The sequence below is a fragment of the Streptomyces sp. NPDC088817 genome (assembly GCF_044750345.1).
Lineage (GTDB): Bacteria > Actinomycetota > Actinomycetes > Streptomycetales > Streptomycetaceae > Streptomyces.
Genome location: NZ_JBIVJN010000001.1, coordinates 282099 through 395801, shown reverse-complemented (window position 1 = coordinate 395801; position 113703 = coordinate 282099). Strand labels below are relative to the sequence as shown.

105 protein-coding genes and 1 riboswitch (2 of these 106 running past the window's edge) are annotated in these 113703 nt (G+C 72.7%); of the genes, 68 read left to right on the top strand and 37 right to left on the bottom strand.

All coding sequences use genetic code 11. The annotated features are described in order from the left end of the window. The 4 genes from ACIP4X_RS01835 to ACIP4X_RS01820 all read left to right on the top strand — a co-directional run. Positions 1 to 1111, top strand: the 3' portion of a protein-coding gene (locus ACIP4X_RS01835) for an NYN domain-containing protein (protein WP_391453455.1). The gene continues 239 nt to the left of window position 1, outside the view; 1111 of the gene's 1350 nt are visible here — the last part of the coding sequence; the start codon falls outside the window, past its left edge; it ends in the stop codon at positions 1109 to 1111. Positions 1112 to 1348: 237 nt separating this feature from the next. Continuing rightward, positions 1349 to 2383, top strand: coding sequence for an NlpC/P60 family protein (locus ACIP4X_RS01830; RefSeq protein WP_358731101.1), 1035 nt, complete (start codon positions 1349 to 1351; stop codon positions 2381 to 2383). A 245-nt stretch (positions 2384 to 2628) separates the two neighbouring features. Further along, positions 2629 to 3651, top strand: a complete 1023-nt coding sequence (locus tag ACIP4X_RS01825) for an NlpC/P60 family protein (protein ID WP_401346173.1) — start codon at positions 2629 to 2631, stop codon at positions 3649 to 3651. Positions 3652 to 3683: 32 nt separating this feature from the next. Beyond that, positions 3684 to 4874, top strand: coding sequence for a hypothetical protein (locus ACIP4X_RS01820; RefSeq protein WP_401346172.1), 1191 nt, complete (start codon positions 3684 to 3686; stop codon positions 4872 to 4874). On the opposite strand, the gene ACIP4X_RS01815 is transcribed toward ACIP4X_RS01820, so the two are convergent. Continuing rightward, positions 4862 to 6112, bottom strand: coding sequence for a glycosyltransferase 87 family protein (locus tag ACIP4X_RS01815; RefSeq protein WP_401346169.1), 1251 nt, complete (start codon positions 6110 to 6112; stop codon positions 4862 to 4864). The two genes, ACIP4X_RS01820 and ACIP4X_RS01815, sit on opposite strands and share 13 nt — an antisense overlap. Positions 6113 to 6255: 143 nt before the next feature. Here ACIP4X_RS01815 and ACIP4X_RS01810 point away from each other — a divergent pair, with 143 nt between their 5' ends. Next, on the top strand, positions 6256 to 7398 hold the full coding sequence (locus ACIP4X_RS01810) for a glycosyltransferase family 4 protein (protein WP_401346167.1): 1143 nt from the start codon (positions 6256 to 6258) through the stop codon (positions 7396 to 7398). A 10-nt stretch (positions 7399 to 7408) separates the two neighbouring features. Here the strand turns inward: ACIP4X_RS01810 and ACIP4X_RS01805 are convergent, their stop codons facing one another. Beyond that, on the bottom strand, positions 7409 to 9205 hold the full coding sequence (locus ACIP4X_RS01805) for an AMP-binding protein (protein ID WP_358731108.1): 1797 nt from the start codon (positions 9203 to 9205) through the stop codon (positions 7409 to 7411). 240 nt (positions 9206 to 9445) lie between these two features. On the opposite strand from ACIP4X_RS01805, the gene ACIP4X_RS01800 reads away from it, so the two are divergent. The 6 genes from ACIP4X_RS01800 to ACIP4X_RS01775 all read left to right on the top strand — a co-directional run bounded on the left by ACIP4X_RS01800 (position 9446) and on the right by ACIP4X_RS01775 (position 14680). Then, a complete protein-coding gene (locus ACIP4X_RS01800) occupies positions 9446 to 10243 on the top strand; it encodes a metallophosphoesterase (protein WP_358731109.1) in 798 nt (265 codons plus the stop codon). A gap of 145 nt (positions 10244 to 10388) precedes the next feature. Next, entirely contained in the window at positions 10389 to 10832 is a 444-nt protein-coding gene (locus ACIP4X_RS01795; protein WP_358731111.1) for an SRPBCC family protein, read from the top strand. Positions 10833 to 10958: 126 nt separating this feature from the next. Further along, entirely contained in the window at positions 10959 to 12128 is a 1170-nt protein-coding gene (locus tag ACIP4X_RS01790) for an ArsA family ATPase (protein ID WP_401346163.1), read from the top strand. 57 nt (positions 12129 to 12185) lie between these two features. Continuing rightward, positions 12186 to 12764 (top strand): DUF5304 domain-containing protein, encoded by a 579-nt coding sequence (locus tag ACIP4X_RS01785; RefSeq protein ID WP_358731115.1) that lies wholly within the window; start codon positions 12186 to 12188, stop codon positions 12762 to 12764. Between the two features lie 114 nt (positions 12765 to 12878). Then, complete coding sequence (locus ACIP4X_RS01780; protein ID WP_358731117.1) at positions 12879 to 13832, top strand: ROK family glucokinase; 954 nt, start codon at positions 12879 to 12881, stop codon at positions 13830 to 13832. 101 nt (positions 13833 to 13933) lie between these two features. Continuing rightward, positions 13934 to 14680 (top strand): endonuclease/exonuclease/phosphatase family protein, encoded by a 747-nt coding sequence (locus tag ACIP4X_RS01775; protein ID WP_358731119.1) that lies wholly within the window; start codon positions 13934 to 13936, stop codon positions 14678 to 14680. A gap of 77 nt (positions 14681 to 14757) precedes the next feature. On the opposite strand, the gene ACIP4X_RS01770 is transcribed toward ACIP4X_RS01775, so the two are convergent. Both ACIP4X_RS01770 and ACIP4X_RS01765 read right to left on the bottom strand, forming a co-directional pair. After that, a complete protein-coding gene (locus ACIP4X_RS01770) occupies positions 14758 to 15627 on the bottom strand; it encodes a hypothetical protein (protein WP_401346159.1) in 870 nt (289 codons plus the stop codon). Further along, positions 15620 to 16399 (bottom strand): alpha/beta fold hydrolase, encoded by a 780-nt coding sequence (locus ACIP4X_RS01765; protein WP_391453471.1) that lies wholly within the window; start codon positions 16397 to 16399, stop codon positions 15620 to 15622. The genes ACIP4X_RS01770 and ACIP4X_RS01765 overlap by 8 nt, the downstream gene beginning before the upstream one ends. Positions 16400 to 16531: 132 nt before the next feature. Between ACIP4X_RS01765 and ACIP4X_RS01760 the strand changes: the two genes are divergently transcribed. The 4 genes from ACIP4X_RS01760 (at position 16532) to ACIP4X_RS01745 (ending at position 20671) form a co-directional block, all read left to right on the top strand. After that, entirely contained in the window at positions 16532 to 17449 is a 918-nt protein-coding gene (locus tag ACIP4X_RS01760; RefSeq protein WP_401346156.1) for a 1-acyl-sn-glycerol-3-phosphate acyltransferase, read from the top strand. A 26-nt stretch (positions 17450 to 17475) separates the two neighbouring features. Further along, positions 17476 to 18804, top strand: a complete 1329-nt coding sequence (gene macS, locus ACIP4X_RS01755) for a MacS family sensor histidine kinase (protein WP_401346153.1) — start codon at positions 17476 to 17478, stop codon at positions 18802 to 18804. Then, positions 18801 to 19478, top strand: coding sequence for a response regulator (locus ACIP4X_RS01750; RefSeq protein ID WP_401346150.1), 678 nt, complete (start codon positions 18801 to 18803; stop codon positions 19476 to 19478). Before macS ends, ACIP4X_RS01750 begins: the two co-directional genes overlap by 4 nt. 164 nt (positions 19479 to 19642) lie before the next feature. Further along, a complete protein-coding gene (locus tag ACIP4X_RS01745; protein ID WP_358731129.1) occupies positions 19643 to 20671 on the top strand; it encodes a 6-phosphofructokinase in 1029 nt (342 codons plus the stop codon). A gap of 85 nt (positions 20672 to 20756) precedes the next feature. Here ACIP4X_RS01745 and ACIP4X_RS01740 read toward each other — a convergent pair whose 3' ends face one another. Together ACIP4X_RS01740 and ACIP4X_RS01735 are read right to left on the bottom strand one after the other, a co-directional pair. Continuing rightward, on the bottom strand, positions 20757 to 22670 hold the full coding sequence (locus tag ACIP4X_RS01740; protein WP_401346146.1) for an anthranilate synthase family protein: 1914 nt from the start codon (positions 22668 to 22670) through the stop codon (positions 20757 to 20759). Between the two features lie 109 nt (positions 22671 to 22779). Continuing rightward, positions 22780 to 22842, bottom strand: a complete 63-nt coding sequence (locus ACIP4X_RS01735; protein ID WP_358864531.1) for a trp operon leader peptide — start codon at positions 22840 to 22842, stop codon at positions 22780 to 22782. 277 nt (positions 22843 to 23119) lie between these two features. On the opposite strand from ACIP4X_RS01735, the gene ACIP4X_RS01730 reads away from it, so the two are divergent. The 3 genes from ACIP4X_RS01730 to ACIP4X_RS01720 all read left to right on the top strand — a co-directional run bounded on the left by ACIP4X_RS01730 (position 23120) and on the right by ACIP4X_RS01720 (position 26153). Further along, entirely contained in the window at positions 23120 to 24280 is a 1161-nt protein-coding gene (locus tag ACIP4X_RS01730; RefSeq protein ID WP_358731134.1) for a glycoside hydrolase domain-containing protein, read from the top strand. Between the two features lie 95 nt (positions 24281 to 24375). Further along, positions 24376 to 25728, top strand: coding sequence for a class II 3-deoxy-7-phosphoheptulonate synthase (locus ACIP4X_RS01725; protein ID WP_358731136.1), 1353 nt, complete (start codon positions 24376 to 24378; stop codon positions 25726 to 25728). Positions 25729 to 25853: 125 nt separating this feature from the next. Beyond that, complete coding sequence (locus ACIP4X_RS01720) at positions 25854 to 26153, top strand: (2Fe-2S)-binding protein (RefSeq protein WP_358731138.1); 300 nt, start codon at positions 25854 to 25856, stop codon at positions 26151 to 26153. A 24-nt stretch (positions 26154 to 26177) separates the two neighbouring features. On the opposite strand, the gene bfr is transcribed toward ACIP4X_RS01720, so the two are convergent. Continuing rightward, positions 26178 to 26696, bottom strand: a complete 519-nt coding sequence (bfr, locus tag ACIP4X_RS01715; protein WP_358731139.1) for a bacterioferritin — start codon at positions 26694 to 26696, stop codon at positions 26178 to 26180. A 154-nt stretch (positions 26697 to 26850) separates the two neighbouring features. On the opposite strand from bfr, the gene ACIP4X_RS01710 reads away from it, so the two are divergent. Next, entirely contained in the window at positions 26851 to 27507 is a 657-nt protein-coding gene (locus tag ACIP4X_RS01710) for a sulfite oxidase-like oxidoreductase (RefSeq protein ID WP_358731141.1), read from the top strand. A 36-nt stretch (positions 27508 to 27543) separates the two neighbouring features. Here the strand turns inward: ACIP4X_RS01710 and ACIP4X_RS01705 are convergent, their stop codons facing one another. The 5 genes from ACIP4X_RS01705 to thiO all read right to left on the bottom strand — a co-directional run bounded on the left by ACIP4X_RS01705 (position 27544) and on the right by thiO (position 32709). Next, a complete protein-coding gene (locus ACIP4X_RS01705) occupies positions 27544 to 28434 on the bottom strand; it encodes a deoxyribonuclease IV (protein ID WP_358731143.1) in 891 nt (296 codons plus the stop codon). Between the two features lie 48 nt (positions 28435 to 28482). Then, positions 28483 to 30435, bottom strand: coding sequence for a Stk1 family PASTA domain-containing Ser/Thr kinase (pknB, locus tag ACIP4X_RS01700; RefSeq protein ID WP_401346140.1), 1953 nt, complete (start codon positions 30433 to 30435; stop codon positions 28483 to 28485). Positions 30436 to 30547: 112 nt separating this feature from the next. Further along, positions 30548 to 31342: a thiazole synthase gene (locus ACIP4X_RS01695; protein ID WP_358731146.1), complete on the bottom strand. Its 795-nt coding sequence runs from the start codon at positions 31340 to 31342 to the stop codon at positions 30548 to 30550. 3 nt (positions 31343 to 31345) lie between these two features. Beyond that, positions 31346 to 31546 carry a sulfur carrier protein ThiS gene (gene thiS, locus ACIP4X_RS01690; protein ID WP_358731148.1) on the bottom strand — a complete coding sequence of 67 codons (201 nt, stop codon included), beginning with the start codon at positions 31544 to 31546 and terminating at the stop codon, positions 31346 to 31348. After that, entirely contained in the window at positions 31543 to 32709 is a 1167-nt protein-coding gene (gene thiO / locus ACIP4X_RS01685; RefSeq protein ID WP_358731149.1) for a glycine oxidase ThiO, read from the bottom strand. The genes thiS and thiO overlap by 4 nt, the downstream gene beginning before the upstream one ends. Continuing rightward, positions 32707 to 32818: riboswitch (TPP riboswitch) on the bottom strand. It overlaps the preceding gene by 3 nt. A gap of 108 nt (positions 32819 to 32926) precedes the next feature. Between thiO and ACIP4X_RS01680 the strand changes: the two genes are divergently transcribed. From ACIP4X_RS01680 to ACIP4X_RS01660, 5 genes are all read left to right on the top strand, one after another. Then, on the top strand, positions 32927 to 34156 hold the full coding sequence (locus tag ACIP4X_RS01680) for an FAD-dependent oxidoreductase (RefSeq protein WP_358731151.1): 1230 nt from the start codon (positions 32927 to 32929) through the stop codon (positions 34154 to 34156). A 66-nt stretch (positions 34157 to 34222) separates the two neighbouring features. Beyond that, positions 34223 to 34588, top strand: coding sequence for a helix-turn-helix domain-containing protein (locus ACIP4X_RS01675; protein ID WP_141361701.1), 366 nt, complete (start codon positions 34223 to 34225; stop codon positions 34586 to 34588). Positions 34589 to 34732: 144 nt separating this feature from the next. Then, positions 34733 to 35422 (top strand): thiamine phosphate synthase, encoded by a 690-nt coding sequence (gene thiE, locus ACIP4X_RS01670; protein WP_401346135.1) that lies wholly within the window; start codon positions 34733 to 34735, stop codon positions 35420 to 35422. A 174-nt stretch (positions 35423 to 35596) separates the two neighbouring features. After that, positions 35597 to 36520 carry a methylenetetrahydrofolate reductase [NAD(P)H] gene (gene metF, locus ACIP4X_RS01665; protein ID WP_358731155.1) on the top strand — a complete coding sequence of 308 codons (924 nt, stop codon included), beginning with the start codon at positions 35597 to 35599 and terminating at the stop codon, positions 36518 to 36520. A 56-nt stretch (positions 36521 to 36576) separates the two neighbouring features. Beyond that, positions 36577 to 37590, top strand: a complete 1014-nt coding sequence (locus tag ACIP4X_RS01660) for a hypothetical protein (protein ID WP_358731157.1) — start codon at positions 36577 to 36579, stop codon at positions 37588 to 37590. 12 nt (positions 37591 to 37602) lie between these two features. Here ACIP4X_RS01660 and ACIP4X_RS01655 read toward each other — a convergent pair whose 3' ends face one another. The 3 genes from ACIP4X_RS01655 to ACIP4X_RS01645 form a co-directional block, all read right to left on the bottom strand. Further along, positions 37603 to 39099, bottom strand: a complete 1497-nt coding sequence (locus ACIP4X_RS01655; protein WP_401346132.1) for a phytoene desaturase family protein — start codon at positions 39097 to 39099, stop codon at positions 37603 to 37605. An 87-nt stretch (positions 39100 to 39186) separates the two neighbouring features. Further along, on the bottom strand, positions 39187 to 39804 hold the full coding sequence (locus ACIP4X_RS01650; RefSeq protein WP_358731161.1) for a DUF4126 domain-containing protein: 618 nt from the start codon (positions 39802 to 39804) through the stop codon (positions 39187 to 39189). 295 nt (positions 39805 to 40099) lie between these two features. Then, positions 40100 to 40729 carry a TetR/AcrR family transcriptional regulator gene (locus tag ACIP4X_RS01645; RefSeq protein WP_401346129.1) on the bottom strand — a complete coding sequence of 210 codons (630 nt, stop codon included), beginning with the start codon at positions 40727 to 40729 and terminating at the stop codon, positions 40100 to 40102. A gap of 198 nt (positions 40730 to 40927) precedes the next feature. Between ACIP4X_RS01645 and ACIP4X_RS01640 the strand changes: the two genes are divergently transcribed. The 3 genes from ACIP4X_RS01640 to ACIP4X_RS01630 all read left to right on the top strand — a co-directional run bounded on the left by ACIP4X_RS01640 (position 40928) and on the right by ACIP4X_RS01630 (position 43109). Then, positions 40928 to 41521: an SAV_6107 family HEPN domain-containing protein gene (locus tag ACIP4X_RS01640; RefSeq protein WP_358731165.1), complete on the top strand. Its 594-nt coding sequence runs from the start codon at positions 40928 to 40930 to the stop codon at positions 41519 to 41521. 88 nt (positions 41522 to 41609) lie between these two features. Next, entirely contained in the window at positions 41610 to 42437 is an 828-nt protein-coding gene (locus tag ACIP4X_RS01635) for a methyltransferase (protein WP_358731167.1), read from the top strand. A 276-nt stretch (positions 42438 to 42713) separates the two neighbouring features. After that, positions 42714 to 43109, top strand: coding sequence for a DUF3040 domain-containing protein (locus ACIP4X_RS01630; protein ID WP_358731169.1), 396 nt, complete (start codon positions 42714 to 42716; stop codon positions 43107 to 43109). A gap of 84 nt (positions 43110 to 43193) precedes the next feature. On the opposite strand, the gene ACIP4X_RS01625 is transcribed toward ACIP4X_RS01630, so the two are convergent. The 4 genes from ACIP4X_RS01625 to ACIP4X_RS01610 form a co-directional block, all read right to left on the bottom strand. Beyond that, a complete protein-coding gene (locus ACIP4X_RS01625) occupies positions 43194 to 45614 on the bottom strand; it encodes a transglutaminaseTgpA domain-containing protein (protein ID WP_391453497.1) in 2421 nt (806 codons plus the stop codon). A gap of 88 nt (positions 45615 to 45702) precedes the next feature. Next, positions 45703 to 47076, bottom strand: a complete 1374-nt coding sequence (locus tag ACIP4X_RS01620; protein WP_358731173.1) for a DUF58 domain-containing protein — start codon at positions 47074 to 47076, stop codon at positions 45703 to 45705. Next, positions 47076 to 48149 carry an AAA family ATPase gene (locus ACIP4X_RS01615; protein ID WP_391453499.1) on the bottom strand — a complete coding sequence of 358 codons (1074 nt, stop codon included), beginning with the start codon at positions 48147 to 48149 and terminating at the stop codon, positions 47076 to 47078. Before ACIP4X_RS01615 ends, ACIP4X_RS01620 begins: the two co-directional genes overlap by 1 nt. Positions 48150 to 48419: 270 nt before the next feature. Then, positions 48420 to 48968, bottom strand: a complete 549-nt coding sequence (locus ACIP4X_RS01610) for a carbonic anhydrase (protein ID WP_100572346.1) — start codon at positions 48966 to 48968, stop codon at positions 48420 to 48422. 421 nt (positions 48969 to 49389) lie between these two features. Here ACIP4X_RS01610 and rsmH point away from each other — a divergent pair, with 421 nt between their 5' ends. The 16 genes from rsmH (at position 49390) to ACIP4X_RS01530 (ending at position 67524) form a co-directional block, all read left to right on the top strand. Then, positions 49390 to 50346, top strand: coding sequence for a 16S rRNA (cytosine(1402)-N(4))-methyltransferase RsmH (rsmH, locus tag ACIP4X_RS01605; RefSeq protein WP_358731177.1), 957 nt, complete (start codon positions 49390 to 49392; stop codon positions 50344 to 50346). Positions 50347 to 50359: 13 nt separating this feature from the next. Beyond that, positions 50360 to 50923, top strand: a complete 564-nt coding sequence (locus ACIP4X_RS01600) for a septum formation initiator family protein (protein WP_358731179.1) — start codon at positions 50360 to 50362, stop codon at positions 50921 to 50923. A 295-nt stretch (positions 50924 to 51218) separates the two neighbouring features. Continuing rightward, positions 51219 to 53168: a penicillin-binding protein 2 gene (locus ACIP4X_RS01595; protein ID WP_358731333.1), complete on the top strand. Its 1950-nt coding sequence runs from the start codon at positions 51219 to 51221 to the stop codon at positions 53166 to 53168. Between the two features lie 196 nt (positions 53169 to 53364). Then, positions 53365 to 54885 (top strand): UDP-N-acetylmuramoyl-L-alanyl-D-glutamate--2,6-diaminopimelate ligase, encoded by a 1521-nt coding sequence (locus ACIP4X_RS01590; RefSeq protein WP_358731334.1) that lies wholly within the window; start codon positions 53365 to 53367, stop codon positions 54883 to 54885. 4 nt (positions 54886 to 54889) lie between these two features. Then, entirely contained in the window at positions 54890 to 56305 is a 1416-nt protein-coding gene (gene murF / locus ACIP4X_RS01585; RefSeq protein ID WP_358731181.1) for a UDP-N-acetylmuramoyl-tripeptide--D-alanyl-D-alanine ligase, read from the top strand. Further along, complete coding sequence (gene mraY, locus ACIP4X_RS01580) at positions 56305 to 57375, top strand: phospho-N-acetylmuramoyl-pentapeptide-transferase (protein WP_358731335.1); 1071 nt, start codon at positions 56305 to 56307, stop codon at positions 57373 to 57375. Before murF ends, mraY begins: the two co-directional genes overlap by 1 nt. After that, a complete protein-coding gene (gene murD, locus ACIP4X_RS01575) occupies positions 57357 to 58784 on the top strand; it encodes a UDP-N-acetylmuramoyl-L-alanine--D-glutamate ligase (protein ID WP_358731183.1) in 1428 nt (475 codons plus the stop codon). Before mraY ends, murD begins: the two co-directional genes overlap by 19 nt. A 96-nt stretch (positions 58785 to 58880) precedes the next feature. Beyond that, positions 58881 to 60266 carry a putative lipid II flippase FtsW gene (gene ftsW, locus ACIP4X_RS01570; protein WP_358731185.1) on the top strand — a complete coding sequence of 462 codons (1386 nt, stop codon included), beginning with the start codon at positions 58881 to 58883 and terminating at the stop codon, positions 60264 to 60266. Positions 60267 to 60272: 6 nt separating this feature from the next. After that, positions 60273 to 61361, top strand: a complete 1089-nt coding sequence (gene murG / locus ACIP4X_RS01565; protein ID WP_358731186.1) for an undecaprenyldiphospho-muramoylpentapeptide beta-N-acetylglucosaminyltransferase — start codon at positions 60273 to 60275, stop codon at positions 61359 to 61361. A 28-nt stretch (positions 61362 to 61389) separates the two neighbouring features. Further along, positions 61390 to 62187 (top strand): FtsQ-type POTRA domain-containing protein, encoded by a 798-nt coding sequence (locus tag ACIP4X_RS01560; protein ID WP_358731188.1) that lies wholly within the window; start codon positions 61390 to 61392, stop codon positions 62185 to 62187. 278 nt (positions 62188 to 62465) lie between these two features. Then, positions 62466 to 63677 (top strand): cell division protein FtsZ, encoded by a 1212-nt coding sequence (gene ftsZ / locus ACIP4X_RS01555; RefSeq protein WP_358731190.1) that lies wholly within the window; start codon positions 62466 to 62468, stop codon positions 63675 to 63677. Next, positions 63674 to 64402, top strand: coding sequence for a peptidoglycan editing factor PgeF (gene pgeF, locus ACIP4X_RS01550; protein ID WP_358731192.1), 729 nt, complete (start codon positions 63674 to 63676; stop codon positions 64400 to 64402). Before ftsZ ends, pgeF begins: the two co-directional genes overlap by 4 nt. A gap of 6 nt (positions 64403 to 64408) precedes the next feature. Further along, the gene (locus ACIP4X_RS01545; protein WP_391453505.1) at positions 64409 to 65128 is read left to right on the top strand and encodes a YggS family pyridoxal phosphate-dependent enzyme; all 720 of its coding nucleotides are present in this window, start codon (positions 64409 to 64411) and stop codon (positions 65126 to 65128) included. Positions 65129 to 65255: 127 nt separating this feature from the next. Further along, complete coding sequence (locus ACIP4X_RS01540) at positions 65256 to 65897, top strand: cell division protein SepF (protein ID WP_358731196.1); 642 nt, start codon at positions 65256 to 65258, stop codon at positions 65895 to 65897. Between the two features lie 51 nt (positions 65898 to 65948). Beyond that, on the top strand, positions 65949 to 66239 hold the full coding sequence (locus ACIP4X_RS01535; protein ID WP_100569619.1) for a YggT family protein: 291 nt from the start codon (positions 65949 to 65951) through the stop codon (positions 66237 to 66239). A 52-nt stretch (positions 66240 to 66291) separates the two neighbouring features. Further along, the gene (locus ACIP4X_RS01530; protein WP_358731198.1) at positions 66292 to 67524 is read left to right on the top strand and encodes a DivIVA domain-containing protein; all 1233 of its coding nucleotides are present in this window, start codon (positions 66292 to 66294) and stop codon (positions 67522 to 67524) included. A 187-nt stretch (positions 67525 to 67711) separates the two neighbouring features. Here ACIP4X_RS01530 and ileS read toward each other — a convergent pair whose 3' ends face one another. Next, the gene (ileS, locus tag ACIP4X_RS01525; RefSeq protein ID WP_401346116.1) at positions 67712 to 70885 is read right to left on the bottom strand and encodes an isoleucine--tRNA ligase; all 3174 of its coding nucleotides are present in this window, start codon (positions 70883 to 70885) and stop codon (positions 67712 to 67714) included. A gap of 574 nt (positions 70886 to 71459) precedes the next feature. Here ileS and ACIP4X_RS01520 point away from each other — a divergent pair. The 6 genes from ACIP4X_RS01520 to ACIP4X_RS01495 all read left to right on the top strand — a co-directional run bounded on the left by ACIP4X_RS01520 (position 71460) and on the right by ACIP4X_RS01495 (position 77985). Then, on the top strand, positions 71460 to 73292 hold the full coding sequence (locus ACIP4X_RS01520; RefSeq protein WP_401346114.1) for a TraR/DksA C4-type zinc finger protein: 1833 nt from the start codon (positions 71460 to 71462) through the stop codon (positions 73290 to 73292). 61 nt (positions 73293 to 73353) lie between these two features. Beyond that, positions 73354 to 74067 (top strand): signal peptidase II, encoded by a 714-nt coding sequence (lspA, locus tag ACIP4X_RS01515; protein ID WP_391453514.1) that lies wholly within the window; start codon positions 73354 to 73356, stop codon positions 74065 to 74067. 42 nt (positions 74068 to 74109) lie between these two features. Further along, the gene (locus tag ACIP4X_RS01510; RefSeq protein WP_401346111.1) at positions 74110 to 75054 is read left to right on the top strand and encodes an RluA family pseudouridine synthase; all 945 of its coding nucleotides are present in this window, start codon (positions 74110 to 74112) and stop codon (positions 75052 to 75054) included. Continuing rightward, on the top strand, positions 75051 to 75542 hold the full coding sequence (locus ACIP4X_RS01505) for a GNAT family N-acetyltransferase (RefSeq protein ID WP_391453517.1): 492 nt from the start codon (positions 75051 to 75053) through the stop codon (positions 75540 to 75542). Before ACIP4X_RS01510 ends, ACIP4X_RS01505 begins: the two co-directional genes overlap by 4 nt. 63 nt (positions 75543 to 75605) lie before the next feature. After that, positions 75606 to 77192 (top strand): Na+/H+ antiporter, encoded by a 1587-nt coding sequence (locus ACIP4X_RS01500; RefSeq protein ID WP_401346108.1) that lies wholly within the window; start codon positions 75606 to 75608, stop codon positions 77190 to 77192. 52 nt (positions 77193 to 77244) lie between these two features. Beyond that, on the top strand, positions 77245 to 77985 hold the full coding sequence (locus ACIP4X_RS01495) for an SDR family NAD(P)-dependent oxidoreductase (RefSeq protein WP_401346105.1): 741 nt from the start codon (positions 77245 to 77247) through the stop codon (positions 77983 to 77985). A gap of 58 nt (positions 77986 to 78043) precedes the next feature. On the opposite strand, the gene ACIP4X_RS01490 is transcribed toward ACIP4X_RS01495, so the two are convergent. Next, positions 78044 to 79144, bottom strand: coding sequence for a mechanosensitive ion channel domain-containing protein (locus ACIP4X_RS01490; RefSeq protein WP_391453523.1), 1101 nt, complete (start codon positions 79142 to 79144; stop codon positions 78044 to 78046). Between the two features lie 174 nt (positions 79145 to 79318). Between ACIP4X_RS01490 and ACIP4X_RS01485 the strand changes: the two genes are divergently transcribed. Beyond that, the gene (locus ACIP4X_RS01485; RefSeq protein WP_401346102.1) at positions 79319 to 79909 is read left to right on the top strand and encodes a dienelactone hydrolase family protein; all 591 of its coding nucleotides are present in this window, start codon (positions 79319 to 79321) and stop codon (positions 79907 to 79909) included. A gap of 16 nt (positions 79910 to 79925) precedes the next feature. Here ACIP4X_RS01485 and ACIP4X_RS01480 read toward each other — a convergent pair whose 3' ends face one another. The 3 genes from ACIP4X_RS01480 to ACIP4X_RS01470 form a co-directional block, all read right to left on the bottom strand. After that, positions 79926 to 80744, bottom strand: a complete 819-nt coding sequence (locus tag ACIP4X_RS01480; protein ID WP_401346099.1) for a thioredoxin domain-containing protein — start codon at positions 80742 to 80744, stop codon at positions 79926 to 79928. 84 nt (positions 80745 to 80828) lie between these two features. Then, positions 80829 to 81527 carry a hypothetical protein gene (locus tag ACIP4X_RS01475; RefSeq protein ID WP_358731337.1) on the bottom strand — a complete coding sequence of 233 codons (699 nt, stop codon included), beginning with the start codon at positions 81525 to 81527 and terminating at the stop codon, positions 80829 to 80831. 67 nt (positions 81528 to 81594) lie between these two features. Continuing rightward, positions 81595 to 82911 (bottom strand): DUF2252 family protein, encoded by a 1317-nt coding sequence (locus tag ACIP4X_RS01470; protein ID WP_358731338.1) that lies wholly within the window; start codon positions 82909 to 82911, stop codon positions 81595 to 81597. A 230-nt stretch (positions 82912 to 83141) separates the two neighbouring features. Between ACIP4X_RS01470 and dnaE the strand changes: the two genes are divergently transcribed. Beyond that, entirely contained in the window at positions 83142 to 86681 is a 3540-nt protein-coding gene (gene dnaE / locus ACIP4X_RS01465) for a DNA polymerase III subunit alpha (protein WP_358731217.1), read from the top strand. Between the two features lie 81 nt (positions 86682 to 86762). Here dnaE and ACIP4X_RS01460 read toward each other — a convergent pair whose 3' ends face one another. Further along, complete coding sequence (locus tag ACIP4X_RS01460) at positions 86763 to 86942, bottom strand: hypothetical protein (RefSeq protein WP_100569644.1); 180 nt, start codon at positions 86940 to 86942, stop codon at positions 86763 to 86765. 248 nt (positions 86943 to 87190) lie between these two features. Between ACIP4X_RS01460 and ACIP4X_RS01455 the strand changes: the two genes are divergently transcribed. The 4 genes from ACIP4X_RS01455 (at position 87191) to ACIP4X_RS01440 (ending at position 91352) form a co-directional block, all read left to right on the top strand. Next, positions 87191 to 88408, top strand: a complete 1218-nt coding sequence (locus tag ACIP4X_RS01455; protein ID WP_358731219.1) for an NYN domain-containing protein — start codon at positions 87191 to 87193, stop codon at positions 88406 to 88408. 116 nt (positions 88409 to 88524) lie between these two features. Then, positions 88525 to 89499, top strand: a complete 975-nt coding sequence (locus ACIP4X_RS01450; protein ID WP_391453832.1) for an ATP-binding cassette domain-containing protein — start codon at positions 88525 to 88527, stop codon at positions 89497 to 89499. 163 nt (positions 89500 to 89662) lie between these two features. Continuing rightward, positions 89663 to 90484, top strand: coding sequence for an ABC transporter permease (locus ACIP4X_RS01445; RefSeq protein WP_358731221.1), 822 nt, complete (start codon positions 89663 to 89665; stop codon positions 90482 to 90484). A 34-nt stretch (positions 90485 to 90518) separates the two neighbouring features. After that, complete coding sequence (locus ACIP4X_RS01440) at positions 90519 to 91352, top strand: hypothetical protein (RefSeq protein WP_401346093.1); 834 nt, start codon at positions 90519 to 90521, stop codon at positions 91350 to 91352. A gap of 100 nt (positions 91353 to 91452) precedes the next feature. Here ACIP4X_RS01440 and ybaK read toward each other — a convergent pair whose 3' ends face one another. From ybaK to ACIP4X_RS01390, 10 genes are all read right to left on the bottom strand, one after another. Then, on the bottom strand, positions 91453 to 91962 hold the full coding sequence (gene ybaK, locus ACIP4X_RS01435; protein WP_391453534.1) for a Cys-tRNA(Pro) deacylase: 510 nt from the start codon (positions 91960 to 91962) through the stop codon (positions 91453 to 91455). A gap of 22 nt (positions 91963 to 91984) precedes the next feature. Next, on the bottom strand, positions 91985 to 92725 hold the full coding sequence (locus tag ACIP4X_RS01430; protein ID WP_358731227.1) for an LON peptidase substrate-binding domain-containing protein: 741 nt from the start codon (positions 92723 to 92725) through the stop codon (positions 91985 to 91987). An 11-nt stretch (positions 92726 to 92736) separates the two neighbouring features. Beyond that, positions 92737 to 93783, bottom strand: coding sequence for a hypothetical protein (locus ACIP4X_RS01425; protein WP_401346090.1), 1047 nt, complete (start codon positions 93781 to 93783; stop codon positions 92737 to 92739). A gap of 93 nt (positions 93784 to 93876) precedes the next feature. Next, positions 93877 to 95361: an APC family permease gene (locus ACIP4X_RS01420; RefSeq protein WP_401346087.1), complete on the bottom strand. Its 1485-nt coding sequence runs from the start codon at positions 95359 to 95361 to the stop codon at positions 93877 to 93879. A gap of 43 nt (positions 95362 to 95404) precedes the next feature. Then, a complete protein-coding gene (locus ACIP4X_RS01415; RefSeq protein ID WP_358731231.1) occupies positions 95405 to 96346 on the bottom strand; it encodes a PDR/VanB family oxidoreductase in 942 nt (313 codons plus the stop codon). Further along, positions 96343 to 97371: a Rieske 2Fe-2S domain-containing protein gene (locus ACIP4X_RS01410; RefSeq protein WP_401346084.1), complete on the bottom strand. Its 1029-nt coding sequence runs from the start codon at positions 97369 to 97371 to the stop codon at positions 96343 to 96345. Before ACIP4X_RS01410 ends, ACIP4X_RS01415 begins: the two co-directional genes overlap by 4 nt. A gap of 19 nt (positions 97372 to 97390) precedes the next feature. After that, positions 97391 to 98152 (bottom strand): SDR family NAD(P)-dependent oxidoreductase, encoded by a 762-nt coding sequence (locus tag ACIP4X_RS01405; RefSeq protein WP_358731234.1) that lies wholly within the window; start codon positions 98150 to 98152, stop codon positions 97391 to 97393. Next, entirely contained in the window at positions 98149 to 98568 is a 420-nt protein-coding gene (locus tag ACIP4X_RS01400; protein WP_358731236.1) for a VOC family protein, read from the bottom strand. Before ACIP4X_RS01400 ends, ACIP4X_RS01405 begins: the two co-directional genes overlap by 4 nt. A 37-nt stretch (positions 98569 to 98605) precedes the next feature. After that, positions 98606 to 99730 carry a C45 family autoproteolytic acyltransferase/hydolase gene (locus ACIP4X_RS01395; RefSeq protein ID WP_401346079.1) on the bottom strand — a complete coding sequence of 375 codons (1125 nt, stop codon included), beginning with the start codon at positions 99728 to 99730 and terminating at the stop codon, positions 98606 to 98608. Further along, positions 99727 to 100611, bottom strand: a complete 885-nt coding sequence (locus ACIP4X_RS01390) for a polysaccharide deacetylase (RefSeq protein ID WP_401346077.1) — start codon at positions 100609 to 100611, stop codon at positions 99727 to 99729. Before ACIP4X_RS01390 ends, ACIP4X_RS01395 begins: the two co-directional genes overlap by 4 nt. A 239-nt stretch (positions 100612 to 100850) precedes the next feature. Between ACIP4X_RS01390 and ACIP4X_RS01385 the strand changes: the two genes are divergently transcribed. Then, positions 100851 to 101333, top strand: coding sequence for an Lrp/AsnC family transcriptional regulator (locus tag ACIP4X_RS01385; protein WP_401346074.1), 483 nt, complete (start codon positions 100851 to 100853; stop codon positions 101331 to 101333). A gap of 74 nt (positions 101334 to 101407) precedes the next feature. Here the strand turns inward: ACIP4X_RS01385 and ACIP4X_RS01380 are convergent, their stop codons facing one another. Continuing rightward, entirely contained in the window at positions 101408 to 102982 is a 1575-nt protein-coding gene (locus ACIP4X_RS01380; RefSeq protein WP_358731242.1) for an oxidoreductase, read from the bottom strand. A gap of 194 nt (positions 102983 to 103176) precedes the next feature. Here ACIP4X_RS01380 and hisD point away from each other — a divergent pair, with 194 nt between their 5' ends. The 9 genes from hisD (at position 103177) to ACIP4X_RS01335 (ending at position 110301) form a co-directional block, all read left to right on the top strand. Continuing rightward, positions 103177 to 104502 carry a histidinol dehydrogenase gene (gene hisD, locus ACIP4X_RS01375; RefSeq protein WP_401346072.1) on the top strand — a complete coding sequence of 442 codons (1326 nt, stop codon included), beginning with the start codon at positions 103177 to 103179 and terminating at the stop codon, positions 104500 to 104502. Continuing rightward, entirely contained in the window at positions 104499 to 105611 is a 1113-nt protein-coding gene (locus tag ACIP4X_RS01370) for a histidinol-phosphate transaminase (RefSeq protein WP_391453550.1), read from the top strand. The genes hisD and ACIP4X_RS01370 overlap by 4 nt, the downstream gene beginning before the upstream one ends. After that, entirely contained in the window at positions 105611 to 106213 is a 603-nt protein-coding gene (gene hisB / locus ACIP4X_RS01365) for an imidazoleglycerol-phosphate dehydratase HisB (RefSeq protein WP_358731247.1), read from the top strand. The genes ACIP4X_RS01370 and hisB overlap by 1 nt, the downstream gene beginning before the upstream one ends. Positions 106214 to 106334: 121 nt before the next feature. Beyond that, entirely contained in the window at positions 106335 to 106499 is a 165-nt protein-coding gene (locus ACIP4X_RS01360) for a hypothetical protein (RefSeq protein WP_358731251.1), read from the top strand. Next, the gene (gene hisH / locus ACIP4X_RS01355) at positions 106490 to 107140 is read left to right on the top strand and encodes an imidazole glycerol phosphate synthase subunit HisH (RefSeq protein ID WP_401346068.1); all 651 of its coding nucleotides are present in this window, start codon (positions 106490 to 106492) and stop codon (positions 107138 to 107140) included. The genes ACIP4X_RS01360 and hisH overlap by 10 nt, the downstream gene beginning before the upstream one ends. A gap of 4 nt (positions 107141 to 107144) precedes the next feature. After that, complete coding sequence (gene priA / locus ACIP4X_RS01350; RefSeq protein WP_358731255.1) at positions 107145 to 107870, top strand: bifunctional 1-(5-phosphoribosyl)-5-((5-phosphoribosylamino)methylideneamino)imidazole-4-carboxamide isomerase/phosphoribosylanthranilate isomerase PriA; 726 nt, start codon at positions 107145 to 107147, stop codon at positions 107868 to 107870. Beyond that, positions 107867 to 108271, top strand: coding sequence for a RidA family protein (locus ACIP4X_RS01345; RefSeq protein WP_358731256.1), 405 nt, complete (start codon positions 107867 to 107869; stop codon positions 108269 to 108271). The genes priA and ACIP4X_RS01345 overlap by 4 nt, the downstream gene beginning before the upstream one ends. Continuing rightward, the gene (gene hisF / locus ACIP4X_RS01340) at positions 108268 to 109023 is read left to right on the top strand and encodes an imidazole glycerol phosphate synthase subunit HisF (RefSeq protein ID WP_358731258.1); all 756 of its coding nucleotides are present in this window, start codon (positions 108268 to 108270) and stop codon (positions 109021 to 109023) included. Before ACIP4X_RS01345 ends, hisF begins: the two co-directional genes overlap by 4 nt. Positions 109024 to 109044: 21 nt before the next feature. Then, entirely contained in the window at positions 109045 to 110301 is a 1257-nt protein-coding gene (locus ACIP4X_RS01335) for an MFS transporter (protein WP_358731259.1), read from the top strand. 21 nt (positions 110302 to 110322) lie between these two features. On the opposite strand, the gene ACIP4X_RS01330 is transcribed toward ACIP4X_RS01335, so the two are convergent. Continuing rightward, on the bottom strand, positions 110323 to 110958 hold the full coding sequence (locus tag ACIP4X_RS01330) for a TIGR03085 family metal-binding protein (RefSeq protein ID WP_391453557.1): 636 nt from the start codon (positions 110956 to 110958) through the stop codon (positions 110323 to 110325). A gap of 164 nt (positions 110959 to 111122) precedes the next feature. Here ACIP4X_RS01330 and hisI point away from each other — a divergent pair, with 164 nt between their 5' ends. The 3 genes from hisI to ACIP4X_RS01315 form a co-directional block, all read left to right on the top strand. Then, entirely contained in the window at positions 111123 to 111524 is a 402-nt protein-coding gene (hisI, locus tag ACIP4X_RS01325) for a phosphoribosyl-AMP cyclohydrolase (RefSeq protein ID WP_358731263.1), read from the top strand. An 11-nt stretch (positions 111525 to 111535) separates the two neighbouring features. After that, positions 111536 to 113050, top strand: coding sequence for an anthranilate synthase component I (locus ACIP4X_RS01320; protein WP_358731265.1), 1515 nt, complete (start codon positions 111536 to 111538; stop codon positions 113048 to 113050). Between the two features lie 61 nt (positions 113051 to 113111). Beyond that, positions 113112 to 113703 carry the 5' portion of a TIGR02234 family membrane protein gene (locus tag ACIP4X_RS01315; protein ID WP_401346062.1) on the top strand. Its footprint extends 44 nt past the window's final position, so the window shows 592 of its 636 coding nt (coding positions 1-592); it begins with the start codon at positions 113112 to 113114; its stop codon lies beyond the right edge, outside the window.

The window sequence follows — 113703 nt, the reverse complement described above, 5'->3', positions numbered from 1 at the left end:
GCGCGTCGGTGACAAGTTCAAGGAGGCCCAGCCGGAGCTGTCGGCCGCCCTCGACTCCGGCTCGCCGCCCCCGGCCGCGGACCCGCTCGACGTGGCGGCCGCCGCCTACGTGCTGCGCCCGCCGGGCTGGGTGAAGCTGGTCGCCGCCGCGGGCGAGGAGGCCCAGCGGGCGGACGCCGAGCGCGCCGACGAGGAGAGCCGGGCCGAACTGGAGCGGCTGCGCGCCGAGCTGGCGGCGGCCCGTGAGCAGAGCCGGGCCGACACCGAGCGGCTGCGGGCCGAGCTGGACGCCGTCCGCAAGGAGACGGAGTCGCTGCACCGCAGGCTGCGGGCCGCGCACAGCGACGTCAAGCGCGGTGAGGCCGCGCTGCGCAAGGCGCGGGGCGAGCTGGAGGCCGCGCGGGGCGAGGGACACGCGCAGGTGTCGGCCGCCGAGAGCGAGGCCCGGCGGCTCAAGGCGCGCCTGGGGGAGGCGGAGGCCGCGCTGGAGGCCGCCCGCCGGGCGGCCCGCGAGGGGCGCAGCGTGGAGGACATGCGGGTGCGGCTGCTGCTGGACACCGTCCTCGACGCGGCCCAGGGGCTGCGCCGGGAGCTGGCGCTGCCACCGGTGTCGGTGCGGCCGGCGGAGACCGTGGACGCGGTGGAGCCGGGCCGGATGACCCCCAAGGACATCGCCGCCCGCGCGCTGTCCGAGCACGACCCGGCGATTCTCGACCAGTTGCTCGCGCTGCCGCAGGCGCATCTGGTCGTCGACGGCTACAACGTCACCAAGACCGGCTATCCGCAGATGCCGCTGGAGAAGCAGCGGCTGAGGCTGCTCGGGCAGCTCTCGCAGCTCGCCGCGCAGACCGGCGCCGAGGTCACCTGTGTCTTCGACGGGGCCGAACTGGTCGCGCCGGTGCTTCTCGCGCCGCCGCGGGGTGTGCGGGTGCTGTTCTCCAAGCCGGGGGTCACGGCGGACGAGCTGATCCGTCAGCTGGTGCGGGCCGAGCCGCCCGGCCGGCCCGTGATCGTCGCCTCCACCGACCGCGAGGTCGCCGACGGGGTCGCCAAGGCGGGGGCGCGCCCGGTGGCCTCGCTGGTGCTCCTGAAGCGGCTTTCGCGCGGCTGAAAACGGACGTAGAGCCTCGAAAGCCTCAAGCGCAACATAGGGGCCGCATTCCCGAATTGGTCGGAAGCGTCACGCGACACAGGGTCAAGTAATCCTCACTGCCGGTGAGTTATGGGCAAAGAATGCAGTGAGTGGCGGGATTTTCCGCCGCAGGATTTGAATTCATCACGATGAGGTCACTAGGGTCGAGCTCGAACCTCCGAGCGGGTGATCACTCAGAAGAAGGAGCTCGCTTCCGTGGCGTCCCACCGTCGACCCAAGCAACCCAGCCGTGCGCGTGTGACTGTGCTCACCACCGCGGCGGCAGCGGCCGTAGCGATCAGTGCCCAGGCCGCAAACGCAGCCCCGAGCGCGAAGCCGAGTAAGGACGAGGTCAAGTCCAAGGTCGACGAGCTCTACCAGCAGGCGGAGCAGGCCACCGAGAAGTACAACGGGGCCAAGGAGAAGCAGGAGAAGCTCCAGAAGGAGATCTCCACCATCCAGGACAACGTCGCCCGCGGCCAGCAGGATCTCAACAAGCTGCGCGACGGCCTCGGTTCGCTGGCCGCCGGCCAGTACCGCACCGGTGGCATAGACCCCTCGCTCCAGCTCTTCCTGTCCTCCGACCCGGACGACTACCTCGACAAGGCCTCCACGCTCGACCAGTTGAGCGGCCAGCAGGTCGAGGCGCTGAAGAAGATCCAGGACAAGCAGCGCGAGCTCGCCCAGGAGCGGTCCGAGGCCTCCTCGAAGCTCAAGGACCTCGCGGCCACCCGCACCGAGCTGGGCAACAAGAAGACGGAGGTCCAGGGCAAGCTCGCCGAGGCGCAGCGGCTCCTGAACAGCCTCACCGCCCAGGAGAAGGCCGCCCTCGCCGCCGAGCAGGACCGGGCCAGCCGGGCCTCCGCCGACCGTGTGCAGCTCGGCAACGCGGCCCCCGCCTCCGGCCGGGCCGGCGCCGCCTTCGCCGCGGCCCAGAGCAAGATCGGCTCGCCCTACGTCTACGGCGCCACCGGTCCGTCGTCCTACGACTGCTCGGGTCTGACCTCGTGGGCGTACGCCCAGGCCGGTGTCAGCATCCCGCGCACCTCCGAGGCGCAGGCCAACGCGGGCACCCGGATCTACTCGCAGAGCCAGCTCCAGGTCGGCGACCTGGTCATCTTCTACGGCGACCAGCACCACGTCGGTCTCTACGCGGGCAACGGCCAGGTGCTGCACGCCCCGCGCACCGGCACTGTCGTGCGCTACGAGCCGATCAGCAACATGCCCTTCCAGTTCGGCGTCCGCATCTGACGCCTCTCCGGGAGAGCCCCTCTTCCACTCGCCCGAACGGGCGAATCCCGGCACCCCACGGTGACCCCGCGCCCCGCCCTGACCTGCGTCAGAGGCGGGGCGGCCGCGTTCCGTGCCCCCTCGGCGGCTTTGGCCGCGGTGTGTCCGCGCGGCTACTGTCTGGCGCGTTTCCCGCAGGCCGGGCGCTCGGCGCCCCGGTCGCGTGAAGCGGTCAGTGTCCGCCAGTGGAGGGAGTACGGCTTCCCGTGGGGTCTCATCGCCGCCCAGCACCGTCCGGGTTCGACCGGGGCGCGGGCGCCGCGTTCTGCGTCCTGTCCGTCGCAGCCGCCGCGCTCGGCGCCGTACCGGCCACCTCGGCCGTCGCCGCTCCGCACGGCGACGCCCGGTCCGAGGTCGACCGCCTCTACCAGGAGGCCGAGAAGGCGACCGAGGCCTTCGACAAGGCCGGTGAGCGGGCCGACCTCCTGCGCACCCGGGTGCACGAACTGCAGGACCGCATCGCCCGGCGGCAGCAGCGCGTCAACGACCTCAGGGAGTCGCTGGGTTCGCTGGCCGGTGCCCAGTACCGCTCCGGCTTCGACCCGACGATCGCCCTGCTGTTCTCCCGCGACCCGGCCGACTACCTGGACAAGGCCTCCACGCTCGACCGGATCACCGACCACCAGACCGGCGAACTGCATGACCTGCGGCGGGTGCTGCGCGAACTCTCGCAGGACCGCATCGAGGCGACCGGCGCCCTCGCCGAACTGGACAGGAACCGCACGGCGGCAGCGACCCACAAGCGGACGATCGAGCGGAAGCTCGCCCGGGCCCGGCAACTCCTCTCCGCCCTGCCCGCGTCGGAGCGCGCGGACTACGACCGGGCCTCCCGGTCCGACCGCGAGGACCTCTTCCCCGGTCTCGACGCCGGGCCGGCCGCCTCCGGCCGCGCGGCCGCCGCCCTCGCCGCCGCCCGGACCGCCCTCGGCCGCCCCTACATCTGGGGCGCCAACGGGCCCACGGGCTTCGACTGTTCGGGCCTGATGCAGTGGTCGTACGCGCAGGCCGGAGTACATCTGCCGCGCACCTCGCAGGAGCAGCGCAACGCGGGCCGGCGGATCCCGCTGTCCGAGGCCCGGCCCGGCGACCTGGTCGTCTACCGCTCCGACGCCGGCCATGTCGCGATGTACGCGGGCAACGGCCGGGTGATCCACGCGCCCCACCCGGGCGCGCCGGTGCGCTACGACCCGGTGAACATGATGCCGATCTCGTCGGTGACCAGGGTCTGACGGCCGCCCCGGTGCCGCCGTACGATCGGGAAATGGCTGGTCGTGGGCGGGTGTCGAAATCCTCGGTGATGGCGGTGTGCCTGCTGCTGGCGTCCCTGACGGCCTGCGGCGGGCCGTCCGCGGCCGACACCGCGAAAGCCGAGGTGCAGCGGGTGCTCGACCGGCGGGCGGAGGCGGTCCTCCAGCACGATCCGGCGGCGTACGCGGCCACCGGGACACGGGACCCTTACACGCACGTGCGGGCCGTTCCGCTGTCGGACTGGTCCTACCGGCTGGAGAGCCTGCGCCGCAGCGGCGACACCGCGGTCGCGCAGGCCGAACTGCGCTACCGGGTCACCGGATACGACAGGGCGCCCGTCACCGCGGGCCGCACGCTGACCCTGTCCATCCGCGCCGACGGGAAGTGGTACGTCGACTCCGACCGGCCGCGGAGCAAGTCCGCCGAGCAGTTGTGGGACCAGGGCACGGTCTCGGTGGTCCACGGGCGCGACAGCCTCGTGCTCGGCGTCGGACACGGCGACGCGGACCTGCGCGGTTACGCCCGTCTGGCCGACCGCGCGATACCCGCGGTGTCGGACGCCTGGGGCACGGACTGGAGCCGGCACGTCGTCCTGCTGGTCCCCGGGTCCCTCGAGGGCATGGCCGGACTGCTCGGCTCGCCCGCGGCCAACTACCGCGGCATCGCCGCCGTCACCACGGGCGAGACCGGGGGCGCGGGCCGGGCGCCCGCGGACCGGATCATCGTCAACCCGGCCGCCTACGGCATGCTCGGCCCGCTCGGCAGACAGGTCGTCCTCACCCACGAGACCACCCACGTCGCCACCCGCGCCCACACCAACGCCGCCACCCCGCTGTGGCTGTCCGAGGGCTACGCGGACTGGGTCGGCTACCGCGGCACCGGCCGCACCGCGGGCGAGGCCGCGCCCGAACTGCGGCGGGCCGTGGCCGGCGGGGACGTCCCCGCCGCCCTGCCGGCCGACGGGGACTTCGGCTTCGCCGGCGATCCGGCCCGGCTCGCCCGGGCCTACGAGAGCGGCTGGACGGCCTGCCGCATGATCGCCGACCAGTGGGGCGAACGGCGCCTGGACGACTTCTACCGGGCCGTCGGCGCGCACGGCGTCCGCGAGGGCGCGGTCGAGGATGCCCTGCGGAAGGTCCTCGGCACCACCCTGGAACGGTTCACCGCGCAGTGGCGCGCGTATCTCGTGCGTCAGCTGGGCTGATCGAGCCGGGCGGTGGGCCGGGCGGCCCGCTCCGGCGGGCGGGTCCGGGGCGCGGCGGTGTCCGTCGAGCGCCACAGGGACCGGCAGGCGGTCACGGCCGCGGCCACCAGCAGGCCGTTGCGCAGCAGCAGGAGGGTGACGCCGAGGCGGTCGCTCGCGACGACGTGCGCGAAGTACACCGGGAACTCCAGGACCGTCACCGGGGCCGCCGCAAGGACGAGGCCGGCCGGCAGCCGCATCCCGTCGTCCCGGAAGCACTGGCGGACGGCGGCCAGCCCGATCAGCCACACCAGGTACTGGGGGCTGAGGACCCGGCTGGTCACCGTGAACAGCAGCACCGCCGCGAACGCCGCGTCGGCGGCCGTGTGCGGGCGGTAGCGGCGGGCCCGCAGCCGCCACAGCAGCAGCAGGCCGAGGGCGGCCGCGGTCAGGGCCAGGGACGCGGTGCTCACCACGTCGGTGTACGGGCCGGTGAACTCCAGCGAGCCGTAGCTGAGCAGCACCTGCCCGTGCCAGCCGAGGTGCCGGGCGATGTGCAGGACGAGCGCGGCCGGTGCCTCCACCTCCGTGCCCCGGTCGCGCTGCGCGGTCACGAAGGACAGGGCGCCGGGCATGGTCAGCGCGAACAGCAGGACCACGGCGGCCGCGGTCGTCGCCGCCGCCGTCCACGTCCGGCGCCCGGCCGTGCCCCGCAGCCCCGGCAGCAGCAGGACCGGCCACACCTTCAGCAGCGCCCCGAAGCCGGCCAGCGCGCCCATCGCTCGCGGGTGCCGGGCGCCCGCGAGCAGCGCGGCCACGGCCACCGCGGTCACCATCACGTCGTAACGCGCGTACAGGACCGGGCCGAGCAGGGGCGCGCCCGCCGTCCACACCCAGGCGCCACGCAGCGGCCGGCCGGGCCGCCGGCCGGCGCACAGCAGCAGGCACAGCACCGCCAGATCGGCCAGCAGGGCCAGCACGTGGAAGGCCGCGGTGTAGCCGAGGAAGGGCAGGGCGGCAGGGGAGAGGATGGCCAGCGCGGCGGCGGGCGGGTACTGCCAGGTCACGTCACCGACCGGGAACCCGCCCTGCCGCAGCACCTCGTACCAGCCCTGGTACGTCACCGACACATCCACCGTGACGTCGTCCGGGCCCGGAAAGCCGACCACCTTGAACACGAGGAGCAGCAGCACGGCCCGGCTCACCCCCCAGGCCACCAGCACCCCGGCGAGCCGCCACCGGGTACCTCTCCCGTCCACTCCTCTCCCCTCCCGCGATTCGTACGGTTCATGCGGTTCGCGCGGTTCGCGTCGCGGGGCACATGATCCCGCGACCGGCCGTCGCGGGGCGGGCGGCACGGCCGTGGGCCGTGGTCCGGGCCGGTTCGGTAGGGTCGGCGGTTGTGCGCAAGACCCTCATCGTGACCAACGACTTTCCGCCCCGGCCGGGCGGGATCCAGGCGTTTTTGCACAACATGGCACTGCGGTTGGACCCCGAGCGGCTGGTCGTCCACGCCTCCACCTGGAAGCGGGGCCGGGAGGGTGCCGAGGCGACGGCCGCGTTCGACGCGGAGCAGCCCTTCACCGTCGTACGCGACCGCACGACGATGCTGCTGCCGACCCCGGGCGCGACCCGGCGCGCGGTCGGGCTGCTGCGCGAACACGGCTGCACGGCCGTGTGGTTCGGGGCGGCCGCGCCGCTCGGGCTGATGGCGCCCGCCCTCAGAAGGGCGGGCGCCGAGCGGCTGGTCGCCACCACCCACGGGCACGAGGCGGGCTGGGCGCAACTGCCCGCCGCCCGCGGACTCCTGCGCCGTATCGGGGAGTCGACGGACACGATCACCTACCTCGGCGAGTACACCCGCTCCCGGATCGCCGCCGCGCTGACCCCCGAGGCGGCCGGACGGATGGTCCAACTGCCCCCGGGTGTCGACGAGAAGACCTTCCACCCCGGCTCGGGCGGCGACGAGGTGCGGGCCCGGCTCGGGCTCACCGGCCGGCCGGTGGTCGTGTGCGTCTCGCGGCTGGTCAGGCGTAAGGGGCAGGACACGCTGATCCTGGCCATGCCGCGGATCCTGGCCGCCGAACCGGACGCCGTCCTGCTGATCGTCGGCGGCGGACCGTACGAGAAGGAGCTGCGCGCCCTGGCGGAGCGGACCGGGGTGGCCGGCTCCGTGCGCTTCACCGGCGCGGTGCCCTGGGCCGAGCTGCCCGCGCACTACGGCGCCGGTGACGTCTTCGCCATGCCCTGCCGCACCCGGCGCGGCGGACTCGACGTCGAGGGGCTCGGCATCGTCTACCTGGAGGCGTCCGCGACCGGACTGCCCGTCGTCGCCGGGGACTCCGGAGGCGCGCCCGACGCGGTGCTCGACGGCGAGACCGGCTGGGTCGTGCGCGGCGGCTCACCCGAGGAGGCCGCCGACCGTATCGTCACGCTCCTGGGGGACCCCGCCCTGCGCCGCCGCATGGGGGAGCGGGGACGGTCCTGGGTCGAGGAGAGGTGGCGCTGGGACCTGCTGGCCCGGCGACTGGAGGAACTGCTCTAGGGGGTGCGCGCTACTTGGCGTAGAGCGCCTCGATCTCGCCCGCGAAGTCCCGCGCCACCACGTTCCGCTTGAGCTTCATCGACGGCGTGACGTGCCCCGACTCCTCCGTGAGCTGGGAGGACAGGATGCGGAACTTCCGCACCGACTCCGCCTTCGACACCGCGGCGTTGCCGTCGTCGACCGCCGACTGGACCGCCGCGTTCAGGTCGGGGTCGTCGCGCAGCGAGGCCGCGGTGGAGTCCGCCGGCTTGCCGTGCTCGGCGCACCAGCGACGCAGGAACTCCTCGTCGAGGGTGACCAGCGCGCCCACGAACGGCCGCCCGTCGCCCACCACCATGCACTCCGCGACCAGCGCGTGCGCCCGGATCCGGTCCTCGATCACGGCCGGGGCGACGTTCTTGCCGCCCGCGGTGACGATGATCTCCTTCTTGCGGCCGGTGATCCTGAGGTAGCCGTCCTCGTCGAGGGTGCCGATGTCACCGGTGTGGAACCAGCCGTCGGCCAGCGCCTCCCGCGTCGCGACGGGGTTGTTCCAGTACTCCTTGAACAGGTGCTCGCCGTGCAGCAGCACCTCCCCGTCGTCCGCGATGCGGATCACCGAGCCGGGCAGCGGCTGCCCGACCGTGCCGATCTTCTGCCGGTCCCAGGGGTTGAAGGCGGTCGCCGCGCAGGACTCGGTCAGGCCGTAGCCCTCCAGGACCGTGAAGCCGATACCGCGGTAGAAGTGCCCGAGGCGCTCGCCTAGCGGGGCGCCGCCGGAGATGGCGTACTCGCCGCGCCCGCCGAGTACCGCGCGCAGCTTGCCGTAGACCAGCTTGTCGAACACCTTGTGCCTGATCCGCAGCCCGAGCGAGGGACCCGAGGGGCTGTCCAGCTCCTTGCTGTAGGCGATCGCCGTGTCGGCCGCCCGGTCGAAGATCCGGCCCTTGCCGTCGGCCTGCGCCTTGGCGCGCGCCCCGTTGTAGACCTTCTCGAAGACCCGCGGGACACCGAGGATCAGCGTGGGGCGGAACGCGGCCAGCTCGTCGGTGAGGTTCTTGATGTCCGGGACGCAGCCCAGCTTGATCGGCGCCATCATCGGGGCGACCTGGACCAGCCGGCCGAAGACGTGCGCCAGCGGCAGGAAGAGCAGCACCGAGCACTCGCCGGTGCGGAACAGCGGGCGCAGCCGCTCCACGACGTTGCCGCACTCGGCGAAGAAGGCGCGGTGGGTGAGCACACAGCCCTTGGGCCGGCCGGTGGTGCCGCTGGTGTACACGATGGTCGCCGGGTCGTCGGCCTTCGCCAGCGAGCCCCGCTCCTCCACCGCCGCGTCGCTGATGTCCCGGCCGGCCCGGCCGATTTCCTCCACGCCGCCGGCCTCGATCTGCCAGACGTTCTTCAGCGCGGGCAGCGTCTCGCGCACCGCCTCGACGGCGGCGGCGTGCTGGTCGAGCTCCACCACGCAGGCGGTCGCGCCCGAGTCGCCGAGGATCCACCGCACCTGCTCCGGCGAGCTGGTCTCGTACACCGGCACGGTGATCGCGCCCGCGCTCCAGATCGCGAAGTCCAGCAGCGTCCACTCGTACCGGGTACGGGACATGAGGCCCACCCGGTCGCCGGGCTGGATGCCGGAGGCGATGAGGCCCTTGGCGGCGGCGTGCACCTCGGCGAGGAAGGCCCGGGCCGTGACGTCCTGCCAGGCGCCGTCCACCTTGCGCGCGATGACGGCGACGTCGGGGTGCTGCGCGGCGTTTCTGCGGACGATGTCGGTCAGATTCCCGTCCGCAGGGACCTCGTACAGAGCCGGAAGGCTGAACTCGCGCAAGACTGCTGCTCCTCATAGGGCGCCGGCGCCATGACGTTGTTGGAATCCAGGGAGACTGGACGGGCCGGACGTTACCCGCCGGTATGGCTCTTCGACAGGGGGACCCGGCGAGATGTTCGCTGCGTCACACAGATCGATGTTCCCCTGCGCACAGTAGTCGACGGGCCGAATGACCGGCCAGTAACGGCGTTTCCGGCCGCCACTGTTCACGTATGCCATGCCCGCCTACGCTAGATCGCCATGGCACCCGCATCGGCCCGTCACAGCAGAACGCGCATCCATGTGGTCAGCGACGTGCACGGCAACGTGCGCGATCTGGCCCGGGCCGGAGAGGGCGCCGACGCCCTGGTGTGCCTCGGCGACCTGATCCTCTTCCTCGACTACGCCGACCACTCGCGCGGCATCTTCCCCGACCTGTTCGGCGTGGAGAACGCCGACCGCATCGTCGAACTGCGTACCGCCCGCCGCTTCGCCGAGGCGCGCGAGTTCGGCGCCCGGCTGTGGGCGGGCATCGACGGCGACCGGGCCAGGGTGATGGAACAGGCGGTACGCAAGCAGTACGCGGAACTCTTCGCCGCGTTCCCCAGCCCCACGTACGCCACCTACGGCAACGTCGACATGCCGGCCCTGTGGCAGGAGTACGCCCGCGAGGGCACCACCGTGCTCGACGGGCAGCGCGTGGAGATCGGCGGCCGTGTCTTCGGCTTCGTCGGCGGCGGCCTGCGCACCCCCATGCGCACCCCGTTCGAGATCGGCGACGAGGAGTACGCGGCGAAGATCGAGGCGGTCGGCGAGGTCGACGTCCTCTGCACGCACATCCCGCCCGAGGTGCCGGACCTCGTCTACGACACCGTCGCGCGCCGCTTCGAGCGCGGCAGCCGCGCCCTCCTGGAGGCCATCCGCCGCACCCGCCCCCGGTACGCCCTCTTCGGCCACGTCCACCAGCCGCTGGTGCGGAGGATGCGGATCGGCGCGACCGAATGCGTGAACGTGGGGCACTTCGCCGGGAGCGGCCGCCCCTGGGTGCTCGAATGGTGAGGGATCCGGCCGATCACGCAGGTGGGGGTGGAGTCCGGAGGCCGGGCGCGCGGTAGCCTTCACGCTGCACACACACGCGCACGAGGGGCGCACCACCGGCCTCACCCGGCCGCACTACCGGCCCGCATCTGGAGGAGCCACGGCGATGGCGGAACACACCAGCTCGAGCATCACGATCGAGGCGCCACAGGCCGAGGTCATGGGGGTGATCGCCGACTTCGCCCGCTACCCCGACTGGACCGGCGAGGTGAAGGAGGCCGAGGTCCTCGAGACGGACGACCAGGGCCGTGCCCGGCAGGTCCGCCTCGTCATGGATGCGGGAGCCATCAAGGACGACCAGGTCCTCGGGTACACCTGGACCGGCGAGCACGAGGTCTCCTGGACCCTGGTGAAGTCGCAGATGCTGCGCTCCCTGGACGGCTCCTACGTCCTCAGGTCCGCGGGCACGGACGCCACCGAGGTGACCTACCGCCTCACCGTGGACGTCAAGATCCCCATGCTCGGCATGATCAAGCGCAAGGCCGAGAAGGTCATCATCGACCGCGCCCTGGCCGGCCTGAAGAAGCGCGTGGAGTCGGGCGAGAAGTAAGGGCGCGCGGGCGGCGGCCGACGGGCCGCGGGCGGCGGGGGCCGAGGACAGGGGCCCGCCCAGAACGGGCGTCCCCGGGCGGCGAGCGGTCCGTCGACCCGGTCGAATCCACTACCGTTCAGCATCATGCGCACCCTCCTGATCACGGGCCCGGGCGGCAGCGGCCGTACGACCGTTTCCGCCGCCACCGCACTGACCGCCGCCCGTGACGGCGTCGAGACCCTCGTGCTCAGCGCCGACCGCACGGACTCCCTCGGCGCGGCGCTCGGGGTGCCGACGGGTGCGGAGCCGGTGTCCGTCGCGCCGCGCCTGACCGCCTGGCGCCCCGACGCGGCGGCCGGCTTCCGGGCCGACCTCACCGCCTTCCAGGACCGCGCGCGCAACGTACTCGACCTCCTCGGAGCCTCCCGTCTGGACCCCGAGGAGGTCACCCCGCTGCCGGGCGCCGAGGAGCTCGCCCTGCTGCGCGCGCTGCGCGACGCGGCCCTGTCGGAGCGGTTCGAGCTGCTGGTCGTCGACCTGCCGCCGGCGCCGCAGGCACTCGCCCTGCTCGCGCTGCCCGAGGAACTGCGCCGCTATCTGCGCCGGCTGCTCCCGCCGGAACGGCAGGCGGCCCGCGCCCTGCGGCCGGTGCTCGGCCGGCTCGCCGGCGTCCCCATGCCGGCCGAGTGGCTGTACGAGACGGCGGCACGCTGGGACGTCGAACTGGCCGCCGTGGCCGTGGTCGTCGCCGACCGCGGCACCCGCGTACGCCTGGTCGCCGAGCCGGGACCGGCAGGCGCCGACGCCGTCCGGAACGCCGCCCTGGGCCTGGCCGTGCGGGGACTGGCCGTGGAGTGCCTGGTCGCCGGCCGGGTCCTGCCGGAGACCGCCGCGGACTCCTGGCTGGCCGGCCCGGTCGCGCAGCAGCGCAAGACCCTCGACGAGTGGCGGGAGACGTACACCGTCCACCCGGCCGCCCACCTGGGCCGGGACCCGCGCGGCCTCGACGACCTCGCCGCCCTCGCCGTGCCCGGCGCGAGCCCGGCGTCCGCCCCGGTCGAGTGGCCCGTGACCGACCGGCTCGCCGAGGACGGCGTCCTCGTGTGGAACATCCCGCTGCCCGGAGCCATACGCGAGGAGCTCGACCTCATCCGGCTCGGCGACGAACTCGCGGTCACCGCCGGGCCGTTCCGCCGTGTCGTGCCGCTGCCCTCGGCGCTGCGCCGGTGCACCGTCGACGGGGCCGCCCTGCGCGACGGCGAGCTGCGGATCCGGTTCGCGCCGGACCCCGCGCTGTGGCCCCGCGAGAGATGAAGCGCGTACCCCCGTTCGGGTAACGTCGTAAGGACGAACCGTAGTCAGGAGCCCGCCATGAGCGAAGAGCGCCCACCGTCCGACGCCGCTCGGGACGACACCGCTCAGGAGGAGCCCGGCGGCCGCGAGGACACTGTCCGCCCCACCGAGGCCGGGGACCCGGGGGAGCGGCGCGCCACGGACTCCGACGCCTGGTCCACGGCCTGCGCCGAGGACCTCGCGGCGGAGCAGGCCCGCCGCCGCGCCCGGTACGGCCCGCCGCCCGGCTCGGCCGCCGAGGAGCTGCGCAAGTTCGTCGACACGGTCGCCGACAAACTGTCGTCGATCCAGGGACCGCTGCTCGGCGCGCTCGCCGGACCCGCGGCCGAACAGGTGGTGCGGCAGATGGTCCAGCAGGCCAAGGCGGCCGTGGAACCGGTCGTGGAGCGCAACCCCGAGGTGTTCGAGCACCTGGCGGCGGCCGGCGGCGAACTGCTCGCCGCGTACCGCTCGGCCGTCGAGTCCCAGGAGCGCCGCTGGACGTCGCCCGGCGCGGACGCGTCTGCGCCGGACGAACTCGACGACCCGGACAGCCCCGGCGGGCGCCGCGACCCCGGTGAGGGCACCGGCGGCGGCGAGCGCATCGACCTGGACTGACCGCCCGGACGACTTGGCCGGAGGACTTGGAGAGACCGTCCGGACGACGCGAATTCCACGGCAGGGCCTCGGGTACGGTTGCCGTAGCGGGGCTCGACCGGAACTGAGGGATTCATGGGACTCACCATCGGCGTCGACATCGGCGGCACGAAGATCGCGGCCGGCGTGGTCGATGAGGAAGGCAACATCCTCTCGACCTTCAAGGTGCCGACCCCCACCACACCCGAGGCCATCGTGGACGCCATCGCCTCGGCGGTGGAGGGAGCACGCGCGGGGCACGAGATCGTCGGTGTGGGCATCGGCGCCGCCGGATACGTCAACCGGCAGCGCTCCACGGTCTACTTCGCGCCCAACATCGACTGGCGCAACGAGCCGCTGAAGGAGAAGGTCGAGGCGCGCGTCGCCCTGCCGGTGGTCGTGGAGAACGACGCCAACGCCGCGGCCTGGGGCGAGTACAGGTTCGGCGCCGGCAAGGGCCACCGCAACGTCATCTGCATCACGCTCGGCACCGGCCTCGGCGGCGGCATCGTCATCGGCAACAAGCTGCGCCGCGGGCACTTCGGCGTGGCCGCCGAGTTCGGCCACATCCGGATGGTCCCGGACGGACTGCTGTGCGGCTGCGGCTCGCAGGGCTGCTGGGAGCAGTACGCCTCCGGGCGCGCCCTGGTGCGGTACGCCAAGCAGCGCGCCAACGCCGCCCCCGAGAGCGCGGACGTGCTGCTCGCCCTCGGTGACGGCACCCCCGACGGCATCGAGGGCAAGCACATCTCCGTGGCCGCCCGCCAGGGCTGTCCGGTCGCCGTCGACTCCTACCGCGAGCTGGCCCGCTGGGTGGGCGCCGGCCTGGCCGACCTGGCCTCGCTGTTCGACCCGTCCGCGTTCATCGTCGGCGGCGGGCTCTCCGACGAGGGGGAGCTGGTCCTGGAGCCGATCCGCAAGTCCTACAAGCGCTGGCTGGTCGGCGGCAACTGGCGCCCGGTCGCCGACGTCCTCGCCGCCCAGCTCGGCAACAAGGCCGGTCTGGTGGGCGCGGCGGACCTCGCCCGGGAGCCCGACCCGATCATGTAGCACCGGTCGCACCCGGGGCGCGCCCACCGTCCCCGCCGGGCCGGGACCGGTGGGCGCCGCCGTACCGCCGGTGCGCCCGGCCGCGGCGTATGTTGATCGTCATGCTGATGCCCAACTCCCGCACGGAGCCAGATGGTTCCGCCGTCATCCGCGTCCTGAGCCACAACATCCGGTCGATGCGGGACGACACCGAGGCGCTGGCCCGGGTGATCCGCGCCTGCGCGCCCGATCTCGTCCTCGTCCAGGAGGCGCCGCGTTTCTTCCGCTGGCGCAAGAAGCTGGCCCGGCTGGCGGCGGCCGCGGACCTGGTGATCCTCACCGGGGGCGCGACGGCCGCGGGCCCGGCGATCCTCTGCTCGCTGAGGGCCACCGTGGAACGCGCCGAGGACGTCCTGCTGCCGCTGACCCCCGGACTGCACCGGCGGGGCCTCGCGACGGCGGTCGTCCGCTTCGGGGGCGCCCGGCTCGGCGTCGTGAGCTGCCATCTCTCGCTGAACGCGCGGGAACGGTACGAGCAGGCCGGGATGGTTCTGGACCGGCTGGCCGGGATGGGCGTGGAGCACGCGGTGACGGGCGGCGACCTCAACGAGGGACCGGAAGGACCGGCGTTCCGGCGGCTGGCCGACTCGCTCCAGGACGGCTGGGCCACCGCCCCCTGGGGCGCGGAGGCCACCTGGACGTCCACCGGGCCGCACCGGCGCATCGACGCCCTCTTCGCCACCCGGGGCGTCGAAGTCCTCGGCTGCGGCGTACCGCTGGGCCTGCCCGGGGTGACGGAGGCGGACCTGAAGGCCTCCACGGACCACCGCCCGGTACTGGCCGCCCTCAGAGTCCCGGCGCTTCCCTAGGGGCTTTCGCCGGGATCGTGGCTCGTGGGCCTGATCCAGACGAAAGACCCCGGCGCCGAGTCGCGGGGCCCCCGGGCTCAGACCACCGCCCCGCGGCCCGGGTCGTCGTGGTCGTCGTCGTCCGGCTTCATGCGCGTCACCAGCGTCGCGAAGCCGCCCAGGAAGCCGCCGATGCCGAGCACGGCGAGCCACCACGTCATGTCCCAGCCGAACAGGACGGCCAGCAGGAGCAGGACGGGCCCGCCGATCACCGCGAGCCAGGCGAACTTCGCGGTCGCGTCGGCGGACGCCAGCGGGGGCGGCTCCGGCGGGACGAAGTGTCCCTCGTCGCCCTCGTCGAAGTCGTCGTCGGACGGTTCGGCGAGCGAGTAGTCGCGCGGTCCCCCACCGCCATGGCCGACACCGGGCGCGAAGGAGACCGAGCTGCCCAGCCGCCCGGCCGGGGCGGACGGGCCCTCCCCGCCTTCCCCGCTCTCGCCGTCGTCGCCGCCCGTGCCGTCTCCGTCGCCCTTGGCGTCCTTGCCGGTCCCGGCGGCCTCGTCCTTCCTGTCCTTCCCGTCCTTCCTGTCCTTCCACGGCTTCTCGACGTCCGTCACCGGGTCCGGCGGCAACGCCAGGTCCTCGATGGGGCGGAACGGCCTGGAGCCCGGCGGGTCCGGCGGCTCCTCGCCGTACCCGGCGACGATCGCCGCCCAGGCGGCCGCCTCGTCGAGGGAGGCGCCCTCCTTGCCGGCGGGCGCGCCGGGCTCGGCGCGCTGCTCGGCCGGCCCGACGGGTTCTGCCGCTCCGACGGGTTCTGCCGCTCCGACCGGTTCGGCCGGTCCCGCGGGGTCGGACGGTCCGGCCGGTGTGACCGGACCGGCCGGGCCGACCGGGCTGACCGGTTCGCCCGGCTCGCCCGGCTCACGGCCGTCGCGGTTCTCGCGGTCGGAGTCGTGCTCAGCCACCTGCCGTCGTCCCTTCCTTGCCGACACTGGGTGCGAGCCGGCCGATGAATGCGTAGCTCTCCTCGAAGATCCGGTCCGCATCGTGGTCCAACGTCGCGACGTGGTAGCTGTGTTCCAGCAGGACCTCCGTGACGTCCGTGGAGGAGACCCGGCCGAGGATCCGGGCCGAGTCGACCGGTGGCACCACATGGTCCTGCGGGCTGCGCAGGAGCAGCAGAGGCTGGGTGACCTGCGGCAGCTCGCCGTCGAGCAGCCGGAAGAAGTTCCTGAGCGAGTGCGCGGCGTGCAGCGGCACCCGGTCGTACCCCAGCTCGGCGGCGCCCTCCAGCGCGATGTCGCTCGCGATGCCCTTCGTGGTCCGTACGACATGGCGGGCCACCGGCAGGGCGTACGCGGACAGGCCGTGCACCTTGTTGGCCGGGTTGACGACCACGACGCCCGCGACCGCGTCCCCGTGCCGGGCGGCCAGCCGCAGCGCCAGCGCGCCGCCCATGGACAGCCCGGCCACGAACACACGCGTGCAGGACTCGCGCAGGACCCGCAGCTCGCGGTCCACCTCCGCGTACCAGTCCGGCCAGCCGGTGAGCTGCATGTCCTCCCAGCGGGTGCCGTGCCCGGGCAGCAGCGGCAGGGAGACGGTCAGGCCGCGCTCGGCGAGGTACCGCCCCCAGGGGCGCAGTGACTGGGGGGAACCGGTGAAGCCGTGGCAGAGGAGGACGCCGACCTCCCCGCCCTCGTGGCGGAACGGCTCGGCTCCGGGGAGCACCGGCACGTGGCTCTCCTGTGGTCGTCGATTGCAGGTACTTCACCGTACGCGACCGCACTGACACCGACCAGGGTCGTCGGTGCCCCGGACGGCAGCCCGGCGGTATCGTCTGATCGACACACACAGGAAGGCACTCGGTTGTTCTACGGCACGATGAAGGTCGCCATCGGGGGGCCGCTGAAGCTCGCCTTCCGGCCCTGGGTGGAGGGCCTGGAGAACATTCCCGACGAGGGTCCCGCCATTCTGGCGAGCAATCACCTGTCCTTCTCGGACTCCTTCTTCCTGCCCATCGTGCTCCACCGCCCGGTCACCTTCATCGCGAAGGCCGAGTACTTCACCACGCCCGGGGTGAAGGGCCGGCTCACCGCCGCGTTCTTCAAGGGCGTCGGTCAGCTCCCCGTGGACCGCTCCGGGGCGCGCGGCGCGGCCGAGGCGGCGGTGAGGAGCGGCATAGAGGTGCTGGAGCGCGGCGAGCTGTTCGGCATCTACCCGGAGGGCACCCGCTCGCCCGACGGCCGCCTCTACCGCGGCAAGCCGGGCGGACTCGCCCGCGTGGCCCTGGCCACCGGAGCGCCCGTCATCCCGGTCGCCATGATCGACACGGAGAAGATCCAGCCGCCCGGGAAGGTCGTGCCCAAGCTGCTGCGCCCGGGCATACGCATCGGCAAGCCACTGGACTTCAGCCGCTACCAGGGTCTCGCGCACGACCGTTTCGTGCTGCGGGCGGTGACGGACGAGGTCATGTACGAGATCATGAAGCTCTCCGGCCAGGAGTACGTCGACATCTACGCGACCGCGGCCAAGCGGCAGATCGCGGAGGCGGCCAAGGCCGAGAGGGAAGCGGAGAAGGCGGCGGGGAGAACGGCCGGGACGGCGGCCGACAAGGTCCAGCAGGCGGCGGGGACGGCGGCCGACAAGGTCCAGCAGGCGGCCGGAAAGGCCCAGGAGGCCGCGGGGAAGGCCGCCGGCAGGGCCCAGGAGGCGGCGAAGGCGGCGCTCGGGCGGGCCGAGAGGGACACGGCCGGGAAGGCCGAGAAGGAGAAGCGGGCGGAGTAGGCCGAACCGCCGGGGGGATGGGGGACATGCCGAAGCGGCAACGCGTGATCAGGATGTCGGTCGAGCAGCCGATGTGGCGCGCGCTCGCCGGATACCGGGTGCTGACCATGCTCTACGCGGTCGGCCTGTTCGCCACCGGCTACGACCGGTTCCCGCGCCCCGAAGTCGCCATCGGCTACTACTGCGTGCTGTCCGTGTGGACCGTGGCCACACTGCCCAGGGTCGCGAACGCCGCGAGCTGCACCAGGCGCTTCCTGGCCGCCGACCTCACCCTGGCGCTGGCCGGCATCCTCCTCACCCCCGTCGCCGACGCCCAGGCGCGGATCGCGGACGGCGGCCCCACCCTGCCCTCGATCTGGACCGCCGGCTCCGTCCTCGCCTTCGCCCTCAAGGGCGGCTGGCGCTGGGCCGCCGTCGCCTCCACCGCGGTCGCCGCCGCCAACCTGGTCGAGCGCGGCGCCCCGACCCGGGACACCGTGCACAACGTGATCCTGGTCTGGGTCGCCTCCATCGCCATCGGCTACGTCGTCGAGGTCGCCCGCGCCTCCGAGCGCACCCTCGCCCGTGCCCTGGAGATCGAGGCGGCCACCCGGGAACGGGAGCGGCTGGCCCGGGACATCCACGACAGCGTGCTCCAGGTGCTGGCCATGGTGCAGCGGCGCGGCGCGGTCATCGGGGGCGAGGCCGCCGAACTGGGCCGGCTGGCGGGCGAGCAGGAGGTGGCGCTGCGCACCCTGGTCTCCGGCGGGCTGGTCCTCCCGGTCTCCCGGGCAGCGGGGGACACGGACTGGGGGACATCCGGGGGCGCGGTCGTCAGGACCGTCGACGAGGAGGACGGGGACGGCGAGGGCACGGACGGCGAGCACGACGGTCCCGTCGACCTGCGCGCGCTGCTCGTCCCGTACGCCGGAGCCCGGGTCAGCCTCGCCGAACCGGGCGCCCCGGTGCTGCTGCGGCCCGCTGCCGCCCGCGAGGTGGCCGCCGCCGTCGGGGCCGCGCTGGACAACGTCCGCCGGCACGCGGGCGAGGGCGCGCGGGCCTGGATCCTGGTCGAGGACGAGCCGGAGTCGGTGATCGTGACCGTGCGGGACGACGGTCCCGGCATCCCCCAGGGGCGGCTCGCCCAGGCCGAGGGCGAGGGCCGGCTCGGGGTGGCCCTGTCGATCCGGGGCCGGCTGCGCGACCTCGGCGGTACCGCCGAGCTGATCTCGGTGCCCGGCCAGGGCACGGAGGTCGAACTGAACGTGCCCAAGGACGCGGGCGCCGTGGACACCACCGGCACCGCGAACGACACCGGGCACACGAGGGGCGCGAAGGGCGTGCCCCGGACACGGGGGAAGGCGGAGAACCGATGAGCGCGCAGCAGGGCCCGATCAGAGTGATGGTGGTCGACGACCACCCGATGTGGCGCGACGCCGTGGCCCGCGACCTGGCCGAGGCCGGCTTCGAGGTGGTCGCCACCGCGGGCGACGGCGAGCAGGCGGTGCGCCGCGCCAGGGCCGCCGCGCCGCACGTGCTCGTCCTCGACCTCAACCTGCCCGCGAAGCCGGGCGTTCAGGTCTGCAAGGAACTCGTCGGCGCCGACCCGGCGTTGCGCGTGCTGGTGCTGTCCGCGAGCGGTGAGCACGCCGATGTGCTGGAGGCCGTGAAGTCGGGTGCGACGGGCTATCTGCTGAAGTCGGCCTCGACGCAGGAGCTGCTGGACGCGGTGCGCCGCACGGCCGTGGGCGACCCGGTGTTCACCCCGGGCCTGGCGGGTCTGGTGCTGGGCGAGTACCGGCGCCTGGCCGCCGAGCCCGCGCCCGCCGCGGACGCCGGTGAGCCGAAGGCGCCCCGGCTCACCGACCGGGAGACCGAGGTGCTGCGCCTGGTCGCCAAGGGCCTGAGCTACAAGCAGATCGCCGAGCGCCTGGTGATCTCCCACCGCACGGTCCAGAACCACGTCCAGAACACCCTGGGCAAGCTCCAGTTGCACAACCGGGTGGAGCTGGTGCGGTACGCCATCGAACGCGGACTCGACGGCGAGTAGGGGTGAGTCAACCCGCATACGTGCTGCCATACCCCTTTCGAGTGGTTTCGCCGTGATCAACTACTAGACAATTCAGTGGAATTGACTCTCCGCCCCATGCCGAAGTGACGTGCGTCACCATTAGCGTGACCTTCACCAGGCAACCGCGGCGAAGGGACTTTTCCATGCGGGTCGGAGTACTGACCGGAGGCGGCGACTGCCCCGGGCTCAACGCCGTCATCCGGGGCATCGTCCGCAAGGGCGTGCAGGAGTACGGCTATGACTTCGTCGGCTTCCGGGACGGCTGGCGCGGCCCCCTCGAGAACGACGCCGTCCGTCTCGACATCCCCGCGGTGCGCGGCATCCTGCCCCGCGGCGGCACCATCCTCGGCTCCTCACGGACCAACCCCCTCAAGCAGGAGGACGGCATCCGGCGGATCAAGGAAAACCTCGCCAAGCAGGAGGTCGAGGCGCTCGTCGCGATCGGCGGCGAGGACACCCTCGGCGTCGCCGCGCGACTGAGCGACGAGTACGGCGTGCCCTGCGTGGGCGTGCCCAAGACCATCGACAACGACCTGTCGGCCACCGACTACACCTTCGGCTTCGACACCGCGGTCGGCATCGCCACCGAGGCGATCGACCGGCTGCACACCACCGCCGAGTCCCACATGCGGGTCCTGGTCTGCGAGGTGATGGGCCGTCACGCCGGCTGGATCGCCCTGCACTCCGGCCTCGCCGGCGGCGCGAACGTCATCCTCATCCCCGAACAGCGCTTCGACGTCGACCAGGTGTGCGCCTGGATCGCCTCCCGCTTCAAGGCGTCGTACGCCCCGATCGTCGTCGTCGCCGAGGGCGCCATGCCCAAGGACGGCGACATGGTCCTGAAGGACGGCTCGCGCGACTCCTTCGGACACGTACGGCTGTCCGGCGTCGGCGAGTGGCTGGCCAAGGAGATCGAGGCGCGCACCGGGAAGGAGGCACGGACCACCGTGCTCGGGCACATCCAGCGCGGCGGCACGCCCAGCGCCTTCGACCGCTGGCTCGCCACCCGGTTCGGCCTGCACGCCATCGACTGCGTCCGCGACGGCGACTTCGGCAAGATGGTCGCCCTGCGCGGCACCGACATCGTCCGCGTGCCGATCGGGGAGGCCACCGCGAAGCTGAAGACGGTCGACCCCAAGCTCTACGAGGAGGTCGGGGTCTTCTTCGGCTGACCCCGCCACCGGCCTCCTTGCCCGCAGACCGCACCGGGGGCGCCGCCGACCTGACCGGCGGCGCCCCCGGTGCGCGCGTCTGCGGCTACGGGACGCGCCGCGGCTCGCCGTGCGTGCCGGCGTCAAGCGGCCGGCCGGCCAGCAGCGCGCCGACGATCGCCTGGCCGTTCAGCGTCAGCACGGACTCGGGATGGAACTGCACCGACGCGAACCGCGCGGAGCGCAACGCGTGCACCTCACCGGACGCGCTCCGGCTCACCTCGATCCCGTGCGCCGACAGCTCGGCCTGCGCCTCGTCGTCGCATTGCGCCACGTAGCTGTTGTAGAAGCCCACGGTCTCGGCCCGGCCGAACAGGTCGATCCGGCTCTGGGCGCCCTGGTGGGGCACCTCCTTGCGGACGATCTCCAGCCCCAGCTCGGCCGCGATCAGCTCGTGTCCGAGGCAGACCCCGAGGACGCCGTGCCGGTGCGCGGCGAGCACCTCCGCGGTCAGCGCGCGCAGCAGCCGCATCTTCGGGTCGGCCGCATCGCACGGATCGCCGGGCCCGGGGCCGAGGACGACCGGCCCCTCGTGCGCGAGCACGGCCGCGCGCAGCCCGGGCTCGTCGTAGCGGCGGACGGTGACGGTCAGCCCCGACGAGCGCAGCACGTGCGCGAGCATCGCGGTGAACGTGTCCTCGCCGTCCACGACCAGGGCGTGCCCGGTGAGTCCCGGTGTGCTTCCCCCGGCCTCCGGCTGCGCTGCGCCCCCGCTCCGCATCCGCAGCCAGAACGGCGCGAGCAGCGCGCGCCGGCCGTCCAGGGCCGCCCGCACCCGCGGGTCGTCGGCGAGCCGGGGCCCCGACCGCTCCGCACGCGGCCGGGCGGGCCGTACGCCCAGCGCCGCCAGCACGCCCGCCGCCTTCGCGTGCGTCTCGGCGACCTCGCCCGCCGGGTCCGAACCGCGGACGAGGGTGGCGCCGACCGGTACGCGCAGCCGGCCGCGGGCGTCGATGTCGGCGGTGCGGATGAGGATGGGGGAGTCCAGGGTCTGCGCGCCGCCGCCGTCGCGCCCGAGCAGGGCCAGCGCACCGGCGTAGTAGCCGCGCCCGCCGCTCTCGTGGCGTTGGACGACCCGGCAGGCGTTCTGCACCGGCGACCCGGTGACGGTCGCGGCGAACATGGTCTCCTTGAGCACCTCGCGCACGTCCAGGGAGGACCGGCCGCGCAGCTCGTACTCGGTGTGCGCCAGGTGCGCCATCTCCTTCAGACGCGGCCCGACGACCACCCCGCCCATGTCGCCGACGGTGCACATCATCTTGAGCTCCTCGTCGACGACCATCGACAGCTCCTCGATCTCCTTGCCGTCGGAGAGGAAGCCGAGCAGATGCTCGGCTGTCGGCCCCTCGGCCGGGTAGCGGTACGTCCCGCTGATCGGGTTCATCACGACCGTCCCGCCGGACATGCGCACGTGCACCTCGGGGCTGGCGCCGACCAGCGTCCGGTCCCCGGTGTGCACCACGAACGTCCAGTACGCCCCCCGCTCGCCCTCCAGGAGCCGCCGGAACAACGCCAGCGCGTCGGCCCGCCCGAAGCCCGGGATCTCCCCCTCGTACGTCCGCCGGATCACGAAGTTCGCGCCCTCGCCCGCGCCGATCTCCTCGCGCAGCACCCGCCCGACGATCTCCGCGTACTCCTCGTCGCCCACGTCGAAGCCGCCGCCCTCGACGCGCACCCGGTGCGCGGGGAGCTGCGCCAGGGCCTCGGCGAGCGGGACCGCGGCCGTCTCCTCGGGCGTCAGCACCAGCAGCGGGGTGCCGTCGTCGCGGACGTCGAAGCCGCGCTCGCGGATCTGCCGGAACGGCACGAGTGCCAGACCCTCGTCGGGCAGGTCGGCCAGGCGGTCGCGGGCGGTCACCGGGCCGAGCAGTACCTCGACCAGGTCGTGGTCGTGCCCCGGGGTACGGCGGCGCAGCAGGGCGAAGGGGCGGGGGTCGTGCAGCAGCCGTGCCAGGTCCATGGGTTCCTCTTCCGTCGATGTCGATCGATGTCGGTGAGGAACGGCCAGGACGCCACGAACGCCGAAGGCCGCCCCTCGGGCGGCCTTCGCGAAGTGTGGATACGCGCAGTCAGCGGGCCGCCGGAGAAGCGGTCCACCACCAGTTCTGGTTCTGGGTCGAGTGCGCGAACATGCCCGGCACCCTACCCCATCGGCCCGCCGCGCGGCCCTGTCCGGCCCGCGGCGGCCCCGGCCGACGTGTCGCCCGTACGCAGCACAGGCCGGTTTCCGGCGGCCGCGCGGGGTGGAAAGAGGGTCCGCGTCGACCGTGTGTCGAGCGCGCCCCGGCGTCCGCCGCGCGCCGCCCGTGCCCGACCGAGGAGTACGCCATTACCGCCCCACGATCACCCCACGCGGCCCGGCCCCGCCCCGGCCTGAGACGTGCGCTGACCGCGCTGAGCGCCTGCGCGGTGCTCGCCGCCGGTGCCCCGGCCGCCGCCCGCCCGGCCGCCGGCGACGCCACGAAGACCGTCAGCTACCGTGGCCACACCTTCACCGTCCCGGCCGGCTGGCCCGTCGTCGACCTCGACCAGGAGCCGACCGCCTGCGTCCGCTTCGACCGGCACGCCGTCTACCTGGGCATCCCCGGCGAGCAGCAGGACTGCCCGGCCCGCGCCGTCGGGCGCACCGAGGTCCTGTGGGTGCAGCCCGCGCCGGCGACGAAGGCCTCGGTGACCGAGGACCGCGTCTCCCGCGTCTACCGGGCGACCGCCACCAACGAGGGAATCTCCGTCACGGCCCCGTACGGCGAGAACCGCGCGGAGATCCAGCGGGTACTGCGCAGTGCCGGGCTGCCCGTCGCCGCCGCCGTCGATGGTGAAGCCGTCGGGGAACACCTACAGGCGCCGGCCGCGCGCGCCGTGCCCGCCGACGCGACCGCGTACCAGGGCAGGGGCTTCGACACCTGCACCGCACCGAGCCGGACGGCCATGAGCGCGTGGCAGGGCAACTCGCCCTACGGAGCCGTCGGCGTCTACATCGGCGGGGTCAACCGCGCCTGCGCCCAGGCGAAGCTGACCGCCGAGTGGGTGCAGACGCAGTACGCGGACGGGTGGCGTTTCTTCCCGCTCTACGTCGGCCCGCAGCCCAGCTCCGGCGCCGGAAGCTGCCGGAACTCCTGCGCGTCGATCGACGATCCCGTGCCGCAGGGCAGGGAGGCCGCGGAGGACGCGGTCGCGCAGGCGACGGCGCTCGGCTTCGCCAAGGGATCGGTGCTCTACAACGACCTGGAGCATTACACGCCCGGCGGCGCCCTCACCGCGCGCGTGCTCGGCTACCTGGAGGCCTGGACCGAGCGGCTGCACGAACTCGGCTACCGTTCCGGCGCGTACGGCAGCGTCTCGTCCCTGGTCGCCGACCTGGTCGGCAGCGCGGGGAAGGTCACCCTGCCCGACGTGATCCACTTCGCGCACTGGAACGACGAGAACACCACCCTCCACACCGCCATTCCGGCCGATCTGTGGGCCGGCCACCAGCGCATCCACCAGTACGCGGGCAACAGGACCGAGACGTACGGCGCGGTGACCATCAACATCGACCGCGACCAGCTCGACGTCGGCGCCGGCGCCTGAACGCCCCGGGGAGGGACATCGGCGACCGGGCGCCGCCCGTCTCATTGGCTGAACGGAGGAGGGGGCCCGACGGGCGACCCCGTAATCTTGGTGGGGTGACCGTGAACGCTAAGACCAGCGCGAGCGCTGGCAACACCTGGCGAGACCTGCCCGCGGCGCAGCAGCCCGAGTACCCCGACCCCGAGGCTCTGCGCGCAGTGATCGCGGACCTCGAGTCGTATCCGCCGCTCGTCTTCGCGGGCGAGTGCGACCAGCTGCGCGCCCGGATGGCGGCCGTCGCCAAGGGAGAGGCGTTCCTCCTCCAGGGCGGCGACTGCGCCGAGGCGTTCGACGCGGTGTCCGCCGACCAGATCCGCAACAAGCTCAAGACCCTGCTCCAGATGGGCGCCGTGCTGACGTACGCCGCCTCGGTGCCGGTGGTCAAGGTCGGCCGGATCGCCGGCCAGTACTCCAAGCCGCGCTCCAAGCCGACCGAGACCCGCGACGGCGTGACCCTGCCGACCTACCGCGGCGACTCGGTCAACGGCTTCGAATTCACCGAGGCCGCCCGTGTCCCGGACCCCGAGCGCCTGAAGCGGATGTACCACACGTCCGCCTCCACCCTGAACCTGGTGCGCGCCTTCACCACCGGCGGCTACGCGGACCTGCGCCAGGTGCACGCCTGGAACCAGGACTTCGTGAAGTCCTCCCCGTCCGGCCAGCGCTACGAGCAGCTCGCGCGCGAGATCGACAACGCGCTGAACTTCATGCGGGCCTGCGGCACGGACCCGGAGGAGTTCAAGACCGTCGAGTTCTTCTCCTCGCACGAGGCGCTGCTGCTCGACTACGAGTCGGCGCTGACCCGCGTCGACTCGCGCACCGGGCAGCTCTACGACGTCTCCGGGCACATGGTGTGGGTCGGCGAGCGCACCCGGCAGCTGGACCACGCGCACATCGAGTTCGCCTCGCGCATTCGCAACCCCATCGGCGTCAAGCTGGGCCCGACGACCACGCCCGAGGAGGCGCTGCGGTACGTCGACCGCCTCGACCCCGAGCGGGAGCCGGGCCGGCTGACGTTCATCGTCCGCATGGGCGCCGACAAGATCCGTGACCGGCTCCCGGAGCTGGTGGAGAAGGTCACGGCCTCGGGCGCGGTGGTGGCCTGGGTGACCGACCCGATGCACGGCAACACCTTCGAGGCGGCCTCCGGTCACAAGACCCGCCGCTTCGACGACGTGCTCGACGAGGTCAAGGGCTTCTTCGAGGTGCACAAGGGGCTCGGCACGCACCCCGGCGGCATCCACGTGGAGCTGACCGGCGACGACGTCACCGAGTGCGTCGGCGGCGGCGACGAGATCTTCGTCGACGACCTGCACCAGCGCTACGAGACGGCCTGCGACCCGCGGCTGAACCGCAGCCAGTCCCTTGACCTGGCGTTCCTGGTCGCGGAGATGTACCGGGACCAGTGAGGCGCCCGCCCGTCGCGGGAGCGTGCACGTGAAGTGGGGCGCGGATCACACCAAATCCGCGCCCCACCCACTTTTCCGGCATACGCGCGGTGAGTAAGGTTAGGTTTGCCTCACCGAGATTCGGGATGGCACCAGTGAACCGATCCCGGCGGGAGGTGAACCGCGTGTACGTGTGCAGTTGCTTCGGCGTCACCGAGCAGCAGGTCCAGCAGCACGCGGACAACGGCGCCTGCACTCCCCGCAAGATCGCCTCCGTCTGCAAGGCGGGCACCGACTGCGGCGGCTGCGTACGCCGCATCCAGGCGCTGCTCGGCCGGGGCGCCTGTCCGCGCCGGGAGCTGATCGACCAGGGCGCCCCGGCGCTCGCGCCGCTCATGGGCCGCACGTCCGGCGCCGGCGCCGAGGAACTGGGCGACGCCGCCTAGCGGGCCGGGCGGTCGGCGGCCGCCTCAGTGGCTGGAGAAGCTGTGCGTACCGGGGCCCGACGGGTCCGGCTGGCTCTGCTCGACGACGGTCGAGAGGTAGAGCGCCTCACCCAGCTTGTCGACCAGCTCCAGCTGGGTGTCCAGATAGTCGATGTGGTGCTCCTCGTCGGCGAGGATCGCCTCGAAGATGTTCGCCGACGTGATGTCGTCCTTGGCGCGCATCAGCTCCACGCCCCGGCGCAGCCGGTCGATGGCCTCGACCTCGATCTGCCGGTCGGCGCGGAACATCTCGGTCACCGTCTGTCCGACCTGGACGTGGAAGAGCCGCTGGTAGTTCGGCAGGCCGTCCAGCAGCAGGATGCGGTCGGTCAGGAGTTCCGCGTGCCGCATCTCGTCGAACGACTCGTCACGGGTGTACTTGGCGAGCTTCGTCCAGCCCTTGTGGTCCTGGAGCTTGGAGTGCAGGAAGTACTGGTTGATCGCGGTGAGCTCGGCGGTCAGCTGCTCGTTGAGCAGTTCGATCACCTCGGGGTCGCCTTGCATGGCGGCGGGGCTCCTTCCGGACGTCTCTGGGCCGATCTCGCGCATGATTGCACCGGCGCACACAGTCGTCCAGTAAGTGCATGCTTAGTGCGAGTTGCCTGAATTGCCCCCCGACTGGTCATGTGCACCCTCTCCGGTCTGTCAGGATGGAGTCATGGGTCAGCCGGTGGAGCGCGCGTCAGGAGACGCGTCTGGAGCAGTGCCGACGGGAGCGGCACAGCCGGAACTCCCGCCGGGGCAGCGGCTCCAGCGCGGCTGGCCGGTCACGCACTACGGACCCGTGCCCAAGTTCCGGCCCGAACGCTGGGACTTCCGGGTCTTCGGCGCCACCGCCGACGGTGAGAAGCACTGCTGGACCCACGAGGAGTTCACGGCCCTGCCGTACACCACCGTGGTGGCCGACCTGCACTGCGTCACGAAGTACAGCATGACCGGCGCCGAGTGGGGCGGCATCCCCGCGCGCACCGTCCTGGACATCGCCCCGCCCGCGGCGAACGTCACCCATGTGATGGTGTGGGCGGAGTACGGGTTCAGCTCCAACCTGCGCCTGTCCGACTTCACCTCGGAGCGCACCCTCTTCGCCACCCACAAGGACGGCGAACTGCTCACCGCCGAGCACGGCTTCCCGCTCCGCCTGATCGTCCCCCACCTGTACGCGTGGAAGGGCCCCAAGTGGGTCCGCGGCGTGGAGTACATGACCGCCGACCGCCGCGGCTTCTGGGAGGAGCGCGGCTACCACAACCTCGGCGACCCCTGGAAGGAACAGCGCTACTCCTACCAGGAGGGACCGGGGGACGGGCCGGAACTCTGACACGCGTTCCGGCAGCTCACGCCCTCGTCGTGTGCGTCAGGCGTCCCTGAGCCGCTTCAGGCGCTCCACGTCCGCCGTGTGGCCCTCCTTGCCGCCCGGGGTCTCGATGACCAGCGGGACGCCCTCGGTGGCGGGGTGGGTCATCAGGGCGCGGAAGGGGTCCTCGCCGATGTGGCCGGCGCCGATGTTCTCGTGCCGGTCCTTGTGCGCCCCGGCAACGTCCTTGGAGTCGTTGGCGTGGATCAGCCTCAGCCGGCCCTCGCCGACCGTCTCCACCAGCAGGTCCAGCGTCTGGTGCATGCCGTCCGGGCCGGTCAGGTCGTGCCCGGCGGCGAAGATGTGGCAGGTGTCCAGGCACACGCCCAGCCTCGGATGGGAGTCCAGCGCCTCGAAGTACGGCCCGAAGTCCCAGGTGCGCGAGCACAGCGAGGCACCCTGGCCCGCGGTGGACTCCAGGAGCAGGTACGGGTCGTCGTCGTGGGTGAGCTCGTCCAGCAGCGGCAGCATGTGCTCCCGCACCTGCTTCAGCGCGACGGACCGGTCCCGGCCGCCGGTCGCGCTCCCGGTGTGCACGACGACGCCCAGCGCGCCGATCTCCCGGCCGCGCCGCAGCGAGTGCCGCAGCGACTCCACCGACCGCTCCACGGTCGCCTCGGTGTGGGAGCCGAAGTTGATCAGGTACGGGGCGTGGACGTACGCCGGGACCGACTGCTCGGCGCAGGCCGCGCGGAACCGCTCGTCCTGCCGCGGATCGCCGACGGGCGTGGCCCAGCCGCGCGGATTGGCGACGAAGACCTGCACGGTCTCCGCGCCGAGGTCACGGGCGTAGGACAGGCCCACGGAATGCAGCCCGCCGGCGACGGGCACATGGCCGCCGATCGGGTTGCGGACGGGGCCGGGGAGGGGACGGGACCGCTGACTGCTCACCCGTTCAGGGTGTCACGCGCCCGGCGGCCCGTGGCCGCCGGGCCGCCGTCAGCGGATGGTGATCGTTATCGTCGAGCCCTTCGGCGCCCGGTCGCCGCCCTTCACCGACTGCTTCTTGACGGTGTCGCCGAACAGCCCCAGCAGCCCGCGGTCCTCCCGGACCTGGAAGCCGGCCTTCTGCAGCGTGTTCTTCGCGTCGCCGACGCTGTTGCCGGTCACGTCCGGCACCTCGATCATCTCCGGCCCCTTGGACAGCGTCAGCGTGACCGTGTCGCCCTCGGCGGCCTCGCTGTCGGCCGCCGGGCTCTGCCGGGCAACCTGGCCCTTGTCGAACTCGGAGGTGACCTGCTCGGAGGAGACCGCCACCTTCAGACCGGCGTCCTGGAGGTCGGAACGCGCCTCGTCCAGGTCCTCGCCGGTCACGTCCGGGACGTCGACCGCGCGGCCCTTGCTGACAGTGAGCGCGATCGCCGAGCCCGCGTGCCGGTCCGTGCCCGCCCCGGGGTCCGTGCCGATCACGACGTCGCGGGGGACGTCGTCGCTGAACTCCCGGCTCACCATGCCCGGCTCCAGGCCGTCCTGCTTCAGCAGGGACCGTGCCTCGTCCAGCGGGCGGCCCTTCAGATCGGGCACCCGCACGGTCTCCGGGCCGTCGGAGACCGTGAGAACCACCGAGCCGTGGCTGCGGATCCGGGCGCCCGCCTGCGGGTCGGTGCTGATGACCGTGCCCCGCCGGACCGTGTCGCTGTAGGCGTGCTCGACCCGGTCGACCCCGAGACCGGCCTCCTTGAGCCGCTCCCTGGCCTGCGCCTCGGTCTTCGAAAGCAGCGGCGGGACCTTCGTGAACTGGCCCGAGTTGATGTACCACACGCCCCCGCCGACCCCGAGGACCAGCAGGACGGTGGCGACCACCGTGAGCAGGGTGCGCCGGGGCGGCATGGGGCGCCGCGCGCCGGACGGCCCCGGTGGGGGCGGGGGCGCCTGGAGCCGGCTGGTGCGGTTGAGGGCGGTCTCGGAGCGTGCGCCGTCGCCGGTGTCCCCGCCGCCACCGCCACGGATCCGCGTCGTCAGCGCGCGCGGGATGACGCTCGTACGGTCCTCGGCGTTGTCGTGCTCCGCGGTGATGGCCTGCGGCGGCACGGCGTCGAGCTGTTCCGCACTGAGCGCGGACCGAGCCTCGCGGACCCGCGCGAGCAGCGCGACCGCGTCGTGCGGCCGGATGTCCGGGGTGCGCGCGGTGGCCTCCGCGACCAGTTCGTCCAGTTCGAGGGGCAGTCCCGGCACTGCGGCCGACGGGACCGGCACGTCCTCGTGGAGGTGCTGGTACAGCACCTGGGCCGGGGACTCGCCCTGGTGCGGCTTGCCGCCGGCCAGCATCTCGTACAGCACGACCCCGCACGCGTACACGTCGACCCGGGGGGCGGCGGTGCCGCGCTCGATCTGCTCCGGCGCGAGGTAGGAGACGGTGCCGAGGACGGCACCGGTGGTGTTCGTCACCGTGTCCACGGACCGGACCAGCCCGAAGTCGGCGACCTTGACCCGGCCGTCGTCCCCTATCAGGACGTTCTCCGGCTTCATGTCCCGGTGGACGAACCCGGCCCGGTGCGCGGCCCCCAGCGCGGCGAGCACCGGCTCCAGGATGTCCAGCGCCGCGCGCGGCTGGAGCGCCCCGCGCTCGCGCAGCACGTCGCGCAGGGTGCAGCCGGCCACGTACTCCATGGCGAGGTACACGTACGTCCCGTCCGTGCCCTGGTCGAAGACCTGCACCACGTTCGGGTGCGCCAGCCGCGCGACCGACTTGGCCTCCCGGATGAACCGCTCCACGAACGAGCCGTCGGCCGCGAGCGTCGGGTGCATCACCTTGAGCGCGAGGACCCGGTCGAGTCGGGTGTCCAGGGCCCGGTAGACCGTGGCCATCCCGCCGACGGCGATCCGCGCGTCGACGCGATAGCGGCCGTCGAGCACCTGCCCGACGAGAGGGTCCTGAAGGGTCGTATCCACGCAGGCGAGTCTACGAGCCGTCACGGACACACACGGATCGCGGACGGTGTCGCGCCGGTACTGAAGCCGACCTGTGACGCCGAACGCGCACCCGTGCGGACGAACTGACCGGCTAGAACGCGGGCCGCTCCGGGTCCAGCCCGGCCATGCCCTTTGCCGGGGACGACGCCCGGGCGAAGTGCCGTTTGGGGATCCGCCCGGCCAGCCGTGCCAGCCGCCCCGCCTCCACGGCGGACCGCATCGCCGCGGCCATCATCACCGGCTCCTGCGCCCGCGTCACCGCGGAGGCGAGCATCACCCCGGCACACCCCAGCTCCATGGCCAGCGCCACGTCCGAGGCCGTGCCCGCCCCGGCGTCCAGGATCACCGGCACGCGCGCGTGCTCCACGATCAGCTGGAAGTTGTGCGGGTTGCGGATGCCGAGCCCGGACCCGATGGGCGACCCGAGCGGCATGATCGCGGCGCAGCCCACGTCCTCCAGCTTCCGCGCGAGCACCGGGTCGTCGTTCGTGTACGGCAGGACCGTGAACCCGTCGTCGACCAGCGTCTCCGCCGCGTCCAGCAGCTCGATCGGGTCCGGCAGCAGCGTGCGCTCGTCGGCGATGACCTCCAGCTTGACGAGGTCCGTGCCGAGCGCCTCCCGCGCCAGCCGGGCGGTGAGTACCGCCTCGCCCGCGGTGAAGCAGCCCGCGGTGTTGGGCAGCACCCGGATCCCGAGCGACTCCAGCACCGACAGCACCGAGCCGTGCACGGAGGGGTCCACCCGCCGCATCGCGACCGTGGTCAGCTCCGTGCCGGAGGCCACGAGCGCCCGCTCCAGGACCTCCAGGCCGGTCGCGCCGCCGGTGCCCATGATCAGCCGGGACGTGAAGGGCGTACCACCGAGGACGAAGGGGTCGTCGGCCATGGCTCAGCCTCCCTGGACGGCGGTCAGCACTTCGACGCGGTCGCCCTCGGCCAGGGCCGTGGACGCCCACCGCGCGCGTGGCACGACGGTCTCGTTGAGGGCGGCGGCCACCCCGGAGGGCGCCGCGCTCAGGGTCCGCACGACGGTGCCGAGTGACGTGCCGGGCGCGACCCGGCGGGCCTCACCGTTGACGGAGATGTTCATACGGGCTGCTCCGTGAGTGCCGCGGCGTGGAAACGCCTGGGGGAGAAGGGGCGGACCTCGTCCGGCAGGTCGCCGGTGGTCAGGACGTGCGCCATGGCGTCACCGGTGACCGGCGTGAGCAGGACACCGTTGCGGTAGTGCCCGGTGGCGAGCAGCAGGCCGGCGAGGCCGGTCGGGCCGAGCAGCGGCGCGTTGTCGGGGGAGCCGGGCCGCAGTCCCGCCCTGGTCTCCGTGAGCGGCAGCTCGGTGATCCCCGGCACCAGCTCGTGCGCGTCGCGCAGCAGCTCGTACACGCCGCCCGCCGTCACCGTCGTGTCCCAGCCCAGTTCCTCGCTCGTGGCCCCGACGACCAGCTCCCCGTCGAGCCGCGGCACCAGGTAGACCTGGCTGCCGCGCACCACGGCCCGCACAGTACGGCTCAGGAACGGCGCGTACCGCTTCGGCACCGTCAGCCGCAGCACCTGTCCCTTCACCGGCCGCACCGGCGGCAGCACCTCGTCCGGGACGCCCGCGAGCCGTCCGCTGAGGCTGCCCGCGGCGAGCACCACCCGGTCCGCGGCCGGCGCGGTGCCGTCGCGCAGCACACAGCCCGTGGCCCGGCCGCGGGCCACGGTGAGCCGCTCGGCCCAGCCGCGGTGGAAGACCACGCCCGCCCGCTCGCAGGCCGCGACCAGGGCGCGGGCAAGCCGCCGCGGGTCGATCTGGTGGTCGCCGTCCACCCGCAGCCCGCCGCGCACGCCCGGCGCGAGCATCGGTTCGAGGCGGCGGCAGTCCCGCCCGGACAGCCACTCGGACTCCAGGCCCGAACGGCGCTGGAGGTCGTGCAGTTCCCGCAGGTGGGCGCGGTCGTCGGCGTCCAGCGCGACGGCGAGGGTGCCGCAGCGGCGGTAGCCGAGGTCGTGGCCGGTCAGCTCGGTCAGCTCGGCCGCGAAGTCCGGGTACCGGCGGGCGGAGGCCAGGTTGAGCGCGAGCAGGGTCTGCTCGCCGTAGTGCAGTTCGGTGACGGCGGCCAGCATCCCGGCGGCCACCTGTGCGGCCCCGCCGCCCGGCTCGGGGTCCACCACGGCCGTGGCGAACCCGCGCTGCGCCGAGCGCCAGGCCGTCACCAGGCCGATGATTCCGCCCCCCACGACGAGGACGTCGGACGTACGTGACGACGACATGGGCGTCCAGCCCCTCCCTTCGCCGGCATGACCCGGATCAGGTTCGTACGGTCGGAGGCCGCCAGCCTCCCTCTCAGCCCGGTGCGTCCGGGCTCCCGCGAGTGCGTGTACGGTCGCCACCCTAGCCCGGGTGGGGCAGGTTGCGGGAGCCGGTCGTGGAGCGGGTCACCCCGCACGCCCCTGACTGACGCCGTGTCAGTTGACTTATGGTGATCAGGTGAGCGACCAGACGCAGGAACAGGGCACATCGGCGCCGCGGCGCGTGGTCGTCGCGGGCGCCGGCATGGCCGGTGTGCAGACCGCGGTCGCCCTGCGCGAGCAGGGCTTCACCGGCACCGTGACACTGATCGGCGCCGAACCCCACCAGCCCTACGACCGGCCGCCGCTGTCCAAGGCCGTCCTGCTCGGCAAGGCCGAGGGCTCCGCCTTCGACATCGACTTCGAGGCGCTCGGCCTCGAACTGCGGCTCGGCTGCGAGGCACTGGCCGTGCGGCCCGGCACGCGCGTGCTGGAGACCTCGGCCGGACCGGTGCCGTACGACGTCCTCGTCCTGGCCACCGGCGCCGAACCGATCCGGCTGCCCGGCACGGAGGGCGTGCGGGGAGTCCACCTGCTGCGCACCCTGGACGACGCCGAACGGCTGCGGCCGGTGCTCACCGAGCAGCACGACATCGTGGTCGTGGGCGCCGGCTGGATCGGCGCCGAGTTCGCCACCGCCGCGCGCGAGGCGGGCTGCGCCGTGACCGTCGTGGAGGCCGCGGACCGTCCGCTCGCCGGGGCGCTGCCCGCGGAGGTGGCCGAGCCGATGACCGCCTGGTACGCCGACAGCGGCACCGAACTGCGCACCCACGCGCGCGTGGAGCGCGTCGAACCCGGCGCGGTCGTGCTCGACGACGGCTCCCGGCTGCCCGCGGGCGCCGTCGTGGTCGGCATCGGCGCACGCCCCGCCACGGACTGGCTGGCCGGCTCCGGCATCGAGCTGGGCCCGCACGGGGACGTCCTGGCGGACGACCATCTGCGCACGTCGGTGCCGGACGTGTACGCGGTCGGCGACTGCGCCTCCTTCCCCTCGGGGCGGTACGGCGAGCGCCTGCTGATCCACCACTGGGACAACGCGCTCCAGGGCCCGCGCACGGTCGCGGCCGACATCGTCGGCCTCACCCCCGTGGTCTACGACCCGGTGCCGTACTTCTGGTCCGAGCAGTTCGGACGCTTCGTGCAGTACGCGGGGCACCACACGTCGGCCGACGCCGTCGTCTGGCGCGGCGATCGCACCGGACCGGCGTGGACGGTCTGCTGGCTCCGCGAGGGCCGGCTCGTCGCCCTGCTGGCCGTCGGCCGGCCGCGGGATCTGGCGCAGGGGCGGCGGCTGATCGAGTCCGGCACGCCCATGGATCCGCGGCTGCTGGCGGACCCGGCGAAGCCTCTGAAGGCGGCGACCGCGTGAGGCGCGCGTCCCCGGGTGGACGGGCCTGGCTTCCGAGTGTCAGTGGCAGATGGCACGCTTGTCCTCGTGACCGAGATTGACACGAAGATCGACGCTCTCGTCCCTGCCTGGCTCACCCTTCCCGACATCGCCGAACAGCTCGGCGTCGAGGTGACACGTGTGCGGCAGCTGGTCAAGGAGGGCCAGCTCATCGCCGTGCGCCGGGGTGAGAACCGCGCGCTGCACGTTCCCGCCGCCTTCATCGACGGCGACAAGGTCGTCAAGGGCCTGTCCGGCACCCTGACGCTCCTGAGGGACGACGGCTTCACGGTCGAAGAGATGATCGAATGGCTTTTCACCCCCGACCCGACCCTGCCGGGCACCCCCGCCCAGGCCCTGAGTGAGAACCGCGGCACCGAGGTGAAGCGCCGCGCCCAGGCCCTCGCCGTCTGACCCGGCCGCTCCTCCACGCTCCCCGGCCGCGGTCCTGGCGGCCGGGCGGGCGGTGGCCGCGACAGGCCCGGCCGGGAGGGGCGGATAGGGTCCGTCCGAGTGGTCGGACGGACCACGCAACCGTCGAGCCGGGGGGACCCGCGTATGCCTGAGACCGCTGCCGCTGCCGCAGCCGTTGCCGACGTCGCGGCCGGCGCCCGTGACCGGCTCGGTGCCGCGCGCCTTTATCTGTGCACGGACGCCCGCAGGCGGCAGGGGGACCTGGCCGGGTTCCTGGACGCGGTGCTGGCGGCGGGCGTCGACGTCGTGCAATTGCGGGACAAGGGCATGGAGGCGGCGCAGGAACTGGACCTGCTGGAGGTGTTCGCCGACGCGTGCGCACGGCACGGGAAGCTGCTCGCGGTCAACGACCGGGCGGACGTCGCCCACGCGGCCCGCGCCGATGTCCTGCACCTGGGGCAGGGGGACCTTCCGGTGCCCGCCGCCCGCGCCATTCTCGGCGAAGGTGTCCTGATCGGCCGGTCCACGCACGCCGAGGGCGAGGCCGCCGCCGCGGCCGTGCAGGACGGCGTGGACTACTTCTGCACCGGACCCTGCTGGCCCACGCCCACCAAGCCGGGGCGCCCCGCCCCCGGCCTCGACCTCGTCCGGTACACCGCCTCGCTGGGCACCGACCGGCCCTGGTTCGCCATCGGCGGCATCGACCTCGGCAACCTGGACCAGGTCCTGGAGGCCGGCGCCCGCCGCGTCGTCGTGGTCCGGGCGATCACCGAGGCCGACGACCCCGGAGCAGCGGCGGCCGAGTTCGCCGAGCGGCTGCGGCAGGCGGGGTAGGGGCGCGGTACGGCCGGAGGCCGGCCGCCCGGCGTCTCACTTTTCGGACAGGTGGCCGGGTCCGACCCGCTGATTTCCGGCCCCACTGTCCGAAGTGTGGACAAGAAGCCGACAATCCAGGCAAATTTCCGATGCTCGGTTGGGAGACCGCCATGCCGTGGATAGCCTGCCTGTATGGCCCTCGGAACCGCATCCACCAGGACTGATCGCGCACGCACCGTGCGTGACATGCTCGCCACCGGCAAGAGCACCTACTCCTTCGAGTTCTGGGCGCCGAAGACGGCGAAGGGCGAGCGCAACCTGTGGAACGCGCTGCGCAGGGTCGAGGCCGTCGCCCCCGACTTCGTCTCGGTGACGTACGGCGCCGGCGGCTCCACCCGCGCGGGCACCGTCAAGGCGACCGAGCAGATCGTCTCCGACACGACGCTCACCCCGGTCGCGCACCTCACCGCCGTCAACCACTCCGTCGCCGAACTGCGCAACATCATCGGCCAGTACGCCGACGCCGGGATCCGCAACATGCTCGCCGTGCGCGGCGACCCGCCCGGCGACCCGATGGCCGAGTGGGTCCCGCACCCCCGCGGACTGACCTACGCCGCCGAACTCGTCCGGCTCATCAAGGAGTCGGGCGACTTCTGCGTCGGCGTGGCGGCCTTCCCCGAGATGCACCCGCGCTCCGCCGACTGGGACACCGACGTCGCGCACTTCGTCGACAAGTGCAGGGCGGGCGCCGACTACGCGATCACGCAGATGTTCTTCGAGCCCGAGTCGTACCTCCGCCTGCGCGACCGCGTCGCCGCCGCCGGTTGCGCGACACCCGTCATTCCCGAGATCATGCCGGTCACGAGCGTGAAAATGCTCGAGCGTCTGCCCCAACTCAGCAACGCCGCCATCCCGGACGACCTCGAAGAGCGGATCCGCTCGGCGGCGGACGATCCGGCGGCGGTACGCTCCCTTGGGATCGAGTTCGCCACCGAGTTCTGTGCGCGACTGCGGGCCGAGGGAGTGCCCGGGCTGCACTTCATCACGCTCAACAACTCCACGGCGACGCTGGAAATCTACGAGAACCTGGGTCTGCACCAACGGCCGCGGACCTAGACCGGCCGCACCCGCGTACGACACACTGCGTAGCGGCCACTGGGAGAGGGGCGTACATGGGCTGGACGGTCCTCTACATCGCGTTCGGCATTGTCGCGCTGTGGCTGCTGGGCGAGGTGCTGCTGCAGTACAAGGCACGGTTGCGCTGGCGGCTGCTGGCCTTCGGCGGCTTCCTCGGTGTCGTCCTCGGGGTCCTGATCCCCTCCGTCATCGTGATCGGTCTCGGCGCGGCCGCCTTCGCGGTCGGCCAGACCTACGTGACGCTGTCCTTCCGGCGCGGTTTCGCGGCGGGCTGGGCGGTCAACCGCCCCGAGGCCGAGGAGGGCAAGCCGCGCCGCCGCGGCAAGGCCGAGCACCAGGACCCTGCCCTGGAGGTCTCCGGCCTGGAAGCGTCCGACGGCGACACCGGCACCATGCGGGCCCTGCCCGGCTACGAGGGTCAGTCCTACGGCCAGGGCGACGACGACCGCGACGACGTCTTCACCCCCGCCGCACTCCACTCCCAGCCGCTTCCGAGCGACGGGGCCCCCGTCTCCGAGCCCGCGGCCGCCGAGGCCACCGCCGTGTACGAGCCGCAGCCCCTGCCCGACGAGACCGGTTCCTACGGCGTCTACGACCGCTCCGCCCACCAGGGCGGCACGCAGTCGCCCTACCCGGGGGCCGGCCAGACCCAGGACCAGTACGCCACCGTGGCCCAGGACGCCGACCAGGGCAATGCGTACGACTACTCAGGCTACGGGCAGCAGGGCTACGGCTACGACGCCTCCGGCCAGCAGCAGTACGCCGCCTACGCCGACCCGTACGCCGGCGCCCAGACCTACGACGGCTCCTACGACACCGGCTACGCCCAGCAGGGCCAGCAGGGGTACGGCCAGCAGGCCTACGGCACCCAGGACGCCTACGCCGGCTACGCCGCGGAGACCCCGGCCGGCGGGGTCTGGGTCCCGCAGCAGCGCACCGACGAGTCCTACGGCGGCGAACTCCCGCCGGAGCAGGCCTACCCGTACCAGGGCGACAACCAGGGCCAGCCGCAGCACGGCACGGGCTACGACGAGCAGTACCGTTTCTGAACGCTCCCCGGCTCACTGGGAGCCGCGGAACTCCGGTCCCTCCACGATCAGTCCGGCCACCAGCGCCCCCGACATCCCGGCGTGCGGCAGCCCGCCGCCGGGGTGCGACCAGCCGCCCACGGTGAACAGGCCCGCGAGCCCCGTGGTGTTCGCCGGGTGCAGCAGGCGCCCCTGGGCGGCCGCGAGCGCCGGCGCGGGGACGGCCCCGCCCTCCGCGCCCGTCACCCGGGCGATGTCGGCCGGGGTGCGCACCTCGTGCCACAGCAGGCGGTCGCGGAGCCCGGGTATCGCCCGCGCGGCGACGGCGATCATCCGGTCGGCCTGTGCCTGGAGGTCCCCCGAGGGGGACGCGGGGACCGTCGCCGTGAGCGTCACCGCCTCGTGCTCCGGGTCCGGGACGAGCGCCGGATCGCCGGGACGCGACACCGAGACGGTGGGCCGCCCGGGCAGCCCGGGGGCCGCACCGAACAGCGCGTCGAGTTCGCCCGCGCGGTCCTCGGTGTGCACCACGGTCCGGTGGGCCGTCCCCTCCGGACGGCCGCCGCGCAGAGCCAGCAGTACGGTCAGGCGGCTGGGCGCCCCGGGCTGCGGCGGCACCTCGCCCGCACCGCGCGGGGCCGTGCCACGGACCATGCCGGCCAGCACCCGGGGAGGCACACCCGCGACCACGAACTCCGCCTCGGCCACGGTCCCGTCGGCGAACTCCACGCCCGCCGCCCGGCCGTCCTTGTCGACGATTCGCCCGACCTCGGCGCCGAAGGTGAACTCGACCCGGCGGGCCAGGCACCGCTCGTACACCGCGCGCGCCAGCTCGCGCAGGCCGCCGCGCACGTACCAGGTGCCGAAGGCGTGGTCCAGGTACGGCAGTACGGCCGCGCTCGCCGGGGCGGTCCGCGGATCGAGGCCGTAGGCGAGCGCGTGGCTCTCCAGGAGGGCGGCGAGCCGCGGATCGCGCAGCTCCCAGGCACCCACCTCGGCGAGCGTCCCGGCCCGGCGGGTGCGCAGCAGGCGCTTGTGCGGCACCGCCGGGTAGGGCTCGCGCTCGGCCAGCACCTGCCAGTTGGGCCACAGCGGCTCCTCCAGGAGCGGGCGGCGGGCCCGGTCCCAGGCCTCGCGGGCCCGCACCAGGAAGTCGCCCCAGCGCTGTCCGGCGCCCGCGCCGAGGGCTTCGTCCAGAGCGGCGACGACACCCGCGCGCGAGACGTTCGGCAGGGACACCTCCGTGCCGTCGGCGAAGACGTGCCGTGCGGACGGGTCCACCTGGACCAGCTCGACCCGGTCCTCCAGCGGCTCCTTGCCGGTCTTGACGAACAGATCGCGGTGGACGGCGGGCAGCGGGAGCAGCCCGGGGCCGGTGTCGAAGGCGAAGCCGTCCCGCTCGAACCGGCGCAGCGCGCCGCCGTACGTGTCCGTACGCTCGTACACCGCCACCCGGTGGCCCGCGACGGCCAGCCGGGCGGCGGCCGCCATCGCGCCCATCCCGGCGCCGATCACCGCAATCCGTGCCATGTGCGCGACTTTATCGACCGCCACCGACAATCCCGGCCGCGGGGGCGCTGACCAGCGGTTTCCCGGATGAGTTGGCCGCAGGCGGGCTCAGCCCGGCGGGGACCCCGCCCCGGCCGCGAGCCGGCGTTTCTCCTCCCGGCGCTGGGCCCTGCGGCGCAGGAAGCGCCGGATCCGGGAGACCAGGAAGACGACGACCACGATCCCGGCGAGCAGCAGGACGCCCGCGACGATCGCCGCGGCCAGCGGATGGAAGATCGCGAACGTGACGAGTCCGGCCACGCCGAGGTCCTCGGCCAGGCTCACGACCATGTTGCTCACGGGCTCGGGGGAGGTGTTGACCGCCATCCGCGTCCCGGCCTTCACCAAGTGGCTGGCCAGTGCCGTACCGCCGCCGACCAGGCCCGCCGTGACATCCGACAGCGAACCGCTCTGCCCCGCGAGCAGCGCGCCGACCCAGGCACCGGCGACCGGGCGGATCACGGTGTGCGCCGTGTCCCACACCGAGTCCACATAGGGGATCTTGTCGGCGACCGCCTCCAGCGCGAACAGCACCGCCGCCGCGATCAGCACCTCCGGCCGTTGCAGGGCGGCGGGGACGTCGTCGCTCAGTCCCGTCGCACCGAACACACCGAGGAGCAGCACCACCGCGTACGCGTTGATGCCGCTGGCCCAGCCGCTTGTGAACACCATGGGGAGTACGGACACGGAGGCGATCGTAGCCAGCGCGCCGCGCGGAGTCCCGGGGTCGGGGACGCGGGACTGAGTATCCGTACCTAGCAGGCGGGATGAGTACGCGTACGGATGTCACGCGACCCCTGCGGACGAGAGAGTCGAGGGGCACGGGAAAGGGCACGCCGGCACCGCCGACACGGGGCGGCGGAACGGCGTGGCCCTCGACCGGGAGACGCCGGTGCGTGGTGGCCCGCGGGGGACGCGGCCAGGGCGCACCGGTGTCTTCCTGCGCGCGGCCCGCGCCGGGCGTTCCCGGGAGGCCGCGGCCTCAGAGGCGTCCGCTGACCCGACCCTGAAGGAGCCGGGACAGCGCCGCGTGCACGTCGTCCAGGGAACGCTGCGGCTGGAAGGACTTCCAGTCCAGCGCGGCCACCAGCACCATGCCGACCAGCGCGGCCGCGGTCAGCGGCACGTCGACGTCCTCGCTGAACTCCCCGTCCGCCATGCCGTCGCGCAGTACGCCCTCGACGACCGCGACCGCCTCCTGCCGCACCACCAGGAGCGTGGCCTGCCAGGAACGGTTGGTGCGCCACAGCTCGGCCACGTAGAGCTGGGTGAAGGCCGGGTAGCGGTCGATGAAGACGAGCCCGGCGCGGACCATGGCGTCGAGGGCGTCGACCCGGCTGCCGCCCTCCCGCGCCGTCCGGTCGGCCGCCTCGCGCAGGGAGGCGGTGAGCAGTCCCACGCCGTGCCGCAGCAGCTCTTCGAAGAGGACGGACTTGCTGGCGAAGTTGTAGTAGACGGTGCCCTTGGCGACCCCCGCCCGCTCGGCGATCTCGTCCACCGTGGTGGCGGAGAAGCCCTGCTCGGCGATGAGCGTGACGGCGGCCTCGTAGAGCTTCTGCCGGGTGGCCTCGCGGCGGGTACGGGCGCCCGGCGTGGCGCTGCTGCGTTCCATGGCCCTGATTGTCACAGGTCGGTGCCTTGCGGAGGGCTCGGCGAGGGAGGCCGGCGGCCGCGCCGCGGGCCCGGCGCGCGAGCCTCCCTCCAAGCGCAGCCGCGGCAAAACCCCAGGTCGGAACGGATTGTCAGTGCCATACCTCACGATGTGCACATACGGCACCCGTGCCGTCACCCAGACGACAGGAGGTTCGTCATGGCCAACTCGTCCGCAGCCGCCGCCCGTCGGCACCGCGCCACCGGCCCTGCCCCCTCACTGACCGGCCCGGCGAGCGACGTGCACCCCGTCCCGCGCCGAGCCTCGGCCCCGCCCGCCGCCCTCGGCCTGCTCGCCCAGGCCCGCGACGGCCTGGAGGAGGCCACCGCCCTCCGCACCCCGAACGAGCGGTACGCGACGGCCCACCTTGCCGCGCTGCGCACCGCGGCCGCCGTGCTCGCCGCGCGGGGGCGCCCGGATCCCACCCCGCGCCGCCGGGCCCGCATCAGGAGCGCCTGGGAAGTACTCCCCGAGATCGCGCCCGAACTCGCCGAGTGGAGTGCGCTGTTCGCCGCGGGCGCCGCGCGCCGCGCCCGTGCCGAGGCCGGGATCCGGGGCGCGGCCGGCCAACGGGACGCCGACGACCTGATACGGGACGTGGCGGTGTTCATCCGCCTGGTCGAGCGCCTGCTCCTCCTCCAGCCGGTCGTCCCCCGCCCCGCGCCCGGCGGGGCGGCGAGCGCGGCGACCGCGGGGGCCGTGGAGCCGAGGGGCAGGTCGGGGGGTGGAGGCAATAGGGTGGAGGGCGCCTGAAGCCCTTCCAGTTCCCGTGTACCGGGCGGGGAGGGGCAGTCCGATCGCTCCGCCGTGCAAGAGGCGGTGCCGCGCCGAGGAGTCAACCGTGTCGGACCCGATGCGCCCGCCCGTCTCCCACCATCACGCTCAACCGGCGTCGCTGCGCTCCGACCCCTCCCGTCCACGCGCCTCTCTCCGTACCGCCGTGGTCTGGGAGGTCCTGCACGACGCCCTCGACCACCGGGTCAAGGCCTCCGGCCGGGACTGCCTGGACGTCCTCGACACCGGCGGCGGCAGCGGCAACTTCGCCGTGCCCGCCGCCCGGCTCGGCCACCGGGTCACCGTCGTCGACCCCAGCCCCAACGCCCTGTTCGCCCTGGAGCGCCGCGCCGCCGAGGCCGGTGTCGCCGAGCGGGTGCGGGGCGTCCAGGGCGACGCCCACGGCCTCTTCGACGTGGTCGAGCGCGGCGGCTACGACGCCGTGCTGTGCCACGGCGTCCTGGAGTACGTCGACGACCCCGCCGAGGGCGTGCGCAACGCGGTGGCCGCCCTGCGCCCCGAGGGCATTCTGAGCGTGCTCGCCGCCGGTCTCGGCGGCGCCGTGCTCGCGCGGGCCCTGGCCGGGCACTTCAAGGAGGCCCGGCACGCACTCGACGACCCCGAGGGCCGCTGGGGCGAGGGCGACCCGGTGCCGCGCCGCTTCACCGCCGAGCAGCTCACCGCGCTCGTCGAGGGCGCGGGCCTGCGGGTCGCCGCCGTGCATGGGGTGCGGATCTTCGCCGACCTGGTGCCCGGAGTGCTCGTGGACACCGAGCCCGGGGCGCTGGACGCCCTGCTGAAGCTGGAGGCGGCGGCGGCCGAACGGCCCGCGTTCCACTCCGTGGCCACGCAGCTCCACGTACTCGGTGAGACCAGGGGCGCGGCGGAGGCCTGAGCCGCCGCACGGGACGGGCCGCCGACCGGGGCCGTGGCCGGGCATGCAGTCCGCCACAGGCCGCCCGGACGCGGGCTCGGCGCCGTATGATCGAAGGAGACGGTCCGGCATGACGGCCCGCCCGCCGGGGAATGGAAGCCTCAGCGGACCGGGATCGACATGGCGGATTCCGGTTGGCCAATTGGCGCAGAGGGGCGGGTTTCACGGGGGCGATTCCCGCCTATTCTTAAGGGACCCCCCGAGTCGCCCCGGCGACTGCACGATGAGGAGGACTCCGTGCCGCTCTCGGAGCACGAGCAGCGCATGCTCGAGCAGATGGAGCGAGCGCTGTACGCCGAAGATCCCAAGTTCGCGTCGGCGCTCGAGGGAAGCGGGCTGCGTACGTACACCCGGCGGCGGGTCTACCAGGCGGTCGTGGGCTTCCTCGTAGGTATCGCGCTCCTCATGGCAGGAATGGTCGTCCAGAAGCTCATCTGGGTCAGTGTGGTGGGCTTCCTGGTCATGCTGGGCTGTGCCGTACTGGTCGTGACCGGCTGGCGCAAGGCTCCCAAGCCGGGCGAGCAGGCGACCGGCGCTCCGCAGGCCCGTCGTCCGGCCCGTCAGAAGCGCTCCATGATGGACCGCATCGAGGAGCGCTGGCAGCGTCGCCGCGACGAGCAGGGCGGCCGCTAGCGCGCCGCACACCGACAGTTCCGCGTTGAGGGGCTGACCACCGACGGTGGTGAGCCCCTCACGCGTGTGATTCCTCGTGACTCCTCAGCCGGAGGCCTCGGCCCCGTCCCCCGGGTCCCGCCGCCCCGACGGCCGGCGCAGCGCTGCCCGGACGGCGGCGACGCGGGCGGCGGCGCGGGACCGGAACGCGTTCCACCGGGCCGACGCCGCCCAGACCACGCGCACGGTCGAGCGGGGAGCCAGCGCGGCCCGCAGCCTGGTGCGGCGTGACGCCGTGCCCCGCAGGCCGGCGGTGACCCGCCGGACGTCCTCGGCGAGCCCTGATACCGGACGCGGTCGCGGCGCGTAGAGGACCTGCTCCACCGCGTCCGCCAGCCGGTGCGCCGAGGCCGCGGCCACCTCGTCGAGACGCCCGAGGCGGACGATCCGGGCGGCCGCCTTGCGCGGGGTCAGCGAATCGTCCGGCAGGATCCCGAAGTCCCAGGCGGTGTCGCCCAGTTCCTGCCAGACCGCCAGGACGTGAGACCCCGCGTCCCCCTCGCCGCGCCCGTGTGCGCCCAGCCGCACGGAGCGCGTCCGCCGGCGCCACAGCAGCGGCGACAGCGGCAGGGCGACGAGCAGCAGGCCGCCCAGCGTCCAGCCCAGCAGGGCGTACCACCTGGGGCCGCCGCCCCCGACCGGCACGGCCTGCGCGGACGGGCCCCCGCACTCCTGGAGCTTTCGCAGCTCCGGGGGGCAGCTCTGGTCCGCGGACGGCGCGGCGGAGGGCGCCGTGCTCGCGTCCTGGGACGGCGCCGACTGCTCCGGCAGGCTGGTGCCGGGCGTGTCCGGCTGGGTGTACGAGGGCGTCGTGCCCCGTGTCGGGGTCGGCTCGAAGCGCGTCCAGCCGACGCCCTCGAAGTACAGCTCGGGCCAGGCGTGCGCGTCCTTCAGACCCACCGCCACGGTCCCGTCGCTCTGCGCGGAGCCCGGCCCGAAGCCCACCGCGACGCGGGCCGGTATGCCCAGCGTGCGGGCCATGGCGGCCATCGAGAAGGAGAAGTGCACGCAGAAACCGCGCTTGTCCCTCAGGAACCGCGAGATGGCCTGCGGTCCGCTGCCCGCCTCGACCTGTGTGTCGTACCGGAAGCCGCCTTCGAGGGCGAACCAGTCCTGGAGGTCGACCGCCTGCTCGTAGTGGTTCGCCGCGCCCCGGGTGACCCGGCGGGCGGTGCTCGCGACGTCCGCCGGGAGCGACGGGGGCACCTTGGTGTACTCGCGCCTCAGCGCCGCCGGCGGCTCGGGCGCCGTGGCGAGCTGCTCGGCGGTCGGCCGTACCTGAAGGCTCTTCACCTCGTAGGTCAGGTCGCGCGTGGTCTGCCGGTGGTCGCCGACGAGGGTCATGCCGACGGGCTCGTAGCGCCAACTGCCCTTGACCCGCACGGCACTCGGCGGGTACGGCATCGGCAGCCAGTCCTGCACGTACGACGTGGACGTCGAGATCGTCGTGGTGATCTCCGTGCGCTTGACGCCGCCGTCCAGGCCCAGGGGGGCGGGCAGCCGGTCGGGCACGGCCACGATGTGCCGCTGGGCCGGCTTCCAGGTGGTCCCGTCGAAGTCGTCCAGGGACACGATCCGCAGGTACAGGTTCGAGGTGTCGGACGTGTCCGTGCGCAGGGTGATGACCGTGTGGTCCTCGTCGACGTTCAGGCTGTCGCGCAGGGACACCAGCGGGTTCACCGCGGAGATCGTGCCGCCGTCCCCGCTGCCCCGGCCGACGCCGTCTTCGGCGGTGCCGAGCAGCCCGCCTCCCATCGACGGCAGCGCGAGCGGCGCCACCAGGGCGATGCCGAGGGCGAGTGCGCCGATCCGGCGCCCGGTGCGCACCGGCGCGGTCGCGCCGCTCGTCTCGCGGTCTCCCGGGCGCGGCGCCCCGGCGAACACCCGCCCCCACTGCGAGAGCCGGTCGCGGCCCTCGGCCAGCAGCAGCATCAGATAACCGGCGGCCGCGACCAGGAACCACCACCAGCCGGTGCCGCCGTCGGACAGGCCCGCGGCCACGGAGTACACGGCGAGCAGCGGCAGGCCCGCGGGGGCCGCGCTGCGGAACGTCACCGCGAGGGCGTCCACGATCAGCCCGATCACCAGGACGCCGGCGACGAGCATCAGGCGGATGCCGTCGGTCTGCGGCGCCGGGATGGCGTACCGGCCGACGTCCTCCGCGCCCTCGCGCAGCAGTTCGGCCAGGTGCCGGAAGGCCTCGGGGCCGGGGATCAGCCCCGCGAAGGCATGCGCCCGGGCGAAGACCAGGGTGAGCAGCATCAGCGTGGCCAGGGCCTGTGCCACCACGGTCAGCGGCCGCGCCAGCGGTATCCGCCGGGCCACCACGCCGACCCCCGACTGCACCGCCAGCATCAGGACGACCTGGAGGATCCACGAGGCCGGGGAGACCAGCGGCAGCAGCGCGCACGACGCCATCACCGTCGCCGCCGCCGCGCACAGCGTCAACCGCGTGCGCCCGCTCATGCCGAACCCTCCCCGCCGCCGGTGCCGCCCGCGGGCACCTCGTGCCGGCCCCGGCACCGGCTCGGTACCGCCCGGCTCGTCACGCCGCTCATGACCGTCCCCCGCCCAGTCCCGTCCCGCCGGCCGCGCCCGCGCTCGTGCGCTCCTGGTCCGCCCGGCGCCACAGCTCGTCCAGGCGGGCGCCCCTGGACACGGGCACGGCCGTCCAGCCCGCGTCGCGCAGCAGCCGGAGGCGGTCGTCGGCCCCGGACACGGGACCGGGCACGTCGCCCGGCTCCCGGGCCCAGGCCTCGCCGTCCAGAGTGAAGGCGACCGCGCCGCCGCCGCGCTGCCGCATCCTGGCGGCGACCGCGGCCTGCGTCTCGTCGAGGTCGCCGAGGAAGGCCACCAGCAGTCCCTCGTTGCCGCCGCGCAGCACGTCGTAGGCGCGGGACAGGCCCGCTCCGTCGGAGTGGTCGATCACGGCGAGGGTGTCCATCATCAGCCCGGCCGCGTCCGCCGGCTCCTGGCCGGACCCCGCGAACCCGTCGCCGCCCTCGCCGGGCACGGAGCTGCCGGTGTCGGTCAGCAGCCGCACCGAGAAGCCCCGCTCCAGCATGTGCACCAGGACCGACGCGGCGCCGGAGACGGCCCACTCGAAGGCCGCGTCGGGGCCCGCGCCCCGGTAGGCGAGCGCCCGGGTGTCGAGGAGCACCGTGCAGCGGGCGCGCTGCGGCTGTTCCTCGCGTCGCACCATCAGTTCGCCGTAGCGCGCGGTGGACCGCCAGTGCACGCGGCGCAGATCGTCGCCGTAGCGGTAGCCGCGCGGGATGACGTCGTCCTCGCCCGCCAGGGCGAGCGAGCGCTGCCGCCCGTCGCCGTACCCCTTGGCGTCGCCGCCCAGGCGCAGCGGCGGCAGCGGCTCCACCCGCGGGATCACGGTCAGGGTGTCGTGGGCCGAGAAGGAACGGGTCAGTTCGCACATCCCGAAGGGGTCGGTCAGCCGCAGTTGCAGCGGGCCCAGCGGATACCGTCCGCGCAGGTCGGAGCGGACCCGGTAGGACACCTCGCGGCGGCCGCCCGGCTCGACCCGGTCGAGCACGAAACGGGGCCGCGGGCCGAGCACGTACGGCACCCGGTCCTGGAGCATCAGCAGGCCGGTGGGCAGCCGCGAGACGTTGTCCATCCGCAGGTGCACCCGGGCCTCGCTGCCGGCGGGCACGCGCGCGGGGGACAGCCGGCGGCTGCCGGCGACCCGGTAACGCGTGCGCAGGAGCACCGTGGCGCACACCAGCGGCAGCGCCGCCAGCAGCAGCCCCACCCGCAGCAGGTCGCCCTGGCCGAGGACGTAGGCGCAGATCGCGGCGGCGATGCCGGCGGCCAGGAAGGAACGTCCGCGGGTGGTCAGACCGGCCAGCGCGGTGCGGACGCCGCCCCGTTCCCCGCCATCGTCCTCCGCGCGCGCCGTCCCCGCGTCCGCCATCACAGGCCCCGCGGCTGCCGCTGGTCGTACGCGGGCGCGCCGCGGCCCAGGCCGAAGCCGCCGGACTGCTGGGGCGCCGCAGGCACCGGGGTGTGCTGGAGGATCTCCTGGACGACCTCCTCGGCGGTGCGCCGGTTGAGCTGGGCCTGCGCGGTGGGCAGCAGCCGGTGGGCCAGGACGGCCACGGCCAGCGCCTGCAGGTCGTCGGGCAGCGCGTACTCCCGGCCGCTCAGGGCGGCGGACGCCTTCGCCGCGCGCAGCAGGTGCAGCGTCGCGCGCGGCGAGGCGCCGAGTCTGAGGTCGGGATGGGTGCGGGTGGCGGAGACCAGGTCCACCGCGTACCGCCGGACCGTCTCGGCGACGTGCACCCCGCGCACGGCCTCGATCAGCTTCACGATCTCGTGCGCGTGCGCCACCGGCTGGAGGTCGTCCAGCGGGTTCACCCCGCCGTGCACGTCCAGCATCTGCAACTCGGCGTCCGGACTCGGGTAACCGATGGACACGCGGGCCATGAAGCGGTCGCGCTGGGCCTCGGGCAGCGGATACGTGCCCTCCATCTCGACCGGGTTCTGGGTGGCCACCACCATGAACGGCGAGGGCAGTTCGTAGGTCTGCCCGTCGATGGTGACCTGCCGCTCCTCCAGGGACTCCAGCAGCGCCGACTGGGTCTTGGGCGAGGCCCGGTTGATCTCGTCGCCGATCACGATCTGCGCGAAGATGGCGCCCGGCTTGAACTCGAAGTCCCGGCGCTGCTGGTCCCAGATGGACACGCCCGTGATGTCCGACGGCAGCAGGTCGGGCGTGAACTGGATGCGTCGCACCGAACAGTCGATGGACCGCGCCAGCGCCTTGGCGAGCATCGTCTTGCCCACCCCGGGAACGTCCTCGATCAGAAGATGCCCCTCGGCGAGCAGCACGGTCAGCGAGAGCCGTACGACCTCGGGCTTGCCCTCGATCACTTCTTCCACCGAACGGCGGATCCGCTCCACGGTGGCGGCGAGATCACCCCCCACGCCCGGCTGCGCTCGAGCGGGGACGCCCCCATGTCTCGCTCGATCGTCATAGGTCGTCACCCGGCGGCCCTCCTCGGCCCTTCCCCGCGCTCGTCGACGAGCGGGGGTACCCCAACTTTCCGGGCCGACGCTCTGCTGTGCGGACCGGCCCACCCCGAATGAGGCACCACGCGCGAAGGAAAGCACGTGAGGCCACCCCCGCATTCTTGCCGCCGTTACCGATTCGTGTCACTCGCCTGTGGACAACTGGCCGCGATATGTCGGTTCTTGCGGCTTTCGCTGGTGACGGCGGCTTGCCGCGCACCGGTCGGCCCGGCGCGCGTGCGGCGGTCAGGCGGGGTCGATCTCGCGCAGCCGGCCCGTCCTGACGTCGAAGACGAAACCGCGTACGTCGTCGGTGTGCACCAGGAACGGCGAGGTGCGCACGCGCTGCATCGACTGCCGCACGTCCTGGTCGACGTCCCGGAAGGCCTCCACGGCCCAGGCCGGACGCTGCCCGACCTCCATCTCCAGTTCGTGCCGGAACTCCTCGGTGAGCGACTCCAGGCCGCAGTTGGTGTGGTGGATCAGCACGACGCTGCGGGTGCCCAGGGCCCGCTGGCTGATGGTGAGGGAGCGGATGACGTCGTCGGTGACCACACCGCCCGCGTTGCGGATGGTGTGGCAGTCGCCGAGTTCCAGGCCGAGCGCGGCGTGCAGGTCGAGACGGGCGTCCATGCAGGCCACGACCGCGACCCGCAGCACGGGCCGGGCGTCCATCCCCGGATCGGTGAACGCGGCGGCGTACTGCTGGTTGGCCTCCGCGAGACGGTCGGTGACGGTGCCGCGACGGTCTATGGCGCCCTCGGACCCGGCAGGAACTGATGCAGAAGTCGTCATACTCATGACGTTAGTGGGCGCCGGGGCCCGGGTCCTGTCGTGAGACGGTACAAAGAACCCCGTCATGGCTTGTTGTGAGGGACCCCACACCTACGTCGAACCCGCACCCGTACGAGTGAATCTTCGTCTCACGGTGCCGCCGCCGCTCCGACGGGCGACGCGCAGGCCGGTTGATTGACCGCGAGACAGGGTGCACTAAAGTGACGCGAAGCGGGAGGCGTGGGCCTCCCTGCTGGACTGCATTCCCCACAGGTCCCGGCCGACGCGCCGGCGGCCTCCCCACGTGCGCGGCGCGTACGTACGGCTCGGCCCCCTCCCGCTTCCGGTCGGCTGACGCTTCCGGCGCCGGCTGGCCCTTTTCCTCACCGAGCGGTCGCGGACCCGGCGGTGCGTGCGGGACGCGCCGGACTGAGAGGGCTCCTTGACCGACAGCCGACACGTCCCCGTGATGCTCCAGCGGTGCCTGGACCTGCTGGCGCCCGCCCTGGAGCGGCCGGGAGCGGTGGTCGTCGACTGCACACTCGGCCTCGGCGGGCACAGCGAGGCGCTGCTCGCCCGCTTCCCCGAGGCGCGGCTGGTGGCCCTCGACCGGGACAAGGAGGCCCTGCGCCTGTCCGGGGAGCGCCTGGCCCCCTTCGGCGACCGGGCCACCCTGGTGCACGCCGTCTACGACGAGCTGCCCGACGTACTCGACCGGCTGGGCGTTCCGCGGGTACGGGGTGTCCTGTTCGACCTCGGGGTGTCCTCGATGCAGCTCGACGAGGCCGACCGCGGTTTCGCCTACGCGCAGGACGCGCCCCTGGACATGCGCATGGACCAGAGCACCGGGATCAGCGCCGCCGAGGTCCTCAACACCTACCCGCCCGGCGAGCTGGTGCGCCTGCTGCGGGCGTACGGCGAGGAGAAGCAGGCCAAGCGGATCGTGGCCGCCGTCGTGCGCGAGCGCGAGAAGGAGCCGTTCACCAACAGCGCCCGGCTGGTGGAGCTGATCCGCGACGCGCTGCCGCAGGCCGCCAAGCGCACCGGCGGCAACCCGGCCAAGCGCACCTTCCAGGCGCTGCGGATCGAGGTCAACGGTGAGCTCGCCGTGCTGGAGCGGGCGATCCCGGCCGCGGTGAAGGCGCTGGAGGTCGGCGGGCGGATCGCCGTGCTGTCGTACCACTCCCTGGAGGACCGCCTGGTCAAGCAGGTGTTCGCGGCCGGTGCGGCGTCGAGCGCGCCGCCGGGGCTCCCGGTCGTGCCCGAGCGCTACCAGCCCCGGCTCAAGCTGCTCACCCGCGGTGCCGAACTTCCCACCGAGGAAGAGATCGCCGAGAACCGGCGGGCGGCGCCGGCCCGGCTGCGCGGCGCCGAGCGCGTCAGGGAGGACGTCGAGTGAGCCAGGGGGCGCAGTGAGCAGGAAACCCGAACTGAGGGGCCGGGCCGCCCGGCTCGCCCGGCTCTTCCCGGCGGGCCGGGGGCAGGCCGCCCGCACCCCGTTCGTCCTCCTCGTCGTGCTGCTGCTCGGCGGTGGCCTCATCGGGCTGCTGATGCTGAACTCCGCGCTCAGTGAGGGCGCGTTCCAGCGGGAGGGACTCCAGAAGGACGCCAAGAACCTCACCGACGAGGAGCAGGCCCTCCAGCGGGACATCGACTCCTACTCCGCCCCGGACGCCCTCCAGCGCCGCGCCCGGCAACTGGGCATGGTGCCCGGCGGCGACCCGGCCTTCCTGGGCGCCGACGGAACCGTGAAGGGCGTCCCCTCGGCCGCCCCGGAGCCGCCTCCCGCGGAGGAGACGCCGCTCTCGCTCCTGCCGCCCGAGGCGCTCACCCCTTCGCCGTCCACCACGGACGCCACGGCCCCGGCGGCCACGGACCTGACACCCCCCACCACGAACGCGGCCCCACCACCCGCCCAGGGCCCCGCCCCGTCCCCGGCGAACACCACGGCCCCGACCTCGACCCCCGGCAGGTGACGGCCGTGCCCGCCGCCAAACCGCCCCGCCTGCCCGGGCCCACCGGCCCGCTGCCCCCGGCGTGCGGGCCAGCCGTACACCCCGCCCCGACGGTCACAGCCGCATCCCAACTCGCCCCGGTCCCGCCGGAGACGCCCGCAACGGGACGGCTGCGTCGCCGGGTGTCCGTTCCGGCCGGGAGTGCCGGGGCGAGGGCTCGGGACCGTTCGCTCGGCGGGTGGGGCGCGGGTGCCGGCTCGGTGGGTGTCGTTGTGTTTCGGTTCGTTTCGATTTCGACTCTCGGCAGGTGACGGAAGTGTCCGACAGGGAACCGCCGCGTCGCCGGGTGCCCGGACCCCCCAGGCAGGCACGGCCGGCCGCCCGGCAGCGCCCCGGCCCCGGTGCCCGTCCGGTCCGCCGCCCGGTCCCGGCCCGCCCGCAGGCCGTGCGCATCCGGCTCGGCAGCCCCCGCCCGCGGTTGCGCCTGGTCGCCCTGGCGCTGACCCTGGTGCTGCTCGTCTTCGCCGTGAGGCTGCTCCAGGTGCAGGCCTTCGACGCGAGCGCGTACGCCGCCAAGGCCGAGGAGAACCGGTACGTGGTGCACACCCTGGCCGCCGAGCGGGGCCGCATCACCGACCGCAACGGCGTCGACCTGGCGACCAGCGTGGACGCCGACGACATCACCGCCGACCCCACCATGTTCACCCGCGCCCAGCTCGGCATCGGCGACGGCCCCGAGCAGGCGGCCGCGCTGCTCGCCCCGATCCTCGGCCAGGACCAGGCGGCCCTCGCCGCCAGGCTCCGCACACCGAACACCCGCTACGTCCTGCTCGCCCGCCGCGAGACCCCGCAGGTCTGGAAGCAGATCAAGGACCTGAAGACGGCCCTCGTGAAGAAGGCACAGAACGACAAGGCCACCGTCAACGTGCTCGCCGGCGTCTTCTCCGACCCCAGCAGCAAGCGGGTCTACCCCAACGGCGACCTCGCCGCCGGGATACTGGGCTGGGTCAACGCCGAGGGCAAGGGCGGCGGCGGCGTGGAGCAGCAGCTGAACGAGCAGCTGGCCGGCAAGCCCGGCAAGATCCGCTACGCCCAGTCCGGCGGCCGCGAGGTGCCCACCGCCGGCTCCACCGAGACCCGCGCGGTGCCCGGCTCCGACACCGAGCTCACCATCGACCGCGACATCCAGTGGGCCGCCCAGAACGCCATCGCCGAGCAGGTGGCGAAGTCCGGGGCGGACCGCGGCTACGTCATCGTCCAGGACACCCGCACCGGCGAGATCCTCGCCATGGCCAACTCCCCGGGGTTCGACCCGGGCGACCTGGCCCATGCCAACCCGTCCGCGCTGGGCAACGCGGCCCTCCAGGACGCCTACGAGCCCGGCTCCACCGCCAAGGTCATGTCCATGGCCGCCGTACTGGAGGAGAACGCGGCGACACCGCTCACCCATGTCGTCGTGCCCAACCGGCTGCACCGCGGCGACCGCCTCTTCCAGGACGACGTCGACCACGCCACCTGGTACCTCACCCTGAACGGCGTGCTCGCCAAGTCCAGCAACATCGGCACCATCCTGGCCACCGGGCAGCTCGGGAAGACGCAGCCGGAGGCCAACAGGGTCCTCCACTCCTATCTGCGCAAGTTCGGCATCGGCGAGCCGACCGGACTCGGTTTCCCCGGCGAGACCAGGGGCATCCTCGCCCCGCCCGACAAGTGGTCCACCTCGCAGCAGTACACGATCCCTTTCGGCCAGGGCTTCTCCATCAACGCCGTACAGGCGGCCTCCGTCTACTCCACGATCGCGAACGGCGGAGTGCGCGTGCAGCCGACACTGGTGCGCGGCACCAAGGGCGCCGACGGCCGCTTCACGCCGGCCGCCAAGCCGGAGAGCACACGGGTCGTGAGCGCCGGGACGGCGAAGACGCTCGCGCAGATGCTGGAGTCCGTGGTGGACGACGAGCAGGGCACCGGCGTCAAGGCGCGCATCCCCGGCTACCGGGTGGCGGGCAAGACCGGCACGGCCAACCGCGTGGATCCGGACACCGGCAGGTACCACGGGTACACCTCCTCCTTCGCCGGGTTCGCGCCCGCCGACAACCCGCGCGTCACCGTCTACTGCGCGATCCAGAACGCCACCAAGGGCAGCTACTTCGGCGGCCAGATCTGCGGCCCGATCTACAAGGAGGTCATGGAGTTCGCGCTGAAGACGCTCCAGGTGCCGCCCACCGGCGCGCAGGCCGCGAACCTGCCCGTCGACTTCAAGCCGTGACCGCAACAGAACGACCAGGAACCAGCCCGTGACAACGATCACTCCCGGCCCCGGGAAACGCCCGTCGCACCGGCCCTCGTCCGCGCCGGACGGCGCTGCGCGCGATCCCCTTTTTAGCCCGACGGCGGGTACGCCCGGTACGCTCACCGCCGTGCCACACGCTGATCAGTACCAAACCACCCAGAAGGGCGCTTCCGTGACATATCCGGGACCGCCGCGACCGGCTCGGGTCTCCGCCTCCCCCCTCGCGGAGCTCGCCGATCAGCTGGGGGTCACCGCTCCGGACGGCGCCGCCGAGGTCACGGGCATCACCCATGACTCGCGCGCCGTGCGCCCCGGTGACCTGTACGCGGCCCTGCCCGGCGCCCGCACCCACGGCGCCGACTTCGTCACCCAGGCGACCAGCCTGGGCGCGGTCGCCGTGCTCACCGACCCGTCCGGCGCCGAGCGCGCCGCCGCCGGCGGCCTGCCGGTCCTGGCCGTGGACGACCCGCGCGGGCGGATGGGCGAGCTGGCGGCCACGATCTACGGCCGGCCCGGGCGCGACCTGCTCCAGATCGGCATCACCGGCACCTCCGGCAAGACCACCACCGCCTACCTCGTCGAGGGCGGCCTGAGGACCGTGAAGTCCACCGGACTGATCGGCACCGTCGAGATGCGCATCGGCGACGAGCGCATCAAGTCCGAGCGCACCACCCCCGAGGCAACCGACCTCCAGGCCCTGTTCGCGGTCATGCGCGAGCGCGGGGTCGAGGCGGTCGCCATGGAGGTCTCCAGCCACGCCCTGGTGCTCGGCCGCGTCGACGGCTGCGTCTTCGACATCGCCGTCTTCACGAACCTCAGCCCGGAGCACATGGAGTTCCACTCCGGCATGGAGGACTACTTCCAGGCCAAGGCGCAGCTGTTCACGCCCGAGCGCAGCAGGCTCGGCGTGGTCAACTTCGACGACGAGTACGGGCGCCGGCTGATCAGGGAGGCCACGGTCCCGGTCGTCACCTACTCCGCCGAGGGCCACCCCGACGCCGACTGGCGCGCCGAGGACGTCCAGGTCGGGCCGGTCGACTCCGCCTTCACCGTGGTCGGCCCCGAGGGCCGGCGGATCGCCGCCAGATCGCCGCTGCCGGGCCCGTTCAACGTCGCCAACACGCTGGCCGCCGTGGTCGCCCTGGCCGCCGCGGGCCTCGACCCGCAGTCCGCCGCCGACGGCATCGCCGCCGTTGCGGGCGTACCGGGCCGTCTGGAGCGCGTCGACGTCGGCCAGCCGTACCTCGCGGTCGTCGACTACGCGCACAAGACGGACGCCGTCGAGTCGGTGCTCAAGGCGCTGCGCAAGGTGACCAAGGGCCGGCTGCACATCGTGCTCGGCTGCGGCGGCGACCGCGACCAGACCAAACGCGCGCCCATGGGCGCCGCCGCGGCCCGGCTCGCCGACATCGTCGTGCTGACCTCCGACAACCCCCGCTCCGAGGATCCCCTGGCGATCCTCGCCACCATGCTCGGCGGAGCGGCCTCGGTGCCCGCGCACGAGCGCGGCGAGGTGCTCCTCTTCGAGGAGCGGGCCGCCGCGATCGCCGCCGCCGTCGACCGCGCGCAGCCCGGCGACACCGTGCTGGTCGCGGGCAAGGGCCATGAACAGGGCCAGGACATCGCCGGAGTGGTCCGTCCCTTCGACGACCGCCAGGTGCTTCGCGAAGCTATCCAGAAGACCCAGGGATGAACTTGTGATCGCCCTCTCCCTCGCCGAGATCGCAGCAGTCGTCGGCGGGCAGACGCACGACATACCGGATCCGTCCGCGGAGGTCACCGGGCCGGTGGTCCGTGACTCCCGCGAGGTGGTGCCCGGCAGCCTCTTCGTCGCCTTCGTCGGCGAGCGCGTGGACGGCCACGACTTCGCCGCGGCCGTCGTCGAGGCGGGCGCGGCCGCCGTGCTGGCGTCCCGCCCCGTCGGCGTGCCCGCGATCGTCGTCGAGGACGTGCAGACCGCCCTCGGCGCCCTCGCCCGTCACGTCGTCGAACGGCTGGGCGCGACCCTCGTCGCCCTCACCGGCTCCGCGGGCAAGACCAGTACCAAGGACCTCGTCGCGCAGGTGCTGCGGCGCAAGGCGCCGACCGTGTTCACGCCCGGCTCCCTCAACAACGAGATCGGGCTGCCGCTGACCGCGCTGAGCGCCACCGAGGAGACCAGGTTCCTCGTGCTGGAGATGGGCGCCCGCGGCATCGGCCACATCCGCTACCTGACCGAACTGACCCCGCCGAGGGTCGGCCTGGTGCTCAACGTCGGCACCGCCCACATCGGCGAGTTCGGCGGCCGTGAGCAGATCGCCCAGGCGAAGGGCGAGTTGGTGGAGAGCCTGCCCGCGGCCGAGGACGGCGGAACCGCGATCCTCAACGCCGACGACCCGTTGGTACGGGCCATGGCCTCCCGTACGAAGGCGAAGGTGATCCTTTTCGGAGAGTCCGGCGAAGCGGACGTACGCGCCGAGAACGTGAGACTCACGGACAGCGGACAGCCCGCCTTCAGGCTTCACACACCCTCCGGTGCAAGCGATGTGACCATGCGCCTGTACGGTGAGCATCACGTGTCGAACGCGCTCGCCGCGGCCGCCGTCGCCCATGAGTTGGGCATGTCCGCAACTGAGATCGCGACCGCGCTCTCCGAGGCGGGCTCCCTCTCCCGCTGGCGGATGGAGGTCACCGAGCGCCCGGACGGCGTGACGGTCGTCAACGACGCCTACAACGCCAACCCCGAGTCCATGCGGGCCGCTCTGCGCGCGCTCGCGGCCATGGGCGCGGGACGGCGGACCTGGGCGGTGCTCGGCAAGATGGCCGAGCTCGGGGACGAGGCGCTCGCCGAGCACGACGCGGTCGGACGGCTGGCCGTCCGGCTCAACGTCAGCAAGCTCGTCGCGGTCGGGGGCAGGGAAGCGTCCTGGCTGCAACTGGGCGCATATAACGAGGGTTCGTGGGGTGAGGAGTCGGTGCACGTGTCCGACGCACAGGCGGCGATCGACCTGTTGCGCAGCGAGTTGCGCCCGGGGGACGTCGTCCTCGTGAAGGCGTCCCGTTCGGTCGGCCTCGAGAGTGTCGCCCAGGCGCTGCTCGAGAACGGTGCCGAGGGTGAGGTCGCCGCCCGATGATGAAGCAGATCCTGTTCGCGGGAGTCATTGGCCTCTTCCTGACGCTGGTCGGCACCCCGCTGCTGATCAAGCTCCTGGCCCGCAAGGGCTACGGCCAGTACATCCGCGACGACGGCCCGCGCGAGCACGCCAGCAAGCGCGGTACGCCGACCATGGGTGGTATCGCCTTCATCCTGGCCACGGTCGCCGCCTACTTCCTGTCCAAGGTGATCACCGGTTACACCCCGACCTACTCGGGCCTGCTGGTGCTCGGCCTGATGGTCGGCATGGGCCTGGTCGGCTTCCTCGACGACTACATCAAGATCGTCAAGCGTCGTTCGCTGGGCCTGCGCGCCAAGGCGAAGATGGCCGGCCAGCTGATCGTCGGCATCGCCTTCGCGGTGCTCGCGCTGCAGTTCTCCGACAACCGCGGCAACACCCCGGCCTCCACGAAGCTGTCGTTCATCACCGACTTCGGCTGGACGATCGGTCCGGTGCTGTTCGTGATCTGGGCGCTGTTCATGATCCTCGCGATGTCGAACGGCGTGAACCTCACCGACGGCCTGGACGGTCTGGCCACCGGCGCCTCCGTGCTCGTCTTCGGCGCCTACACCTTCATCGGCGTCTGGCAGTTCCAGGAGTCCTGCGCCAACGCGCAGACCCTGACCAACCCCAACGCCTGCTACGAGGTGCGCGACCCGCTCGACCTCGCGGTCGTGGCCTCCGCGCTGATGGGCGCCTGCCTCGGCTTCCTGTGGTGGAACACCTCGCCGGCCAAGATCTTCATGGGCGACACCGGTTCGCTCGCGCTCGGCGGTGTGCTCGCGGGTCTGGCGATCTGCTCCCGCACCGAGCTCCTGCTCGCGCTGCTCGGCGGCCTGTTCGTGCTCATCACCATGTCGGTGGTCATCCAGGTCGGCTCCTTCCGGCTCACCGGGAAGCGGGTCTTCCGGATGGCGCCGCTCCAGCACCACTTCGAACTCAAGGGCTGGTCCGAAGTGCTCGTCGTGGTCCGTTTCTGGATCATCCAGGGCATCTGTGTGATTGTCGGACTGGGCCTCTTCTACGCGGGATGGGCAGCGGACAAGTGACCGACTGGCAGGGTAGGAACGTCACCGTCGCGGGACTCGGGGTCTCCGGTGTCCCGGCGGCCAGGGTCCTGCACGGTCTCGGCGCGCACGTCACCGTCGTCAACGACGGCGACGACGAGCGCGCCCGGGCCCAGGCGGCCGAGCTGGAGGCCCTCGGGGTCACCGTGCGCCTCGGTGACGGGGACACCCTGCCCAAGGGCACCGAGCTGATCGTCACCGCGCCCGGCTGGCGGCCGGACAAGCCGCTCTTCCGCGCCGCCGGGCAGGCCGGCGTACCCGTCTGGGGGGACGTCGAACTCGCCTGGCGGCTGCGCGGCCTGGACGGCAGAAAAGCAGCCCCGTGGCTCGCCGTGACCGGCACCAACGGCAAGACCACCACCGTGCAGATGCTCGCCTCCATCCTCAGGGCGGCGGGCCTGCGCACGGCGGCCGTCGGCAACATCGGCGTCTCCCTGCTCGACGCCGTCCTCGGCGACGAGCCCTACGACGTCTTGGCGGTCGAGCTGTCGAGCTACCAGCTCCACTGGGCGCCCTCGCTGCGCGCCCACTCCGCCGCCGTCCTCAACCTCGCCCCCGACCACCTCGACTGGCACGGCTCCATGGAGGCCTACGCGGCCGACAAGGGCCGGATCTACGAGGGCAACCGCGTCGCCTGCGTCTACAACGCCGCCGACCGCGCGACCGAGGACCTGGTGCGCGAGGCGGACGTCGAGGAGGGCTGCCGAGCCGTCGGGTTCACGCTCGGCACACCCGGCCCCTCCCAACTCGGCGTCGTGGACGGCATCCTCGTCGACCGCGCCTTCGTCGAGAACCGGCAGAAGAACGCCCAGGAGCTCGCCGAGGTCTCCGACGTCCGTCCGCCCGCCCCGCACAACATCGCCAACGCCCTCGCCGCGGCGGCCCTGGCACGCGCCTTCGGCGTCCCGGCGCAGGCCGTCCGGGACGGCCTGCGGGCCTTCACCCCGGACGCCCACCGCATCGCGCACGTGGCCGACGTGGACGGCGTGGCCTGGGTCGACGACTCCAAGGCCACCAACACCCACGCGGCGCAGGCCTCGTTGGCGGCCTACGAGTCGATCGTGTGGATCGCGGGCGGCCTGGCGAAGGGCGCGACCTTCGACGAGCTCGTCGCGAACTCGGCGAAGCGGCTGCGCGGCGTCGTCCTCATCGGCGCCGATCGCGCGCTCATCCGTGACGCCCTCGCGCGACACGCCCCGGAGGTACCCGTCGTCGACCTCGACCGGACCGACACTGGGGCGATGCTCCAGGCCGTCCAGGAGGCGCGGCGGCTCGCACGGCCCGGCGACACGGTACTGCTGGCCCCGGCCTGCGCCTCCATGGACATGTTCGCCAACTACAACAGGCGCGGCGAGGCGTTCGCGGAGGCCGTATCCGGACTCGGCGCCTGATCCCGGCCGCCCCCGCTGCCGGGCGACCTCGGGAGGGAGGCGTGGGACCCGTGAGCCGAGCCGTACCCGCGCGGCCGACGTACAGCGGAGGACCCGATGCCCGGTAGCCCCGGCAGCAGCCGCACCGGCCGGCCGCCCGTGCAGCGGACCGTCCGGGGACCGGCGCCCGACCGGCCTCAGGGCGGGCGCTCCGCGGCGAGCCTGGTCGTCCGCGCGCGCCGGGCCTGGGACCGGCCGCTGACCGCCTACTACCTGATCCTCGGCGGCAGCCTGCTGCTCACCGTGCTGGGTCTGGTGATGGTCTACTCGGCCTCCCAGATCACCGCGCTGCAGAAGGCGCTGCCGGGCTCGTACTTCTTCCGCAAACAGCTCCTCGCGGCCGCGATCGGCGCCGGGCTGCTGCTGCTCGCCGCCCGGATGCCGGTCAGGCTGCACCGGGCACTGGCCTACCCGATCCTGGCGGGCGCGGTGGTCCTGATGGCGCTGGTCCAGGTGCCGGGGATAGGGATGGCGGTCAACGGCAACCAGAACTGGATCGCGCTGGGCGGCTCCTTCCAGATCCAGCCCAGCGAGATCGGCAAGCTGGCGCTGGTGCTGTGGGGCGCCGACCTGATCGCGCGCAAACAGGACAAGCGGCTGCTGACCCAGTGGAAGCACATGCTGGTGCCGCTCGTCCCGGTCGCCTTCATGCTGCTCGGACTGATCATGCTCGGCGGCGACATGGGCACCGCGATCATCCTCACCGCGATCCTGTTCGGCCTGCTGTGGCTGGCGGGGGCGCCCACCCGGCTCTTCGTGGGGGTGCTGTCGTTCGCCGGGGTGATCGGCTTCCTGCTGATCCAGATGAGCCCCAACCGCCTCGGCCGGTTCGCCTGCGTCGGCTCGACCGACGCGACCAAGTGCTGGCAGGCGGTGCACGGCATCTACGCCCTGGCCTCCGGTGGGCTGTTCGGTTCCGGACTCGGTGCCAGTGTGGAGAAATGGGGCCAACTCCCCGAAGCCCACACCGACTTCATCTTCGCCGTCACCGGCGAGGAACTGGGCCTCGCGGGGACGCTGTCGGTGCTCACTCTGTTCGCCGCTCTAGGCTATGCGGGCATCCGCGTGGCCGGACGCACGGAGGACCCCTTCGTGAGGTACGCCGCGGGAGGCGTGACCACCTGGATCACCGTGCAGGCGGTGATCAACATCGGTGCGGTGCTCGGTCTGCTGCCGATCGCCGGCGTCCCGCTCCCGCTGTTCTCCTACGGAGGATCCGCCCTGCTGCCGACCATGTTCGCCATCGGGCTGCTGATCGCCTTCGCGCGTGACGAGCCCGCTGCGCGGGCGGCGCTTGCCATGCGGCAACCTCGCTTTGGTAGAAAGCGGGCAGGAGGCTCCGCGCCCGGCCGGAGATCCGACCACGGATCCGGTCGCGAGCCTCGGAGATGGAACACGATGCGACGGCGTGCCTCGGCGGCGCGTTCGTCCGGAGAGCGGTGAATTTCGGTGCATGTCGTACTCGCCGGCGGAGGTACCGCGGGCCACATCGAGCCCGCGCTCGCCCTCGCGGACGCCCTGCGCAGGCAGGACCCGACCGTGGGGATCACGGCCCTGGGCACGGAGCGCGGCCTGGAGACCCGTCTCGTACCCGAGCGGGGCTACGAGCTCGCGCTCATCCCGGCGGTGCCGCTGCCGCGCAAACCCACCCCGGAACTGATCACCGTCCCGGGACGGCTGCGCGGCACGATCAAGGCGGCCGAGCAGATCATGGAGCGCACCAAGGCGGACGCCGTGGTCGGATTCGGCGGCTACGTCGCCCTGCCCGGCTACCTGGCGGCCAAGCGGCTCGGTGTGCCCATCGTCATCCACGAGGCCAACGCCCGGCCGGGCCTGGCCAACAAGATCGGTTCGCGGTACGCCGCCCAGGTCGCCGTCTCCACGCCCGACAGCAAGCTGCGCGGTGCCCGTTACATCGGCATCCCGCTGCGCCGCGCCATCGCCACCCTGGACCGGGCGGCCGTGCGCCCCGAGGCCCGCGCGGCGTTCGGGCTCGACCCGAACCTGCCCACCCTGCTGGTCTCCGGCGGCTCGCAGGGCGCCCGCCGGCTCAACGAGGTGGTCCAGCAGGTCGCGCCCTGGCTCCAGCAGGCCGGCATCCAGATCCTGCACGCGGTCGGCCCGAAGAACGACCTGCCCCAGGTGCAGCAGATGCCGGGAATGCCGCCCTACATCCCGGTAAGTTACCTTGATCGTATGGACCTCGCGTACGCCGCGGCCGACATGATGCTCTGCCGCGCCGGCGCGATGACCGTCGCCGAACTCTCCGCCGTCGGGCTCCCGGCCGTCTACGTCCCGCTGCCCATCGGCAACGGTGAACAGCGGCTGAACGCCCAGCCGGTGGTCAAGGCCGGCGGCGGACTGCTGGTCGACGACGCGGAACTCACCCCCGAGTGGGTGCAGCAGAACGTCCTGCCCGTGCTCGCCGATCCGCACCGGCTGTACGAGATGTCCCGCGCCGCCGGGGAATTCGGTCGCCGGGACGCCGATGAGCTGCTCGTCGGCATGGTGTACGAGGCCATCGCCTCGAACCGTTAGGACCGTATGCACGGAAGGGCTTGAGAGCGTGGCCGGAGCGACGACCGCGGAGCGCGGTGAACGCCAGCAGGAGTCGTCGTCCGGCCCGCCTCTGGTCCGCCGGCTGAGACGGCTGCGCCCTCGTACGATCATCGTTCTTTCGCTGGCCCTGGCCTGCCTCGGTGTCGGCTCCCTGTGGGTGCTGTACGGCTCGCAGTGGACGCGTGTGGAGCACGTATCCGTCTCCGGCACCACGGTCCTGACGCCCGCTCAGGTGCGGGCCGCCGCCGCGGTGCGGCTCGGGACACAGTTGATTTCCGTCGACACCGACGCGGTCGAGGCCCGGCTGCGCCGTGAATTGCCCCGAATTGACTCGGTCGACGTGGTGCGCTCATGGCCCCACGGAATCGGGTTGAAAGTGGTCGAGCGCACTCCGGTCATGGTGGAGGAAAAGGGCGGAAAGTTCGTCGAAGTGGATGCGAAGGGTGTCCGGTTCGCCACGGTTTCCCAGGTGCCGAAAGGTGTGCCCCTGCTGGAATTGTCACTTTCCCGCTCCAGCACGGCCGCCGCGAGTCTGCGCCGCTTCGGCGAGGACCGGCTGGTGCGCGAGGCGGTCGCGGTCGCCGGACGGATTCCCGCCGCGGTCGCCCACCAGACCAGGGTCGTCAAGGTCCGTACCTACGACGACATCTCACTGGAGTTGAGCGGCGGCCGGACCGTCGCCTGGGGCAGCAGCGAGAACGGCCGGCTGAAGGCCCGCACCCTGACCGCGCTGATGAAAGCGGCCCCCGGGGCCCGGCACTTCGACGTCAGGGTTCCCACCGCCCCGGCGTCATCGGGGAGTTGACGCACATCTGCGCAGGCCAACCCCCTGGTTGGGCGGCGCTATGGCTGATCACATAGGGTGAAAAGAAAAACGGGAGGTTCGGCGTGTTCGTTGAACGGGCGCCACTTGTCGACTTAGTGTCCTGTTCCGAAGACTTCAAGGAACAGACACACTGGTAACCCTAAACTTCAGGGTTAGGGTTCGGGTCGGCGTTCGGACCGTCCCATTCGGCATCAGTCGTCGGATCGCGGCAGGACCGCGAGGCGGCGACACGTAACTCGAGGCGAGAGGCCTTCGACGTGGCAGCACCGCAGAACTACCTCGCAGTCATCAAAGTCATCGGTGTCGGCGGCGGTGGTGTCAATGCCATCAACCGGATGATCGAGGTCGGTCTCAAGGGCGTCGAGTTCATCGCCATCAACACCGACGCGCAGGCGCTGTTGATGAGCGACGCCGACGTCAAGCTCGATGTCGGCCGCGAACTCACGCGCGGACTCGGCGCCGGGGCCAACCCGGCCGTCGGCCGCAAGGCCGCCGAGGACCACCGTGAGGAGATCGAGGAGGTCCTCAAGGGGGCCGACATGGTCTTCGTGACGGCCGGTGAGGGCGGCGGCACCGGTACCGGCGGCGCGCCCGTCGTGGCCAACATCGCGCGTTCGCTGGGTGCCCTCACCATCGGCGTGGTCACGCGCCCGTTCACCTTCGAGGGGCGGCGCCGCGCGAACCAGGCCGAGGACGGCATCGCCGAGCTCCGCGAAGAGGTCGACACCCTCATCGTCATCCCCAACGACCGGCTGCTGTCCATCTCGGACCGCCAGGTCAGCGTCCTCGACGCGTTCAAGTCCGCGGACCAGGTGCTGCTGTCCGGTGTGCAGGGCATCACCGACCTGATCACCACCCCCGGCCTGATCAACCTCGACTTCGCCGACGTCAAGTCCGTCATGTCCGAGGCCGGATCGGCGCTCATGGGCATCGGCTCGGCCCGCGGCGACGACCGCGCGGTGGCCGCGGCCGAGATGGCCATCTCCTCTCCCCTCCTCGAGGCATCCATCGACGGCGCCCGGGGCGTGCTCCTGTCCATCTCCGGCGGCAGCGACCTCGGTCTGTTCGAGATCAACGAGGCCGCCCAGCTCGTCAGCGAGGCGGCGCACCCCGAGGCCAACATCATCTTCGGCGCGGTCATCGACGACGCCCTCGGCGACGAGGTCCGGGTCACCGTGATCGCGGCCGGCTTCGACGGCGGCCAGCCTCCGGCCCGCCGGGACAACGTCCTCGGTTCGGCCTCCACCCCGCCCCCGGCCCGCCGCGAGGAGCCCGCCCCGGTCCGGCAGCCCGAGAGCCGCCCGACCTTCGGCTCGCTCGGCAGCGTGACGCCGAAGGAGGACCCGGAGCCCGTCGCCCCCGAGCCGGTGCAGGACCTGCCGCCGGTGGCCCCGCCCGTCACGCCGTCGCCGCGCAGCTACTCCGACAGCGCGGCCGAGGAGCTGGACGTACCGGACTTCCTCAAGTGATAGGTCGGCGCGACACCGTGAGCGGCGCGCACTTCGCCTTCACCGACCGGTGGGGCGGGGTGAGCGCCGTTCCGTACGAGGAGCTCAATCTCGGCGGCGCGGTCGGCGACGATCCCGGCGCGGTACGCACCAACCGCGACCTGGCCGCCGCCTCGCTCGGACTCGACCCGGACCGGGTGGTCTGGATGAACCAGGTGCACGGCAACGACATCGCCGAGGTCGACGGGCCGTGGACCACGAGGCTCACCCCGCCGGTCGACGGACTGGTGACCGCGACCCGCGGGCTCGCCCTCGCCGTGCTCACCGCCGACTGCGTCCCGGTGCTGCTGGCCGACCCGGTCGCCGGTGTGGCCGCCGCCGTCCACGCCGGACGGCCCGGCATGATCAAGGGCGTCGTCCCGGCCGCGGTCGACGCGATGGAGTCGCTCGGCGCCCGGCCGGACCGTATTGCCGCCCGCACCGGGCCCGCCGTCTGCGGCCGGTGCTACGAGGTGCCGGAGGATCTGCGCGCCGAGGTGGCCGCGATCGAACCGGCGGCGTACGCCGAGACGAGTTGGGGCACGCCGGCCGTCGACGTGAGCGCCGGCGTGCACGCACAGCTCGAGCGCCTCGGGGTGCACGACCGGGAGCAGTCGCCGGTGTGCACGCGGGAGTCGGGCGATCACTTCTCGTACCGCCGCGACCGCACCACCGGTCGGCTCGCGGGCTATGTCTGGCTGGACTGATGGGGCATGACGGACCGTAGGAACGAACTCGCCGGAAACCTGGCGAAGGTGGAGCGGCGTATCGCCGCCGCGTGCGCGGCCGCGGGCCGGGCACGGGAGGAGGTGACCCTCATCGTGGTCACCAAGACGTACCCGGCGTCGGATGTGCGGATCCTCTCGGAACTCGGTGTGCGTCACACCGCCGAGAACCGGGACCAGGAGGCGGCGCCCAAGGCCGCCGAGTGTGCCGATCTGCCCCTGACGTGGCATTTTGTTGGTCAACTTCAAACCAATAAAGTGCGATCCGTGGTCGGTTACGCCGATGTCGTCCAGTCGATCGACCGCTCCCGGCTCGTCACCGCGCTCTCCAGGGAGGCCGTGCGGGCGGAGCGGGAGCTCGGCTGCCTCATCCAGGTGGCCCTCGACGCGGGGGAGAACGGACGCGGGGAACGAGGGGGCGTGGGGCCCGGCGGAATCGAAGAGTTGGCCGACCTCGTCGCCCGCTCCGAGGGACTGCGCCTCGACGGACTGATGACCGTCGCCCCGCTGACCGGGGAGTACGCCGGCCGGCAACAGGCCGCCTTCGAGCGCCTCATGGATTTGTCGACCGACCTGCGCGCGACTCATCCGGCTGCCACCATGGTCTCGGCAGGGATGAGCGGGGACCTCGAACAGGCCGTGGCCGCCGGGGCGACACATGTGCGCGTCGGCAGCGCGGTACTCGGAGTCCGCCCCAGGCTCGGGTAACGTCGCCAAGAAGTCGGACCACAGCAGAAAATATGGTCAATATCGCCCAACGGGGCGCAACGACCTCGTGGATCGCAGGCACTTGGCGGTCGTCAGCGGATCCACCACAGAGCGGAGGACTCAGAGCATGGCCGGCGCGATGCGCAAGATGGCGGTCTACCTCGGCCTCGTGGAGGACGATGGATACGACGGCCGGGGATTCGACCCCGACGACGACTTCGAACCCGAGCTTGACCCGGAACCCGAGCGGGACCGCCGACGGCACGAGCCGCCGCACCAGTCGCATGGGGCACATCAGCCCCAAAGGGATGAACCGGTGCGAGTGGCGCAGCCTCCGGCGCCCCGCGAACCGGTGTCGCATTCCGCTTCGCTCCCGGCGGAATCCGGGCGCCCGGCGCGCATCGCGCCCGTGGCGTCCATCACACAAGACCGCGCAAGCCTGGAGAAGAACGCACCGGTGATCATGCCCAAGGTCGTGTCGGAACGAGAGCCGTACCGGATCACCACACTTCACCCCCGGACCTACAACGAGGCCCGTACCATCGGGGAACACTTCCGTGAGGGCACCCCGGTGATCATGAATCTGACTGAGATGGATGACACAGACGCGAAGCGACTTGTCGACTTTGCCGCCGGTTTGGTGTTTGGTCTTCACGGCAGTATCGAGCGGGTGACGCAGAAGGTGTTCCTGTTGTCGCCTGCTAACGTCGATGTCACGGCGGAGGACAAGGCCCGCATCGCAGAGGGCGGGTTCTTCAACCAGAGCTGAGACGCACCACCGTAGAACAGGCACGGAACAGGGGAGAGGGAAGCACCGATCATGCGTGTGGCCATGGAGGTTCTCTACATCGCACTGACGGTGTTCCTCATCGTGCTGATCTTCCGGCTGGTCATGGACTATGTGTTCCAGTTCGCCCGCTCGTGGCAACCCGGCAAGGCGATGGTGGTCGTTCTGGAGGCCACCTACACTGTCACCGATCCACCGCTGAAGCTTCTGCGGCGGTTCATCCCGCCGCTGCGTCTCGGGGGCGTGGCGCTCGACCTGTCCTTCTTCGTACTGATGATCATCGTCTACATCCTGATCTACTTCGTGGGGAACCTCGCGACGTGACTGTGGACGATACGGTCTTGCCGACTGCCGATGACTACGTTGAGGTGAAGAGATGCCGTTGACCCCCGAGGACGTGCGGAACAAGCAGTTCACGACCGTCCGCCTCCGAGAAGGCTATGACGAGGACGAGGTCGATGCCTTCCTCGACGAGGTCGAAGCCGAGCTGACCCGACTGCTCCGCGAGAACGAGGACCTGCGCGCCAAGCTGGCCGCGGCCACGCGTGCTGCTGCCCAGAACCAGCAGAACATGCGCAAGCCTCCGGAGGACCAGCAGCAGCCACCCCATCCTCAGCAGCAGGGCATGCGAGGTCCCGGCGCGCCTGTGCCCGCCGGGATATCGGGCCCGCCGCAGCAGCAGATGGGCGGCCCCATGGGTGGCCCGCCCCAGCTGCCGAGCGGTGCCCCGCAGCTTCCGGCCGGTCCCGGCGGTCAGGGTCCCCAGGGTCCGGGCGGTCCTGGCGGTCCGGGTCCGATGGGTCCCGGTCCGATGGGTCAGGGTCCCGGCCCGATGCAGGGTCAGATGCAGGGGCAGATGCAGGGTCAGATGCAGAGCCCGATGCAGGGTCAGATGGGTCCCGGCCCGATGGGCGGTCCCGGTCCCATGGGCGGCCCCGGCCAGATGGGCGGCCCCGGTCCGATGGGTCCCGGTCCGATGGGCCAGGGTCCCGGCCCGATGGGTCAGGGTCCCGGTGGCGACAGCGCCGCGCGCGTCCTGTCGCTGGCCCAGCAGACCGCCGACCAGGCGATCGCCGAGGCGCGGTCCGAGGCCAACAAGATCGTCGGCGAGGCGCGTTCGCGTGCCGAGGGTCTGGAGCGTGACGCCCGTGCCAAGGCCGACGCCCTGGAGCGGGACGCGCAGGAGAAGCACCGCGTCGCTATGGGCTCCCTGGAGTCCGCCCGCGCCACGCTGGAGCGCAAGGTCGAGGACCTGCGCGGCTTCGAGCGCGAGTACCGCACGCGCCTGAAGTCGTACCTGGAGTCCCAGCTGCGCCAGCTGGAGACGCAGGCCGACGACTCCCTCGCCCCGCCGCGCACGCCCGCGGCCCCGTCCCTGCCGCCGTCCCCGGCGCCCTCCATGGCCCCGGCCGGCGCGAGTGCCCCGTCCTACGGCGGTCAGCCGATGGGCGGTGCGCCCGGCCCGTCCGGTCCGTCCTACGGCGGTCAGCAGCAGATGGCCCCGGCGATGACCCAGCCGATGGCCCCCGTGCGTCCGCAGGGTCCGGCCCCGATGGGTCAGGCGCCGTCGCCCATGCGCGGCTTCCTGATCGACGAGGACGACAACTGAGGGAACTCTGAAGGGTTCTGACTAGGCATCGGCAGCCTGAGAGAACGGCCCCGGAGGGACATCCCTCCGGGGCCGTTCCCGTGTGCGGCGCCCCTGAAAGCGGTGCGGGGAGCCCGCCGGTTCGTGACCGGTGGACTCCCCGTCGGGGTGGGGGAGCGGCGCCCTCGGGTGCCGCTCCCCCGGTGGCTCACGCCTTGTGGAGGCGGAAGGTGAGGGACAGGCCCTCGTCGGTGAAGGGATCGCCGTAGGAGGCGTCGGCCTCGCCCTGGGCGAAGTCCGTCGCCAGGACCTCCTCGGCGATCAGCGACGCGTGCTCGCTCAGGGCGGCGATGGTCGCCGGGTCCGTCGCGGTCCAGCGCAGCGCGATCCGGTCGGCCACGTCGAGGCCGCTGTTCTTGCGGGCCTCCTGGATCAGCCGGATCGCGTCCCGGGCCAGCCCGGCCCGGCGCAGCTCCTCCGTGATCTCCAGGTCCAGGGCGACCGTGGCACCGGAGTCGGACGCCACCGACCAGCCCTCGCGCGGCGTCTCGGTGATGATCACCTCGTCCGGCGCGAGCGTCACCGTCTCGCCGTCGACCTCCACCGATGCCGTGCCCTCGCGCAGCGCCAGCGACAGTGCCGCCGCGTCCGCGCCGGCGACGGCCTTGGCGACGTCCTGCACCCGCTTGCCGAACCGCTTGCCCAGCGCACGGAAGTTGACCTTGGCGGTGGTGTCCACCAGGGACCCGCCGACCTCGCTCAGCGACGCCAGGGAGGAGACGTTGAGCTCCTCCGTGATCTGCGCGTGCAGCTCCCGGTCCAGGGACTCGAAGCCGGCCACCGCGACCAGCGCACGGGACAGCGGCTGGCGGGTCTTGACGCCCGACTCCGCGCGCGTGGCACGGCCCAGCTCCACCAGGCGGCGCACCAGCACCATCTGCTTCGACAGCTCCGGGTCGATCGCCCCGAGGTCCGCCTCCGGCCAGGTGGCCAGGTGCACCGACTCGGGAGCGCCCGGGGCCACCGGCACGACCAGGTCCTGCCAGACCCGCTCGGTGATGAACGGGGTGATCGGCGCCATCAGCCGGGTCACCGTCTCCAGCACCTCGTGCAGCGTCCGCAGCGCGGCCTTGTCGCCCTGCCAGAACCGGCGGCGCGAGCGGCGGACGTACCAGTTCGACAGGTCGTCGACGAACGCGGACAGCAGCTTGCCCGCGCGCTGCGTGTCGTACGCCTCCAGGGCCTGCGTGACCTGGTCGGTCAGCGCGTGCAGCTCACTGAGCAGCCAGCGGTCGAGCAGCGGACGGTCGGCCGGGGCCGGGTCCGCCCCGGTGGGCGTCCAGGCCGACGTACGGGCGTACAGGGCCTGGAAGGCGACCGTGTTCCAGTAGGTCAGGAGCGTCTTGCGGACGACCTCCTGGATGGTGCCGTGGCCCACCCGGCGGGCCGCCCACGGCGAGCCGCCGGCCGCCATGAACCAGCGCACCGCGTCCGCGCCGTGCTGGTCCATGAGCGGGATCGGCTGGAGGATGTTGCCCAGGTGCTTGGACATCTTCCGGCCGTCCTCGGCGAGGATGTGGCCCAGGCACACGACGTTCTCGTACGAGGACTTGTCGAAGACCAGCGTGCCGATCGCCATCAGCGTGTAGAACCAGCCGCGGGTCTGGTCGATCGCCTCGGAGATGAACTGCGCCGGGTACCGGCTCTCGAACAGCTCCTTGTTCTTGTACGGGTAGCCCCACTGCGCGAACGGCATCGAGCCCGAGTCGTACCAGGCGTCGATGACCTCGGGCACGCGCGTGGCCGTCTTCTCGCACTGCGGGCACGGGAAGACGACGTCGTCGATGAACGGGCGGTGCGGGTCGAGCTCCGACTGGTCGCTGCCGGTCAGGGAGGTCAGCTCCGCGCGGGAGCCGACACAGGTGAGGTGGCCGTCCTCGCAGTGCCAGATCGGCAGCGGGGTGCCCCAGTAGCGGTTGCGGGACAGCGCCCAGTCGATGTTGTTGTTCAGCCAGTCGCCGTACCGGCCGTGCTTGACGTTCTCGGGGAACCAGTTGGTCTTCTCGTTCTCCTCGAGCAGCCGGTCCTTGATCGCGGTGGTGCGGATGTACCAGGACGGCTGCGCGTAGTACAGCAGCGCGGTGTGGCAGCGCCAGCAGTGCGGGTAGCTGTGCTCGTACGGGACGTGCCTGAAGAGCAGGCCGCGCTCGCCGAGGTCCTCGGTGAGCCTCTCGTCCGCCTTCTTGAAGAAGACGCCGCCGACCAGCGGGATGTCCTCCTCGAACGTGCCGTCGGGGCGGACGGGGTTGACCACCGGGAGGCCGTAGGAGCGGCAGACCCTCAGGTCGTCCTCACCGAAGGCGGGGGACTGGTGGACCAGACCGGTGCCGTCCTCGGTGGTGACGTACTCGGCGTTGACGACGTAGTGTGCCGGCTCCGTGCTGTGCCCGTTGGTTCCCTCGCCGGCGCTCGGGAACTCCACCAGCTCGAACGGGCGCTGGTAGGTCCAGCGCTCCATCTCGGCGCCGGTGAAGGTCTCGCCCGTGGTCTCCCAGCCCTCGCCGAGCGCCTTGGCGACGAGCGGTTCGGCGACGACCAGCTTCTCCTCGCCGTCGGTCGCGACCACGTAGGTGACCTCGGGGTGCGCGGCGACCGCGGTGTTGGACACCAGCGTCCACGGGGTCGTCGTCCACACCAGGAGCGAGGCCCGGCCGGCGAGTGGGCCGGAGGTGAGCGGGAAGCGGACGTAGACGGACGGGTCGACGACCGTCTCGTAGCCCTGGGCCAGCTCGTGGTCCGACAGTCCCGTGCCGCAGCGCGGGCACCAGGGGGCGACGCGGTGGTCCTGGACCAGCAGGCCCTTGTTGAAGATCTCCTTCAGCGACCACCAGACGGACTCGATGTACTCGGGCTCCATGGTGACGTACGCCTCGTCGAGGTCGACCCAGTAGCCCATGCGGGTCGTCAGCTCGGAGAACGCGTCGGTGTGGCGGAGTACGGACTCGCGGCACTTGTCGTTGAACTCGGCGATGCCGTACGCCTCGATGTCCTTCTTGCCGCTGAAGCCGAGCTCCTTCTCGACCGCCAGCTCCACCGGGAGGCCGTGGCAGTCCCAGCCGGCCTTGCGGGCCACGTGGTAGCCGCGCATGGTGCGGAAGCGGGGGAAGACGTCCTTGAAGACGCGCGCCTCGATGTGGTGGGCGCCCGGCATGCCGTTGGCGGTGGGCGGGCCCTCGTAGAACACCCACTCGGGGCGGCCCTCGGACTGCTCCAGGCTCTTCGCGAAGATCTTCTGCTCGCGCCAGAAGTCGAGCACGGCGTGCTCGAGGGCGGGCAGGTCGACCTGCGCGGGCACCTGGCGGTACTGCGGCTGCGTATTCAACGAGCTTCCTCCGGCGGATGTGCTGCCTTCCGTCGGAGGGACGAGAGCCTTGTGCTGTCCACGCCGTGTGCGGCGCGCTCCCGCGGTACCACCCTCCTTGGCCCACCGGTGCGCCGTACGCTCCGACGAGCCCCCTCATTGGGGTCGCGATGCCGGTTCTACGGCCCCCTGCTCGGTGCTGGGGGCTTTCTTCCGGCGGCTCCGGGGTGATCTTCACGTCGCGCTCGCCCCCGGGCTCACACCGTCCCCGGGTCGCTCTTGGCTGCGTACGCCGCTACTCGTCCCCATCCACGCTTTTCGCTCCGCCCAGTGTACGGCGCCCCGGCGGCCGGGGCCGAACCGATTTCCGGACCGGTGGTGACCCGGTTGGCGCGGCGGTGCCGTCCGGATCGTAGGACGTACGGCTGGTCGGATTACGTGGCGGCGAGCTGGGCACAACGCATGCATGCCGGCCGCGCGATCCGCGCGAGGCGGGCGAATCGGGCGGCGTGCCCCGTTGCCGCGGGACTCGAGTCGATTTATCGTCCCAGCACGATTCGCGAGCAAGATCACAATATGTGAAGGGGCCGCGGCCATGGTGGCGAAGCAGACCGCCGAGCAGTCGGCGTCCGGCAGGTCCCGGGGCACCGGCCCCGGTGCCGCCGCCGGAGCGGCCAGGAAGACCACCCGAGCGGCGGCCAGGGCATCAGGCAGGGCCGTGAAGGAGGCGGTGGCCATGAAGGAGCCGGTCACGCCGAAGCAGAAGCGGACGGCCGAGGCCGGGCCGACGACCGGACGCGGGCGCGGGGGCCCGGCGGCCAGGGCGCACACGGCCGGGCACGCCCAGGGGCCGGCCGGTGAGGCGACGGCCGCCGTGGCGGAGCGGACGGCGGCTCCCACGAAGGGCACGCGGAAGGCCGCCGCGAAGAAGCCGGCGGCGGGCAGGGCGGCGTCGCAGAAGCGCCCCGCCGCCGCGGAGCCCCGCTCCAAGGACGCGACGGCGAAGAAGCCCCCTGGCAAGCGGACCGCGCCGGGGAAGCCCCCTGCGGAGCCGAGGCCCGTGGAGGCCTTGGACACGGGCGAGAAGGCGGCCGGGATCCCCTCCGGGGCGAATGCCGCCGGCAGGGGCGCGCGCAGTGCCCGGACAGCCGCGAAGAAGGCCGCTGCCGAGCGGCCGGGCCCGGCCGCCGTCGGACGTGGCGTGGGGGCCGCGGAGAAGGACGCCGCAGGCGAGGAAGCGGGCGCCGAGACGGCGGCTGGACGTGCCGTGGCCGCAAGGCCCGGGGGCAAGCACGTCGACAGCGGAAGCGCGGGTACCCGCAGCGCCGCCGAGAAGCCGGGCGCCCGGAGTGCAGCCACCCGCAAGGCGGGCGGAAAGGGCGCTCGGCGGACGGTGGTCGCCACCGGTGGGGGCGCGGCCGACGAGACGGAACGGGCCGCCGGCCGGGGCGTTGGCGAGGACGCGATGACGACCGTCGACAGCGGTGTCGTGGAGGAGTCCGGTGCGGGGAAGGCCGGTGGGCGTGGGGGTGCTCGGAAGACGGGTGCGAAGGGCACACGTGGGTCTGTGGTCGCCGGTGGCGGGGGTGAGGTCGCCGAGGGTGAGCGGGCCGTTCGCCAGGTGGTCGGCGAGGGCGCGATGGAGACCGTCGACAGCGGTGTCGTGGAGGAGCCCGGTGCGGGGAAGGCCAGTGGGCGTGGGGGTGCTCGGAAGGCGGGTGTGAAGGGCACACGTGGGTCTGCTGTCGCCGGCGGTGGGGAGTCGGGGGGCGACGGGGAGGCGAAGGGGAGTGGGGGGACCGTGCGGGACCGGGGTGGTGGGGCGGGAGGCGGGGACGGTGCGGGGCGTGTGATGGCTCCTGGTGTCTCCGGTGCTGGTGCGGGCAGGAAGAGGACGGCCAAGAAGGCGGGCGCGGCGCGGACCGCGAAGCAGACGGGAGCCACGACGGTGGTTGCGAAGAAGACCCCTGGCACGGCCGCGGCGGCCAAGACCGCCGTGCCCAAGGCACGCATCGCCGCGGTGGTGGATCCGGGCGACCTCCCGGTGCGCCCGGGCGAGGACCCCTGGACCCTGGAGGAGGTCTCGGAGGCCCGCGCGGAGCTGGAGTCCGAGATGGAGCGGCTGAGCGCCGAGATCACCTCCTCCGAGGAGTCCCTCGCGGGCCTGATGCGGGACTCCGGCGACGGCGCGGGCGACGACGAGGCGGACACCGGCAGCAAGAACATCACCCGCGAGCACGAGATGGCCCTGGCCGCCAACGCGCGCGAGATGCTCACGCAGACCGAGCGGGCCCTGCAAGGGCTCGACACGGGCACCTACGGCCTGTGCGAGACCTGCGGCAACCCCATCGGCAAGGCCCGCATGCAGGCCTTCCCGCGCGCCACCCTCTGCGTGGAGTGCAAGCAGAAGCAGGAACGCCGGTACTGAACCGGGTACGAGGCGTGCCGTAGTCTCGTCCTCAGTCAGGTACCTAGGTCAAGGGACTCACGTGGCAGAGGCGGAGCGCATCATCGGTACGCCGGACACTCCGGGGGCGGCGGGAGCGGGGCGGCAGCGACCCGGAGGGGACGCCGCCCCGGGCGTCCCGTCCGGCGCCGAAGGGGCACAGGCCCCGGTCGGCGGGCCCGGCACCGGCGACACGGCGGCGGGCCCGGACGGGACGAGCGGGACACCGGCCGGCGCGGACGGACGGGCATCCGCCGCCGAGCGGCCCCGCGGCCGGCGCCGCATCGCGGTGCTGTTCACGGTCGCGGCCATCGCCTACGCCCTCGACCTCGCCAGCAAGATGCTCGTGGTCGCCAAGCTGGAGCACCGCCCGCCGATCCGGATCGTCGGCGACTGGCTGCAGCTGGAGGCGATCCGCAACGCGGGCGCGGCCTTCGGCTTCGGCGAGGCCTTCACCGTGATCTTCACGGTCATCGCGGCCGCCGTGATCGTGGTGATCGCCCGCCTCGCGCGCAAGCTCTACAGCCTGCCCTGGGCCATCGCGCTGGGCCTGCTGCTCGGCGGCGCGCTGGGCAACCTCACCGACCGGCTCTTCCGCGCGCCGGGCGTCTTCGAGGGCGCCGTCGTCGACTTCATCTCGCCCAAGCACTTCGCCGTGTTCAACCTCGCCGACTCGGCGATCGTGTGCGGCGGCATCCTGATCGTGCTGCTCTCCTTCCGCGGTCTGGACCCGGACGGGACCGTCCACAAGGACTGAGCCCGGGACGGGACAGCCGGACCCGTCCGGCATACTCGACGGGTGAGCACGCTTCCCGAGATCCGTACCCTGCCCGTGCCCGACGGCCTGGAGGGCGAGCGCGTCGACGCCGCCATCTCCCGGATGTTCGGCTTCTCCCGTACGAAGGCGGCGGAGCTGGCCGCCACGGGCAAGGTGCTGGTCGACGGCACGGTGGCCGGCAAGTCCGAGCGGGTGCACGGCGGTGCCTGGCTCGAGGTCGAGATGCCGCAGGCACCCGCGCCCGTGCAGGTGGTCGCCGAGCCGGTCGAGGGCATGGAGATCGTGCACGACGACGACGACATCGTCGTGATCGTCAAGCCGGTCGGCGTCGCCGCGCACCCCAGCCCCGGCTGGTCGGGCCCGACCGTGATCGGCGGCCTCGCGGCGGCCGGCTACCGCATCTCCACCTCCGGCGCCGCCGAGCGCCAGGGCATCGTGCACCGCCTCGACGTCGGCACCTCGGGCCTGATGGTGGTCGCCAAGTCCGAGTACGCGTACACGTCGCTCAAGCGCCAGTTCAAGGAGCGCACGGTCGACAAGCGCTACCACACCCTGGTCCAGGGCCACCCGGACCCGACCAGCGGCACCATCGACGCGCCCATCGGCCGCCACCCGAACCACGACTACAAGTGGGCGGTCACCGCCGACGGCAAGCCGTCCGTCACGCACTACGACCTGATCGAGGCGTTCCGCGCCGCGTCCCTGCTCGACGTCAAGCTGGAGACCGGGCGCACCCACCAGATCCGCGTGCACATGGCCGCCCACCGCCACCCCTGCGTCGGCGACCTGACCTACGGCGCCGACCCCACCCTCGCCAAGCGGCTGAGGCTGACCCGCCAGTGGCTGCACGCGGTCCGGCTCGGTTTCGAGCACCCCGGCGACGGCCGGTGGGTGGAGTTCGCCAGCGACTACCCCGAGGACCTCCAGAAGGCCCTGGACCAGGTCCGCGAGGAGACGTACGCATGAGCGTGCCGTACGAGGTGCGCGTCGCCGGGGACCTCACCGACCGCGAGGCGTGTTTCGCGGTGCGCAAGGAGGTCTTCGTCGTCGAGCAGGGCGTCCCGCAGGACATCGAGTACGACGAGTACGACGCCGTCGCCCTGCACGTGCTGGCGGTCCGCGAGGACGGCGTGCCGCTCGGTACCGGGCGGCTGCTGCACGGCGCGGAGGCCGCCGCGAAGACCGGCGGCGACCCGGCGGTCGGCTCCCTGGGACGGCTCGCCGTGACCGAGGAGGCGCGCGGTCTCGGCGTCGGCGCGGCCCTGGTGCGCGCGATCGAGGACGCGGCACGCGCGCGCGGCCTCACGGCGGTGGACCTGCACGCGCAGACCCACGCGCTCGGCTTCTACGAGCGGCTGGGGTACACGGCCTACGGACCGGAGTTCCCCGACGCGGGCATCCCGCACCGAGCGATGCGGCGCGCGGTACAGCAGCGGGTCCGAAACGGCCGGTGAGCGGGGCGGCATGGCAGGCTTGAAGCCTGCCGTGTGAACGTCCGACGTCCCGGAGCGCTGAGCGTGGATCAGTTGGCCCTGCTGTTCGTCGTGTTGCTGGGGGCCGTGATCAGCGTCCCGGTCGGCGACCGGCTCGGGCTGCCCGCGCCGGTGCTGATGACGCTGCTCGGGATCGTCCTCGCCGTGCTCCACTTCGTGCCCAACGTCGACATCCCGCCCGCCCTGATCCTGCCCACCCTGCTGCCGCCGCTGCTCTACGCCGCCGTACGGCGCACGTCCTGGCGGCAGTTCACGGCGCACAAACGGCCGATCTTCCTGCTGGCCGTGGCACTGGTGTTCGTCACGACCTTCTGCGTCGCCCTGGTCTCGCACGCCATCGTGCCGGGGCTGTCCGTCGCCGCCGCCGTGGCCCTGGGCGCGCTGGTCGCGCCGCCCGACCCGGTCGCGGCGACCGCGGTGGCCGGGCAGCTCGGGCTGCCGCGCCGCCTGGTGTCGATCCTGGAGGGCGAGGGGCTGTTCAACGACGTCACCGCCATCGTCCTCTACCACGTGGCCATCGCCGCCGCCGTCAGCGGCGAGTTCTCCGCCTGGCGGGCCGGGCTCGACCTGGTGCTGTCCGCGGTGGTGGCGGTGGCCATCGGCATGCTGCTCGGCTGGGGCACGAACAAGGTCCTGGACCTGCTCGGGGACCCGACCCTGCAGATCGGGCTGACGCTGCTCGTGCCGTACGCCTCCTATGTGCTGGCCGAGGAGCTGCACGGCTCCGGGGTCCTCGCCGTGCTCACCACCGCGCTGTTCCTGGCGGAGTACGCCTCCGACGCCGACGACGTGCTGACCCGGCTGGCCGGGCACACCGTCTGGGACGTCGTGGACACGCTCGTCACCGGCGTCGCGTTCGGGCTGATCGGTCTCGAACTGCACAACGCGCTGCGCACCGCCTCGGGCCGGTGGGGCGAGCTGCTGGGCTGGGCGGGCGTGGTCGTGGGCGTGGTGGTGCTCGTACGGCTGGTGTGGCTGCTGCCGGCCACCTGGCTCACCAAACGGCTGCACGCGCTGCGGGACTACGAGGAGGACATCCCCATGACCTGGCGGGAGACCGTCGTCATGTGGTGGTCCGGGATGCGCGGTGTGGCCTCGGTGGCGCTCGCCCTGGCCATTCCGCTGAAGACGGACAGCGGCGCGCCCTTCCCCGACCGGGACGAGATCGTGTTCATCGCCTTCGGGGTGATCATGGCGACGCTCGTGCTCCAGGGACTCACTTTGCCGTGGCTGGTCAAACGGCTGGGGGTGCGGGCGGACTCCGAACGGGAGAAGGAGTTCGAGGAGGAACTGGCGGCGCGGGCGGCGCGGGCGGCCAGGCGGCGGCTGCGGGAGATCGAGGCGGTCGAGGAACTGCCGGAGGAGCTGTCCGAGCAGATGCTGCGGCGGGCCTTCGACATCGGGCTGCGGATCAGCCCGCAGTGGGGGGAGGAGGAACGCAGGGAGGGCCACGACAAGCGCGTACGGCGGCTGAAGCGGCTGCGGCGGATCCAGAGCGAGATGCTGAGCGCGGCGCGGCACGAGGTACTGGCCGCGCGCAGGGAGCCGGGGGCCGACCCGGAGATCGTCGACCGGGTCCTGCGCCACCTGGACGTACGCAGTCTGCGGTGAGCCGCGCCCGGCGTCCGGGACCGGCCGGTGCCGTCTCGGTACGCTCCGGTCCATGAGTCGCAACGTCGTCATCAGCGGGGGCGGTACGGGGATCGGGCTCGCCGCGGCGCGGACCTTCGCGGCAGGCGGGGACCGGGTGCTGCTGCTCGGGCGGCGGGGTGAGGTGCTGCACCGGGCCGGGGTGCCGGGCGCGCTGACGTTCGCCGCCGACGTGGGTGAGGTGGCCGGGGCGCGGTCGGTCGCCCGGTTCGTGGGCGACGAACTCGGGGCGGTGGACGTGCTGATCCACAGCGCTGGGGGATCGGGGCGGCTGGAGCCGCGGGTGGAGCGGGAGGACCCGCTCGAACTCGTCGCCGACAACTGGACGGTGAACTTCCGGATCAACACCCTGACCGCGGTGCTGCTCACGGAGGCCCTCAAGGAACGGCTCGCCGAACCGGGCGGCCGGGTGCTGTTCCTCAGCTCCATCGCCGCCTACCGCGGTTCGGGCAGCGGCGCCTACGCCGCCTCCAAGGCCGCCCTGCACCCCTACGCCCACGACCTGGCCCGCCAGTTGGGCCCGCGTGGGATCACGGTGAACCTGGTCGCGCCCGGATACGTCGAGGACACCGACTTCTTCGGCGACTCGATGGACGACGCCCGCCGCGCCCGCCTCGTCGCCGAGACCTCCACCGGCCGCCCCGGAACCCCGGGCGACATCGCGGCCACCCTCCACTGGCTGGCCTCACCGTCCGCCGCCCACATCACCTCCCAGATCATCCAGGTCAACGGCGGCGCGGAACGCGGCCACTGACCCCGCCGCCCGCGGTGACCGCAGGCGGCGGTCCGGGGACTCGCTCCCGGGCCGGGGGTCAGGCGGGGCCGGTCCGGGAGTCCTCGAAGGCGGGGCGCGGCGTCCCGTCGTGGCGTGCCGGGGGCGGCACGGCGCCGGACGTGTTGATGCGGGGCAGAGCGTAGGGGTGGTGCTCGGAGAGCCAGCGCAGCAGCTGCTCGCGGACCACGACCCGCACCGTCCAGATGTCTCCGGCGTCCTTCGCCGTCACCAGGGCCCGTACCTGCATCGTCGTCGGCGTCGTGTCCGTGACCACCAGGTTGTAGGCGCGGCCGTCCCAGGCCGGGCACTCGCGCAGGATGTCGCGCAGCTTCTCGCGCATCGCGTCCATCGGCGTGCAGTGGTCGAGGTGGAAGTAGACGGTGCCGGTCATCTGCGGGGTGCCGCGCGACCAGTTCTCGAACGGGTTGGACGTGAAGTACGACACCGGCATGGTGATCCGGCGCTCGTCCCAGGTCCGTACCGTCAGGAAGGTCAGCGTGATCTCCTCGACCGTGCCCCACTCGCCGTTGACGACCACGGTGTCGCCGATGCGCACCATGTCGCCGAAGGCGATCTGCAGCCCCGCGAACATGTTGCTCAGCGTGGACTGCGCGGCGACACCGGCGACGATGCCGAGAAGGCCGGCCGAGGCCAGCAGCGAGGCACCGGCCGCGCGCATCGCGGGGAAGGTCAGCAGCATCGAGGCCGCCGCCACCACGATGACCACCGCCGAGACCACCCGCATGATCAGCTCGACCTGGGTGCGCACCCGCCGCACCCGGGCCGGATCCCGGTGGGCGCGGGAGTTCGCGTACCGGGTGTACGTGGTCTCGACGACGGCCCCCGCGATCCGGATCACCAGCCAGGCCGCCGACCCGATCAGCACCAGGGTCAGCGTCCGGCCGATCCCGACCCGGTGCTCCTCCAGCAGCTCGGCCTGGTCGTAGGAGCCGCGCAGCAGGGCGGCGCACAGCACGAGCTGGAAGGGGGCGCGGGCACGGCGCAGCAGGCCCCACAGCGGTTTGTCGTGGTGCCGTTCGTCGGCCTTGCGCAGCAGCAGGTCGGTGGCCCAGCCGATGACCAGAGTGAGGACGACCGAGCCGCCGACAACGATCAGGGGGCGGAGTACGTTCTCCATGCCTGCGAACCTAACCCGCGACGCGCGGTGTGAACATGTGTGAGCGTGAAGATCGCGGGTAGGGCCGGGGGCGGTGTGACGATCCTCTCCACCTGCCGGTCCACGGGTCCCGCTCCGGACGGCCGCGCACCGGGCCGGGCGGGAGCCGTCGTACCCGGCTGGCACCATGGGCTCATGAACATCGTGCTCTTCCACTCGACCTACGGCCTCGGACCCGCGGTGCGCCGGGCCGCGGACCGGCTGCGTTCCGCCGGGCACCAGGTGTGGACGCCGGATCTCTTCGAGGGCCGTACGTTCGAGACGGTCGAGGAGGGCACGGCCGGCAAGGAGGCCATCGGCAAGGACGAGCTGCTCAAACTGGCCGTGCTGGCCGCGGCGCCCTACTCGGAGCGCGGCCTGGTCTACGCCGGGTTCTCCTTCGGGGCCGCCATCGCCCAGACGCTCGCCCTCGGTGACGAGAAGGCCCGCGGGTTGCTTCTGCTGCACGGCACCTCGGACGTTGCGCCGAACGCGAGCGCCGACGGCCTGCCCGTCCAGCTGCACGTGGCCGAACCCGACCCGTTCGAGCCGGACGACTGGCTGAGCGCCTGGTACCTCCAGATGGGCCGGACCGGGGCCGACGTGGAGGTCTACCGCTACGCCGGGGCCGGCCACCTCTACACCGACCCCGGCCTGCCGGACTACGACGAGGAGGCCGCCGAGGCCACCTGGCGGGTGGCGCTCGGCTTCCTCGCGGAGCTCGACGGGAACGACCGGGGCGCGTAGGCGCTCCCGGCCGGGATCAGCCCTTGAGGGCCGCGTCCACCGCCGCGTTGAACTCGTCCACCGTCATCGGCGGGTTGTCGGTGCCGGGCGTGGTCACCTTCTTGCCGTCCATGACCAGGCTCGGGGTGCCGGTCACCCCGTCCTTGTTGTTGTCGAAGGTCTTCGACATGGCGACCGCCCAGGCGTCGTACGTGCCGCTCTTGACGGCGTCGCGGAACGACGCGTTGCCCTTCAGGGGCGGCACGGTGTCGGCCACCTTGAGGAGGTAGTCGTCGTTCTTGAACTTGTCGTCGGTCTCCTCCGGGTGCCACTTCTGCGAGTACAGGGCGGACTTGTACTCGAGGAACGCCTCGGGGCTGACGTCGAGCGCGGCGCCCATGGCGCTCATCGCGTTCTTGGAGCCCTCGCCGTTGTCGTGGTTGTCGATGAAGGTGCCGCCGATGTACTGGAGCTTGAACTTGCCGTCGTCGACGTCCTTCTTGACGGTCGCGCCGACCGCTTCCTCGAACTGGCCGCAGATCGGGCAGCGCGGGTCCTCGTAGATCTTGAGGGTCTTCTGGGCGGAGCTCTTGCCGATGACCACGGTCGTGCCGTCGGTGCCGGTGGTGTTGGCCGGGGCGACGACCTTCTGGTCCTTCACGGCCTCCCAGTGGCCGGGCTTGTTGGCCTGGACGACGGCGTAGCCGATGCCGCCGGCCGCGGCCAGCACGACCACGACCGCGCAGGCCACGGTGATCTGCCGCTTGATCTTGGCCCGCTTGGCCTCGCGCTCCCGCTCGGCGCGCAGGCGCTCCCGGGCCGCCGTCTTCTCCGACTGGCTGTTCCGCTTGCTCATGATGGTGTTCTCCTGTGGGACGCGCAGCTTCGTGCGCGGGTACGAAGGGGGACTGGTCGTGCTCGGGGCGCCCGGGGTCGTCGCTCAGACGAGCGCGAGGGCGTCCGGGCACGGCGGTCCGCGCCGTCCCAGGGAGTACACGAGGAGCCGGGCGCGCAGCGCGGCGGTCCGCGGCGCCGGACGCGCCGGCCGGACCACCGGGCGGGCACGGCGCACCGCGACGGCCGCCACCGCGAGCAGCAGCGGCCGGAAGGTCGTGACGGCCACCGCGCGCAGCAGCTGGGCGAGCGCCCGCTCGCCGCGGCGCAGCCAGCCGGCCGCGAGCAGGCCGACGCCGATGTGCGCGGCCAGCAGCAGCCAGGCCGTCGCCGGGTCGGCGTGCGCGAGCAGGGCGGTCAGCCGGCCGGTGTCGGCGCCGGTCATCTGGGCCAGCGGGGTGCCGACGTCGGTGTGCCCGCCGCACAGCACGTCGAAGCCGACCGAGCGCAGAGGACCGGCGACCGGGCCGCCCGCGGGGCCGTAGCACAGGTGCTGGCCGGTGGTGAAGACGGTGTCGGCCGCCAGCTCCAGGGGTACCAGCAGGGCGGCGATCCGCCCGAAGCCGCGCTCGCGGCCGGCCAGGGCGTAGGCGAGCAGGAACACGGCGGCCGCGACCGCGGCCACCGTGTTCAGCGGCAGGGGGGCCCGGGACAGCAGCACGTGCGACGCGGTGCTGAGCGTCACGACCACGGCCGTGAACAGCGCCGCGCGCACGGCTCTGAGTCTGGTCCCGGATATGTCCATAGCGAGAAAAGAGTCTGTCATGCGGGCCGGTAAGAGACCCCTAAAGGGTTCCTGTGCGGCCCATCCGTCACAGACCCGGAATGCCCCCGTTGCGCAGCAGCTCCACGAAGAGGCGGTGGTCGGCACGCGCGCGTGCGCCGTACGCGTGCGCGAAGTCGACGAGCAGCGGCGCGAAGCCCTCCTCGTCGCCGGCGATCGCCGCGTCGATGGCCCGCTCGGTGGAGAACGGCACCAGCGACTCGCCCGAGGCGTCGTCCGCCGCCGCGTGCATGGCCGCCGTGGCCCGGCCCAGGTCGGCGACCACCTGCGCGATCTCCTCCGGGTCGTCGATGTCGTCCCAGTCGAGGTCCACGGCGTACGGCGAGACCTCCGTGACCAGCCGGCCCGCGCCGTCCAGCTCGGTCCAGCCCAGCCACGGGTCGGTGTGCGCCTGGAGGGCGCGGCGGCAGACCACCGTGCGGTGGCCCTCGTGCTGGAAGTGGTCCTGGATCGCCTGGTCCGTGATGTGCCGGGAGGCCGCCGGGGTCCGGGCCCGCTGGACGGAGATCACCACGTCGTGCTCCAGGGCGTCGCTGGGCCCCTCCAGGAGGATGTCGTACGACAGCCCGGCCGGGTCGATCCCGCGGCGGCCGACGACGTCCTTGACCCGGTAGGACTCCGGGCGGGCCAGCGACGCCTCCGGCAGGGTCTCCAGATAGCCGTCGAAGGCCGCGAGGACCTTGTAGCGGGTGGCGGCGTCCAGCTCGACCGCGCCGCCGCCGGGCGCGAAGCGGCGCTCGAAGTCGCGGATCCCGGTCATCGACTCCAGCAGCCCGGCACGGGTCAGCGAGCGCGCGTCGCGCAGCGTGTCCAGCAGGGGGCCGTCTGCGGTGTCCAGGGTGAAGGGCGGCACCTCGTCGCTCTTGGCGCCGGTGGCCAGGGCGTGGATCCGGTCGCGGTACGCGCTCGCGTACAGCGTCACCAGCTCGGTGATCCGCTCGTCGCTGAGCGCCTTGGCGTACCCGATCAGGGCGAGGGAGGCGGCGAACCGCTTGAGGTCCAGGGTGAAGGGTCCGACGTACGCCTCGTCGAAGCCGGTGGCGCTGAAGACCAGCCGGCCGTCGGCGTCCATATAGGTGCCGAAGCTCTCCGCGTGCAGGTCGCCGTGGATCCACACCCGCGAGGCGCGGTCGTCCAGGTACGGGCCGCCGCGCCGGTCGGCGCTCAGGTCGTGGTGGAAGAGACAGGCCGTGCCCCGGTGGAACGCGAGGGCCGAGGACGCCATCCTCCGCAACTTCGTGCCGAACGCGGCCGGATCGTCGGCCAGGAGCTCGCCGAAGGCGGTGTCGAGGACGGCGATGATCTCCTTGCCGCGCTGCTCGTCGCTGAGCTGGGGGACCGACATCGCTGACATCGCGGAGTGCCTCCTGGTGCAGGTGGTGCGTGACGTGTGGAGTGGGTCCGGCAGGGGCGTTCCTCCACACCAACGTCCGGCGGTGCGGCGGAGTGCCCGCGTTGTCCCGCATGAAGGTACGGCTGGAACGCGGTCGCGTGTCAGTGCCGGGGCATAGACTTCGACGCTGTTCACCGGACTGTCCGCAGCCCGTCGTCTATGTTGTCCATGGAGGCCGAACCGTGTCGAAGCCGCCGTTCACGCACCTGCACGTCCACACCCAGTACTCGCTGCTGGACGGTGCCGCGCGGCTGAAGGACATGTTCGACGCGTGCAACGAGATGGGCATGACGCACATCGCGATGTCCGACCACGGCAACCTCCACGGGGCGTACGACTTCTTCCACACCGCGAAGAAGGCCGGAGTCACCCCGATCATCGGGATCGAGGCGTATGTCGCCCCCGAGTCCCGGCGCAACAAGCGCAAGATCCTGTGGGGCCAGCCGCATCAGAAGCGCGACGACGTCTCCGGTTCCGGCGGTTACACCCACAAGACGATGTGGGCGGTGAACAGGACCGGCCTGCACAACATCTTCCGCCTGTCCTCCGACGCCTACGCCGAGGGCTGGCTGCAGAAGTGGCCCCGGATGGACAAGGAGACGATCGCCCAGTGGTCCGAGGGCGTCGTCGCCTCCACCGGCTGCCCCTCCGGCGAGGTGCAGACCCGGTTGCGCCTCGGCCACTTCGACGAGGCCCTGAAGGCCGCCTCCGACTACCAGGACATCTTCGGCAAGGACCGCTACTTCCTGGAGCTGATGGACCACGGCATCGACATCGAGCGCAAGGTCCGCGACGGCCTGCTGGAGATCGGCCGGAAGCTCGGCATCCCGCCCCTGGTCACCAACGACTCGCACTACACCTACGCGCACGAGGCGACCGCCCACGACGCCCTGCTGTGCATCCAGACCGGCAAGAACCTCTCCGACCCCGACCGCTTCAGGTTCGACGGCACCGGCTACTACCTGAAGTCGACCGAGGAGATGTACGCCATCGACTCCTCGGACGCCTGGCAGGAGGGCTGCGCCAACACGCTCCTCGTCGCCGAGATGGTCGACACCACGGGCATGTTCGTCGAGAAGAACCTGATGCCGAAGTTCGACATCCCCGACGGCTACACGGAGATCACCTGGTTCAAGGAGGAGGTCCGCCGCGGCATGGAGCGCCGTTTCCCCGGCGGCATCCCCGAGGACCGCCAGAAGCAGGCGGACTACGAGATGGACGTCATCATCTCGATGGGCTTCCCCGGCTACTTCCTCGTGGTCGCCGACTTCATCATGTGGGCCAAGAACAACGGCATCGCGGTCGGTCCCGGCCGCGGCTCCGCGGCCGGCTCGATCGTCGCGTACGCCATGGGCATCACCGACCTCGATCCGATCCCGCACGGCCTGATCTTCGAGCGGTTCCTCAACCCCGAGCGCATCTCGATGCCCGACGTCGACATCGACTTCGACGAGCGCAGGCGCGTCGAGGTGATCAGGTACGTGACGGAGAAGTACGGCGCCGACAAGGTCGCCATGATCGGCACGTACGGCAAGATCAAGGCCAAGAACGCGATCAAGGACTCCGCGCGTGTGCTGGGCTACCCGTACGCGATGGGCGACCGGCTCACCAAGGCGATGCCCGCCGATGTCCTCGGCAAGGGCATCGACCTGGACGGCATCACCAACCCCTCGCACCCGCGCTACAACGAGGCGGGCGAGATCCGGGGGATGTACGAGAACGAGCCGGACGTGAAGAAGGTCATCGACACCGCCAAGGGCGTCGAGGGCCTGGTCCGGCAGATGGGCGTGCATGCCGCCGGCGTGATCATGTCCAGCGAGACCATCACCGAGCACGTGCCCGTCTGGGTCCGGCACACCGACGGCGTGACCATCACGCAGTGGGACTACCCGAGCTGCGAGTCGCTCGGCCTGCTGAAGATGGACTTCCTCGGCCTGCGCAACCTGACGATCATGGATGACGCCGTCAAGATGGTGAAGTCCAACAAGGGGATCGACATCGATCTCCTCGGCCTCCCGCTGGACGACCCCAAGACCTTCGAACTGCTCCAGCGCGGCGACACACTCGGTGTGTTCCAGTTCGACGGCGGCCCCATGCGCTCGCTGCTGCGCCTGATGAAGCCCGACAACTTCGAAGACATCTCGGCCGTGTCGGCGCTCTACCGTCCCGGCCCGATGGGCATGGACTCGCACACCAACTACGCGCTGCGCAAGAACAAGCTCCAGGAGATCACGCCGATCCACAAGGAGCTCGAGGAGCCCCTCGAGGAGGTCCTCGCGGTCACCTACGGCCTGATCGTCTACCAGGAGCAGGTGCAGAAGGCCGCCCAGATCATCGCGGGCTACTCGCTCGGCGAGGCCGACATCCTCCGCCGCGTGATGGGCAAGAAGAAGCCCGAGGAACTGGCGAAGAACTTCACCATCTTCCAGGCCGGTGCCCAGAAGAACGGCTACAGCGACGAGGCCATCCAGGCCCTGTGGGACGTGCTGGTCCCCTTCGCCGGCTACGCGTTCAACAAGGCCCACTCGGCCGCGTACGGCCTGGTGTCGTACTGGACCGCCTACCTCAAGGCCAACCACCCCGCCGAGTACATGGCCGCCCTGCTCACCTCCGTCAAGGACGACAAGGACAAGTCGGCGGTCTACCTCAACGAGTGCCGCCGCATGGGCATCCGGGTGCTCCCGCCCAACGTCAACGAGTCCCAGTCGAACTTCGCCGCCCAGGGCGACGACGTGATCCTCTTCGGCCTCTCCGCGGTGCGCAACGTCGGCACCAACGTCGTCGAGTCGATCATCAAGTCCCGCAAGGCCAAGGGCAAGTACTCGTCGTTCCCCGACTACCTCGACAAGGTCGAGGCGGTGGTCTGCAACAAGCGCACCACCGAATCGCTGATCAAGGCCGGCGCCTTCGACGAGATGGGGCACACCCGCAAGGGCCTCACCGCGCAGTACGAGCCGATGATCGACAACGTGGTCGCGGTCAAGCGCAAGGAGGCCGAGGGCCAGTTCGACCTCTTCGGCGGCATGGGCGAGGAGACCAGCGGCGAGCCCGGCTTCGGTCTCGACGTGGAGTTCTCCTCCGAGGAGTGGGACAAGACGTATCTGCTCGCCCAGGAGCGGGAGATGCTCGGCCTCTACGTCTCCGACCACCCGCTGTTCGGACTCGAGCACGTGCTCGCGGACAAGGCCGACGCGGGCATCTCCCAGCTCACCGGCGGCGAGCACGCCGACGGCGCGGTCGTCACCATCGGCGGCATCATCTCCGGCCTCCAGCGCAAGATGACCAAGCAGGGCAACGCCTGGGCGATCGCCACCGTCGAGGACCTCGCCGGCTCCATCGAGTGCATGTTCTTCCCGGCGACCTACCAGTTGGTGTCCACCCAACTCGTCGAGGACGCGGTGGTGTTCGTCAAGGGCCGCCTCGACAAGCGGGAGGACGTGCCCCGCCTGGTGGCGATGGAACTGATGATCCCCGACCTGTCGAACGCGGGGGCCAACGCGCCGGTGATCCTCACCATCCCGGCACTGAAGGTGACCCCGCCCATGGTCAGCCGGCTCGGCGAGATCCTCAGCCACCACAAGGGCGACAGCGAGGTCCGCATCAGGCTCCAGGGGCCCAGCCGGACGACGGTGCTGCGGCTGGACCGGCACCGGGTCAAGCCGGATCCGGCGCTGTTCGGCGATCTGAAGGTCCTGCTCGGCCCGTCCTGCCTGGCGGGCTGACATGAACGAGGGGCGTGCCCGTGCGCATCGGGTACGCCCCTCGCTGATTACCGCACTTGCTCAACAGTCCATGGACCGGAGTCAGTTGTGGCCGAAGCGCTTCTGACGTCCCTTGCGGGCCATGGCAGTCGGACTTGTCTGCGGCCCGTGGGCGTGGTGCTCGGCCTGCGGTTCCGACACGGACTGCTCCGTCTCCTGCGGGCCGTTCGCGGCCACGGACGTCTTCTGCCGGCTGCGGTCCTGCTTGCGGTTCTTGGCCATGGTGATCAGCCTCCTGTGGGGGATCTCGGGGCCAGGGCCGGGACCAGATTCACATAGGCCGACAATGAACGCATGTTGGATAATTACCGTATGTAACGCGGGGCGTCGGGGCGCGGGCTCCCGAAACGCCACGCCGAAGATCGAGTTCGGGCCGTTAACCCCGCCCGGGTCGGGCAGACTCGAAGCACATCCCGAAGTACATCCCCGAGCACATCCCGAAGCAACCTCCCGGAAAGAGGGTGGATCGCGTGGACCGCTGCATCGTCCTGGTGGACGCCGGGTATCTGCTGGGCGCCGCGGCCAGTCTCCTCGCCGGGGAGCCGTCGCGGTCCCGGATCACCGTCGACCACACCGCTCTCGTGCAGGGGCTGCGTGAACAGGCCGAGTCCGACACGGAGCGGCCCCTGCTGCGCATCTACTGGTTCGACGGCGCGCCCGACCGTGTGCCGCAGCCCGAGCACCGCCGGCTGCGGGTGATGCCCCGGGTCACCGTCCGGCTCGGCGCGCTCACCCGCAGCGACGGACGCTGGGCGCAGAAGGGCGTCGACGCCGCGATGCACGCCGAACTGACCGAACTGGCCCGCAACCGCGCCTGCTCCGACGTCGTCCTCGTCACCGGCGACGGCGATCTGCTGCCCGGCATGATGGCCGCCAAGGAGCACGGCGTCGCCGTGCACCTGTGGGCGGTGCAGGCCGCCGACGGCGACTACAACCAGTCCGAGGACCTGGTCGCCGAGGCCGACGAACGGCGCGTGCTGGACCGCACCTGGATCACCAAGGCCGTGCGCGCCAAGGAGCTCGGCGGTGTCTGCGCGCCGCCGCCCGCACCCCGCCCCGAGATCGCCGCGATCCTCTCCGCGCCGCTGCCCGAGTCCGCGCTCAGCCCGGGCACCGAGAGCCGCTCCGAACCGCGGCAGCACCCGGAGGCCGCCCCGGGGCGCGGCGGCACCGAGGAGCGGGTGCCCACCACCAAGGGCGTGCCCACGCCCAAGGACCTCGCCGCCCTGCGCGCCCCCGGCACCCCGCCCGCGCAGCACCCCTCCTCGGCGACCCTGCGCTGGTCCTCCGACCGGGGCTGGGTGGACCGGCCGGGCATGCCCGCCGAGCCCCCCGAGGCCGCATCCATGCCGACGCTCGCCCAGCTGACGACGGCCGAGCAGCGGTGGGCGGACCGGGAGGAGGACATCACGACCGTCGGCGGCGACCCGTACGAGGTGGGACAGGTCTTCGCCAGGCGCTGGGTGGACCGGCTGGGCGACCAGGCGCACCTGCAGAAACTGTCGTCGATGTACCCGCGCGTCCCGCACCGCGTCGACGGCGAGCTGCTGCGCTACGCCGCCCGCTTCGGGCTGCTCGCGCACAAGGACGACCAGATCGACGAGCACGACCGTTACGCCATCCGTGCCGGGTTCTGGCGGGAGATCGACGTACGGACCTCCACCGAGCGCGCCCCGGCCGGCGACTGAACCGCTCACCGGGCCTGCTCGGGACGCCCCGAGGACGAGTGGGGCTCCGCGACCCCGTACCCTCGTCCCTTGTGAGTACGCGCACGGCACAGGCACTTCGCCCCGGGGACGACGTCGTGTGCGCGGTGCGCGGACTGACCCGGACCTACCCCGCGCTGCGGGGCCGGCGCGGGGTCCCGGGAACGCCCGAGGTGCTGGCCACCGACGCGGTCGAGCTCGACGTACGGCGCGGTGAGATCTTCGGGCTGCTCGGGCCGAACGGCGCCGGAAAGTCCACCCTCGTACGCCAGCTCACCGGGCTGCTGCGCCCCGACAGCGGCACGGTCGAGATCCTCGGCCACGACATCGTCGCGCACCCCGAGCGGGCCGCGCGGATCCTCGCCTACCTCGGGCAGGAGTCCACCGCCCTGGACGAGCTGACCGTCTCGCTCGCCGCCGAGACCACCGGGCGGCTGCGCGGCCTGGACCTCCGGCAGGCGCGTGCCGAGCGGGACGCCGTCCTCGACGAACTGGGTCTCACACCGATCGCCGGGCGTCCGCTGAAGAAGCTCTCCGGCGGGCAGCGGCGGCTCGCCTGCTTCGCGGCCGCGCTGGTCGGAGAGCGCCCGCTGCTGGTGCTCGACGAGCCGACCGCCGGAATGGACCCGGTGGCCCGGCGGGCGGTGTGGTCCGCCGTCGACCGGCGGCGCGCCGAACGCGGCACGACCGTCGTCCTGGTCACCCACAACGTCATCGAGGCCGAGACCGTCCTGGACCGGGTCGCCGTCCTGGACCGGGGCCGCGTCATCGCCTGCGACACCCCGGCCCGGCTCAAGGAGCGGGTCTCCGGCGAGGTGCGGGTCGAGCTGGTGTGGCGGGACCGGGCGCCCCTGGAGGTGGCGGAGGTCGCCGCGCTCAGGGAACGGGCCGTGGAGGCGGGCCGCCGCTGGACGCTGCGGCTGGCGCCCGAGGAGGCCCGTGCCGCCGTCGCCACGGTCACCGGCGGTGCCGCGTTCGCCGCCCTGGACGACTTCACACTGACCACGCCCAGCCTGGAGGACGTGTACCTGGCGCTGGGCGGCGCCGCCCGGCAGGGGCTGGTGAAGGCATGACCGGGATCAGCGGCATGAGCGCGGGGACCGGCGGATCCGTGGAGGAGTACACGGGCGCCGGGGGGAACCCGTGCGGCGCGGGAGACACGACCGCACCCGCCGCGCCCGCCACGACGGAGAAGCCGGCCGCGTGTGCTGCCGCAGGGAAAGGGAGCAGTTCGACGTGAGTGTCGTACCCGCCGGTGTGCTGCCGGGCGCGACGGCCGTACAGGACGGCGGTTCCGGTGACGCGGCCGTGCTCGGGCCGCGGGCTCGGCTGTGGCCGTCGCTGGCCGCCGTGTACCGGGCCCAGCTGTCCCGGGCGCGGGTGGCGAGGATCCCGCTGCTGTTCGTGGCGACCTTCCAGTCCGCCGGCATCATGGTCATGATGCGGGGCGTGGTCGACGGCGGCAGCGAGGCCCGATACGTGGTGTCCGGCGCCTCGGTCGTCGTGGTCGCCTTCGTCGCGCTGAACCTGCTCGCCCAGTACTTCGGGCAGCTGCGGGCCAGCGGCGGGCTCGACCACTACGCGACGCTCCCGGTGCCGCCCGCGGCCGTGGTGCTGGGCGCGGCGGCCGCGTACGCCTCCTTCACGGTGCCGGGCACGCTCGTGACCGCCGTGTTCGGGTGCGTGCTGTTCGGGCTGCCACTCGGCAACCTGTGGGTGCTGTTGGCGGTGATCCCGCTGGCCGGTGCCGCGCTCTCCGGGCTCGGCGCGGCCTGCGGGCTGCTCGCACCGCGCCCGGAACTGGCCACGCTGCTGGGTCAGTTGGGCATGTCGGCGGCGCTGCTGCTGGGTGTGCTGCCCCCCGACCGTATGCCGGAGGCGGTACGGCTGGTGCGTGACCTGCTGCCTTCCACGTACGGCGTGGAGGCCTACGCGCACACCTTCGCGGCCCGTCCCGACTGGGCTCTGGTGGCCGGTGACATGGCCGTCTGCGCCGTGGTCGGGGTGGTCTCGCTGGCCGCCGCCACCTGGGCCTACCGCCGGGCCGCCGTCCGGTGACGCGGCCTTCCCCCGCAACTGGCAGGATGACAAGGTGACAGCTCCGTTGACTCCGCCACCACCGCCGCACCGGCGCTCCTCACAGCCTTCCGGCTCCTCCGGGCCCTCAGAGTCCTCGGGGTCTTCGGGGCCGTCGGAGTCCGGGCACGCCCCGCAGTCGGGGCCGGGGCCGGTCCAGCCCTGGCAGTCCTGGCAGGTGCCGCCCGTCCCGCCGAAGAGCGCCTACGAACAGGACGGGCCCGGCTGGGCGGCCGAGATCCGGGAGGCCGTCCTCGTCATGGTCGCCGTGGCGCTCTGCGGGGTGCCGCTGGGACTGCTCTGGCTGCGGCTGGCACCGAAGGTGCCGCTGGTCGCCGAAGTGTCCGGGAACAACTGGGTCGTCTACCTCAAGGACACCGAGGGCGAGCAGGCGATCGGCGTGGACGGCACGTTCACGCTGCTGGCCCTGGCCTTCGGCGTGGTGTGCGCGACGGCCGTCTTCCTGGTGCGCAGGCGCGGCGGTGTGCCGCTGGTGGTGGCCCTGTGCGTCGGAGGACTGCTCGCGTCGCTGCTGGCGTGGCGGCTCGGAGTGTGGCTCGGACCCGAGCAGGACGTGATCGTCCACGCCAAGGCGGTCGGCAAGGGTGTGACGTTCCCGGCCCCGCTGAAGCTCGACGCCAAGGGAGCACTGCTGGCCTGGCCACTGGCCGCACTGCTCGTCCACCTGGGACTGACGGCCCTGTTCGGGCCACGTGACCCGGAGATGTATTACGAGTCCGGCGCGCACGGAGACGGCACAGTCGGGGACGGCACGCCCGAGGGCGGCCCGCACGGAGACGACACCCACGGAGACGGCACCCACGGACACGGGGAGTCCTCGGCGCACTAGCCCGGCCGGGGCCCCTGTTCGGTGTCCGGAGGCCGCGTGGCGGACGCGGGTGGGCGGCACGGTAAGCCTCCCACCGCGCCAGCCGGACAGGACCGGGCGGTCAGGCGCGGCCGATCGGGGCGAGGACGGCGTTGGTGAGGCCTGCCAGGTCGACCGGGGACAGTTCGACCTCCAGGCCGCGGCGGCCTGCCGAGACGCAGATGGTGGCGTGGGTGGGGGCCGAGTCGTCCAGGACCGTGGGGAGTCTCTTGCGCTGGCCGAGCGGGGAGATGCCGCCGCGGACGTAGCCGGTGGTGCGCTCCGCGAGGGCCGGGTCGGCCATCGCCGCCCGCTTGCCGCCGACCGCCGCCGCCAGGGCCTTGAGGTCCAGGGAGCCCGCGACCGGCACCACGGCCACCGTCAGGGCGCCGTCGACGTCCGCCACCAGCGTCTTGAAGACCCGGTCGGGGGAGACACCCATCGCCTCGGCCGCCTCCTCGCCGTAGGAGGGGTGCGAGGGGTCGTGGTCGTAGGAGTGCACGGTGTACGGCACGCCCGCCGCGGTCAGCGCCACCGTCGCCGGAGTGCCGCCCGCCCCTTTGTCCTGCTGCTTCTTCGCCTTCTTGGCCATCCCGACCCGTTCCCTCGGTCCTTCAGTTGAGACTCGTCGGCCCGCGGGTCAGCTCCGCGGCCGGCAACGACGGCAGACTACGGAGGATCGCCGTCTCCCTGCGCAGGAGTTTCAGCTCGTCACGCAGCCGGGAGGAGATGTCGGGCGCCTGGAGCAGCCGCTGCTTCGTCGGAATGTCGAGCATCATCGCCGCCGCCACCAGGTACGACACCACGCTCGGCTCGTCCGGCAGCTCCGCGGCCGTCGACAGCGACCGCTCCCGCGCGCCCGCCAGCCGCTTCTGGTACTGCCGGAAGGACCGCAGCACCCCCTCGGCCAGCGCGCCCGCCTCGTCCCCGGGCTCCTCGGTCAGCTCCCGCAGCTCCGCCACGAGGTACGGACCGGAGGCGTCCACGGACAGCAGCCGGACCCGGGTCGTGCCCGTGGCCAGTACCTCGAAGGTGCCGTCGGCCCGCTCCCGGATCGTCGCCGCGTCCGCCACACAGCCCACGGAGTGGAAGGCCTTGGCCGGGTCGGGGCCGAAGCCGGCGGCGGGGCCGCGTACGGGCTGTGTGGTCGGATCGGGCATGCCGGGGGAGCTCTCGGCCACTTCGTGGCCGTCGCGGATCGCCACGACGGCGAACCGGCGCGGTTCGTCCTCGGGCGTCTTCAGCAGCGCGCGCATCATGGCGCGGTAGCGCTCCTCGAAGACGTTCAGGGGCAGCACCAGCCCCGGGAACAGCACCGTGTTCAGGGGGAAGAGCGGAAGGCGGACGGTGGTCACGGCGCAAAAGCCTAGTGCTCGCCGCGACGGGCGCGTCCGCCGAGCCCGTATCGCGGGCGCCGGGACGGTCCCGCGGGCGGTGCCGCCCCCAGGTCGGCGCGCAGTTTCAGGAAGAACCCCAGCGGGTCGTCCGACTGCCGTTCCCAGGGGAAGGAGGTGGCGTACGGGCCGATGAGGCGCAGCTGCACGAGGGCCTCCTCGGGGCGCTCCAGCCGCAGCAGGACGCAGGCCAGCAGGTTGCGGATCTCCGCGGGCCAGGTCACGGCCGCCGGGAAGCGGGCGGAGAACACGATCGCCCGGTCGGCCGCCGCGTGCAGCCGGGCCCGCGGCACCGGAGGCCCGCAGCCGTCGGTCAGATACGCGAAGGCGGCCCGCACGGGCAGCGCCTGGACGAGCGAACCGGCCGGGGCGTCCTGGGCGGCCAGATCGGCGAAGTCGAAGCACTCGCGGTGCGAGCCGTGCCAGGAGGTCGCCAGATAGCGCAGGGCGGCCACATGGCAGCCGTAGTGGTGCGGGGCGCGGCGGACCGCGGCCTCCCACAGCTCCTCGAAGTACCGGTGCCCGGCGCGGCTGCCGCGCGCGTGGTCCAGCGCGACCCGCCACGGCACCGGGTCACGGGCGTCGGCGCGGGCGGCGGCCGTGATCAGGGGGCTGACGCCGCGCAGCAGCTCGGCCCGCGCGGGCGAGGGCCAGGCGCGGTCGACCGCGAGCTGGGCGGCGACCAGCAGCGCGTCCGGGTCGCGCGGGGCGGTGGCGAGCCAGACGTCCAGCCACTCCGGGCGGGAGCGGGCGATGGCGGCCAGCCGTGTCGTGTACCGGTCGCGCTCCTCCCAGCGGGCCCCCTCCCGGGTGCCGGCGAGCAGCGCCGCGGCGGGCCGGTACGCGCCCTGGGCGGCGGCGACCAGCGCCGGGCCGAGGGGTTCGTCCGGCGCGTCGAGGAGGACCTCGTCGTCGGAGGGGAGCCCGGCGGCGGTGAGCCCGGCGGCGGGGCTGGGCACGGTTCTTGTCATCCGGGCAGGGCGGATGAACGCGGGCAGCGATGCCATGGTGTCGACCATTGAAAGACGCAGGTCGCACGCGCGCCAGGGGGTTCGGGCAAGGAGTGGAAAGTTGTACGCGGGATGGTCAAGGTAGAGTAAAAGGTGTTGGTTTCAACAACTGTCCGCGCGCTGTGCGGGAGCAGTGGAACCGGCCGCCTCCCCGCGCCCGCCCGCACTCCCGCGGTCCTGCACGCGGGTCCGGTACAGCCACAGGCAGACGCCCGTCGCCAGTACCCCGACCGCGACGCCCAGCTCCGTGAAACCGCCGTACCCGCTCACCGAGAACCCGGTCGCGCCGACGACGAGGATCACGCTCAGCAGCGCGGCCAGCACCCACGCCACCGGCACGAGGAACGACGGCAGGCGGATCGGCCGCGCCGCGTCCGGCCGGTCCCGGCGCAGCAGAGCGAAGGCCGACAACGCCAGGACGTGCGTGAGGATGTAGCCCAGGTTGCCCGCCACGATGATCGCCAGCGGTGTCCTCAGCACCGTCAGGGTGACGACGTTCAGGACCAGGGCGACGACCAGCGCCCGTACCGGCACGCCCCGCCCGTTCAGCACGCCGAACTGGCGGATCGTCGTCCCCTCGACCCCCATCGTGTAGAGCACCCGGGAGCCGTCCGCGAGACCGGTGACCATGATGAGCAGCAGCGAGCCGATCAGGAACACCACCATCAGGTCGGCCCCGCCGCCGATCAGGTCCTGGAAGGCCCGGACGTAGAACGTCGTCGGCTCGTCGGCGATCGGTTTCTCGCCCACGTAGCCGGCGAGGGACAGCGGCATCAGCACGAACACGCCGAGACCGAACAGCGCGCCCGCCCGCAGCGCCCGCGAGGTGTCCTTCACGGTGTCCCGGTACTCCGGCGCGAAGGTGGCGCACACCTCCACGCAGAAGCAGGTCCACGCCATGATGTACAGCCAGACCAGCGCCTCGTGCAGACCGGCCGCGCCGTGCAGGTCCCAGTGCAGCCGGGAGGCGTCCCAGCGGCCGCTGAGGAAGGGTCCGACCATGAACACCAGCAGGGGCACGAGCAGCATCCCGCCGGTCAGGTACACCACCCACATCGCCGCGTGCAGGCCGACCAGGGCCGCCGCGAACAGCAGCACGATCACGCCGAGTCCGACGGCGATCGGGAAGGTGAGCTGCACCGGGCCGAACGTCAGGCTCCACCGCTGCCCGGGGAACCACTGCGCCTGGACCAGGGAGCCCACGATCCCGGCGTACACCGACAGCGCGGTCGTCCACGGGAACCAGTAGCCGAAGGACGCCAGCGGCCCGACGACCGGCGCGCGCCGTTTCCAGCCCTCCGTCGCGTAGTGCGCGATGCCCCCGGAGGACTCGGGGAACATCGCCGCCAGTTCGGTGTAGATCCAGTTGGTGACGGCGGCCAGCACCATCGCGGTCGCCCACAGCGCGACCGCGCCCCAGCCGCCGAGTCCGCCGATGGAGCCGCCCAGCGAGGCGACCAGCGCGGCCGGCATGGTCAGGGACAGCGCGAAACCGTCGTACCAGCGCATCTTCCTCGGCAGCGCGGGCGCGGCCCCGTCCTCTGTTCCCCCTCGCACGGGCGGCTCGGGGTGTGACGCGACAGGCATGGAGATCCCCCTTCAGGGGTGCTCGTGGTGCTCGGGAGGGGTCTTACAGATCGAGGACGAGCCGTGCGCCCGCGCTGCGCGAGACGCAGATCAGCATCGTGTCGCCGGCGGCCCGCTCCTCGGGGGTGAGCAGGTCGTCGCGGTGGTCCGGCGTGCCGGCGATGACCTTGGTCTCGCAGGTGCCGCAGATGCCCATTTCGCAGGAGGACGGGACCGGGGTCCCCGCCTCGCGCACCGCGTCGAGGACGCTGCGGCCGGGCGGGACGGTCACCTCGGTGCCGGAGCGGGCCAGCTCCACGGTGAAGGCGCCGGCACCGGCCGGGCCGGGCGCCGCCGGGGCGGGCGTGAAGCGCTCGGTGTGCACCGGGCCGGGGTGCAGGGCGCGTACGGCGTCGAGCAGTCCGCCCGGACCGCAGGCGTACACCGTCGCACCGGGGCTCGGGGCGAGGTGGGCGGCGAGGTCCGGGCGGCCCGCCTCGTCCTCCGGGACGACCGTGACCTGCCGCGGCGGCAGCTCGCCGAGGAACGCCATCGTGGTGCGCGAGCGGCCCGCGTACAGCATCCGCCAGGGCCGGCCGAGCGCCGTGAGGCGCCCGGCCATGGGAAGGAGCGGGGTGATGCCGATCCCGCCCGCGATCAGCACGTACTCGTCCGCGTCCTCGACCAGCGGGAAGTTGTTGCGCGGCGCCGAGACCGGCAGCACCGTGCCCGGACGCAGCGCGGAGTGCACCAGCCGCGAGCCGCCGCGGCCGTCCTCGACCCGCAGCACCCCGATCCGGTAGTGGGACAGGTCCCCCGGGTCGGAGCACAGCGAGTACTGCCGCACCAGTCCGCCGGCCAGATGCACGTCCAGGTGGGCGCCGGGCGTCCACGCCGGCAGCCGGCCGCCGCCGGAGTCGGCCAGGGTGAGCGCGACGACGCCGTCGGCGGCCTCCTCCCTTGCCGTGACGCGCAGTTCGCGCGGCGCCTCGGAGGAACGGCTCATGTCCGCGTGCCTTCCGCGCCCGCCAGGCCGGCGGTGCGGCGCATCAACTCGTGGAAGGCCCGCCGGTAGTTGAGCGTGAACAGGTCCGCGGGCGCGGAGAACTCCGGAACCTCGGCGTCCCAGGGCACCTCGCGCGGCTCGATGTTCGCGGTGATCGGCAGGTCCTCCAGGTAGACCATCTCCTCGACCCGCAGGCACTCCTCCAGCGAGGCGCCACTGAAGTCCCGCTCGTTGGCGACGCCCCAGAAGATCCGCACCTCCTCGTAGGACACGGGGGAGGGGAAGCCCGCGACCACGCGCAGACCGGCGTTCTCGTAGTGGTAGCTGATGGACGCGAAGCCCGGGGCCGCGCAGTGGTACGCCATCAGGCAGTCGCCCTGCGCGGCCCAGTCGCCCGAGCCGGCGTCCAACTGGTGCTCCATGTACACGTCGAGCCCGTCGCGGCGCACCGTCAGCGGGGCGACGACCTCGGGCGTGGGGCCCATCGACACCTGGTGGACGAAGGGGAAGTGCGCCACGTCGCGGAAGTTCTCGATCGCCACGGCGACACCGGTGGGCGACGACAGCGGCTCCGCGGCGAGCCACACCAGGTCCCGGTCGCGCCACTCCTCGGGGTCGTACAGCTCGGTGACCGGGTTCTCGAGGACCGTCCACACATGGCCGAACCGCTCCACGGCCGGGTAGGTGCGGATCGCGGCCTTCGGCGGGACGCCCGACTGGTCCGCGAGCGAGGGTACGTAGGAGCAGTGGCCGTCCGTACCGTCGAACCGCCAGCCGTGGTAGGGGCAGCCGAGGGAGCCGCCGGTGACGACGCCCTGCGACAGGTCGGCGCCGCGGTGCGGGCAGCGCAGCGCGCTGACGCGGGCGGTGCCGTCGGCCGAGCGCCACACCACGAGCTTCTCGCCGAGCAGCGTCGCGGGCCGCGGGGTGGCGAGGTCGGTGGAACGGGCGACGGGGAACCAGGAGTGGCGCATGGCGCGCTCGGCCTGTTCGCGTGTGGTCGGGGTGGAGGTGGATGTAGACATGAGGGCGTCCTTGGGAGGGTCAGATGCCGACGACGAGCGCGCCGCCGTTGACGGGGATGGTCTGGCCGGTGATGAAGGAGCCCGTGTCGGCGGCGAGGAAGGCCACCACCTCGGAGATCTCCGACGGCTCGGCGAGCCGCCCGATGGGCACGGCCGCGACCTCCGCCTCGTAGTGGGAGTCGGGCACCATGCGGGTGGCGACGGCGCCGGGGGCCACGGCGTTGACCATGATCCGCTCGCTCGCGAACTCCCGGGCGAGGGTCTTCATCAGCCCGAGCTGGGCGGCCTTGGAGACCATGTAGCCGTAGGAGTGCCCGTCGGGGACCTGGCCCCACTGGGACGAGACGAAGACGACGCGCCCCGCCCGGCTCGCCCGCAGGTGCGGCAGGGCGGCCCGGGTCAGGTACAGCGGCGCCCGGACGTTGACCGCGAGCAGCCGCTCGAAGTCGGCGTCGTCGGTCTCGGCCAGGCCCGTCATGGAGAACATCAGCCCGGCGTTGTGCACCAGGACGTCCAGCCCGCCCAGCGCTTCGGCGGCGCGGGAGACCAGGTCCTCGGCGTGGTCGCGCGCGGTGATGTCGGTGGTGAAGGGCTCGGCCCGCCCACCGGCCGCCCGGACCTCGGCGACCGTGCGGTCCAGTTCCTCCGTGTCCAGATCGGCCAGGGCGAGGGCCGCGCCGCGGGCGGCGAGCGCGAGGGCGTGGGTGCGGCCCATGCCGCGGGCGGCACCGGTGATCAGGGCGCTGCGGCCGGCCAGCGAGCCGGCGGCGGGGGCGCTCACGCCCGCGCCCGGTGCGGCTCGGTGATGTACAGCATGTTGCCGTCCGGGTCGTAGAACGGCCGGTAGCGGTACCACACGCCCGACGGGTGGTTCCAGACGATCTCCTGCCCGGTGACCCACTCGACCCGGCCGTCCAGCGCGGCGTACGCTGCGTCGAGGTCGTCCACCTCGAAGGCGAACGAGTCCAGACCGGGCGGGTTCTCGGCGTTGACCTCGGTGCGGCGCGGGGCGTGCTCGCCCGCCTCGGAGGCGAACAGGTAGAGCGTCAGATTGCCCAGGTCGATGGCGGCCCACTTCTCCTCGGGCACGTACGGCAGATGGAAGGGCAGTCCCAGGACGCCGTGGTAGAAGTCCACGAGCCGTTGGACGTCATGGGTGAGGATGTCCGTGTTGTCGATGCGCTTGAGCTGAAGCACTGCTTGCTCCTCTGGTCGAAGTGTTTGGTGGGCTGGGTCAGTTGCCGTCGGTGCCGGACCGGTCGCCGTCAGGGCCGGGCCGGTCGCCGTGGGTGCGGCAGGGCGGGCCGGTGTGGATGTCCAGCCGACGGGTGGCGAAGTCGATACGGACGGCGGCCAGGGTCCGGAAGGCGTGGTCGTCCCCCTCGGGGGCGTGCACGCACACGCCTCCGTCGTGACCGGCCAGCGCCGCCAGCGCCTGCGCGGGGGACAGGTCCCGGCCGCGCCCGTGCAGGGCCCGGCGCAGCACCTCGTAGCGCACGAGCGTGTCGGGGTCGGTGCGCGGCTCGGTGTCGCCGTCCGCGCCGGGACGGCTCAGGAAGTGGTTGGTGTGCAGCAGCAGCCCGTCGGGGTCCGGCAGGACGTGTCCGGGGCCGCCGGGCCACAACTCGGCGGCCACCGCGCTGCGTCCGGCCCGGCGTCCGCCGACGACGGTGATCGTGGTGGACGCGGAGTTCCGGGCCCCGCCGATGATCCGCAGCCCGTCGGCGACGGTGCCGGCCTCGTCCAGCAGACGGCGGGCGACGACGTGCACGGGAACACCGTGGGCGCCGGTGTCGGCGCGGTGGTGGAGGATGTTGAACAGGCAGCCCACGCCGCGGTCGTTGACGCCGATCTTGCCGACGATCCCGTACTCGGTGAGCGTCGTGGAGCGCCCGCCGTTCGCGTGCGGGATCTCCCACTCCAGCCAGTTCGCCGCGTGTCCCGCGTACCAGTCCCAGTTCTGCGCGGCCACCGGCTCCGCGTCGCCCTCGCGCAGCGCGACGACCGTCGAGCACTCGCCCCCCGCGCGGGTGCTCGCCAGGATCTCGGTACGGGCGTTGACCGCCGCGACGGTCTCGACCGGCAGGGCGGCGCCCTCCGCGATGCCCCGGATCTCGGCGGCCAGGTACGGGGCCCAGGCCTCGACGGCGGCCAGCGCGCGGGACCCGGGTCCTGACAGGTCCCGCATACCGCCGCGGGCGAACAGCTCCCGGTAACCGTCGGCGGTGGCGGCGACCCGTGCGCGCCAGGTCTCGCCGAACTCCCGTCCCCGCGCGCGCGGCTCGGTCGCGGTCGAGACGAACCGGGTGTGGGTGCCGGTGCCGGCATCCGTGCCGGTGTCCGTGCCCTTGCCGTTCACCGGTCCACCGCCGGAGCCGGGACGGGAGGCGGCGGCAGCAGCGGCCGCACATGGGCGGCGACATCGGCGAGCGGCGCGGTCCAGGCACGGCCGTCCCCGGCCACGGCCTCGACGAGCCGGGCCAGTTCGGCGAAGCGCTGCGGCCGGCCGATCACCTCGGGGTGCATGGTGTAACAGACGTGCCGCCGTTCGGCCCTGGCCCACTCGTACTCGGCGAGCCAGGAGGTGAACAGCTCCCCGGGCGCGGCCGTGTTGCCGCCGGTGTCGATGTTCCAGCCGTAGCGCGGCCAGTCGTCCAGCGACCAGTGCACGGGCAGTTCCAGGATGGAGCGGCCCCCGTACGTCTCGTAGTAGGGCCGGTCGTCGCCCATGCAGGACGAGTCGTAGCCGAAGCCGTGCTCGACGAGCAGCTCGAACGTCTCCGGGGTCAGCTCCCAGGACGTCGAGCGGTAGCCGGCCGGTACGGGCGCCCCGGCGGCGGTGAGCGCGGCCAGCCCCTTCTCGATCTCGGCGCGCTGCTCGGCCGCGGACACCTGGTCGCTGCGCAGGTGCAGGTGGCCGTGGTGGGCGATCTCGTGACCGGCCTCCAGGATGTCGGCCACGGTGCCCGGGTACAGCCCGGCGGTGTGACCGGGCACGAAGAACGTGCCCCGGACGCCGTGCTCGGCGAGCAGCCGCAGGATGCGCGGCATCCCGCGCACGACGCCGTAGCGGCCCTCGGACAGGGTCGTCAGACGGCGGGCGTACGCCTCGCCCTCGCCGAGCCAGCCCGCCTCGGCATCCACGTCGAAGGTGAACGACACGGCGGCCTCGGCTCCCGAGGGCCAGGCGAAGTCCGTCCCGGACGGAACGGGGGGCGGGGCGGGTGCGGGCAGCGGCATGGCCTGCTCCTTGCGTAACCGAAGATGCGTGACACTGCGCATCCGGGCAGTGAATGGCCTCCGGGGATGCGCATTGCGTTAATCCGGGACGCTAGGGCGCGCAATGCGTGAACGCAAGGGGTCTGTGCTGCGTAATGCGAAAAATTTTACGCCGTGGTGGTGTGCAAAGGTGGGGTGGAGGCCCTTCGAGCCGCGCAATGCGTGGTCCGCGGGCCGTCCGGGCGGCCTAGGATCTGGCCATGACCATCGAACTCGACAGCCTCGACCGGGCGATCATCGCGGAGCTGGAGCAGGACGGACGCCGGGCCTTCCGGGAGATCGCGCGGTCGCTGGACGTCTCCGAGGGCACCGTGCGCAGCCGGTTCCGCCGGCTCGAGGACGGCGGCATCCTCAAGATCACGGCCTTCGCGGACCCGGGCCGCTTCAGCAGCGCCCGGCTGGCGCTGCTGTTCCTCAAGGTGGCCCCCGGGCACCACGACCACGTCGTGACGGAGCTGACGGCGTGCGCCGAGGTCAGCTACGTCTCCACGACGCTCGGCAGGGCCGACGTCTTCGCCCAGGTCCTCACCGCCGACGACACCGAGCTGTGGCGGTTCCTCCAGGAGCGGGTGCGCCCCCTCGACGGCGTGCTGGAGACCGAGTGCACCCTCGAGGTCGCCGTGCACAAACTGTGGTTCGACAAGAACGGCTCCACCAAAGCCACCCCACGCCCCCGCGCGTAGCCACCCGCGCGCCCGTGGCCTCCGCGCGCAGGTGTCGCGTACTCCGGGGCTCCGCCCGCAAGGCGCCGTGCGTCCTAGTTCCGTCGCAGCAGGCGTGTCGCGCCTGCTGCCACCGTCGTGGCCAGGATCCAGCCGACCACGATCAGGGCCGCGGCGAGCCACTGCCAGCCGCCGCGTAGTTGCCAGCGGTCGACCTGGCCCAGGTCGACGACCGGCAGCAGCAGGTCGAGGGCGAACAGGGCGGGGTTCCACTCCGGGTGGCCGCCGGGGTCGGCCGGCGGCGGCCCCAGGCGTGCGAAGGCCAGCGAGCCGGCCGCCCACAGCACCGCCATCCACACCGCGGCCCGGCCCGGCCGGTACCCGTAGGCCACCGTCCAGTCCTGGACGTAGCCCACCAGCTTGGCGGCGAGCGGCAGCGTCTCGCGGCGGCGCCGCTGCTTGGCGAGCAGCACCTCGCGCGCGTCCACGTCCTCGCCCGACTCCCGCAGCACCGCGGCCAGCCGCTCGTACGGTTCCGGGTTGTACTCGGGGGTCGCCGCCGCCACCCAGTCCAGCCGCTCGTTCAGCGGGAACGGTCCCCGCGGCACCAGGTTCTCGTAGACGAAGCCGCCCATGTGCAGGCTGCCCGGGCCGGGCCAGCTGTCCGCCCGGTCGACGAGGGTGACGACCCGCGCCCCGGACAGCAGCACCTGTCCGCGCGGCGGCCGCTCCCCGAGGAAGCGCAGCTCCGGCGTCTGCACCCGGCGCAGCGACAGCACCTGCTCGTCCGTGAGGATGAAAAGGGCCCGCTCCAGATCGACCGCGTCGCCGAACCGCCCGTCGTCCAGGCGCATTCCGCCCCGGCACTCGAAGGGCTGGATCCGCGTCCCGCGCGCGGGCGTCACCCCGCTCAGCGGGCCGCCCACGCCTGCCGGGGTGAGGTACAGGGTGCGTTCGACGGTGAGCTGCGGCGCGTTCAGCGCGAACCGCTCCCGCGGGTTCGCCAGCCGGGCGCCGCGCAGGCTCAGCGACACGCCGATCTTCGCGCTGCGCAGACTGAACTCGCCGTACGACTCCAGCAGCTCCGCCTGGAGGTCCTGGCCCACCGTCATCCCGTCGGCGGCGATCGAGCGGCCGGCGCGGTCCCGGTGCACGACCGCCTGGTTGAGCAGCAGGTCCGTGCCGATGTGCGCGTCGGTCAGCCGTATCCCGCCGGTGAACCGGCAGCGCGGCAGATGCAGGTCGCCCTCGGTGCGCACCCGGGCCGCCTCCAGCCGCGGCACCGCGCAGTCCACCAGCCGCACGGTGGTGAAACGCGCCTCCGGCAGCAGCACCTCCTGGTCGAACCGGCACCCGTTCAGCTCCACGTACGGCAGCACCGCGCCCCCGGCGAGGTCCAGGGCGCCCGTGATCCGCAGACCGCGGAGCTTCAGGGACGACACGCGCCCGGCGAGCGCGGGCGGCCCGTCGAGGAGCAGCCAGCACACGACACGCGCTCGCACGGTCCGCTCGGGCCCCCACGGATGCCCGCCGTGCGGATCGTCCACCGCCGCGTCGCCGCCGCGCAGGTCGTACACGCTGCCGTTGCGGAAGGCCTGCCACATTCCCGCCTCGGTGGCGGTCAGGTCGTCGGACAGGTCCCCGGAGTGTAAGTCGGCCCCCTCCGTCACGATCCTCCCTCCCTCCCCGGCTGCTCGCGGGATGACTACGCTTCGTACAACCGGTCATGCCCGATCGGTGACGCTCTGAACACGAAATGTGAGCGGCTCCTTCCGTGCCCGGCACCGGCCACCGGCACGGCGGTCCGTATCAGTCACTGATACGGACGGACAGTGTCCGCGCGCGGTCTGAGAGAATTGACACCGTGATCTCCCGAATCGATCTGCGCGGCGACGCCCTCCCCGAGGGCCCCGCCCTGCGCGACCTGCTGCCCCGAGCCGACTTCGACGTCTCGGCCGCCCTGGAGAAGGTGCGTCCGATCTGCGAGGCCGTGCATCATCGTGGCGACGCGGCGCTGATCGACTTCGCCGAGCGGTTCGACGGCGTGCGACTGGAGTCGGTGCGGGTCCCCGCCCAGGCACTCAAGGACGCCCTGGAGCAGCTCGACCCGGCCGTGCGCGCGGCCCTGGAGGAGTCCGTCCGGCGCGCCCGGCTCGTCCACCGCGAGCAGTGCCGCGCCACGCACACCACCCAGGTGGTGCCCGGCGGCTCGGTGACCGAGAAATGGGTGCCGGTCGAGCGCGTCGGGCTGTACGCGCCCGGCGGCCGGTCGGTCTACCCGTCCTCCGTGGTCATGAACGTCGTGCCCGCCCAGGAGGCCGGCGTCGAGTCGATCGCGCTCGCCTCGCCGCCGCAGGCGGAGTTCGGTGGCCTGCCGCACCCCACGATCCTCGCCGCCTGCGCCCTGCTCGGCGTCGACGAGGTGTACGCGGCCGGCGGCGCCCAGGCCGTCGCGATGTTCGCGTACGGCACCGAGTCCTGCCCGCCCGCGAACATGGTGACCGGCCCCGGCAACATCTGGGTCGCCGCCGCCAAGCGCTACTTCACCGGCAGGATCGGCATCGACACCGAGGCCGGCCCCACCGAGATCGCGATCCTCGCGGACGCAGGCGCCGACCCCGTGCACGTCGCCTCCGACCTGATCAGCCAGGCCGAGCACGACCCGCTGGCCGCCGCCGTCCTGGTCACCGACTCCGCGGAGCTCGCGGACGCGGTCGAGAAGGAGCTGGAGCCGCAGGTCGCGGCGACCAAGCACATCGAGGACCGGATCCGCCCGGCCCTGTCCGGCAAGCAGTCCGCGATCGTCCTCGTCGACGGCCTCGACGAGGGTCTGAGGGTGGTCGACGCCTACGGCGCCGAGCACCTGGAGATCCAGACCGCCGGCGCGGCCGCGGTCGCCGACCGGGTGCGCAACGCGGGCGCCGTCTTCGTCGGCCCCTGGGCGCCGGTCTCGCTCGGCGACTACGCGGCCGGCTCCAACCACGTGCTGCCCACCGGCGGCTGCGCCTGCCACTCCTCGGGCCTGTCCGTCCAGTCCTTCCTGCGCGGCATCCACATCGTGGACTACACCGAGGACGCCCTCGCCGAGGTCGCCCACCACGTGGTGACGCTGGCGGAGGCGGAGGACCTGCCCGCGCACGGCGCGGCGATCAAGGCGAGGTTCGGCTGGAAGGTACCGGCGAGCAAGTGAGCTTCGGAATCGACGATCTTCCCGTACGGGACGAGCTGCGCGGCAAGTCCCCCTACGGCGCGCCCCAGCTGGACGTCCCCGTACGGCTGAACACGAACGAGAACCCCTACCCGCTGCCCGAGCCGCTGGTCGAGCGGATCACCCAGCGGGTCCGCGAGGCGGCCCGCCACCTCAACCGCTACCCCGACCGGGACGCGGTGGAGCTGCGCACCCGGCTCGCCGAGTACCTGACGAGGACGGGCGGCCACCGGGTCGGCGCCGAGAACGTCTGGGCGGCCAACGGCTCCAACGAGGTCATCCAGCAGCTGCTGCAGACCTTCGGCGGTCCTGGCCGCACCGCGATCGGCTTCGAGCCCTCGTACTCCATGCACGCGCTCATCGCGCGCGGCACGGGCACGGGCTGGATCTCCGGGCCGCGCCGCGAGGACTTCACGATCGACCTCGCCGCCGCCGAGCGGGCGATCGCGGAGCACCGCCCGGACGTCGTCTTCGTCACCACCCCCAACAACCCCACCGGCAACGCGGTGCCGCCCGAGACGGTCCTCGCGCTGTACGAGGCGGCACAGGCGGCCAAGCCGTCCATGGTGATCGTGGACGAGGCGTACATCGAGTTCAGCCACGGCGCCTCACTGCTGCCGCTGCTCCGGGACCGGCCGCACCTGGTCGTCTCCCGCACCATGTCCAAGGCGTTCGGCGCCGCCGGACTGCGCCTCGGCTACTTCGCGGCGCACCCGGCGGTCGTGGACGCCGTGCAGCTGGTCCGGCTGCCGTACCACCTCTCGGCGATCACCCAGGCGACGGCGCTGGCCGCCCTGGAGCACACCGACACGCTGCTCGGCTATGTCGAGCAGCTCAAGGCCGAGCGGGACCGGCTCGTCGGCGAACTGCGCGCCATCGGCTACGACGTGGTCGAGTCGGACGCCAACTTCATCCAGTTCGGGCGGTTCGAGGACGCCCACACCGCCTGGCGGCGGATCCTGGACCGGGGCGTCCTGGTCCGGGACAACGGCGTACCGGGGTGGCTGCGGGTCACCGCCGGAACGCCGGAGGAGAACGACGCGTTCCTCGACGCGGTACGGGAACTGAAGAAGGAACAGGAGCAGAGCTGATGACTCGCGAGGGACGCGTCGGCAGGGTCGAGCGCACCACCAAGGAGACCTCGGTCCTGGTCGAGATCGACCTCGACGGCACCGGCAGGACCGACATCGCCACCGGCGTCGGCTTCTACGACCACATGCTCGACCAGCTCGGCCGGCACGGTCTGTTCGACCTGACCGTGAAGACCGACGGCGATCTGCACATCGACTCCCACCACACCATCGAGGACACCGCCCTCGCGCTGGGCGCCGCCTTCAAGCAGGCGCTCGGCGACAAGGTCGGCATCTACCGCTTCGGCAACTGCACGGTCCCGCTGGACGAGTCCCTCGCCCAGGTCACCGTCGACCTGTCCGGCCGCCCGTACCTCGTGCACACCGAGCCCGAGAACATGGCGCCGATGATCGGCGAGTACGACACCACGATGACTCGGCACATCCTGGAGTCCTTCGTCGCCCAGGCGCGGATCGCGCTGCACGTGCACGTGCCCTACGGGCGCAACGCGCACCACATCGTGGAGTGCCAGTTCAAGGCCCTGGCCCGGGCGCTGCGGTACGCGTCCGAGCGCGACACGCGCGCGGCCGGCATCATCCCCTCCACGAAGGGCGCCCTGTGAGCGACGCACGCGCGGCCGCCGGGCCGCAGACGACCGGGGGCACCTCCCAGGCTGTCAAGGCACTGGGGGAGATGGCCGCGCCTCTGCGCCGCGCGGGCGGAGAAGCGAACGGAGGGGCACTGTGACCGGTCTGTCGACCCTGCTGATCGTCGTCGGCCTGTTCCTGCTCGGCGGCATCATCTCCTTCGTCAAGCAGCAGATGCCGAAGAGCCTCATCGTGCTGCTGTCCGTCGGTGCGGCGATGTGCCTCGTCGCGGGCGTGATGCGGCTGGGGGTGTGGAATTGAGCACCGGTGCGAAAAAGGTGGTGGTCCTCGACTACGGCTTCGGCAACGTCCGTTCCGCCGAGCGGGCCCTCGCCCGCGCGGGAGCCGACGTCGAGATCACCCGCGACTACGACGCGGCGATGAACGCCGACGGTCTGCTGGTGCCGGGCGTGGGTGCCTTCGCCGCCTGCATGCGCGGACTGAAGGACGTGCGCGGCGACTGGATCATCGACCGCCGGCTGTCCGGCGGGCGCCCGGTCCTGGGCATCTGCGTCGGCATGCAGGTCCTCTTCGCACGCGGCATCGAGCACGGGGTGGAGGCCGAGGGCCTGGACGAGTGGCCCGGCACGGTCGAGCCGCTCCAGGCGGACGTCGTGCCCCACATGGGCTGGAACACCGTGCAGGCGCCGGCCGGCTCGGAGCTGTTCGCCGGCCTGGACGAGGACGCCCGGTTCTACTTCGTGCACTCCTACGCCGTCCACGACTGGCGGCTGGAGACCAACAACCCGGCGCTGCGCGCCCCCAGGGTGACCTGGGCGACGCACGGCAAGCCCTTCGTGGCCGCCGTGGAGAACGACGCCCTGTGGGCCACCCAGTTCCACCCCGAGAAGTCCGGCGACGCCGGAGCGCAGCTGCTCACCAACTGGATCGGAACCCTGTAGAGACATGGCCAAGCTCGAACTCCTCCCCGCCGTCGACGTCCGTGACGGCCAGGCCGTGCGCCTCGTGCACGGCGAGTCCGGCACGGAGACCTCCTACGGCTCCCCGCTGGAGGCCGCCCTGGCCTGGCAGCGCGCGGGCGCCGAGTGGCTGCACCTGGTGGACCTGGACGCCGCGTTCGGCACCGGCGACAACCGCGAGCTGATCTCCGAGGTCGCCCGGGCCATGGACATCAAGGTGGAGCTGTCCGGCGGCATCCGCGACGACGACACCCTCGCCGCCGCCCTGGCCACCGGCTGCACCCGCGTGAACCTCGGCACCGCCGCCCTGGAGTCCCCCGAGTGGGTCGCCGAGGTCATCGGCCGGCACGGCGACCGGATCGCGGTCGGCCTGGACGTGCGGGGCACCACGCTGCGCGGCCGCGGCTGGACCCGCGACGGCGGCGACCTGTACGAGACGCTGGACCGCCTCGACAAGGAGGGCTGCGCGCGCTACGTCGTCACCGACATCGCCAAGGACGGCACCCTCCAGGGCCCCAACCTGGAACTGCTGAGGAACGTCTGCGCGGCCACCGACCGCCCGGTGGTCGCGTCGGGCGGTGTCTCCTCGCTCGACGACCTGCGGGCGCTCGCCGGCCTCGTGCCGCTCGGTGTCGAGGGCGCCATCGTCGGGAAGGCCCTGTATGCGAAGGCGTTCACCCTGGAAGAGGCCTTGGAGGCAGTGGCGTCATGACGTCGGAAGCCGTGCGGCGCGTGCAGAGTGGAAGTCCTTGGGAAGAGGAATTCGGTTACGCACGCGCCGTCGCGGCGGGTGACCGGGTCCTGGTGGCCGGCACAACGGGCTTCAAGGGCCGCGTGCTGTACGGGGAGGGCGATCCCTACGAGCAGGCGAAGGTCGCGTTCACCAGCGCGCTGGAAGCGATCACCGAGTTCGGGCTGGGCCCCGACGCGGTGGTCAGGACCCGGATGTACCTGACCCATCCGCGGGACGTGGACGAGGTGGGCAGGGCCCACAAGGAACTGTTCGACTCGGTGCGTCCGGTCTCGACCCTGCTGGTGGTCGAGGGCTTCGTGGATCCGCGCATCCTGGTCGAGATCGAGCTAGAGGCATACAGAGGAGCCGTGGATTCATGACCCTGGCGGTCCGAGTCATCCCCTGCCTGGACGTGGACGGCGGCCGGGTGGTCAAGGGCGTCAACTTCCAGAACCTGCGCGACGCCGGCGACCCCGTCGAGATGGCCAAGGTGTACGACGCCGAGGGCGCCGACGAGTTGACGTTCCTGGACATCACCGCGTCCTCGGGCGACCGGGAGACGACGTACGACGTGGTGCGCCGCACCGCCGAGCAGGTGTTCATCCCGCTGACGGTGGGCGGCGGCGTCCGCACCGCCGAGGACGTCGACAAGCTGCTGCGGGCGGGCGCGGACAAGGTGGGCGTCAACACGGCCGCGATCGCCCGCCCGGAGCTGATCCGGGAGATCGCCGAGCGCTTCGGCCGCCAGGTGCTGGTCCTGTCGGTGGACGCCCGCCGCACCCCGTCCGGGAGCTTCGAGGTGACCACCCACGGCGGCCGCCGGGGCACCGGCATCGACGCGGTGGAGTGGGCGCACCGCGCGGCGGAGCTGGGCGCGGGCGAGATCCTGCTCAACTCGATGGACGCGGACGGCACCAAGGACGGCTACGACCTGGAGATGATCGCGGCCGTCCGCAAGCACGTGACCGTACCGGTGATCGCCTCGGGCGGCGCCGGCCGGCTCGCCGACTTCGCCCCGGCCGTCACGGCGGGCGCGGACGCGGTCCTGGCCGCCTCGGTCTTCCACTTCGGCGACCTGCGCATCGGCCAGGTCAAGGAGACCCTGCGGGAGGCGGGGCACCCCGTCCGGTAGTCCTGGAGAGAGGCCACCCACGTGACCACCGTCTCCGCGACGTCCGCAGAGGCACTCCCCGTCGAGCGTCCCGCCCACCGCGACGGCAACGTACTGCGATGGCTCGCGGCCTACACCGCTTCGATGGTGGGCGACAACGTCTACTACCTCGCCCTCGCCTGGGCGGCCGTCCGTGCCGGGACGCCCGCGCAGGCCGGGGTGGTGATGGCGGTCAGCGCGCTGCCCAGGGCCCTGCTGATGCTGGGCGGGGGAGTGGTCGCCGACCGGCTCGGCCCGCGCAGGGTCGTCATCGGCAGCGACGCGGTGCGCTGCGCGGCCGTGCTCGGCGTCGCCGCGCTGCTGTGGCTCGCAGGACCCGGCCTGTGGCCGCTGGCCGCGCTGGCCCTGGTCTTCGGTGCCGTGGACGCCGTGTTCATGCCCGCCGTGGGCGCCCTCCCCGCGCGCGTGACGAGCCGGGGCCAGCTCGCGCGCGTGCAGGGCATGCGCGGGCTGGCGATCCGCTTCGCGAGCGTCGCCGGCGCCCCGCTCGGCGGTCTCGGCGTCGCCCTCGGAGGCGCCGCCGCGGCGTTCGGGATCGCCGGGCTGCTGATCGCCGTGTCCGTGCCGCTGCTGGTCTCCGTACGGATCGGAGAACTGCCGCCGGACGACACCGCCGCGGCCGGCGACTCCACCGCCTGGCGGGACCTGGTGGGCGGCCTGCGGTACATCCGCCACCACCGCGTCCTCGCCCCGCTGATGCTGGCCATCGCCCTCGGCGACCTCGGCTTCGTCGGCCCGCTCAACGTGGGCCTGGCCCTGCTGGCCGACCGGCGCGGCTGGGGCGCCTCCGGCATGGGCTGGGTGCTGGCCGGGTTCAGCGTCGGCGCCGGAGCCGCCTCCCTGCTGCTGACCGTACGGGGACGGCTGCCCCGCGCGGGCAGCCTGGCCGGCTGCTCGATCCTCGCCGGCTCCGCGGCCGTCGGCGCCCTCGCCCATGTGCCGAACGTCCTCGGCGCCGCCGGAACGGCCGTGCTCGTCGGCCTCCTCACCGGGCTCAGCGGCGCCCTGTGCGGCGCGCTGCTGCAGACCCAGTCCGAACCCGCCTACCTCGGCCGGGTCACCGCCGTCGCGGGTCTGGTCAGCCTGGGTTTCGCCCCGCTCAGCATGCCGCTGTCAGCCGCCGCGATCGGGACCTGGGGGACCGGCCCGGTGTTCGCCGTCAGCGCGGCGGTGTGCGCTCTGGGCGGGGTCGTCGCCCTGGCCTCCCCCGCCCTGCGCCGCGCCGAACTGCCCCACTGATCCCCGCCGGAGCGGCGGGGATCAGAGCCCGAGCTGCTTGGTCTCCGTCAGCTTCGTGATCGCGTCCTGGTCGCCGACCTTCTCGACCCGGGCCGCGTTCTGCCGGCCGAACGCGAACAGCAGCAGCTCCGACGGCTCGCCCGTCACCGTCACCACCGGCGTCCCCCGGTGCGCGACGGCCGTGCGGCCGTCGGGGCGGCGCAGGACCAGACCGGTGGGGATGCCCCGGCCCAGCAGCCGGGCGGTGCGCTCCAGCCGGGACCACAGGGTCTCCTGGAAGACCGGGTCGAGCTCGCGCGGCGACCAGTCGGGCTGGGCGCGGCGCACGTCCTCGGTGTGGACGTAGAACTCGACGGTGTTGGCCATCTCGTCGAGCTGCTTGAGCTGGAAGGGTGAGAAGCGCGGCGGGCCCGTACGGATCAGCTGGATCAGCTCCTCGTACGGCTTCGCCGCGTACTCGTCCAGCACCTTCTGGAGGCGCGGCGCCAGCGGCTTGATCAGCACGCCGCCGGCGGCGTCGGGACGCCGCTCGCGCACCACCACGTGCGCCGCCAGATCACGGGTGAGCCACCCCTCGCAGAGGGTCGGCGCCTCAGGACCGGCGGTCTCCAAGAGATCGGCGAGGAGGAGCCGTTCACGCTTGGCAAAGGTCGACATGTGGTCAGCCTACGACCACGTACCGCGTCCGCCCACCCGTCGACAGGCCGCCCCATGCCGACGAGGCACCCCCGCGGAAGCCCCGCGGCACCCCCGTCGCACCGCCGCGCCCACCCACTGGAACGCGGCCCCGGCCCCCGGTCCCGCGCGGCACAATGGCACCCATGAGCAGCACGCCCGGCACTCCCGCACCCAGCAGCCTCGACCAGGAGATCGCCCGCCGCCTCAAGCGCAGCGCCGACGGACTCCTGCCCGCCATCGCCCAGCAGTACGACACCGGCGAGGTACTGATGCTCGGCTGGATGGACGACGAGGCGCTGCACCGCACACTGACCACCGGCCGATGCACCTACTGGTCGCGCAGCCGCCGCGAGTACTGGGTCAAGGGCGACACCTCCGGGCACGTGCAGCACGTCAAGTCCGTCGCCCTGGACTGCGACGCCGACACCGTGCTGGTCAAGGTCGACCAGGTCGGCGCCGCCTGCCACACCGGCGACCGCACCTGCTTCGACGCCGACGTCCTGCTGAAGGACGCCGGTTCCGGCGCGGGCACCGAAGGTCAGTAGGGTCAGCCGCCATGGACCTCGAGACGTTCCGCAAGCTCGCCACCGACCGACGCGTCATCCCGGTCACCCGCAAGCTCCTCGCCGACGGCGACACCCCGGTCGGGCTCTACCGCAAGCTCGCCGCCGAACGCCCCGGCACCTTCCTGCTGGAGTCCGCGGAGAACGGCCGTACCGCGTTCACATGGTCCCGGTACTCCTTCGTCGGCGTCCGCAGCGACGCCACCCTCACCGAGCGCGGCGGCCAGGCCCACTGGCTCGGCAACCCGCCGGTCGGCGTCCCCGCCGAGGGCGACCCGCTCGCCGCCCTGCGCACCACCGTCGAGACCCTGCACACCCCCCGCGACCTCGCCCACGACCTGGGCCTGCCGCCCTTCACCGGCGGCATGGTCGGCTACCTCGGCTACGACATCGTGCGCCGCCTGGAGAAGATCGGCCCCGGCGAACGCGACGACCTGCGGCTGCCCGAGCTGACCATGCTGCTCACCTCCGACCTCGCGGTCCTCGACCACTGGGACGGCACGGTCCTGCTGATCGCCAACGCGATCAACCACAACGACCTGGACACCGGTGTCGACGAGGCGTACGCCGACGCGGTGGCCCGCCTGGACGCCATGGAGGCGGACCTGTCCCGCCCGGTCGCCCAGCCGGCCGCCGCGCTGCCCGCCTCCGAACTGCCCGAGTACACCGCGCTGTGGGGCGGCGAGGACTTCCGGACGGCCGTGGAGGACGTCAAGGAACGCATCCGCGCGGGCGAGGCCTTCCAGGTCGTCCCCTCGCAGCGCTTCGAGACGCCGTGCACGGCGAGCGCGCTGGACGTCTACCGGGTGCTCAGGGCCACCAACCCCTCGCCGTACATGTACCTGTTCCGGTTCCCCTGCGGGGACGGAGACGCCTTCGACGTCGTCGGATCCAGCCCGGAGGCCCTGGTGAAGGTCGAGGACGGGCGGGCCATGGTCCACCCCATCGCCGGCACCCGGCCGCGCGGTACCACCCCGCAGCAGGACCAGGCCCTCGCCGAGGAACTGCTCGCCGACCCCAAGGAGCGCGCCGAGCACCTGATGCTCGTCGACCTCGGACGCAACGACCTGGGCCGGGTCTGCGAGCCGGGCTCCGTCGAGGTCGTCGACTTCATGTCCGTCGAGCGGTACTCGCACGTCATGCACATCGTCTCCACCGTGACCGGACGGGTCGCGGCGGGCCGCACCGCCTTCGACGTACTGACCGCATGCTTCCCGGCCGGCACCCTCTCGGGCGCGCCGAAGCCGCGGGCCATGCAGATCATCGACGAACTCGAGCCGTCCCGGCGGGGGTTGTACGGCGGCTGCGTCGGCTACCTGGACTTCGCCGGCGACTCCGACACCGCCATCGCCATCCGCACCGCCCTGCTGCGCGACGGCACCGCCTACGTCCAGGCCGGCGCCGGCATCGTCGCCGACTCCGACCCGGTGGCCGAGGACACCGAGTGCCGCAACAAGGCGGCGGCCGTGCTGCGGGCGGTGCACACCGCGAACCGGCTGGGACAGTAGGGCGTTTCTCACGTCCGGCACATGAACCCCGGATGACGCCACGCCCGCGGTCCGAGCGATAGTGGAGTACGTGACTGCCCTACCTCACCCCCGTTCCGAAGCCGACCCCGCCCGGTCCGGCCGCCGCAGCCTCGCCGTCGCCCTGCTCTGCGGCGCGCTCGGCGCGGCCGTGGCGCTGCTCGCCACCCGGCAGCGCTGGGCGGAGGGCACCGCGACGGTGGCCGGCGGCGCCTTCCCGCTGACCGCCAGGGGCAGCGAGGTCACCGGCGTGCCCGCCGCGCTCGCCATAGTGGGCCTGGCCGCGCTCGTCGCCGTCTTCGCCGTCCGCCGCTCCGGCCGCGTCCTGGTCGCCGTGCTGCTCGCCCTCTCCGGCGCGGGCACGGTCGCCGCCGCCCTGTTCGGCGCCACCGGCGGCGCCGCCCTCGACGACAAGGCCGCCCAGGTCTCCGGCGACACCGCCGCCACCGCCGCCGCGCTCAGCCACACCGGCTGGCCCTACGTCGCGGCCGCCGGCGGGGTGCTGCTGCTCCTGGCCGGCCTGCTCGCCCTGCGCTACGGCCGCCTGTGGCCCGCCATGTCCGGCCGCTACGAGCGCTCCGGCCCCCCCCGCTCCCGCGCGCCCCGCCCGGCCGACCCCGACCGCCCCGAGGACC

Excerpts from the sequence above, each read along its gene's own strand:
- ACIP4X_RS01820 (WP_401346172.1), top strand. The coding sequence starts at position 3,684 with ATGGCTGGTCGTGGGCGGGTGTCGAAATCCTCGGTGATGGCGGTGTGC.
- ACIP4X_RS01800 (WP_358731109.1), top strand. The coding sequence starts at position 9,446 with ATGGCACCCGCATCGGCCCGTCACAGCAGAACGCGCATCCATGTGGTC.
- ACIP4X_RS01795 (WP_358731111.1), top strand. The coding sequence starts at position 10,389 with ATGGCGGAACACACCAGCTCGAGCATCACGATCGAGGCGCCACAGGCC.
- ACIP4X_RS01790 (WP_401346163.1), top strand. The coding sequence starts at position 10,959 with ATGCGCACCCTCCTGATCACGGGCCCGGGCGGCAGCGGCCGTACGACC.
- ACIP4X_RS01785 (WP_358731115.1), top strand. The coding sequence starts at position 12,186 with ATGAGCGAAGAGCGCCCACCGTCCGACGCCGCTCGGGACGACACCGCT.
- ACIP4X_RS01780 (WP_358731117.1), top strand. The coding sequence starts at position 12,879 with ATGGGACTCACCATCGGCGTCGACATCGGCGGCACGAAGATCGCGGCC.
- ACIP4X_RS01775 (WP_358731119.1), top strand. The coding sequence starts at position 13,934 with ATGCTGATGCCCAACTCCCGCACGGAGCCAGATGGTTCCGCCGTCATC.
- macS (WP_401346153.1), top strand. The coding sequence starts at position 17,476 with ATGCCGAAGCGGCAACGCGTGATCAGGATGTCGGTCGAGCAGCCGATG.
- ACIP4X_RS01750 (WP_401346150.1), top strand. The coding sequence starts at position 18,801 with ATGAGCGCGCAGCAGGGCCCGATCAGAGTGATGGTGGTCGACGACCAC.
- ACIP4X_RS01745 (WP_358731129.1), top strand. The coding sequence starts at position 19,643 with ATGCGGGTCGGAGTACTGACCGGAGGCGGCGACTGCCCCGGGCTCAAC.
- ACIP4X_RS01740 (WP_401346146.1), bottom strand. The coding sequence starts at position 22,670 with ATGGACCTGGCACGGCTGCTGCACGACCCCCGCCCCTTCGCCCTGCTG.
- ACIP4X_RS01720 (WP_358731138.1), top strand. The coding sequence starts at position 25,854 with ATGGCACCAGTGAACCGATCCCGGCGGGAGGTGAACCGCGTGTACGTG.
- bfr (WP_358731139.1), bottom strand. The coding sequence starts at position 26,696 with ATGCAAGGCGACCCCGAGGTGATCGAACTGCTCAACGAGCAGCTGACC.
- ACIP4X_RS01710 (WP_358731141.1), top strand. The coding sequence starts at position 26,851 with ATGGGTCAGCCGGTGGAGCGCGCGTCAGGAGACGCGTCTGGAGCAGTG.
- ACIP4X_RS01695 (WP_358731146.1), bottom strand. The coding sequence starts at position 31,342 with ATGGCCGACGACCCCTTCGTCCTCGGTGGTACGCCCTTCACGTCCCGG.
- thiS (WP_358731148.1), bottom strand. The coding sequence starts at position 31,546 with ATGAACATCTCCGTCAACGGTGAGGCCCGCCGGGTCGCGCCCGGCACG.
- thiO (WP_358731149.1), bottom strand. The coding sequence starts at position 32,709 with ATGTCGTCGTCACGTACGTCCGACGTCCTCGTCGTGGGGGGCGGAATC.
- thiE (WP_401346135.1), top strand. The coding sequence starts at position 34,733 with ATGCCTGAGACCGCTGCCGCTGCCGCAGCCGTTGCCGACGTCGCGGCC.
- metF (WP_358731155.1), top strand. The coding sequence starts at position 35,597 with ATGGCCCTCGGAACCGCATCCACCAGGACTGATCGCGCACGCACCGTG.
- ACIP4X_RS01660 (WP_358731157.1), top strand. The coding sequence starts at position 36,577 with ATGGGCTGGACGGTCCTCTACATCGCGTTCGGCATTGTCGCGCTGTGG.
- ACIP4X_RS01655 (WP_401346132.1), bottom strand. The coding sequence starts at position 39,099 with ATGGCACGGATTGCGGTGATCGGCGCCGGGATGGGCGCGATGGCGGCC.
- ACIP4X_RS01645 (WP_401346129.1), bottom strand. The coding sequence starts at position 40,729 with ATGGAACGCAGCAGCGCCACGCCGGGCGCCCGTACCCGCCGCGAGGCC.
- ACIP4X_RS01640 (WP_358731165.1), top strand. The coding sequence starts at position 40,928 with ATGGCCAACTCGTCCGCAGCCGCCGCCCGTCGGCACCGCGCCACCGGC.
- ACIP4X_RS01625 (WP_391453497.1), bottom strand. The coding sequence starts at position 45,614 with ATGAGCGGGCGCACGCGGTTGACGCTGTGCGCGGCGGCGGCGACGGTG.
- ACIP4X_RS01620 (WP_358731173.1), bottom strand. The coding sequence starts at position 47,076 with ATGGCGGACGCGGGGACGGCGCGCGCGGAGGACGATGGCGGGGAACGG.
- ACIP4X_RS01610 (WP_100572346.1), bottom strand. The coding sequence starts at position 48,968 with ATGACGACTTCTGCATCAGTTCCTGCCGGGTCCGAGGGCGCCATAGAC.
- mraY (WP_358731335.1), top strand. The coding sequence starts at position 56,305 with ATGAAGCAGATCCTGTTCGCGGGAGTCATTGGCCTCTTCCTGACGCTG.
- murD (WP_358731183.1), top strand. The coding sequence starts at position 57,357 with ATGGGCAGCGGACAAGTGACCGACTGGCAGGGTAGGAACGTCACCGTC.
- ftsW (WP_358731185.1), top strand. The coding sequence starts at position 58,881 with ATGCCCGGTAGCCCCGGCAGCAGCCGCACCGGCCGGCCGCCCGTGCAG.
- ACIP4X_RS01545 (WP_391453505.1), top strand. The coding sequence starts at position 64,409 with ATGACGGACCGTAGGAACGAACTCGCCGGAAACCTGGCGAAGGTGGAG.
- ACIP4X_RS01540 (WP_358731196.1), top strand. The coding sequence starts at position 65,256 with ATGGCCGGCGCGATGCGCAAGATGGCGGTCTACCTCGGCCTCGTGGAG.
- ACIP4X_RS01535 (WP_100569619.1), top strand. The coding sequence starts at position 65,949 with ATGCGTGTGGCCATGGAGGTTCTCTACATCGCACTGACGGTGTTCCTC.
- ACIP4X_RS01530 (WP_358731198.1), top strand. The coding sequence starts at position 66,292 with ATGCCGTTGACCCCCGAGGACGTGCGGAACAAGCAGTTCACGACCGTC.
- ACIP4X_RS01520 (WP_401346114.1), top strand. The coding sequence starts at position 71,460 with ATGGTGGCGAAGCAGACCGCCGAGCAGTCGGCGTCCGGCAGGTCCCGG.
- ACIP4X_RS01505 (WP_391453517.1), top strand. The coding sequence starts at position 75,051 with ATGAGCGTGCCGTACGAGGTGCGCGTCGCCGGGGACCTCACCGACCGC.
- ACIP4X_RS01495 (WP_401346105.1), top strand. The coding sequence starts at position 77,245 with ATGAGTCGCAACGTCGTCATCAGCGGGGGCGGTACGGGGATCGGGCTC.
- ACIP4X_RS01490 (WP_391453523.1), bottom strand. The coding sequence starts at position 79,144 with ATGGAGAACGTACTCCGCCCCCTGATCGTTGTCGGCGGCTCGGTCGTC.
- ACIP4X_RS01485 (WP_401346102.1), top strand. The coding sequence starts at position 79,319 with ATGAACATCGTGCTCTTCCACTCGACCTACGGCCTCGGACCCGCGGTG.
- ACIP4X_RS01480 (WP_401346099.1), bottom strand. The coding sequence starts at position 80,744 with ATGAGCAAGCGGAACAGCCAGTCGGAGAAGACGGCGGCCCGGGAGCGC.
- ACIP4X_RS01475 (WP_358731337.1), bottom strand. The coding sequence starts at position 81,527 with ATGGACATATCCGGGACCAGACTCAGAGCCGTGCGCGCGGCGCTGTTC.
- ACIP4X_RS01470 (WP_358731338.1), bottom strand. The coding sequence starts at position 82,911 with ATGTCGGTCCCCCAGCTCAGCGACGAGCAGCGCGGCAAGGAGATCATC.
- ACIP4X_RS01460 (WP_100569644.1), bottom strand. The coding sequence starts at position 86,942 with ATGGCCAAGAACCGCAAGCAGGACCGCAGCCGGCAGAAGACGTCCGTG.
- ybaK (WP_391453534.1), bottom strand. The coding sequence starts at position 91,962 with ATGGCCAAGAAGGCGAAGAAGCAGCAGGACAAAGGGGCGGGCGGCACT.
- ACIP4X_RS01425 (WP_401346090.1), bottom strand. The coding sequence starts at position 93,783 with ATGGTCGACACCATGGCATCGCTGCCCGCGTTCATCCGCCCTGCCCGG.
- ACIP4X_RS01420 (WP_401346087.1), bottom strand. The coding sequence starts at position 95,361 with ATGCCTGTCGCGTCACACCCCGAGCCGCCCGTGCGAGGGGGAACAGAG.
- ACIP4X_RS01415 (WP_358731231.1), bottom strand. The coding sequence starts at position 96,346 with ATGAGCCGTTCCTCCGAGGCGCCGCGCGAACTGCGCGTCACGGCAAGG.
- ACIP4X_RS01410 (WP_401346084.1), bottom strand. The coding sequence starts at position 97,371 with ATGTCTACATCCACCTCCACCCCGACCACACGCGAACAGGCCGAGCGC.
- ACIP4X_RS01390 (WP_401346077.1), bottom strand. The coding sequence starts at position 100,611 with ATGCCGCTGCCCGCACCCGCCCCGCCCCCCGTTCCGTCCGGGACGGAC.
- ACIP4X_RS01385 (WP_401346074.1), top strand. The coding sequence starts at position 100,851 with ATGACCATCGAACTCGACAGCCTCGACCGGGCGATCATCGCGGAGCTG.
- hisB (WP_358731247.1), top strand. The coding sequence starts at position 105,611 with ATGACTCGCGAGGGACGCGTCGGCAGGGTCGAGCGCACCACCAAGGAG.
- priA (WP_358731255.1), top strand. The coding sequence starts at position 107,145 with ATGGCCAAGCTCGAACTCCTCCCCGCCGTCGACGTCCGTGACGGCCAG.
- ACIP4X_RS01345 (WP_358731256.1), top strand. The coding sequence starts at position 107,867 with ATGACGTCGGAAGCCGTGCGGCGCGTGCAGAGTGGAAGTCCTTGGGAA.
- hisF (WP_358731258.1), top strand. The coding sequence starts at position 108,268 with ATGACCCTGGCGGTCCGAGTCATCCCCTGCCTGGACGTGGACGGCGGC.
- ACIP4X_RS01330 (WP_391453557.1), bottom strand. The coding sequence starts at position 110,958 with ATGTCGACCTTTGCCAAGCGTGAACGGCTCCTCCTCGCCGATCTCTTG.
- hisI (WP_358731263.1), top strand. The coding sequence starts at position 111,123 with ATGAGCAGCACGCCCGGCACTCCCGCACCCAGCAGCCTCGACCAGGAG.
- ACIP4X_RS01320 (WP_358731265.1), top strand. The coding sequence starts at position 111,536 with ATGGACCTCGAGACGTTCCGCAAGCTCGCCACCGACCGACGCGTCATC.